Here is a 95,337-nt window from a genome sequence, read left to right on the forward strand (position 1 = left end):
ATGTCTAAGAAAGAACAGGAACTTTCTCTCGAAACAGTGTTAGAGGTCATTGGGGAAAATAAGAAACTCATCCCCACAAAAAACGCTACCGTCCAACCAGTTGCTTTGATGCGCCTCGGGCTATTCTTACCCTCTTTGAAACGCAAGGGTAAGGATACCGGTAATATCAACATTGATGCCAGCAAAGAACTTCAAAGCCTGGAGCTGGCCCGGGCTGAAGGTTATACCGACATTCGGATCAGTGGCCCACGTCTGTCTATGGAGACTGATTTTAAGGTTTGGGTTGGGATCATCCTCGCGTTCTCTAAATATGGCCTCAATGGAAACACTGTAGAGCTCCCATTTAGCGAGTTCGCGACCTTTTGTGGTTATCTCCCCAAGGACAAGGATAAAAGCCTTAGAACGCGTCTGGCGGACTCTCTGGCCCGCTTGCGTGGGACGACGATCCGCTTATCGTCAGAGAGTGATAAACAAGGTGTCGTGTCCGGTTTGTTAAGCCGTGGTAAGTGGGATGAAGTAAAAGACACGATGGTACTCATTGCGGATGAGTCGCTTTGGGAGCTCTACCAGTTTGATCGGCAGGTTCTTATTCAGATGTTTATACTCCGGCAGTTGGCCAACAAAGGTACTGCACAGGCTCTTTATACGTTCCTGGAAAGTTTGCCCGAGAAGCCGATTCCTCTTTCGTTTGCTCGTATAAAGCGGCGTCTGATGCTTACTTCACCTAATAACCAGCAGAACCGGGTTATTAACAAGGCGATAGATGAGTTGAAAGCTGTTGGCTACCTTGATGGTGATGTTGTGAAGCGTGACGGTGAATGGCACTTACTCATCGCTAGCCGGACGCCACGCCCGGATATCAAGACAGTGCCAGGTGGTTATAAAGCGGATAAGAAAAACCAGGACGAAGACGAGTAACCCAAACATGTGTTTATAAGGCGGATGAAGTCACGTTTTGGCGTAGTACGGAGGGTTTTTAAGCCCTTCAAATAGCCCTGTCATCCGCTTTATAAACACGAATGCAGTTATATCCATACCTTTAGCTCTCCCCTGCTGTCTGAAAATCCGGTTTATAAGCACGCTCAACGTTTGTGTTTATCGATCCGCTTTATAAACACGATCCGATTTATAAACACACTTCTGCTCCATGCCTCTCTGTGATCCGGATTACAAACACAACCGCTTTACAAACACACTTCAACTCCCAAAAAACTTGCGAGCACCTTCGTAAATCACACATCCCATTAAATCTCCAGTTCATTAAGGTTCTAATGAGGTTTTTTGGGGATTTACTTCAACGGGGAGCTGGTCACAGCAACTACAACATTTCGTACGATAGCTGCCTTTGAATACAACTTGTAGTTGATAGTTTCATTTACCGCCCTTATCATCTATGTACGGTAAAATGCCGTACATATTTTAATTTCTGGCAATTTACAGGTGATAAGCCTAGACAAATTTAAGAGCAATCGGCTCGCACGTAAAAAGAGTTGACCGCCCTTTTTACATCACGGGTGTTCGAGGAGAATGACCATGTCAGCACTGAAGAAACAGCGCATCGATCTTAGATTAAATGAAGACGATAAGAGCATGATCGAAGAAGCCGCGGCAATGACTAACCAGTCAATTTCACAGTTCATGGTTAGCACTGCCTCTGAACGTGCAGCGGTAATTATTAATCAGCACCGCCGCCTGACCCTCAACGAGGAGTCATGGAACGCGGTTATGGAAGCGATCAGTAACCCGCCAGCACCGAACGACCGACTGAAAAAAGCTGCTAAGCGTCTCCAGAATTTGGAGTGATAACATGCGAGGTTTAAAGGTAGAAATTTTTTCTGAGGAAGTTGAGTATGATGTAAGCAACTTCGATTGCGGTGAAGAGTATCTTAATACTTTTCTCACAGACCATCTGAAACGCCAACACATTGGCAAGTTTTTGCGTGGTTATGTGCTCGTCACGAGAGAGGAAAAACCTCGGGTTGTGGGGTACTACACATTGTCTGGGAGCTGCTTCGAAAAGGAGTATTTCCCGAGCAAGACTCAGCAAAAGCGTGTGCCCTATAAAAACGTTCCCAGTGTAACGCTGGGGCGTTTGGCAATTGACAATAGCATTCAACGTCAAGGGTATGGAGAAACGCTTGTAACGCATGCCATGAAGGTTGTGTATCAGGCTTCCCAGGCAGTAGGAATACATGGAATGTTTGTTGAAGCACTCAGCGACGACGCCAAAAAATTCTACCTTGGCCTTGGCTTCATCCAGCTCAAGCGCGAAAATAGTAATGCCCTCTTCTATCCAACCAAATCGATAGAAGAATTATTCGAAGCCCAAGACGAATAAACAAAAGCCCCGCTAGTCGGGGCTTTTGTTTTGTCTTAACAGCATAAGATTCAGTAATTCTATAATCCAATAATCATATGATTATGTGTTTATGAGATTATGTTTTATGCCCTGTCTTTCAGCCAGTTCCTTACCAACTTAGTTACGACGTCCGTCATTTAAACATCATAACATCTTAGAATTCGATTATTAAATACTCATGTACTCATGTGAGCATTTGTTTATGCCCTACCCTTCAGCCAGTCCCTTACAAGTTGAGTGACAACGTCCGTCATTTCAACGTCATCATCGACGCAAGCCTTCTTGAACTCTTTATGGAGATCTTCAGGGATGTTCATCTGCAGTCGTTTAGTGATGACTGACGGCTTCATTACGGCATCAACGGCAGCTGGTGTGGCACGGTTCTGGCCAAGTTTCATTTTCATAGCGGGCTTGCTCATGCAGTTATCTCCAGAATTTCGTTCGTCAGTACATCAATCTCACCTTTTGCTGCGCCGTCATCCGTATCGAATACGGTACTGCCATCGAGCATAACTTTTACGTAAGCCTGACGCTGAGAGATAGACGTTCTGAAGGCTGGTACGCCAGTGTCTTCGATCGAGTCTTTAAGGACAGAAAGCATTTTGCTGTGCGGAATTTTCTTGGTGATGAGAAAGCGAGCTTCCACCGGTTGTAAGTCCTGACGAGCCTCAATAACTGCCAGAATTGCACCGCATGCAGCAAAGTCCAGTGGTGATGGGGTCACAGGGATAACGACCAGATCGGAAACCATTACCGCTGCAGAAGAAATGGCGGAGATAGCAGCTGCACCGTCAATGATTACATAATCATATGATTTTAAGGATTTGCGTACCTGGTAGACCTCTTTCTCACTGGCCGCTTCGGTCAGGTCAAATGCACACTTCTCTTCATCGAACCAGTTACTGATGCTCCCCTGGGGATCAGTATCTACGACGGCAACAGAGAACCCTTTGCGCTGGATAGCCGTAGCAATGTTGATAGTCGACGTCGTTTTACCTACACCGCCCTTCCCATTCAGAATCGCGATAATCTTAGCCATACACCCTCACATGATTGTTTGACTATATGATTATGTAATCATTTGAGTGTTTGCATACATAATCACACTGTATGTGTGAATATTAATCGGCGAGCATGAGTAAAGCAACATGGAATCATGTGTGCATGGAATAAAAAGATTATATGATTTTGTAATCATATAATCTTTTACTCATAGGGGGCATCCCTTGGACGAGCTGCTGGAGGTTAGTCTGGGAGCAAGTTGCGTAGGTTCCTGGCAGAGCCGATCGTTTTGGAAGACTCTTCGGATTTTACTACTTGTGGCTGTAGCGATAGGTCCATGCTGAGGAAAGCTCTAAGAACCGCTTCAATCTCTGTACCAGTTACTCCCGGCTTGAGCATTGAAGCCAAAACTGCTGGCAGTCGGCTATCGACTTCAGCGAGCGCCAGACCTGCAAGAGAAAACTGTCGCATGTGATCTTGGGTTTCACCCGGCAACTCGCTGAGTTTGTCAGCGGCGTATTGCTCATTAACAGCTTTTGTCGGGCGAAGGTAGAAACGAATGTCTTTACGTACTTCTGCTGCAGACGTGTTTTTACGTCCTGGAGCCTTACGCTCAGTTTTATCCGTCAAGTTGACCTCCTCTAAAAAAGGGGGCTTTTAGCCCCTCATTTCTTATCCTATAGCCTTCAGCCCGGTGACCAAGTCAAACTGCGGGTCGTTCGAAACAAAGAAGCGATCCTGCCGGATAGAAGTGTTATCGCGAATAGTGTCCGCAATTAGCGGTGCTCCGCCGCCAATGACCATAATATGTGTATAGCCATCAAAGTCTGCTACAACGTCAAGGACGCGGCGCTGCAGGCGATAGATGGCTTGAGTCATGGCCTTTTTGACATCATCGAGAGCTTCAATCTCGTTGATATTATCGGATAGATAAGCATCATCATGACGATTAATGATCAGATTATCGACGTTAAAGCTGGATGTTTTTGTCTCTGCGCTAGCCAAAGCCTGTTTAACGGCTGATGTTACCAGTGACACACCCAGTTCAGAGTTACCATAGACACGAGAGATTCCCGTCATTTTGCCTACAACCAATGACACATCCAGGGTCGTGCCGCCAAGGTCGATGATAAGCATAGAATGAGATGTGCTTAGTTCGTCGGCCAGACCAACACCTGCTGGGATAGACTCAGGGCGAACCGTTATTTTTTCTATTATAAAACCTGCTTGCTTATTAAGCTCAACCGCGCGCATCAGGCTTTCTTTTTTGCGGTTGATGTTATCCATATTCGGTTGCGCATCTGTATCGAAAAATTCTGCTAGTGGCAGAGTCACTACGATTTCAACTGGCTGAGGAGCAATGCCACTGGTATGAAGCGCATGATGCACAGCAATAACGTTTAAAGGACTGTACTGCCAGGAGACATTGTTCGTTTCAAGAGCTGAAGGGCTAACCAAGTCGTAAGAGTATTTCTCGCCATCAAGAACGTAGTTATAAACCTTCCCTGAACCGAAACTTGCAGACCAGCCTCGTTTGAAACTATTAGGGCTAATGTGTCGGCGTTCGGTGCCGTCAGAATCAGTCCAAAGCATTTTGATGTTGGTAGAGCCATCATCCATAAAAATCTTCATCGTTTCACTCCCGAAAATTTTACATACGCACATTTGCGTCATATGTGCGGCAATTTTGAGTATGATTTGTAATTTAGCAAACATTACCAATGCTGTACATCTGTTCTTGCGTCATTTTTGCGTATAGGCTCTTTCTTGAACCCACTTCATGCGGCATATTTGCGGCGTAAAAGTGATTGTGTTGTAAATCACTTACTCTATGAGATGGCGGGGATATGTAAGAAGCTGTTCGGATTCAATAGCATCAAAAGATTTGATTTGCTCTGGTCACGGTAGCTTTCTGCCGCTATAGGTTGCGTAGGTTATCCCGTGGTTAAAAACCAATCATAGTGTTTGGAAATAAATTACCTGAGCACAACTACGGCAACTTTGCATAACGTGGAGTTGCTATGCCACAAGGGCATGGTTCTGAATAAATGATAAAAGGGGAGTCAGGGGTGGTGATACCATGCTCTGTCGTTTAGTTAAAGCTATGGGCGGCGATCCGGCCTGGTTATAACTAATTCTGTGACTTGCAGCATTACATCTGTCAGTGCATCAGAAGGTATTGCTTATATGCTCATATAATCATGTGATTACATGAGCATATCAGTATTATTTTGGGCAATACATTTCAGAGATTGCTCGCATCACAGAAACGATGCTTTTTATTACCGAATCGAGACCCTACTGTCGTTATGCCTTGCGCGGTCGACTAAAACACGCATGTGTAAATGAAAGAATACCCAACATACTTGTTTATTATGGTCGATCAGTGTAATTGGCAAACAAGCTTGTGTCCGTTACGAAGTGTAGGCTGCAGTAAATGATTCTGTGATTAAATGAGTGTGAGATTATATGATTATAGAATCATGAAATCACTTAAGCAAAGGAGCCTGTGAGTACGAAATGATTTGAGTTTATAAGCAACATCTAGTTTCTCGATATCTGATTCAATAATGAGCTATCGCACACCTTCATTCATTTTCCCGTTGCAACGTCCTGTTGATCGGGTACGCACATTTCTCCGAAATGAGGAATGTTGCCGTTATCGCAATTGGCACTTTCTTGAGGGGCCTCCGCTTAGTCATCTGAGCATTTTAAGAATCGCGGAGAAGGGGAGGGAGGTATCGGCATCGAGAATTTTTTGGCGCCTAACTTTAGTGATCCACATAATTTGGCCTCCTTAACAAAGGTAATATGCTCATCTCTGGACATGACAGTAGCCTCAATGAAAAGAAGAAGTTTCAATGCATCATTTAAACGCGAATCCGTTTAAGTGGCCCTGGCAATAACTACACTGTTGCAGAGACTGCCAGCGCTATGGATATCGACTTTCTCAAACGGGTGAAATGCATTTATCTGGGAAAAACCACAGGTTCTCGCAACGTACAATATGTTAAATAGAGCGTTTTTTTACAAAAAACTGCTGCTGCGGCTTCGAATATTTAACGCAATCTTACATACCTAGTGGGAGCTGACCCTGCGGTGCGAAGTGAGGAGCGCTCACATTTAAGTGAAGCAAAATTCCAAGATCATCGCCGGTTTCAAAAGCATTCGACCAGCCAAAATCCAAAGCCTCAGCAACGAACCAATCTTTTGCGTGAATAAAAAAGCCCCGCTTTAGCGGAGCTTCCTCTATGAGCAGTGATGAAGCTCTAATAAGGGCTTATATTAGTGTACGGCTACGTCACTTTTGACTGTAACCGGCACCACATGGGAGAGGTCGATCTCCTTACGGGCGCGGCTAAGGTCATAGGTCGCTTGCATTGCCAGCCAGAGTCGAGCTGCAATGCCTAAACCGGCCTCAAGTTTCAGTGCCATTTCAGGACTGATCGCCGCTTTACCAGCCGAGACTTTACTCAGCGCAGAAGGGGAAACGTCGAGGTTACGGGCAAGGGCGCGTAAGCTGATTTCGTTATCCTCCAGGTATTCGGTAATCAATCCCCCTGGGTGTGGGGGGTTGAACATCGTCATTAGTGGTAGTCCTCCAGATTCAGTATGTAGGCATCACCATCGATAAACTCAAAGGTGATTCGCCAGTTCGCCCGAACGGTGATCGCATAAAGATTCTTCTTATCGCCTTTCAGTGGGTGAAATTTGAACCCTGGATAGGCGCGGAAATCTTCTGTTGTCGTCGCTTCGTCTAACATCAGGAGCCGGATTTTTATTCTCTCCACATCCTTTGCCTGTACTCCGCTCGGATCGTCGTTCTCAAAGAGCTTTTGTAGCCCTTTGTGCTTGAAACTTTTTATCATTATTGATTCCCTGTTTCTCGACAGGAAACATTATAGCACGCGTTTCTCTTTGCGAAACACTTTTCTGAAAATAACTTGTGATACTGAGGAAGGTGCAAAGCCAAAAGAAAAAATGTACTTAAAAGATATGTAGACCGACACATACGTTTCTATCCACTGGTTCGCCCGGCGGGGCGTCCAGTGCCAGTTGAACTTGTGCGGGTTTTGGACAAAGGCAGCGGTTGTGACGGTCTGACGGCCATCCTGTTCACGGGTGATGGCCGCACGCCAGGCAGCGTCAATTTCATAGCGTCGTGGCATCAGATTCACCTCCTATGCTGTGTATATATGGCATAAAGGACGGTGAAACTACTGCAAGTGATGGGGGAGTGCCGGTCAGAACGTCCCCGAAAACAAACCGCCCCCGGTTTCAGGAAGGGCGTACTGACCGGCAGCGGTAGTGTAACACCACGCATACAAAGGCAGCACTGATGTTGTCAGTGCTTTTTTACCCGTACTCCCTGAGCTGAAGGGCAGTTTCACCCGTGCAGCTAAAGGGGCTGTAAGTCCGGGTGTGCACATCGTCATTCTTTCCTGTGAAGCCTTTCTCCTGCGCATCAGCTTCCGATAATCGTCCCCCGTCACAACCTGGTCAGCAAGGGTAAATGGCACGCTGCGCGCCCCTGCTGACCAGAACGACTCCGGGCAGGCCGAACCGTCAGGCGATACGAAGACGAAATTCACACTGACGGAGAAACAGCCATGACGATGAACCTGCACACCCAGACAACAGCCCCTAAAGCTGCACAGGCGACCAGCGTATCCCCGCTGGAGCAGTCAGGCTCCTCAAAAACGAAATTTTCCAGGGGCAAAGCACGCGCGGGCGCGGTAAAAACAGACCTTTATCAGACAGTAACGGACAGCATCATTGCAGCCCTGGAAAGCGGCGTTAAGCCGTGGGTGTGTCCGTGGGTTCGCAACGGCGCAGCGGCGGGATTACCGGCCAACTTCAGCACCGGCACGGCATACAGCGGAATTAATATCATGCTGCTGTGGTGTAGTGCGGCAAAACAGGGTTTTCAGGACGAGCGCTGGCTGACCTACAAACAGGCGCAGGAGCTGGGCGGCCAGGTTCGTAAAGGTGAATACGGCACGACGGCCATCTTTTACAAGACGCTGGAGAAAGAGGACGAGGACGGGGAAATCGAAAAAATCCCGATGCTGAAAGCCTTTACCGTGTTTAACGTGGAGCAAATCGACGGCCTGAGCATCGAGAGCGTGCCGCAGCCGGTTGCCGGTTTCGATCCGCTGCCGCAGGCGGAAGCACTCATGACCCGGAGCGGGGCAAAAATCACCGAGCAGGGCGTAAAGGCGTTCTATCGTCCGGGCACCGATGAAATCGTCCTGCCGGAGCGGTTCCGCTTCGCGGACGCGGCGAACTTCTACGCCACCGGCCTGCATGAGCTGGTTCACTGGACGGGTGCAGCGTCCCGCCTCAATCGTGAAAAAGGCAATAAATTTGGCTCTGAGGCGTATGCGTTTGAGGAACTGATCGCCGAGCTGGGCAGCGCGTTTCTGATGGCGGATTTGGGGATTACGGGAGAGGTGCAGCATGAAAGCTATATCGCGTCCTGGCTGAAAGCCCTGAAGGGAGACAAGCGCTACATCTTTAAAGCGGCGGCAGCGGCCTCAAAAGCGCACCGCTGGCTGATGGACTGCTGACAGCTGGAGCCCTGCGGTGCAGGGCTTCAGAATTTTTGAAAGAGAGAGAATTAGGGAGGGAATTATATAAGTCGCTGTTTTTTAAAATTCTGTAACGCGGCTGGCATCAGCTGCAGGATGTCCTGCTGCTGATGCCAGCACGGAAAAATAAACCGGAGAGATTCAAAAAAAATGAACCCTTTTTCAGGCGGCAGCCGCTACGTATCCGGGATACGTAGCGGCGCGATATCTTACGTAAAAAATGACGTAACGGCTTTCGCTGCCGCAGCTAAAGGGGCGGTAAGTCCGTGTGTGCACATCGTCATTTTCTCCTGTGATGCCTGTCTCCTGCGTATCAGCTTCCGGTAATCGTCCCCCGTCACAACCTGGTCAGTAAGGGTAAATGGCACGCTGCGCGCCCTTGCTGACCAGAACGACTCCGGGCAGGCCGAACCGTCAGGCGATACGAAGACGAAATTCATACTGACGGAGAAACGACCATGACGATGAAACTGCACACCCCGACAACCGCCCCTAAAGCTGCACCAGCGACCAGCGTATCCCCGCTGGAGCAGTCAGGCTCCCCAAAAACGAAATTTCCTGAAATCAAAACCGTCAAAACGGCGGTGGTTAAACTGATCAGCGACATCGAGGGCAACCTCGATCTGCGTCTGGCATACCGCGAGGCCGTAGAGGGATTGTGCCAGGAGGCGGCCAACCGGATAACCCAGTGCATGCATTCACGCAGTACAGGGCAGACGCTACGTGATCTCCGCGAGCTGCTGTCGGTGACGCTGGACACCATTATTGTGGTGGATTTTGAAGGGCAGCAGACCCGACTTAACTATGGCGGTCGCTCAGATGAAGACGTGATCGCCATGCTGAAAGCGTTGCACCTTGAAGGGCGTAAAACCTGGCTGGAAGTGGAGTAAAAAAAAAGCCCCGTCCGCAGACGGGGCTGATTCAGTACCGGGCATTCATAGGGGTACCCTCATCCCACAGGCGTTTAAATTCTCGCTGGTACGCCTCCCCCAGCTGCGGCGCATCCTCGATCAGCAGCACGTTTTCCGCGTTGCGCGAAACGGCGCTGGCCGTGTAGTTAAACGATCCGGTCTGGACGTTTTTGCCGTCGATCACCATAAACTTGTTGTGCATGATGGCGTAACGGCCGTTAAGGCGAACCGGTACGCCCTGGTTTACCAGATACGTCACGGCAGTGTAGCGGTCGCTGTTGGCCTTTTTGTCGGCCACCACGCGCACGGCCACGCCGCGCCGGTTAGCACCGGCGAGCGCCGTTGCGACCGGCTTACTGGTGAAGCTGTAGGCCGCGACGTCAATGCTCTGCCTGGCGTTGTTTATGGCACCGATCACGACCTCAAGGGCAGGGCGCCCGTCAGACGGTGAAAAACCCGCCGTCAGGACGGGCGCAGCAGTGGAGAAAACAGGCACAAAAAGGGCGGCAGCCATCACCAGAAGGGCGGTTTTACGCATAGTTGTCCAGCTCCAGGCTTTTCAGTTCGTCGAGGGTATAAAAGCGAAAGACATCGCGGTGTTTTGCCTCCAGTGGTACATGCTGGTTTTTCACGATCACGCTGGTAATGCTGTCAAAAATAATCTTCAGGGCGCGCTTTTTCGCCTCGTCCGGGGCGACGTAAAACGCGTACCGCCATTTTTTATCGCTGATAGCCAGCAGGTGGCTCGCCATGATGGACTGATAGCGCGCCTTTGTTTTAATGCGTCGCTCGGTTTCAACGGCGATCGGCCTGCCGTCCGGCAGGCTGATAAGCCCGTCGGGACGGTGTTTGACGCTGTACTGACTGAGGAAAGTTGAACGGTCGCCGTTAATCCACCCCGTCGCGCCGTTCTTCTCCAGCGTCAGGCGCGCGAGCTGGTTATCAAGGTGATGGTCGAGTGACCAGCCGGTCAGGCGGTAGGGTTCAAAGCGGGCGGGCATCACCTTATCGTCGTCTGTCAGGATCACGGCCAGACCGTCGGCAGTAATGCCCCAGATTGAGAGTTTTAAAGAATGGGATTCGTATACGTATTTTTGAATCAGTCCCATCTTCTCAACCTTATTTAACAATGCATAGACTGATTTATGATTTTTGAAATCAAACAATAACTTTAGTATGTTGAAGTCGCTGTAAGTTTCTTCTTTCAAAAAATTCAGGAGAATGCGGATTTTTTCATGATTACGTTCTCGGCGTTCGGTATTGTTCATTAAGAGCATAAAGCCTCCTGAAATTTATAAATCCAGCAATGAATGTACTTCGTCATTTTGGGCGGACTGTGATGCCATCAGCCACTCCTCGTCAGGCTGCACCGGAGGTGAGGGAATTGGCGGTACTGGGGTTTTCTTGGTGGCCGTGGTGCTGTCGGGAAAAATGTCAGGTGCCGGAACTGCCGGAGCTGTCGTATCAAAATCCAGATCCAGTACCGGTTTAACTTCAGCCACGGTAGCCGCTGCAACCGGCGGCAGGGAATACAGTTCCAGCGGGGCTTTTTTAACCTTGAGCGGTGAGATTAACGACGGGAACGCGAGCGCGTTCTGGCTGAAGATATAGCTGACGAACTTCGGCAGGTTCTGGAGCATATTGCTGTCGATGTAATAGCTTTCCGCCTGGCGCAGCATGCGCTCGTTATCGACTTTTTCTGTCAGCACTGCCGTGGTGGTGACTTTCCGGCTTTCATCATCGACTAAAATCGTGCCGGACATGCGCGCAATCCATTCGGCTGTGTCCGGATCCTGAAGTTTATAAACCAGCTTAAACTTGCAGTTTTCCACGACCGCACCCACAACGGCGTCGCCGTTTAAATCCGCCGGACAGTCGCGCAGGTCGGCAATCGACTGGTGCGCCATTAAGATATGAACGCCTTTATCGCGCGCCGCGCCTAACCCTTCGAGCGCAGGTTTTGACAGGTGATATTTAACCTCGTCCTTAAAGATGGCGATGGGGCGGATATTCCCCGCGACGCGGTCGCGTAATTCCGCGAGCTGGAACAGGCGAACTAAAATCATGCGCTGCGCGGTAATGATTTTAGAGTTACGCATTGAGCCGATGATGTAGCAGCAACCGCCTTTGTCGAAAATCTCCTTCAGCGCAAAACCGCCGGGCGCGTTAATGCTGTTGAGCATCGCCAGCTCCTCGGTTTTACCGTGAAAGGCTTTGATCGTTTCGCCGATGCCCTGGACATAATCGCCGTTATAGATATCCCGCACGGTCGCGCCCGGATTATTCTTCACGAACTGCGCCGCCGTTCTCGCCGCCTTGCGATCGTCGATACGGTAAAAATCTGCCGCCTCGCCTTTTTCCGCCAGGCTGAAACCGGCCACGAATAATTCCTCCAGATGATCGGCGGTGATGCCGTCGATAAGGTTCATCTGGTATTCCTGCTTGTTCAGGTCGATAAGCACGAAGGGTTTTCCGGCGTCCGCGCACGCCTTTTTATACAGGTGCGGGGCCCACTCGTCGTTTTTGGGGTCGAGAATAAAAACGCCCTCGTCGGCGAGGATACTCTGATAAAGCAGAATACCGGTTACGACGCCTTTACCGGCACCGGTGGTGCCGATAATGTCGGCGTGCTGGGTCTGCCATTCTTTTAACGGAATATACTGCGGCTCGCCTTCGCGGCTCAGCCCGATAAAAACACCCTTATTCAGATCGATGTAATCCATCGGATCGTATTCGGTGGAGACGGGTAAAATCTCTTTTACCCGGCGAACGTCGGTTCTGCGGTCGCGCTCCATGCTGGTTTTTTTCACCATGCCGCGTTTGACCTTGTCAAATTCAGGCGAGATCAGACGCCGTAAAATTACATGCAGAATAAACCCGGCGACGGTAAACAGCAGCGCCATTGTCCAGCTCAGCAGCGGCGGGCTGGCGATATCTTCCCGGCCATAAATGCGCTGTAAAAACCAGACGGCCACCGGCGCTATCGTGCCGAAAACAAAACAGATCATAGAAAGCAGAATTAAGATCCTTTGCAGAAACGTCGGCTTTTCCTGCCCGCCGTGTCTCGCAGAAAATATAAAAGGCAGCATGACGCCTGACAGCAGCGCTAACGCCAGCTGATGCGCCTGCAAAAAAGCAATAAAAGCCAGGACGGCATTTGCTATCGGCGACAGCAAATGATTCAGTTTGTCGAATATCACGATATTCTCCTTAAGCGTTTCTCGCCTCACCGGCTCGCCTCATACTCTCGGTGAGAGGTATGTGGCGAGCCGGTGAGGCGAGAGCATGAGGCGAGAAAAGGGAAAAAGGCGGTGGCCGCGAAGCGGCCATGATCGCAGGAGGTATACTCCCGCGATCTAACGGCGTGCGGCATTCCGCGCGGGCTGGACGCCCTTACTGCATGTCGCATGGGGGTAATGTCTTGGCTGAACGCCCGGCCAAAACCCCCAAGGTCAAAAGAGGCCACACCGTCGCGCGCTATGCGCGACGGTGTGGGGGGCAAGCCCCCCAAATAAACCGACGCGTGGGCGCGTCTTTTTGCTCGCTTGGGCGGCAAAATTTATTCGGCCCCCCCCGGCTTTTTTCGGCTCACTTGGGGGGAGCGCTCAAAAGTGGGTTCGGCGACGCAAATTAGCAATTTCTTCGAAATTGAATTTACTCGCCTCTCACCACTGCGCTGATTTTACGGTCCGGTGATTAGCAATTTTTTCAAAATTGAATCCCCGGCCTCGCAAATCTTCGCAGCCTGAAAAGCGTCACACCCAGCGCGACTGAGCAGGTTGCTGCTCACCTTAAAAAGCAAAAATATAAAACCGTTGTGGCTGCCAGAGATGCGATGATGATAATTCTTGCGAAACTATTCATTTGAGTTACCTATTAAAAAGCTTTCGAGGGTTTTTCCGGCGTCCAGTTCCTGCTGAATAAAGACCGGTACACGCCCCACGCCTGACCATGTTTTACGCACGCCGTGCTCAACATACTGGTATTTCGGTTTCCTTTTTGCCGACGATGGCGCGGCTGAATTGCCCGCCAGTTCCGCCGCCGAAAAACCTTCCGATTCAATGAGCGCCAGCAGTTCATTGCGCTTTTCCTCGCGCAGGCGGCGCTGATTTTCCTGCTTGATATGCTCCGCGCGCTTTTCATCAAGCGCCGCTGAAATACGCGCGCTCAGCTTCTCCAGAAAGGTGAAATCACTTTCACGTAAAAACTTTTTCAGCGCGCGCTCTGAGGTTAATTCGTCCTGGATACGGTTCATAATTTCAGCTCCTTCGGTACAGATACGTTCAATCCTTTCAGCGGATCGCGGGGTGGATATTCAAAACCGAGTTCACCGGTTTGCGGATTTTTAAGGGTGACGATCATCGAATAGGTATCGTCGTTTTTCTTCGATTTAAAACCTTTAATAACGCCGGTTTTGCCTTTGCCGATTAACGTTTCGGCCTGTTTTGCCGTCAGCTTTTTGCCGCGCACTTCCAGCCAGATTTTGAACTGACAGCCGGTGCAGGCGCAGGTTTTCGGCGTCATAACCAGCTCAGCTCCGCACGACGGGCATTTAACCGCGAGGCGGTTAAGCGCCGTTTTAGCGGGCTGTGTTTCCGCCGCGCTGATGGCAATATCGGCGCTCTCAACCAGGCGGGATACTTCCGCGTAAAGACCATCAATAAACCGCTCAATGGTCATTTCGCCGGTTTCAACTGCGGCCTGTTTTTCAGCCCACACGGCGGTCATATCCGGCTGCGTCACCGAATCGGGCAGGGCATCAATTAACGCCAGCCCGGCGGCGGTCGGGATGAATTTGCCCTTTTCCACGGTGATGTAATCGCGGGTTTTCAGCGTCTCGATAATGGCCGCGCGGGTCGCCGGAGTGCCGATGCCGCCGTGTTCGTCTTTCTTGTCCTTATCCTTCTCCTTGAGCAGTTTTTTAATGCGCGGATCGGCGACAAAATCGGCCACGCGAACGAGGGCAGCGAGCAGGGTTGCCTCGGTAAACAGCGGTAGCGGTTTGGTTTTTTTCTCGGAAATCACCACCTCGCGGCAGGTTAATGTCGCCCCGGTTTGCAGACGACTGATGGCCTCAAACGCGCTGCTGTTTTCGTCCTCGTCGTCGTCTTCCTCCGCATCGCTAAGGAACGCCGTAAAACCCGCGTCCGTGGTTTTACGCGCCGAGACTTTAAACATTTCGTCACCGCATTTGATCTCCGCGATCGCCTCGTCATAGCGCTTTTTCGCCACGAACTGCGCGAGATAAAACTGCGCGATGGCGAGATAAACCTCCTTTTCCCTGTCGGTAAGGCGGCTTAAATCCGGCATGTTCGTCGTCGGAATAATGGCGGTGTGGGCGGTCACTTTTTTACTGTCAAACGCCGCGCTTTTCTGCGCCGTATCGGTGGCAAGGCCGTTAAAAACGTCGAGCGTTTTTAAGGCCGCCACCACCTGCGGCGCGTCGTTAAACTGTTCGTCGGACAGATACGAGCAGTCGGAGCGGTTATAGGTAATGTATTTACCGTCCTTGAGTTTCTGCGTGATATCGAGCGTCTGCTGCGCGGTCAGTTTATGCCTGCGGTTCATATGCACCTGGAGGCGCAGAAGGTTAAACGGCAGCGGGGCGGCTGTGGTTTTTCCCCGGTCAGTGGCCGCCGCGAGCACGCTGGCCGGTTTTCCGGCCAGCGCTCTGGCGAGCCCTTCTGCCCAGGCCTTATCCGTCAGGCGTTTTTTATCGTCAACCGGCGCGTATTCGGACGTCTGCCAGCGGGCGCTGACGACGTCCGTGCCGCTGACAAACTGCCCGGCGAGCTGGTAGTAAAACGCTTCGCTGTGTGCCTGATTGTCGCGCCACCGGCGCACAATCATACCCAGCACCGGAGTCTGGACGCGGCCAACCGAAATCGTGCCCTTATAGCCTTTATCACGGGCTTTCAGGGTATAGCAGCGGCTCATGCTGAAGCCAAAAATGGCGTCACCGGCGCTGCGCATCAGGGCTTTCAGATACATCCCACGAAAATCGCTGTTATCGCGCAGGGAATTGATGGCTTTTTTCACCGCTGGCGCGGTGTTGTCGTTAATCAGCGCCCGCTTCACCGGGCGCGTGTTACCGGCGAACTCCAGCACCTCGTCAACGAGGAGCTGGCCTTCGTCGTCCGGGTCACCGCAGTGGACAATTATTTTGATATCCGGGCGCTGGATCAGCTTCACCAGGGTGTTGGCCTGTTTTGCCACGCTCACTTTGGGCTGAAGCTTAACGGGGTACAGCTTCAGCGGCAGGGTGTCGAGCGACCAGGTGGCATAGGCCGGGTTAATCGTCTCCGGGGGCACCATTTCCAGCACGTGGCCGACGCAGTAGCTCACAATGTCGGTGGAGGATTCAAAATAACCGTCGTGGCGGGTAAAGTTGCCGCCGAGGGCTTTCACAATATCGGTCGCAACGGCGGGTTTTTCGGCGATAAATAGTCTCATTATTCCTGTTCCTTTCTTATTTCGGATCGCGTTACGCAGTACGCCTGATGCGCGTCATTGATGGCGCTGGCATCCAGACGAAAACCCTGTGATGCGGCAATCTCCAGAAAGATTGCCGCATCATCGCCGCTTAGCTTCGTTAGTACGTTTTGCAGCTCGTCCAGGACGCGGTAGTGGTAGATCTCGTAATGCAGCCCGCAGCCGCAGGCCGCATTTTTCTCCGCGCGGTTAATAAGGTTCAGGGCGCTTACGGAATCACCGCGCGTATGCGCCCAGGGGGGAGAAATAAATCCGGGCTTCATTTACCAGCCCCCGGCAAATCCAATGCCGACCGCACTGTTCCTGGATGAATCCCATGAAACATTGAGTCTTACGTTGGTGTTCGGGGATGTTTTGTAATTGACGCCGCCAGCAATCGAGTTGCCGTTCTGGTAATTACCCAGGCCGATACCGTAAGAAAATGAGTTTTCCGCGACATACGGAATCGACGCGATCGCGGTAACACCGGCAACACCGGCATTGAGACGCTTTTCTGCACGGTCAATTTTTGAATTGAGCTGTTTGAATCGCTGATTAGTCGAGTGGCTTAACGCATTGACGCGATTATCGGTATAGCTGGCAGCATTGCTTTCAGCCTGATTCGCTGCGTTTTGCGCGTAGTTAATGCTCTGGTCGTACTTTTCATTGGTATAGCTGTTGGATTGCTCAACTGCCGTTGAGGTGAGGTTATCAACGCGGTGATCCGTGTAATCCTTCGATTTATCGACCGCTGCGGCGGTAGCTGTGTCGGTGTAGTCCTTCGACTTATCGACCGCTGCGGCAGTGGCCGTGTCGGTGTAGTCCTTCGACTTATCGACCGCTGCGGCGGTGGCCGTGTCGGTATAGTCTTTCGACTTATCGACCGCAGCAGCGGTGGCCGTGTCGGTGTAGTCTTTCGACTTATCGACCGCAGCGGCGGTGGCTGTGTCGGTGTAGCTGTTAGCCTGGTTCAGCATGCTGGCGCTGGATGCGTCGGTGTAGCTGTTAGCCTGGTTCAGCGTGCTGGCACTTGATGCGTCGGTGTAGCTGTTGGCCTGGTTCAGCGTGCTGACACTGGATGCGTCGGTGTAGGTGTTAGCCTGGTTCAGCGTGCTGGCACTTGATGCGTCGGTGTAGCTGTTGGCCTGGTTCAGCGTGCTGGCACTGGATGCATCGGTGTAGCTGTTGGCCTGTTTCAGCGTGCTGGCGCTGGATTTGTCGGTGTAGCTGTTGGCCTGATTCAGCGTGCTGGCGCTGGATGCATCGGTGTAGCTGTTGGCCTGTTTCAGCATGCTGGCGCTGGATGCATCGGTGTAGCTGTTGGCGGCGGCCAGCGATGCGGCATCACCTGCCTCACGGGCGGCCTGCTCTGCGGCTATTGCAGAATTGAGCTGGCCGACGTTGGCGGCATCGGTGTCTGCTGTACCTGCTGCAACACTCGTTATCTGGCGCTCATTGCCAGCGCTGCCCACGGAAACCGAGTTATCCCGATCCGTTACAGAACCCGCACCGAGTGCAACGGAGTTATATTTGTTCGCAACTGCACCCTTGCCCACAGATGTGGCGGAATCGGCAAGAGCCTTGCTTTGAGAACCCAAAGCAAGGCTGCCCGTACCCGTCGCCCCGGCCTGAAATCCGGCCGCAATCGAATAATCACCGCTGGCTAAGCTGTTACCGCCGGTGGCGACAGAACCTACACCCGACGCCGATGACTGCGTACCTACTGCCACCGCGCCTGTATTTGAGGAGTTTGCCTGAAAACCAAGTGACGTCCCGTTTGTTACGGCTGACGCACCGCCACCGATTGCCGTGCTGGCTCCTCCTCCTGATGTGGATGCACCATTACCTAAGATGGTTGTTGCGGCGCTCTCAGTGGCAGCCTGCGATGTTGCCGGATAAATCGACAGCATGATTAATGCTGTTAATACTTTGAGTGAGTTTTTCATATTACTGTCCAAAGGAATTAAATAGAGGGCATAAAAAAAGGCGCTGATATGCGCCTTTTATCTGCCGTTAATCATTACCAGCCGCTAAGGCGGCCGAATTTAGAGATGATCTTATTGATTGTGCCGCTGTCAGCTGAGGGACACTGATTGAGCATTTTCTTTCTTGCGTCCGACGTGTGGCCGGGAAGAAAGCCGTGCTTGTTTTTCTTCTTAACTGACATGAACGTTTTATACATCAGGTCACATTCGGCGGGACTGCTGCCGTCAAGCTTTCCGGCCAGGCACAGCACGATCGCGCACGGATCGTTCGGGTCGGCTTTCTGGCCGTCGGCAGCGAACGCCGGGCAGGCGAGGGCGCACAGCAGCGCCGCCGTGATTACGGTATGCTTCATGATTCATTCCTCTGAGGGGATAAGGGCACTAACGCCCGGTGGTTGTTTAACGCCGGTGACGGTCTGAAGGACTCAGACACCTACCGCCGTTATCGGTAGAAGATAATTTCCGACGTGTTGCAGGTCAGGCAGCCGGGGCGGGGACGATACTCAACGATCCCGTGATAGCCGCCATCACGTAACCATGTTTTGGCCGCAAAGTAGCGCTGGCCGTCCGGGGCGTTCACTACCGCCCGCGAGGCGTGCGCCACCGCGTACCACTGTGTGGCCGGGTAAACCCCGCCGGGTTGGAAGTGGGCAAGCACCTGCGACCAGTGCCCCTCCGTTACCGACGAGGCCACGACCAGGCGGTTAGGTTCCCATACCGGCAGGGTGGCCGTTACCGGCTGCGCCGGTTGCGACCAGTTAACGGCCGCAGGCTCCGGCGGCGAGGAGCAGCCCGCCAGGAGGACGGCCAGCGCCGTCAGGCCGGTCAGTTTAGGCAGCATCATTGAAACTCTCCTTCATGGCCTGCATGTGCAGGGGTTTAAAATAAACGTCGTTCATGCGGCGCACGTTGCCGTGAACGTCAACGCTCGCGATAACGTCAACGCAGTGCAGAACCTTGCGCAGCAGAACGTCAACCGGCATGCCACGGCACGCCGGGTGCTCATAGCAACGGTCAATCAGCCCGGAGATACACTCGCGCGGGCTACCCGCGTGAAGGGAGGACATAAACCCCTCGTGCCCGGACTCAATCAGCTTGAGGGCATCCCACGCCTCGCGCCCGCGGACTTCGGCAAGCAGCGGGCGGTCGGGGTTCATACGGTAGATGGCGCGCACCAGTCGATCGGAGGTGACGATCGCTCCCTCCCCGGCGTCTGCCGGATAGAACAGGTGAACGTAGTTTTTCTGGCTGTAAAACTTCAGCTCCGGGTTGTCCTCGATAGTGATAAGGCGCAGCCAGTCCGGGATGTAGCGCAGCAGCATCTTCATGTAAGTGGTTTTTCCCGAACCGGTTTCCCCCACCACAAAGAGCGTTTTGCCGTACTCGACGCACTTTTCCATAAATAGCGGGATATTCCCGCTCTGATAGAGCGCGCTAAGCTCGTCGTCTCTGGATACCACCTTCTCAATACCCTTTACCCGATCATAAAAACCGTCATCGATGTACGACTGATGCGTGCGCTGGAAATAATCCGGCTTACGCAGGGTGATCGAGATGGTGTTGCGCTCGCAGGCCGGGGGCACCACTATCTGGCAGCGTTCCCCGGTCGGCAGCGTGGCCGAGAGGATGGGCGAGGTATCATCAATGGTGTCGTTATTCCACACGGCCAGCGCCCTGGCAAAGGACGAGCACTGGCGCAGCGTGACCGGCGAGGCGTGCATTTCCCAGCGCCCGTTAATTTTTGTGTGGATCTCGCCGGGGCGGTTGATGGCGATCTCCGTCAGCCCCTCCCGGCTCAGGTAGTCCCCGAACAGCAGGTCGCGCAGGTGTGACAGCGCGACGTTGCCCTCTGACGGGGTATCAGTCAGGTTATCGTCCATCGCTTACCTCATGCGCAGTCTGTAGACGTCTGAAAAATCAATATCCGCCCCGGTGACAAGGCCAATCACATCCCCCTGGTTGAGGTACATCGTTGGCGGAATGTTGATGCTGTTTTCCAGCAGCGTTTTTGCCATTTCCGCCGTGGCCGCGCGGGTATTCTCCGTATAGTCGGTGTTGCGATCCCTGCCCGGTGACGAGCCGGAGGCCGCTGCGGCAATATCCTGTACCGAACCGAGCAGGAGGGTATTACCTATCCGCTCCAGCCAGTGATTGTCTATCCAGCCCGCGACGCCGTTCTCGCCCATCGCGCCCACGGCCTGGCTGTCAGCCATCGGAATCACCAGGCGTCCGGGTTCAGGCGTGCGCAGCTCGGTGATGGCGAGAAAAAGCCGCCCCTGCCCGTTTTTCAGCGTTCCGGTGCGGTACAGGCCGCGCGCTTCAGTCCCAGCCGGGATAAGGGTCACGGCATTGCTGGCGCTGTAAACGTCCTCGCTGATAAGACACTTGAAACGCCCGCCCACGTCCGAAACGAAGCGCTGCATCATCGCGCAGGGGATATGTCTGTCGGACGGTATATACAAATCCGGATCGAGACCGAGCCGCTTCACGCCGGTGATGCGCGCCAGCCCGTTATCCTGCGCCTGTCCTGCTGGCGTCGCAGAGCCCGGCGCGGACGCGCTGCCCGCTGACGGTGCGTTACTGCCTGTCGTGCGTTTAGGGGCGCTGGTCGCCGTCGTCGTGGCGCTTTCTGCCAGGGCGCTGACCTTGTCAAACGTAACGGGGGGCGGCGATGCGGGCGGCGGCGCGGCGGTATCGTCCGGTCCGGTCTTTTCCTGCCCGGCGCTGTCTGTCAGCTGCCCCAGCGGGTTCAGATCCTGTCCGATGTTCTGGCGTTCGCGGGCGGGGGAGGTGGTCTGCGTTTCCGGTTCACGGCTGGCGCGCGACGCGCTGCCGTCTCCCTTCAGTTTCCCCATCAGATAATCCCCGCCGGTGGCGATAATGACCAGCAATACCAGGCTGATAACGGCCAGCACGAGCGTGCGGTGGCTGCGTCGCTTCGCGTGCTGCACCACCTGCGGCTGTCCGGGCTGAACCGCACCTGAGGCGGGTTTGTCGCCGTCAATCTCTGCCCGCGCCCGCTCGCGTGCTTCCGCCTCCAGTTCGGCGGCGGTTTTAATGTCTTCCTGTTCGTTCATCATTTGCTCTCCAGTTTCACGTCCGGTGAGACGGTGCTGCCGTTCGCCACTGTGACCTGTCCATAGCTGCCGTTTTCAATACCCACGACCTGGCTGCCGTAGCGCAGCACAAAGCGCGGGGAAAGCGAGCGTAGCACCATCACCCGGAAGTTGCCCTCGGTGCTGAAGGTCGGGGTGATCACCTGTTCGCTGCCGCCGACGATAACCGTCGGCGACGGGATCCGCTTCTGCGGGGAAAAGCCGAGATAGGTAAACCGCCCGTCGTCATACGCAAAATCCGGGGTGATGGACGCCGAGCCTGCCGCCACCCTGCGGGTGTAGTTCCAGTTGCGCGGCGCGGTGGATTTCTTCAGGGCAAGCTGAATGCGCTCTTTTTCCTGCGCGGCCTGAAGCTCCTGCTGACGGGCGAGGCGGGCGGCGTCGTTCTGCCTGCGGGTGTCGTCGGGGTAGCTGAAACGCACCACAAAGGCGAGGTTTCCCGCCTCGCGGTCGCTGTCGATCACGTTCAGCATCAGGCTGTAGTCGCGCTTCGTGGTGGTCACAAACAGGTTGGTCTGCCAGTCCTGCTGTGTGGGGGTGAAAATCTTCTGGACGGTTTTGCCGTCCGCATCCGTGACCGGCTGCTTCACCGGCGCGGGGCTAATCCCCACGCGGTTACGGTCGGGCGTGATCGTCCAGCCCTGCGGAAAACCGGCCGTGGCGGTGATCACCTCCTCGTCGGCGTCAAAAATCAGCGTCGTGATGTAGCCCGCCCGCGTGTTGATAACCGTCGTGTTCTGGCTGTTGTAGGGGATGTTCTGCATGCGGCTGTCAAAGGCGCTGCCGCGCGGCGTTGCCGCACCCCATGCTGATGCGGCGGTCAGCAGAAGGGCACACATCAGCACTTTATTCATCGCTTTTCTCCTTAAACCGCTGATAACTGGTGACCGTGAAGCCGAACGGGTTCACCTCGCGCTCGGAGGCCGTCATTTTCTTCTGCGGGAAATAGCGGTAGGTCATGCGAATCGTCCAGTAATCGTGCGTCTCGGTGTTGTCCTTGACCTTTCGAATGGTGCGCTTGATGCGCATCAGCTCCACCATGCTGGAGCCGGTGCCCGCTGAGGGCACGTTGGAGAGGATTTCCACCGTGACAACATAGGCCGCCTTCTGAAACACGGCGTCCGGGGCGTCGGGGCTGTCAAACCAGTCGAGGTATTCCTTGTTGACCGCGTCGCTGTTGAACATCTGCGTTTCCCTGTAGTCCTGCTGAAGGGCGAAATAGTTGTACCCCTCGCGGCGCTTCACATAGCTTGCGGACTGCGACAGATTGAGCACCTCGGAGGTGTCCAGCTTGTCCTCGCCGACGGTGGTGACGCGCTCGATGCGCCCGGTCTGACGGTCGAGCGTGTACAGCTCTACGGTGGTGGTTTTGAGCGGCAGAAGCAGGATAAGGGCGGAAAGGGCGCAGACGAGCAGCAGCCCGGCGAGCGCCGCCACGATCCAGCCCGCCTTTTTCATGCGCAGATCCCGCTCAAGAATGGCGTTCTCAAACGAGCGCGAGTCGCTCAGGGCTTTGGCGGTAAGTTCAGACATGAGGGGTTAACTCCTGAATAATGGCCGGGGAATTGACCGGCTCCGGGTTGCCCGATACGGGCGGAAGTGAGGTATTTCGCTGTGCGCAGCCTGCAAGCAGGCACAGCATCAGCAGCGTGATGCCGTATTTCATGTTGATTTCCTGTTAGTAAAGACGTGACGAAGCCGCAGGATGCCGTTGCGGCGTCCCGCCGGATTCAGTCATGCGGGGTTATCGTTGATAGCGTTCCTGCATCCTCTGAACGGCGGCGCGTCTGCGGCTGCGCGCATCGCCGGTGGTGCGGGAGGCGGCGGAGGCCGTTGCGCTGCCGGTGCTGTTCAGGTTCTGTGAGGCTTTATCTCCCACGCTACCCGCTGTGTTGGAGACGATTTTCTGACCTGATCCTATTCCTGATGCGGCGAGTGCCTGCGCGGCACCCTGCGCGGATGCCCCTGCGAGCGCCTCGGCGAGTTTCCAGGTCAGCACCATCACGGCAGCGGCACCCGCCGTGCCGAGGAAGACCTGAACGGCCAGGGTCAGGTAGTTGGCCTCCGATGCGTTTGTGGCGCCCGCCAGAATGTAGTCCAGATAATTCATTACTACCGTCAGGGCGATGCCACTGAACAGGGAGGTAAGGATGCAGCCCAGAATAATTCTGAGCCAGTTGCTGAACATATCCCGGAACCATGACCACATCAGGCAATAGATAAAGATCGGCGCGGTTGCCAGCATCAACAGCATCACCAGTTCGGCGATCAGGTTGATGATGGCAGTGATGCCAACCAGTAATATCACGCCAGCCCAGATCAGAAACTGCGCTAATAGGCCTTTGGCTTTTACATATGATGAGTCGTCAAGTATGTATAAATTTTCACCCAAAACCTGAGCCTTTTCCCAGACCGTATCCAGCCGTGTCCATATGGATGCATCGCCGCTGAAGCCGTCCCGCAGGCCGGTGATGGCATCCGAAACGAGATCGAGATAGCCTCCGGCGTTGGTGACGAAAATCATGATGATGAGCATCCGGCTCACGTCCCAGACGATCTCCTCGAAGGGGCGGACAAGCTTGCCTGCCATCGTCTGGTAGGCACGCCACGTGATGTACAACGAGAGCACCGCGACGGAGAACAGATGCGCCATCCATCCCCCCGTCGTGGCGGCCACGTCGTTCAGTACGCTGTCAAACCCCTCCATAATATGGCTGTTTAACCCGACAAATATTCCACTCATGGAGTGTTCTCCGGTTATTAGTTCAGATCCGCGATTGGTTCCTTAGAGCGGGATTGCATTAAGTCTTGCCGGATTTTTCTATAAGCTTCAGCAACATCGGATTTATGTTTTTCACGATGAAGTGCATCACGGGCATGTTGACAATCAACAGGAACAAAATTTTGGTTGAAAATGCACTCCCTGTATTTCGCCAGCATGTCGTCATGGTGCGCCATATACCACTCCACGGAGGTTTTATCCTCGCAGCCGGTCAGCGCGGCCACGGAGGCCAGTACGATAAATGTCAATGTCTTCAGTTTCATGAGGTCACCTGTCAGTTAAGGTCTGCGATAGGAGCGGTGCGCATCTGCTCGGCCTGCGCCTTGCGGCGCTGTTCAGCAAGCAGCTGGTTGCGCATTTCGCTTTGTTTGACGGACATTTCCCACTGTGAGGTCAGCGCGTTCAGCTGGATGCTTCGCGCGGCCACCACGTTCGCCAGATCCTGCGATTCCTTGCTGTCCTTCGCATTCTCAATGCGACCGGCGAGATCGGTAATATCGCGCAGCGTGTCGTCAATTTTTTCCTGAATATCCGAGGTGTCCTCGACGGACACCGCCTGATTCAGGAGCATCTGCTTGCAGCTGTCCCGGTACGCCTCGCTGGCGTTCTCAGGGCAGCTGTCGAACAGCTTGTATTTGTCATACAACCTGTTCAGTTCTCCAGCATACGACCCGCCGGAATTCGTCAACAGGTCGTTTAACGAAATACCCCTGTTTTTCAGATTCTTAATGTCAGTTGTCAGATTTTTCGCCTGGTTCAGGAATGCCTGCACGTCCCGAATGCCGGTGGCCGCCGCCAGCTGTTCCTTATAAGCGTTCATCTGCGCCTGGTAATGTTCGACGGTCTGCTGCCACTGCTGGAGCTTTTCAGCCCACTGCTTTATATCGTTAGCGTTGGCAACTTCATCGAACACGGGAATACCGGCCTGAGCCGGGGTGTGAAAGAGACATAAGGCGACGCTCAGCGCCGCCAGGGTGGTTTTCAGCTTCATGGTGTTATCCTCTTCTGATTAAACGGCACGCCTCAGCATTTCGTCTTTCCAGTCCTCCGGCTGCATTCCCTCCTGCCAGATTTCGTCGAAAATTTTCAGGTTATCCGCACTGGCACTGAGCAGCTTCGTGTAGCGCCCCAGCCCGGACAGGTCGAGGGTGATTTGCGCGATATACGGGCGCACGTCACCGCGCCGCAGCGGAGATTTCATGATCACCATCTGGCGGGCATAGGGGTCGAGCGTGGTGACAATATCGAAGACCGGTTTCGGCACCCGCAGCATGTCCACGTAGTCGCTTTCCTTAGCCTGCTGGTTCGCCATGAAGATCCGTGTGCTGCACTGTTCGATGATGGCCGCCGAGATCTCGTGCTTGCACATCTCCTCCGGCGACTGCGTGGCCGGGAAAAAAATGCCGTTGAGCTTTCGGATAACCTTCAGCATGTCGAGGGCGAATTTTGAGAACTCCGGGTCCTGAAGCCATTTCCAGAATTCATCCATGAAAATGACCAGACGGCGGCCATCGAGGAGGCTGGTCACGCGGTAGAGCAGGTAGTAGGTGAGCGGACTGCGCACGTCCTTGTCGTCCAGGAACTCCGTTCCGTCGATGCCGAAATTATCAATGTTGTCGATATCAAAGGTGTCCACGTCGTTATCAAACACCCAGCCAAATTCTCCGCCCTGCGCCCACTGCTGGAGACGGATGCGCAGCCCGTTTATCCGCGTGTCCTTCGTCGGGGCTTCGTGCAGCACTTCCAGAATACGGGTGATACCGTTGCGGCGCAGCTCCGGCGGGTAGTCCAGCATGATGGTATCTACCGCCTCGCTGAGACGCTCCTCGTCACGCGGGTCAAGCGGTTTGCCGTCGCGCGTGCAAATCATACGCATCAGCTTCTTGAGGAAGTTGCGGTTACGCTTCGTCGGGGAGAGCGAAAAGGGGTTAAGGCCGGTTTTCTCGCCTGAACGGAAACGGAAGTACGAGCCGCCCTGGAGGCGTATCGACATTTCCGCCGAACGGTCTTTATCAAAGACCACTGAGGTGAAGCGCTTTTTCGTCGCCCCCGGCGCAAATGACTCAGGACGCCGGTATTTCTGCATCAGGTGCTGAAACATCATCAGCAGGGTCGATTTACCCGTCCCGGTGCTGCCGAGCAGCATGCAGTTGCCCGGCGGCTTCTCGCCGAACTCGTCCACGTCTGCCTGGCTGTTGTGAAGACTGACGTACTGACAGCCCCCCGACGGGGTCGGCACCACGGCAATCGCCTCTCCCCAGGCATTCCCGTCCCGCTTGTGCGGGTGAAAGTTGTGAAACGACACCATTTCGGCGTAGTTGAGGCTGCTCACCGGCACCAGACGCGGGCGCATGTCATACACGCCCGGCAGCTGCGCGAGGTAGGCCGCCGTCAGCGACTCGCGGGACAGGGTCATGATGAACCCCAAATCCTTCAGTGTATCAGCCAGGGTGTTGGTGTCCTGGATAACCTGCTCGCTGGTCGGGGCGCGGATAATCAGCGTCTGGTGATACCTGCCGAAAGAGATAATGCCGGACTGAAGCATGTCGCGGGCAACCTTCAGATCTTCCTGCTGGGACACCGCATCGTCCTCGGCTGACTTCAGACGCTTCTCGATCGTGCGGATGCAGCCGCGCGCTTCATCTTTGCCCATGCAGGTATAGGACTGCGTCAGCACGTACCGGCAGCGGGCATACAGGAGCGAGTCATACAGCCCAGTGACGGTTTCAGTGCCGTAATCCTTGATTTCCAGCCCGCGAAAGTAGCTCTGGCCGTCGATGTGGCTGACCTGGCCAATGTCGGTGGAGGGGAAGATGTCTGTGCCGCCGAGCACGTCATAGAACGGGGTGCGCGTGACCCGGACTTTCTGCCACCTGCCGGTGATAAGGTAGTTGTAAAAGGCGAGCTGAGAGGAGAACACCCTGCCGTTCTCCTCATACGTGCCGAGCGGCCGCGCCGAGTAGCGCGACAGCGCCGTGCCGATCGATTCCTGGTACTCCAGCATCATCTGCAGTGCGTTGTCGAGGAGGGTTTTGCGTTCGCCCAGAGACTTCTGCGTCATGGCTGCCCGCTCGATGCCGGTGTGCGGATTGAAGCAGGCGGTGAAGAAGAGGCGGCGGCGGTAGAACGGTTTGTCTTTCCGCGAGGCGTAGAACAAGCGCGCTATCTCGTCTGAAAACGCAATCCCGGACTGACACTCAAGCGAGTCGGTAAATTCGTCGCTCACTAGGTGGGTATAAAAGGTAAAGGGCAGCCCCTCAAAGGAGCGGATAACGTTGTTGAGCTGCATGTCCAGGGTGGCGAGGTAATGCTCGTCCTCGCATTCAAAAATGGTGCCGCCGATCTCCCAGGTGCTGACAAAGTCACCTTTTTTGTTCTTCACCACCTGCTCGTGCAGGTGGGAAGACCAGGGGAGATAGCGGGACAGCGGGATACTCTCGTTGAGCCGCATATGTTTTATAAACTCCGTAACGTCAATGGCGTCGTACTGGTTTGCGACAAGCGCCTTTGTCCCGAAATGCCGGGTTGCCGCGCGGTTGCCGCGCGTTTTAAACGCCAGCAACTTCAGGTCAAAGAAATGAATGTCCTCTTTTGCCAGGCGTCTCAGCTCGATAAAGGCAGGAATGAGCAGCAGGAGAAGCCAGTAAAAGCGTGACCAGACGGCCGCCAGGGTAAGGATGCACAGGGTGAACAGCAGGGGGACAAGCGGGACCCCACACAGCGCCGCCGGTCGGGTCAGCGCCTTGTTGAGGATGGTCATGCTGCCTCCTTAGGCCGAGAAGTAGGCACCGAACCCGGACGCCCCGGCGAGCAGGACGCCCGCCCAGAAAACGCGCTGGAGATCGTGCCAGGCCTTTCCGTCAACCAGCATCTTGTAGGCGATAAAGGCCACCGCACAGCTAATGGTGACGACCGACATACTGGTGAGGCCGATGAATACCCAGTTAATGGCGTCGCTGCCCTTCTGAAATGCCTGATCGGCGCTGGCCGCCAGTGCCGGGACGGCAGGCAGGGCGAGGAGAGAGGTCATCAGGCGGGTAGCTGCGTTTTTAATGGTGCGAAAAGTCATGATTTTTCCTTAATCAGAAGACACAGCGAGGCCGCCGCGCAAGACGTGTGGCGGATAAGCGGGGTTGCTGGTCAGTGTGGTATCGGGTGCCGGTATAACGCCACGTATGACGCTGTCCGGGTAAACGGTGTTGTCGGACGGGACGGCGGGTGCTTCCCCGGATGCGGGAGAGATTGCCTGCCGTTCTGCCCGTGTTGAAGGCACAACGTAGCCAATACGCTGTACGTAGCTTGTGTTGCCGAATGCGCTTTCCGGGCGCTGACCGGTTTCAAAGTTGCCGGAGTAATAGCAGCTCAGGGCGCGCTGTAAGGTGCCTCCTCGTTGATAACAGTCGGTGATGATTTTCGCGGCAACATTCATGTTGTCGCACGGATTTAACATGGATTCGGCGCTGACGCCGAACTGCGGGAAATTAGTGCTGGTTATCTGCATCAGTCCCACCGAATAACGGTGTTTCTTCTGCTTAATGTCCTCCACAATTTTTAACGCCTCGTCTTTCGACGTTGGCAGATGGGAAATAACGCGGCTCCTGCCGCCCTTTACCGGAACAATTTCAGCAATGGCATACGGATTTAAGCCAGATTCGGTACGGGTAATGTCGTGAATGGTATCGGGGTGAACGGCGGGGGCACACTGCATGGCGAGCTGGAACAGCGCGGCAGTGGTTAACATAGTAATCCTTCAGCGAATTTTTATTTCACCATGGAACTTTTTAGTTTCGATGTTATAGATAACTTCGTTACCTTCGAGCTAAGAACGAATTAACCTTGAGTTCAGTTTCTAAGTCGTAGATGTATTGTTCTTTCTATAAAGTAAAATATCACCATTTGCATAGTCTTTATTGATGTCAAGAATATAATTTCCTTGAGTGTCAATAAGAGCCACTCCGATTTTAGTTAAGGTTGGTTTGTCTATGTTTTTAACTGAATATACAATATGCGTATGTTCTATATTTTCGTCTTCATTCAACATGTTTTTCCCGGTCATTAAGTTGTTGAGTAATTAAATCAATTCGTTTTAGCTTTTTCGCAATCAGAACCGAGGATTTAGAGTTTTTCTTCCCCTGTTCTTTTTGAGTAATAATAGCAATCTCCATTCTCAGACACGCGCGCTCAATCAGCAATTCTCTCGTGTGCTCTGGTAGCTCTTTTGTGGTCCAGCTCGAGTTGATGGCTGATGAAATGCGATCTCTGCGACAACTTAGGCGCTTGTCACCGGCCATTATCGCAAATTTATTATTTTTCAGGGCTTTTATACGAACCTTTTGCATAGTCATATCTACTTCTCCATTGCATAAGTAATCCGTCGGAATTCGGGAGCACAAGGAAGGCTTGGATCAGACGGCTTAACGATGCAGAGGAAGGCTCAGAAGATGCGGGCACACCATTAATCTCCTCTAGACGCGGGTCACGGCTGATCTGCTGTCAGGTTCTAGAGAGCTAACGCGTGTGTTGCGTGCGGGTATCATACATCCGTTGTTGAAATAATCTAAACAAATTATATTTAGTTAATATTATTTTACCGACACGGGCGCGCGATATCCATATGATTGCCGGAAGCAAATCACAGGTTAAGATGATGGTTCCCAAACGTTTAAGAGCAGCACGACATAGAGCTGGTTTGTCTCAGGAGAAATTCCTGCAGTTAACTAACGTGGAAGCTGTCAGTGATAAATCGCAGATTTCAAATTACGAATCAGGTCGACACTCACCGCCTTTTGAATTTGTGGTGCAGATTGCTAAGGCGCTGAACTATCCAGAAGCCTATTTTTATACGGTGGATGATGATTTTGCAGAGCAAATCCTGTTGATACACAGGAACAAAAACAATCCTGATTTCAATCCATATTTTACACCTTTAAAAGAAGCGCTTGATGCTGTTAATGCTTTAAAAAAGATGTTAGATAAAGCTACAGGTACAAAATAGAGTTTCTTACCGTCAACTGGCGCAGCGCGATCTCACTCGCCCCTGAAAATGTCGTCTCCTCAAGCCCTGGGTTACGGCTAGTTGCTGCTATTAACTTTTAAAAGAGCATGAGGTTGTCAGGGATATGCTAGTACGGTGTCACACTCTCTGTAAATAGCCAAAATATCGCCAGTATACTGTTGTGGATTCCATTTTACATGGTTGAAAGTTCTCTTATGAAGCAATGTTTTCAGTCAATTGTTTTGTCTAAGATCATGCTTTTGGTGTGAAAGATCGTGTAAGCCAGAGTAAATAGATCATTTGTCTGTAGGATTACATACACCGCTTCTATAAATCTTTATCTTTAAAGTCAATTGGTTATGGTTTTTTATTATTCTGAAATAAAAAAATTCTATTATATTTGAGAAAAACCATCCTTGTCGCAAGAATAATCTGAAACCACAAGTTAACTGATTGATATAATTGTGTGTTTTGTTGGGGTGGGGTTAAAATATAAAAAAATCGTTTCAGCTAAGATATTTTCAAGGATGGACGTTTTATTAGGTTTCCTTGTTAAATAATTTAGTTTATAACGGAGGGTGTAATTTTTTAATGATTAATGTAGAGGTGCAATAACCGTCTGAAGGTGATAGCTGTTGTATTGAAATTAATCCGGAGAACTTCAGAACTGGATACTAAGACGGCTCATAATTTGTTGGGTGCTAAAATTCAGTTAAAACCTTATTAGCTGTGGAGAAGCCCCCAGGATTACGGGGCGCACTGCTACTGGAAGACGGGCCATGCTTCCCTGCAACGTAGGGTATTGAGGCATAAAAAGCCAGAACCATTGTGGTGAAGCACACTTGCACGAGAACGTCGAACGAGAGCATCACTTTCGGATGCTTGTGAATAAATACTAAGAGGCTGTACAGGTAAGAGGCTGTGGAAACCATCAGTGATGTCTGGCGTGGAAGTGGAGTACATTAATAGCTGTTACATTATTTGAGTGATACTTATTTACCGAACAAACAAGGCCTTTCCATAAGTGATCTGGGAGTGTATCTGCCGTAAGGCTGCAGCATGTAAACCTTGAAGCTAAGTTTAATGGGATGGAGGCTGATGGTAGATGAGGATTTCTTACAGACAATTAAAGGGTCTGCACTGTGTACTTACTCAGGCAAGGCTGAAGGAATGTTGCATTTTGATTCGTTTTGACATATTTTGAAATGAGTAATGGCTTTTTTTTCGTATGGCGAATTTAAAATAATTGCAAGTTAAAAAAGTTATAAAAAACATATTTTAAATATAAATCTGATTTTCATCGAGCTACACCTTTAAAAAGGATAAATGATCGTTACTTAAGCCTAAAAAGGTTCTGTTGAGCACACAAGTTAATGAGATAATGATATTAGAGTAATCCTAAAAAGATGAAGGTGTTCAAAAATATTACAATCTAATTGCATTTAGTGTTTGTATCTGATTCTTGTGGGTTGGGCTAAATATCTAAAGTCACACTGTAATTGATGTTTTTTTTAATTTACTTAAACACTAAAGAAATTGGTTCACCTGCCGATTAGCATTGCTGTGGGAAAATATTTGCATTTTCTTATTAACCACAAAAATTAAGCCGTTATTACATTCATCTCTTGAAGATGAACATATGCTAATCATTAAGGAAGAATAATGTTCAAAAATCTCAATATCAGCACCCGGCTTACCATGGCATTTGGCGTGATAGTTGTATTGATGACAGTTGTCTGCGGATTGCTCTACATGAGCTTCGACAGGGTAACAGCTGTTAGCAAACTTAATGTCCACAGCTATAAAGTTGTTGATAATCTGCGCACAGTTACAGAGAACCTCATTAATATGGAAACAGGCATCCGTGGATTCGCACTCACGGGTAAACAGGATATTCTTCAGCCATTTTCTGAGGGGGATGAGGCGTTTAGACGCGGAGTAAGTGAGCTCTTAACACTCACAAGTGATAATCAATCACAACAAAATAAATTTTTAAAAATTTCTCAGCTTGAAGATGAATGGAAAAATTCATTTGCCCTTCCGTTAATCCAGAACAGGAACGAAGTTACAAAAGGGTCGCTCAATATGGATTCATTCATCTCTGGACTTGAACACAACTCCGGCAAAGCTCAAATGGATCGTATCCGTGACGTTATTAATGAAGCGCTGCGTGATGAATATAGCATCATGTCAGAGCGGCAGGCACGCCTTGCTGATGAGCGTTTTAAAACGCGAATGATGATTGTTATTGGCTTGCTCGCAGCCGCTGTCACCGCGCTTCTTGCGGGTACCTTGTTATCACGCAGTATTCTCAATCCATTAAAGCATGCAGTGAATACGGCTGATACCATCGCGTCGGGTGATCTTACATCGGTTATTACAATCGACCGAATGGACGAAACAGGCAAGCTGCTTATGGCTCTTGATAACATGCAACAGAGATTAAAATCGCTCGTCACTGAAATCAAAATCACTGTTTCTTCAGTCGATCTTGCGGCCGGGGAAATCGAGCAGGGCAATATGGAGTTATCTTCCCGTACTGAGGAACAGGCCGCTGCTTTGCAACAGACAGCTGCCAGTATGGAGCAGTTAACAATGACCGTTCGCAACAATACAGAAATTGCTGAACATACGGCTATGTCCGCCAGAAAGACAGAAGAGCTGGCCCGGGAAGGGGAGTCTGCTGTTGGTGAAATGAGCGAAACGATGCAAAAAATATCGGCAAATGCACTTAAAATTAAGGAAATTACGAGTGTCATTGAAGGGATTGCTTTCCAGACAAATATACTTGCATTGAACGCTGCGGTAGAAGCTGCACGCGCTGGTGAGCATGGGAGAGGTTTCGCTGTTGTCGCCACAGAAGTGAGAAATCTTGCGCAGAGAAGCGCTAGTGCATCAAAAGAAATCGGCTCCTTAATTGAGAACGCAGTCGATAATGTCGATAATGGCGTTTCTGTAGCCTCTAAGACAGCAGAGACAATTTTACGTGCTGCAACCAATGTTGCTTCACTGGCACAGTCAATGGATAGTCTTTCTATGGCCTCAGTAGAGCAAATGCAGGGGATTATGCAAATCAGTACCGCTGTGACACAAATGGACGGTGTGACGCAGGGAAATGCTGCGCTCGTTGAGCAGTCTGCTGCCGCATCTCAGTCGCTTAGTGAACAATCCAGGTCTCTGAAGCAGATGACTGATAACTTTGTTATTTAAAGATCCATTGGCACCATAATTTATGGTGCCTTTTAATGTCGTCAAATGGAGAGGTAATATTTTCCTGTACTTTTTTTGAATGGGCCTCTTATCTGGCGGAGTACGGGAGAAATGTTGCAGAAAGCGGATTATTTACCCTTATCAGTGTGTCAACGCAAAGCATAAGTCTTCATTCACAGCAAAACAGAGATGCCATGCTTTGTTTCTGAGAATTTGTTTTATCGCTTCGCTATATACTTCTGAGCGTTCTTTTTTTTCCAACTGAAATCACGAAGGCGACAACTTTCTCTTCTATAACTTGATATACAAGACGATAGTCTGAAGCTCAGAGCTTAATCTTGTAACAATCAGATATACCACGCAGCTTCTTCGCTGCAATTCTGGGGGACTCAAGCTCAGCATCTTAATCACTTAGGAATGCCTCTTTGAACGGCAAGCGTTCATTATCAGCAATATTTTCGAGCCTAAGACGAAGCGCTTCAGGGGGAAGTTATACCCATTCTTTCAAGCGTGGCGTAAGGGGGATACACCTTAGTCCGTTTACCTTGTCTCACAGTATCTCAACCACTTCAAACTCTTCTGCGATCAATTCCATATCTTCAGAAAAATGACATTCGCGGGTGAAAAATCTCTTATGCTCTTTCTGCCAGTATTCAAGGCTTAAATCGCCTTCACCTTCCTTGCGGGCGAACGCCTCAGTCACATCACAAAAACGTACCAACCGCATTGAAACCAGTCTGGTAACGCAGACAGGAACATTCTGGCCATCAAGAATAATGTTATAACTCCCAATTTTCGGGGCAGACTCCTCCTGCTGGAAAGAGGCAAAAGATCCGCAAGAGGCAGTTTTAATCCCTTTTTTGATCAGGTCCGCAAGCTCACTAGCGAGTTCCGGGCTGTCACCCATTTGCCAGGCATCTGCGCCGGGATACTTTATTTTTATTTCCTCAATCTCAATCATTAACATCCCTTGTTTATCGTCAATGAAAAACAAAATTTATACATTTTTTTAGCATGACTGTCTCGACATTATCAATGATGCCTTCTTTAAATGGTGTTGTCCGTGAATCTCCACAGGTTTAACAGACACTAAAAAAAAGCGCTCAGCGTTATCCCAAAGAGTTTGAAGTTTAAGCAGTCAAACAGGTTGTTGATCGTAGTTATTCTGTTTCCAACGTTACAATAAGCCTCGATATCACCACCCACAGCCTTTATGCCTTGAGAAAGAAGTACGCTCCGTTTTCTTTCACTAATAAAGAACAGTCAGATGCTCAGGCCGAGATCCGCCGTCTTCAGAAAGAGCTGAAGCGGGTTGCTGATGAACGGGACATCTTAAAAAAATCTGTGGGGTACTTCGCAAAGCTGTCCGACTGAACTTAGAAGCATCTACCGTCCAGCCCTTGAAGGCTGAACGGTATAAGATTTATCGATATTGTTTCTATGGAATGCTTGCCAGGTCTCTCTCAATGTCATGGCGGCGACCACTGTCAGCGATTTCGCGCCCCGGACGAGGTGGTGCTTTTAGCGCTTTTGTTAGATAGAGGCGGGCTTGATCTGTTTTTTTCTCTTTTAAAAGATAATCACCATAGAAATAGTTAGGGTCGATACCCTCAGGATTGATGGCCAGCGCTTTTTTCAACATCTCATCAGCTTTGTCTTTATCACCAAAACCGATTGGCCAACCGGGGACCTGGTAATAAAGAGCACCCAAGCTTGTCCAGGCTGAACCTTGAAGAGCGTTGGGATCAATTTCAATCGCTTTCTCCAGGTTATTGCGGGCTTCTTTAACAAGGCTCAGAGCACCTAGACCACCTTTGGCGCCAGCCCAGCTACTATCAATTATTGCGCTCCAAATCAAAAGAGGGGCGTTAGTGTTGTTTTTTAACTGGCTTGCCTGATGGGCTTTCTGACTAAGTGAACTAAAGCAGTTTTCTTTTTTGGCTTCCAACGTTTGGTATTGGCACACAGACCAGTCGTGTTGTAAGTTCTCTAATGACGTTTCCGCGAAGGCGGCAGTCGGAAAAACAGACATAATCAGCAGTACATTCAGGGTTCTCATTTGTCTTCTCCTTTCAGGGATTTACGGGCGAACTCCTGAATGACAGGCAGTTTTTTTCCTAACGCGCCGTCGACGACGTTTGGAAACCATGCATTAATTTTGACGAACAGACGCTCCATTACGCCAAAACGATACCGTTTCTGTTCCGTTTCAAGCAGCCGCACCAACTGGGTTGCTACCTGGACGGGCGAGTCAGTGTTGTTCCCGAGTTTTTTGTTCAGAGCATTAACATGAATGCTGTTCAGTGAAGTTTCCGTTGCACGCGGCGCAGCATAAAGAACGGTAATACCGCTTCCCTGTAATTCACGGTCAAGGGCTTCGGAAAAACGGTGTGTCGCAGCCTTGGTCGCGCTATAGACGCTCCACGCTGGATGACCAATCTCCCCAAAAATTGAACCAATATACAGCACGATACCTGGCGCATTCATTATTTCCAGTAAGGCCCGGGTCAGCAGGGCCGGGATTTCTATATTGGTGCGGATCTGTTCGCGGATGTCGTCAAAGGATTGCTGTTCAAACAGGGCAAAACGGCTACTTCCTGCATTGTTGATCAGAATATCCAGTCCGCCATTCTGTGAAAGCCGACCGGCCAGCGCCGAAATTTCGTCGTCGGAATAGCTCTGCATCAGCACGGTATTGTGCCTCTCCGGATGCTGAAGGGTATTCTTCAGCAGAGACATTGCCTTATCATTGCGTCCGACGAGATACAACCTCGCGCCTCTCTGGGCCAGTTCTCTTGCCAGCGCCTGACCGATCCCCCCACTGGCGCCAGTAAGCAGAACAGTTTTGTTAAGCAGATTCATTAGTGCTTTCTCCCAGCTGATCTAGCATCTGACCATAGAGATGATAAATGCGACGCGCTGTATGGATGATTGCGTCCTGATCTCTTTTATCGGTGACTGAATCCATCAGAGAGGCAAAGAATTGCAGATGCCCCTGATCCAGTTCGCCATGAGAACGGAGGTAGGTTGTCGCCTGTTCCGGCAGGGTCAGCGTCTTCTCCAGCTGCGCTGCAACGGCTGAGGCGATGGATACGCTGGTTCCTTCCAGAACGAGCACCATGCCAAAGATACTCATCGGATTGACCCTCTCGATACGGTAGTAGAGATAAGCGATCATCATTTCGATGGGCAGTCCCGGTACGCCGTTTCTCACGGCCTCCGCATTCCCCCCGCAGGCGCGGATATCATTGAGTATCCACTCCTGATGCCCGTATTCTTCATCAATGTATTCTGCAATTGCGCCGCGTACGGCTTCATGCGATGCAGGAAGCCGGCTGCCGGCACACATCAACAATGGAACGGTATGGCTGACGTGATAATACGCCTGCGTCAAAAAGGCGATGTACATCTCCCGCGAGATATCGCCCGCCTTACAGCGCGCAATGGCCGGAGAGGCAAGTAAGCGTTGACGTTCGGCTGAGGTCTGGTTTTGTAATTCCTGATAAAAGCTCATAGGTCTTCCTCCTCACTGCATGCGAGAATGGTGTGTTTCAGGGACTGCCAGATGGCGTTTCGTTTAGGGCGGCCGTTAGCCGTGATCATCGCGGGAGAGGATATTTCACTGGTAAACAGCAAACGATGGAACCGGGCATAGTCAGGCAGGCGTGCGGATATCTGCATGAGTTGTTGACGCGCCAGCTCCTGCTGACCATCAAAAGCATCGACCAGCGCAATGTTGTGTCTCAAACCGTCACCAAAAATCACCACGCGGCGTACGGCTGGACATGCCATCGCTTCTGCTTCAGGCCATTCCGGGGAAAAATTACGGCCATATGCGTTAATCTGAACGTTTTTCTGTCGTCCGGTTATGTGGATAAACCCGTCTTCATCAATTGTTGCCAGGTCGCCTGTGTCCACTCCCGGCCCCACTGGCTCCTCCCCTAAATACCCCTGGGCATTGGCAGGGCTCATTACGCGCAGCTGCCCTGAGCCATCGACGGTCACGTGGATGCCGGGCAGAGGTCTGCCGACACTTTTCCTTTTTGAAGCGCCAGGCAGATTCAGCGCTACAACGGAACCACACTCTGACAACCCATATCCTTCAAAAACGGGTAAGCCCGCCAGTGCTGCCACTTCCATTACTGGCGTCGGCACTTTTCCGCCACCCACCGCGACAAAACGCAAGGATCGCGTGCTTTCCGGAATCGTCTGATGCAGATGAACCAGCACGCGTAAAATTTCAGGTACCAGAACAAGGCTTTCCGGTGCCCATGCCGTTAATGCCTGTAAAAAGCATTGGGGATTGAACTGACTGGACCCTTCAAAGCCTGTCCGCGCGGTCGGTAGTATTACTGTCTCTGCACCCAACAGTAAGGGGATATAGATACCGCACAAATTCTCAAGCAGAATACTGAGCGGCAGACTGACCAGGTGCCTATTGAGGGCGATCGGAGCCAGCGCGTCAGCTAGTGTCTGCGCGCTCCAGAACATCCCATTCAGGCTCAGGCAGACACCCTTGGGTTCGCCCGTTGTACCGGAGGTATAGGTGATCTTGGCCGTGCCCACTGGCAAGGGGGATGGGGCAGGTAATGGCCTTATCTGCAGTCGACCAAAAGGAAAGGCGTGTCTGCGCCATCCGGACATCGTTTCCCCGCCGATCTGGGCATCAACTGAAGCGGAAGCACGCACCCATTCTTTTTGCGTTTCTGAGAAAAAAGGCGGGACAGGCACAATCACGATCCCTGCGGACAGGCAGGCGAGATCGATAATCGCCCATTCCGGGCCGTTATCGAGTTCAAGCGCCAGCCTGCTGATACCCAGAGAGCTGAGTTGCGTGGCAGCATGCGTGACGGCCTCAAAATATTGCCCCCAGCTCCACGTTCTGGTCTCGCCCTTCAGCGCCGTTTTATCCGGATATCGAAGTGCCTGCTGCTTCAGTGCATTAAGAAACATGATGTTCTCCCGATAGATTAAGCCAGGGGGCCTCCGGCAGCGAACTGACCAACGTCATCAACAGACTGCCCTGGGTCAGTGCTGTGTGACCGCCGGCTAATTCACCGGCCATAATCTGCGGATCGTACTGGTAATATTTACCCCACTCATGGGCTGCTTTTCCCAGGCGAGCTGGGTCTGCAGGCATCAGGGCGACTGGATGCAAATTCAGGCGATGGAAGGTATTACGGATTTTTTTCGTGCCGGTAAAAACAATCCATGAAAAATGGTATTCGGTCAGGACCTGACACAGGGCCGCAAACATTATGCGAGCGCTGGCACCGTCACACGCCGCAAAATTGCCGATTTCAACAATGGTGGCGCGAGGAACGGGCTGTGAGATACGTGACGATAGAGTCGTCTCGATGGAATCCTCGAGATACTTTTCGAGATAGAGTGGGCCCTGAGAGGCAACCTGTACCCCGCTGGCAGCCTTAAGTTCACCATTTGCATCGTAAAGGCCGATAAGCCACGGCATGCAACGGGAGATACAGGCGTGATAAACCCGATGATAATTTTCACGAATTAACGCAGAAATTTCATTATGTTCGTCTTCGCCGTGAAGCCATTTAAGTGTGTAAGGTGACATGATTCGCATGGTGAGACCTCTTATTAGAGTCTTATCAATGTGAGGCATTAATATTATGGCAACCTTAAGAGCGATTTATTTTTGTGATTTTTGATGGGCGATTCTTTATTAAGGTATTCTTAAGGAATGATCTTTAAAAAAGATAAAAACATCCACGTGGGTGATCGTAATGAAAAGAACTTTTTCCAGAAGCCAGATAATTTGCCACTGGTTGGTATTTTTAGCCATAGTGATGGCATACGCTGCAATGGAGTTAAAAGGTTTTGCTCCAAAAGGCAGCGCGGCCCGCACGACGATGGCTGCCGTACACTACACGGCAGGAGTAACTGTCCTGCTGCTTATGGCAGGCAGAGTCCTTTTAAAAATCACCCATCGGGATCCCGATATTCTGCCCCCTCCGCCCCGCTGGCAGAAGGTAGCGTCAAAAATCACGCACGGGTTGCTCTACCTGATGTTTCTCGTTCTCCCGTCTCTTGGTCTCGTCTCCCTTTATTACGGGCAGGTGACGTGGTCATTCTTCGGAATAACACTACCAGTGGCCACAGTAGCCAACAAAAATATTCAGCACAATTTGAAAGAGTGGCATGAGCTGATCGCCAATGCAGGCTATTTTCTTATCGGTCTTCATGCGCTTGCAGCGTTATTCCATCACTACGTTGTACGCGACAATACGCTTGTAAGAATGTTACCGGCGTTGGCGCGTAAAAATAAAAGATAATCATGATATTTAAAGGTGACGGCATCATCGTCTGGGCAGGAATAAACCCGGTAACAAAATCGTCCCGTGAGTGCCAGCAGGAACGGACGGCGACTTGATACGCGGCCCCCATTTCTGACTTTATGATGAAAAGGCTTCTGAATTGCCGTAACATCCATATTTCTGAAAACTGCCCCCGGCATTCTCTCCCTCACGTGATTCTGTGTTCACATTTACCCTGTATAACGCTGACAAAGTGTGCATTTAACACATTTTAAGTTTGTGGTGCTAGTTCACATGTTCAGTTTCAAAAGTGTTACGCAGAAAGGATGATGGCGAATTATCTCGTTAAAATAATCACGTAAAACCAGCAGGAATATTTTTTTAAGTTTAATTTTCCCCAGTAAAGCTAACGGATCAACCATGACTCAGATATATCTACTTTTTGGGCCTGAAGGAAAAATCCTTAATAAATATAGCAGGTAAGTTATGTCGGTTGTTTATTACAATACAGAAAACCAGAGTGCCCTGACGGAAAACGGTCTCGTGGGAAAAAACCACATACTCAACGAATTAACTCTTGATATGGATAGTCTGGCTATGAGCTGTTCTGTGGTGTTTATGTCAAACAGGACGTGAAGCTGAACTGTTATTTATGAAATAATGATCTGGTTATGTTTTTATTGGCGTGTTTGCCTGGTTGAAATATAATATATCGAAAGGTGTTTCTGTCAATTACCTGAAATAACAAAATAAATATTATTTGGTAAAATAATTTATTTGCACCACACTTATCAGGTATTCAGTCGCATCTAATGATTTCGCATTAGAATATATTAAATATTTCTCGCTAGGCAATCTTTGGGTGAGGGTGTTGATACGATTGAATATATTAAATAATTACCCCGGAAATTATCATGCTAATAGTTAGAAGAGGAAATTATGAAAATAAAAAGTATGTTACTGGTCACCTCTTTCGTACTGATGTCTGCTTCAACATATGCGGAAGTGAGCCAAATCCCTAAAGGTGCTCTGGTCGTGCGTTATGGGGCCGCGAATACTGATGCCAATTATGCCGGGCAGGATGGATATCCCGGAAAATTACAAAACGTGTCAGCTTTATGTTCGAAAGAGAACTCGGGTGTTAATGAGGATAAGGTCCTGGCATTAATCAAAACCGATCCCAATCGTTCTAAGGAATGGAAGCAGGCGGGTGGGGCGAATGCATCGACTTTGATTAATAAAAATGCAACTGTGATAGCAGATCCGTTGCCCAATAATCCCAATCATTGCCTGATTAGCAACATTGAACTGAAGAATATCAAAGGGGCATGGCAGATGTTTCCACTTAAAGCAGGTACGAAATAGTTAAGTTACTTTCTAATGTAATCCCTTTATATTCAGAAATAATCTTTTTTATCGTACTGATATTGAAGATAACCTATGCAGCCACTCCGTTTTAGGGTGATCAGCTGCGCTATACAGTAACCGGAGAGAAAATGATGTCAACTGATACTAAAATACAATTTATTGCGGATACATTACTTCCTACTGATGACGATCTGGGCGAACTACTGGATAAATTGCGTGGGGGAAGGGTGAGTTCTTCCGTCTTAAGTCTCCCCCAGGACGATAAACAAAGCGCCCAAGTGAATGCAGGTAGCCTGACTTCGTTTACGCAAAATCTTTCTGGCCAGAACAAGGCTGATGTACAAAATTCGACCCTGTTTGCTCAGCTCGCGGCGAATAAAGCCACCGATCGCTTTGAAAATCCGATGGCGTGGTACAGGAAATACACCGATGTACTGGGTACCATTGGATGGAATCAACCCGCATTTGCATTCGATACGTATAAATCGGGTGGGACAACGGTCAAGTTGGATGAAGCTGTTCTAGGCATCATTGCTGCGATTGCAACAGGAACAGAAGTTGCCATGGTGGCGGAAACAATGAAAGCACTGGGAACTCTGGCCGACGACTCAAAACAAATGCTTATTTGGGATTCGCAGTCAAACTCCGGGAATAATGGTAATTTTCAGATATTCCCGGTCGACGCCCTGCCTAATGGTGACGTGGTAATGATCCTGGATGGTATGCAGTTTAATGCCAGCCACAGCGAAACCCGATTCTTGTGGTGGACCTGGCAGTCCAACTCTATTCAGATCCAGCGAGCAGCAAACAAATTTGTTCTCAATGAAAGTATTTATTCTCAGGTACGCAATGCCATTATCGATAAACTTGGGGATCGCGCTAAACAACTCGTCGCTGATATTGATATTTAAATCTACTTCCTTTTTTATGAGTAATAGTAAAACTATATCAGCCCACAGTGTGGATAAATGATGTGAGTTCTAAAATGTGGGCTGATGTTTTCTGAATATGGTCAATCATAATGAATGTGAGGTTTATATGTCCTCTTTTCTGGAAGAAATTCAACTCTCTGATGTTTCCTCTCGGGAGGAATTATTGCGAGTAAATTTCAATAGTGATAATTCCGCTAGCATCGAAAGCAGTAATGAGGGCAGCGCACAAATTAACGAGGGTGCGCTGATCGCTTTTGATATGTCGCTTTCAGAACAAAATAAGAATGATATTAGTAATTCATTCCTGTTTGCCCAGCTTGCCGCCGATAAAAAATTTAACCGCAATTCAGCTACCCTCGACTGGTTAAAAACCTTTTCCGCCACGCTTGGGGTGGTGGGCTGGACGATAAATGCGTCAAAAAATTCAACGACGACCGTACCATCTCCGGCTGACTGGATAGAGATTGTGAGTCCTCTCGTCCCTGAAAATGTTCAGATGATTACCGGAACCAGCATAAAGGCCAGTCAGGAACTTCCAGTTAATGGCAAGGCTATGACCGTCTGGAAGGGGGCTGCGCTTGATAAAAATGACGGTGTTTTAATCGTTGCGACGGGGTGGGTGGTGAAAGGGACGTTGAACCTTTCTGTAGTGGGTATCGACTTTGCTTTTCAGCATGAATGTAGCGGTTTTATGCGCTGGGCTGAGTCATTCAGTTTAAGCATTCAGTCCGTCACGCTGACGCTCAACCAGGATATTTACGCGCAGGTTCGACAGGCTATCATTGCTAAACTCGGCGATCGACCGAATTATCTTGTAGTGAACGTTCCGCTGAAGTGAACAGCTCGAAAAGCAGACTCATCTGCCATTGCACAACAGCAGAGTACTGCTGGCTTCCAACCAGCAAAAAAAGTTTGAGTCAATTCCTGATGCTCGTTAACCGCGATATCCGCGTACAGCATAGCGCTGCGTATCGCGGCGACACAATATTCCTGAAACTAGGGTATTACGAGAGTGTAGTAATTTTGCGAGCCGGCAGAGTTTGGGCGCTTTGTTCGGTATACCACTGATAAAAGGCCGCTGCAGGCATCGGTCTGGCGTAAAAATAGCCCTGAACATAAGGCACGTTGTTAGCCTGCAACCATTCTACCTGATGGGCAGTACTAATCCCCTCCGCAATAGTGGCCAGGCCGAGCCGCTGGCTGAGCACAACAATCGTGTCCAGAATGGGCGTATCTGCACCGGCGGAGGTAAGGGTATCGATAAAGCTTTTATCAATTTTCAGGTAGTCCACCGGTAGGCTCTGAAGCATGCTCAAGGCGCAATAGCCGGTGCCAAAATCATCCACGGCGACTTGGCATCCCTTTTCGCGTAGGGCATTGAGTTTTTCTGCTGCGAGGGAGGTGTCTTCTACTAAGCTGCGCTCAGTGATCTCCAGCATCAGGCGGAAATTCTGGTCGAGGGCAACCCACAGTCTGAGCACATCCGTGATAAAGCTCGGTTGCTGCAGGTGAGCGGCAGCAATATTGACGCCGAGATGGAACGGAGCGGATATCTTCCAGCCTTCAACGTCCCTAATGATAAGCTCGAACAGGTGCCGAGTCAGAGGAGTGATCATTCCGTTTTCCTCCGCCGCCCTAATAAAAACGGCGGGTGAAATATTTTTTCCATCTCGGCGCTGCCAGCGCATCAGGGCTTCCGCACCAGTACACGAACCCGATGTCGTTTCACACACCGGCTGATAATGTACTGAAAACTCTCCTTGGGCGATCCCTTTTTCGAGCTCTTCAGCTAGAGACATCTGCCGGGTTTGCCAGCGTCGCCAGAGATAAATTCCCGCCATGGAAACCAAAAGAAATAGCGGCCCCAGAAACAGCAGATTACGCAGAACGTAATGGCGAAGTGACTGAAGGGGGATCGCTACTTGCAGGCGAGCCTGACTGGCCTGTGAGCGGAACTCCGACCGGAAGGCGAACGTATGCTGGCCGGCATTATCCGGAGAGGAGATGGCCGGCCCGCTGCTGAACTGCAGATGCAAGACCGCATGATTTTCATAGTCGAGAGAATCCATCAGGTCGATGAAGTACCGGGCATCGACCACGCTGAAGGCAATCATGCCATTGTCCGTGCGCGACGCATAGATAATGGCTTCCTGCCCGGGAACGCTGAGGGTACCGGGAAGAACGAAAATTTTGTTGTCTCCAGTCCTAGCATCCAGGTAAGTGCCATACATCTGCCTAACATTCTTGACGCGAGCGCCTGTCACAGAGGAGCACACCAGTGCGTCATCACGTATCAGGCCTGTGCTGCGGAGATAGGGCGTAAACGCACCGGTTGCAGTTATGTTTTCAAGAATATCTGCACACGGACGGTCCGCCATCCCGGCCGTGACGCGGGTTGCATGCCGGGCAATCCTAGTTACATGATCAACCTGGCTCAGCAGGATATCCGCTGTCACAGCGGTATCCCGTTTCAGCTCACGGAGAGCCATTCCGACAGACAGTAAGATACACAGCAAGAACGGGACGATAAGGCTGACTATCAGTATTGTAGTGTTCCGTTTTTTCATCTGTTCTGCTTAAGATGACCTCAACTTAACGTCATTATTCGTAAATCCATGCCGTTGTCACGGGATTTGAACCACTATTTCACCGACGTGACTGGCCATGCGCATCATGGGGGACTCCTCCGTTCTCCCTTATGCTTCAGGTGTCAATATCCACTGCGCACTAAACGTTTTTAACAGCGGCGGCTACGGGCTCACAATCTCCATAATCGGGCATGCTGACTACGCGATAATCATCAGGATACGGACAGGAAAGCATGGCGCAGGGTATCCTGAGTTTCATCGACAGCATTGAGATGTTCGCTGACAGCGAAAGTGTCAGTTACAGTAGGGTACGCCCCGACACTTTTCCTAAGTCTAACGGGATGCGCAAGTAATGCTCATCATATCTGGTACAGCGTCGCATGTGTTTAGGGTCATTGCTTGCTGTCTGCTCCATCGGATGAGCCGCTGCAGAGTCCTGCCCACAGCGCGATTCGTCATACTGGATAGCATTGCAGGGTAACGATGCCGATTGACGAAACAACTTGGCAGGAGAAGGCAATCTTGTTCAGGAAGTTACATCATGATGCCTTTCTGATGTGATCCGTCTGTGCCATATATGGCAGGTTAAGTTTGTTCCGAAGGGTGTAAGATAGGGCTGAAAGCGAAAAAGTATTTAAAGTTACATGCTTCATTTAAGGACGCGATTCCCCCGGAAAGCGCCCTTTTTTTTATGTCTGGCTGGGTGATGAAACATCAGCGATTGTTACCCGGAAGATATTTCTCCTTACTTGAGTGTAAAAGCCTCGCCAAAACGATTACTCCGCTGCGGGTTGTGTCGAACCTCCTACTCACTGATCGCTGTTGTCCTTCTTTACCCCGCCTGACAGCTGAAAGCGTCTCGAATCGTCTTAAAACGGATGCTGAGATTCGAGTATATCCCCGTGTGAAAGGGATGGTTGATACCGTGTTGAAAGAATGGCTTATATCCTGAGACACTTTTACTGAACGACCGATAGGTGGGAACGCATGAAAACCGGGCTGAAGAGCACTGAAAAATACGTGGATAAGCAGGAATGAAACGCTATGCGGTTTAGGATGACCGTTCTTTTACTGACGACAGCCACGGTCCTGGCGGGCGTGAAATTTTTACCCACTATGCTCGCTCATATCCATCATAACAGTGAGATACGCGAGATGGTCAAACACCTGACACGGTCTTTCATGACTTCGGACGCTGCAAGCGGGAGGTTGAAGACGCCAGCCACTGTTATAACGCGTACAGTGCAGCTACAGATTGCAGAATCAAAAGACTGTACTCCTCAGGGCATTATGATTAAGCGCAAGTTTAAAAATCTGGTTTAACACAACGTATCGTCGGTTATTGAAGAAGAAATTAATGCAGAATGTGGCTCAGAAACCGCCAGGAGATGACCGCATCGTGATACCTGGCGAATAACCTGTATCAGCATCTCCTTTAGCCAGCGAGTTCGACCTCACAATGACCGGATGACGCACTAACCCTGCCTCACCGCTGAGGGAAATGCACGGCCTGTCGTATTGATGGCGGTTATACGTATTTCAGGTGTTAATAGCTGGGGCGAATTTCTCCTTCCGAGATGAAGTAAGCTTACGGTAAACCGTCTGCCCGGAATCCGGACAGAATGTGACGCGCTGGGGTGACAGGTTGCAGAATGCGGATTATTTACCCTTATCAGTACTGCCAGGACTGCTACGCTTAGCAGTCTCAGGCGCCTGCGGACAACAGGAATGTCCTTATAGCTACGGCAGGTTGCTTTCATTTTTCCGGATGAGGATGAACCATGACTGACGATGCCCGTAAACAGCCACAAATTGATCCTGCTGAAGAGAATGCCTTTTTTCCCTCCTCGTATTCGCTCAGTCAGTTTACCAGCCCTGTCTCCGACCTCAGCGGGGCAGATTATCTGAAGCGGTACACTGGCAGCCAAAAGATACTCGTGATTGCAGCGGATGAACGCTATCTGCCAACCGATACCGGGGCACTATTTTCTACGGGAAACCATCCAGTTGAGACCCTTTTGCCCTTATATCATTTGCGGGCAGCTGGGTTCGATTTTGACGTGGCCACCCTATCGGGGCAGATGGCAAAATTCGAGTACTGGGCGATGCCCCGTGAAGATGAACTTATTATGCCTTTCTTTCGGGAGACGCTGTCGAAATTCAGGATCCCGCAAAAACTATCTGATGTTGTCAGCCGGCTGACGAAAGACAATGAGTATGCCGCGGTCTTCATTCCGGGCGGGCATGGCGCCTTGATAGGGTTGCCCGGGAGCGAGGACGTGGCGAACACCCTGCGCTGGGCCATGCAGGCAGATCGTGTCCTCATCTCACTGTGTCATGGCCCTGCCGCGTTTCTGTCCTTGCGCCAGGGAGACAATCCGCTGAGTGGTTATTCAGTGTGCGCCTTCCCTGACAGTGCAGACAAAGAAACCCCTGCGATGGGATATATGCCGGGGCATCTGACCTGGTACTTCGGTGAGGCCCTGCAGAAAATGGGGATGAACATTGTTAATAGCGACATCAAGGGGACTGTACACAAAGATCGTAACGTACTGACGGGTGACAGCCCCTTCGCGGCGAATGCACTTGGCCAGCTGGCCGCAAACGAGTTGCTGGCCCGGTTTGCCGAGTAATGTTTCAGAAGGGGCAGGGCGTAAGTCGGCTGCCCCGGTTTTTCGGCTCTCTCCTGATCCTTAGTTTGGCTCCAGCTGTAGTAAGAGAGGACCGGACGGCATGATAAAAGGACAATCATTAGTTACAACATACGTTAAGAGTTAATATCTCAACACCTGATACCCCTTCGCGATTTTGAAGCAAACAGCCCCTCTTCACCATTTATCGGCCTCAGTGCACAGCGGTAACAACACTGCACACCTTCCCCCTGAAAAGCGCCGCAGCCCGGCCCGAAGGGCCGGAAAGACCTTTCTATAAGGTATTGTATGTTGTAACTATTATGCAGCAATGCTGTACTGGGAAAACAAGCTTAGCGTAAATCTCTATACTTCCGATAAGTTACCGAAGCCCAACGCTGATTTTGAAATGTATGGTTTGTTGATCTCGCCTAAAGCAGGCTTATGCCAAATCAGAGCTGTCGGTAAAAACATTGATACTGATAGTTATGGGCTTGCCTTGAAATCTCGCTTTGAAGAGTTGAGTAGCTCGTTAAGCTCGCTTTATGGAAAGGCTGAAACCACAGACCTTTTACTGTCAGGTTCTATCTGGAAAGAACCTCAGGACTGGATGATGGGGCTTAACAAAAAGGAACGATTCCTTTCAGCTACCTGGAAGGGAACGCAGGAAACGCCGCTGAAAAATAACATTGGTGCTATTTCTATTGAAGCAAGAGCGAACAGTTCTGCGCAGGGGTATGTTTACCTTCAGTATACATTTAAAAATGATGATGTTTGCCAGGCTGAGATCGATGGGGCTAAAAAAAGCTCTCTATAATTTTTCTTAATCAGGCCCCTTCGCAAGGGGCTTTTACTATTTCACTATAAGGGCTCAACATATGTTATATGATGCTGACCTGCTCACTGTTAATTAATACGTTGTGATCTTTGGCATTTCTTCTTCAGAAACGTGAGGGCATCCCTATAAAGACGCGTTGTTCTGAAATCACCCTCTATAAATGACGAAGGAAATCTCGGAGCAAGGCTAAGTCAGGCCGATAGGGGCGAATTAGTATAGAGCCAGATAATAACGCATCACTTTTTTCGAGATGTAATTTCGATCTTACTGGCGATAGGTGTCTCTGTACCGGCCTCAGCAATTCATCGTTGGTCTGCGGAACATCTCGTTATAGTGATGTCGCGTCAAACGACGAACAACGGTGATGTTTCTTCTTGATATAGCATACTGAAAATGACGTTACTGAACGCCCCACAGACATATTTGATGACAAAGACAGTTAGCTACGCATCCTGCTCTAAGACCACTATAAATTCCAGTCTACGCGGTCTGATAAAACCTTGCACTCCAAATGCTGTAAGCTGCCACAATGGTTTGCCATCCACCTCATCAACCGTTTCCAACGTGCAACCCATTTCATCAAGCAAGAGGGTTAATTCTTTTGAGTCGGGCTCCAGTAAACGATCCACCTTACTGTGCCCCATATAAGACCACTCGCCATTCTTTTCTTTAAAATAGAAGAATGGGCTACATTCCTTTTGCACTTTCTCAAGACGGGTGAAGTAGTTTCGGTACTCATTATCGCCAGAAACGAACAATAGATTATCCAGAGGTCCATTGACCTCTCTGCGCGCAAAGATGGCGCGAATTAATGTGGAGGAATTGCCACGCGAGGGATTTAAAAAACCGCCCTGCGACAGTCCCTTTTTGCCCGGTTTCAGGAATTTATAACGCTTCTGTATGTCCCTGAACGCATAGTTTTCACCGACGGTAAATGCCATTGCTCTTCTCCTGGAAAAATCTATCTAAAAAATAATTAACGACCGAAAAGTTGAAAACTTTATCCAATTGTAGAAAAAATCGCGACTTCATGCTGTTTATAGTTTGTCGGGAATTGCAAGCATGCCTGTAATCCATACCATTCGCTTATTAGATAATTTCCGGAGAATAGTTCAGATATCCTCCAAGCCCAATGTACGCTCTTCGCTCATAGCGGACCTTCAGCTCAGTCTGTCTGTCTGTCCGCTTTGTGCCAGGAGCGGACATATCTAAATATCCTAAGAAGATTACTGTATATGATCTATTCTTACAGGAAAATTGATGTGTCGTTGAAAATATATTACTAGAATTGAAATTTTGATAAGGTGTGAGAAATTCCAGTATTTATGTGTTAAACAGATCCTTCTTCAACCTGAATAATTACCTAAGGCAATCTGCATTGCAAATGCAATCGATCAGAAAGTGAGTTCTGAAAGAGGTAATTTAATTTAAGAGCCAATCATTATGGTGGTAGACTGATGGGTATATCATTGGGAATGATACTTCGAAAACCAAGTCACTCATAATGGATTAGCTACTTTTTAATAGTACTGTAATACTGTTTCCCAGTAGACATAATAAGTTGCGAAGGGGTAAATGCTAAAGAATTATCTGGTAGAATATCTAGATTATACACTTCCTTATCACCATTAATGTACGAAATGGATTCTATGAGCAAATTTAGCAAATAAGTAACATCTGATTGCCAGTTATTATTTATTATTTGAAGTACGGATTGATGGTCTGGATCATTTCTTAACTCCTTCATTAAATTAGAGTGATGGCCATTTACAAGTTTCCTCATATTTTCAGCGGCCGTAATATAATCTAAATAAAATTCATCTGATTTTTTAAAATGTAAAATCCAGTGTCCTGTATTTGGAGCCCAAAGAACTTTCACCGGCTCATCAATAAGAACCGAACTGTATCTTTTTCTATCCGATGCGCAGATACCAAACGTACTATACAGTCCCTTTATACCTTTAAAAAAACCTGGCCTAAGCATTTTATCACCATCATTTCCTTCAACTTCACCTACAAATGAAAAACGCTCATGCCCATCAGAAACCTCAATGTAAATGTCAGAGTTTTTTATCATTCTAATATAGATGTCTTCGAAATTCCCGTTCAAAGGTGTGACAATTGATGATTGTTTTAGCGTGCTTTTACCAGGGAGCAAAAAATTAACGTTTTGTGTATTGTGTTTTAATTGTTTTTCATAAAGAGAATAATCGACCCCAGTTTTTGTAATATTATAGTATTTGATATTAAAATCACATATACCATGGTCTTCAAGTATGGACTCACATAAATCCTCGAAAGCCCACCAACCTTCCTCGGTGCGTAAAAACTCAACCATGAGATACTCAAATCCATGATTTTTTATTGAACCAATCATATTGCTAAAGAAAGAGCTGTCAATCAATTGGCCCTTATAAGACTGAAGGCTTTTTAATTTATCATCCCACGGAGTAGTTAATGTTTTCTGCTGCCTAATTGTGGAAATTATCGCATAATAGAACATTGACCAATATGATTTTTTACTAATGACCTCATTACTATTAGTAGTGAGGAGTATTTTATGGTCCGCCATTAAAATTCCTGTTATTTTATAACTTACACGTGATTTAACATGTACCTTGAATTGAAAATACTAGATTAGTGTCGACTAATCAATTGGAATCTTAAGGGGTTTTTACGGATTACATCTTAAAACTACAAAAATCTGTAGGCCTGTCGATCGTTCTTTGTCATCGGGCTGATTTCCCTGGCTGAAAATGGCTATATGATCTTACCTGGCAATCTGAACTTCCGCTGTTCGCTCATAGCGGCCTGTCAACGTGGTCAAGTCCCTTTACCACAGAGAGGGCTATAAAAAATCACCTTAAAGTAAAATAATTTTCGATATCCAAACTGAACCCTACATGCCTAAAGAAGAATACCGATGACCCGTTCGTCGGAGTTAGCGCCGCATCAACGTAACATCAACGTAACATCAAACAGGGCTTCATTAAGCACGCTTCAGTTTCCACATTTCCCTCTTAATCTACTCACTGTTATAGCCAAGGGAATGAAACATAGCAAACGCTATAAATAATTGAAATACAAGTGTTTTTTTGATTTCATCGATAACTTGTGGCAGTATGCTGTCTCGTTACAGGTGATCTGTAAACGGTTCGACAGCCAAAGGATCATTATAAAAGCCGCTGTGCCCAGCCATCCTAGTAGGGTCTCTTAGGCCTGGCGGTAAGTAACAATAAGCCGGATTTGTTCCGGATCAGTCATAACCGTATATCCCTGAGTATTGTTATTATGATGTCTTCAATTGCTGAGCTACTTTTTTCACTGGTTATCATCCTGATCGCCGCCGAAATTTTTACAAACGCCCTCGAGCATCTCGGGCAGAAACTACGTCTATCACAGGGGGTAACGGGCTCCATCTTAGCGGCTGTAGGGACCGCTTTGCCTGAGACAATTGTACCGCTACTGGCCATTATCACCGGCCCGACCCTATCGAATCATAGTGAAGAGATCGGTGTTGGTGCGATTCTTGGGGCTCCCCTGATGCTGTCTACTTTGTCAGTTTTTCTAATGGGATTAGCCATTATCGATAAACGCGGTCTTAGAGGGGAAATTTGCCCTGAACCGGGGGGATTCCGACGCGATACGGGCTTTTTCCTGATTGCTTTCACTTTTGCCTCACTGGCCATGTTCATTCCGCACAGCATGTCGCAGTGCCGCCAAATCATCAGCCTGATGCTGGTCATCTTGTATTTTCTCTATGTTTTTCGGACGATCAAAGCATCCCGTCATCTGGTTCAGGAAGGGGCAGGAACGGAGGCACAACAGTCATTGTATATATCCCGAGTGGTACGATCCGAAAATTTACCCGTCATCCTGTTGCAAGTTATTCTGGGTATCAGCATCCTTCTGGCAGGGGCCTTCTGGTTTATCAGTGGTGTAGAAAGTGCCTCAGAGTATTTGGGGATCTCGGCTTTACTGTTGTCCCTGATAATTATCCCGATAGCCACAGAGTTGCCGGAAAAAATTAACAGTATTCTGTGGATTCGTCGTGGCAAAGACACACTTGCGGTCGGGAACATTACGGGGGCGATGGTATTTCAGGGGACACTGTTGCCTGCAATTGGCATCACGCTGACTCCCTGGGAGCCTCGTTCGGAAGTTCTTACAGGAATTGTAATCACACTGGTCGCCGCATTATGGCTATTCTGTGGGGCAAGAAGGAGAAGAATGCCGGTATCTTGGCTAGGTCTGAATGGATTGCTTTACGTTCTGTACATCTGCATTTCATTGTATAACAGGTAAAATATTGGAGCCCGCAAGCTAGATTGTTTTTCTAAGTGAATGGCAGGGAGACTGAGGCCATTACCAGATATCGTCGGTGCTCAATCAGCACATTTTGCTGAACGAACATTATACCTTCCAGTGCAGCAATGAGATAATTTACCTGTATAAACTGGTTTTCTGATTCAGACTGTGTTGACGAAAATTTCGCTGATTCTGGGGAACCCATTAATGCATTAAGCAGGTGAGAATTGTGAATACTATCTAGAATGGTGCATCAGGTTCCTGCGCAACCCAGTATCGCTATGAGATTCTAAGTTTGTTTCGCTTCAAATTTGTAATGATGGCCCCCCTTAAAGGCTTTTATACTAAGAGGATGAAATTTTACTTATTCTGAGAGGAGAGGATATTGATGATCTACTCGTCGGTAAAGCGACTCTAAATAGAGATACCCTCTCGTTACTAATGAAAAATTAATCACATCTTGGTATGTTAATCATCGGAGTTGTAAGAGAGGAGGCTAGCAACGCTAATATAACCCTCTTCAGACATCCGTAAGAATAGTCAGATAAGATTTCTTCAGACAGCTCAGTACATTAACGTTGAAAAGCAAGATTACGTCGTCAGGAATGACAGCATGAATATTTGCATGTAGAGAAAGTGAATAACGAAAGATTTATCCCCGGTACAACTTGCCTTCACCACTACGTGCTCGTCGCCACAATTCATCATCCGACAGTGTAGTCTGAATGAACTCAACTGGAACTCCACTATCATTGATGATCGCCACGAAGTAATCATCAATAGGTTCATAGGGTCCCAGAAGCAGGCTTTCGCCTTTTATCGCCTCAGAAAGATTATCAACCCTGAATGCAACATGGGGTACGGTTTTAATTAGAGGGTGTAGAGTCGAGTTCTCGGTGAATCTGTGCCACTGTATACGGAACTTGCCGGGATTGTCGGTGGTATACATTCCAGCGACTTCACTGAATACGCCCTGGTCCTCACTGTCTTGGACCGGGATTCCGAGGTGATGAAACTCATATCTTACATTTTTTTTCATGAAGCATCTCCTGTGTGCGCGAATTAATAATATACGTTTAGCTCGTATTTCAAACACAGCCTACAGGATTTAAGCTGGAGGCTGTGCGGAAAAAGAGGTTATGGTAAGATTGAATCAATATGCGATCTAATAGCATCCTGTTTTTTTTGGGTAAAACGGCTCATGAGTCCGGATACAAAGACACGCAATGATATTCTTGTTTTGTGATTTTTATGACGAATCGCCATTTCATAGTCAGAAAAGTGATAGCGATCAGCAGCATTTAAAGCTGTAGGAAGATAGAGTAATTTGAAAAGCATAGTTCACCCCGACACACATGCATCGATATAAAGATAATCATAACCTGAGATCTGATTATCTTTAATGAACTCTTTTAAAGGTAATCAGTCTATTATGGTCATTCCCGAAGGAGGTTCATCGCAAAACATGAGATCCTCAAAGATTAATGGTTTAAAACAGGCATACCTTAGCAAACCAAAACTAAACGGCAAATATACAAACCAGTATGATAACGTGCCAAGCTCTTAGCGTACAATCATGGCAAAAGATGTTTAACACATTCATATATTGATTCGACCTGCAGTCCAAGCCGGCGCGCTTAAGAATGTACCCTACTGGAATGCCAACGAGTATCTTGCAAAATATCACAAATTCGAGCTTGTCCGCGCGATCATGTCGGGAAAAGGCTGAAGCTACCATCGATATCGCGAACAGAGTTGATGACCATATGATCTGTTTTGTCCGTTCACATTTATATCCCCATCCAATAGTCTCTGCAAACTAATATGAGGATTGTGTTGAATGAAGTGAATACGCTACATCTTATGAATCATATGTTACAAACCCGCTACTAAGGGTCAAAAGGTCGGCTATATTCTGACTTATGATGGTAAGCAGATTGTGCTTGATCATTAAGAACCCCCTTCTCGATAAACTGCGGATTGTGGCAACGTTAGTTGCCTGAAAAGCTGATGTCATTGAGGTTATGTTCGATGGAACGGAAGAAGGAACATCTATGAGACTTATCAGGAAAGAATCACCGGATGTCTACAGGGCTCTAGTTGCCGAACTTTCACGCACGCTTATCCCGACCAGTATGATGGGAATCACCCTTCTGATCATTGGTAGCTATGCCTTCTGGATTCAGGGAAGTATTCCTATTTTGCTTGGTACCCTGATGGGAGGAGCAGGCTCAATTGCTAAAGTGATCATAATATTGCTACAGATGCACAGGCTTCGTCTGTCATCTGAATTACCGGGACTGGATAAATCAAAACGCTGGGAACTTGCCCATACCGTCATGACAGTAACTGTTTCATCATCAGTAAGTCTTTTATCTTCGCTCATGTTTTTATCTACTCACACTCAACTGCACTTATTGGCCACAGCGCTATTATTCGGATATTGCGCAGGTGTATCAACGCGTCTGGCTCCGCGGCCGGTTATCGCCAGTACAGCCATGGTGATAGCTACGATTCCAGCCATTATCGATACCTTCATGATGGGAGAAACCTCACATCGGATGGTTTCAGTAATCTTTCTATTCTTCCTGCTAGGAGGGATCCATAGTGTTATGTATATCCATCGCAATTCGGTGCGTAATATAAGCATGCGTCTGGATATGGAAGTCCTTGCTCGTAATGACCCCCTGACGGGAATGGCTAACCGGCTGGGATTAAGAGAGGCCTTTCGACGAACGATACTGAAAAGCAGACTGATCGCCATTCACAGTATTGACCTTGATGGCTTCAAGGATGTCAACGATAACCATGGGCATGCTTCAGGGGACAGGGTGCTTAAAATTGTTGCAGATCGACTCAAAAGAATAGTTCCTGAAGGGGCAACAGTTGCCCGGATTGGGGGGGATGAGTTCGTCGTGCTGCAAAATATCTTAAGTCATGTGGAAGAGTCTGATGTGCTGCGAGAGCAAAATGACACAAGCCTCAAGCAGCCCTTTGAGCTGCCAGGTATGACGATTCATCTGAGCGGCAGTGTCGGTACTGCCAGTTGCGAAAGCCTTATGGCAGACCTGGATGTGATGCTGAATGCTGCTGATGAGATGTTGTACAACTGTAAACGCCTTCGTCATTATGGGCTTATAAAATCACAGATACGCCCCTGTAGCCAGCCAGTTCGTCATCATGGACAGGCAGAAGGTTAACGATAACACCTCATATACCCGTTCTTTAGTGGGCAGTTTGGTAACGAAAATGGACTGCCCCCTCAACAGTAGACATTTCCTGTCCTCACGACGAGGCCTGTTCGAAGGACTCCGGACTGACGCCGCCGAGGTGACTGTGGTGCCGGGCCCGGTTGTAGAACACTTCAATGTAATCGAAGATATCGGCCCGGGCCAGATCCCGGGTTTTATAGATGCGTTTTCTGATCCGCTCTTTTTTCAGCGAACTGAAGAACGATTCGGCCACCGCATTATCCTGGCAGTTGCCACGCCTGCTCATGCTTGGGGCCAGGTTATTAGCCCGGCAGAAGCGCTGCCAGTCGTCACTGCCGTACTGGCTGCCCTGATCGCTATGTACGATAACCTCACCGTCCGGTTTTCGACGCCAGACGGCCATCATCAGCGCGTCGAGAGCCAGTTCGCGAGAGAGAGTGGGCTTCATCGACCAGCCAACCACGTTACGGGCGAAGAGGTCGATAACCACCGTCAGATACAACCAGCGCTGCCAGGTGCGGATGTAAGTGATGTCTGTAACCCAGACCTGATTGGCCCGGACAACAGTAAACTGCCGCTGCACGCGATTAGGGGCAACCACTGAAGGTCGGCCGGCGATACGACGCGGCGCTTTATAGCCGCGCACGGCTTTGATCCGGTTCAGTTGCATAATACGACCCACCCGGTTTTTGCCGCAGGTTTCCCCGATTTCGTTCAGGTCGCCATGAACCCGCCGGTAACCGTATATGCCTCCGCTCAGTGAGTATGAGTCACGGATAAGCGTTAGCAGGCGCTGGTTATCTTTATCGCGTGCCGAGACCGGGTTATGCAGCCACGCGTAGAACCCGGCCCGGGCGACATTCAGTACCCGACACATTGTCATCACACCCCATACAGTGCGGTGCTCATTGATAAAGCGGTACTTCAGTCGGGCTCCCTTGCAAAGTACCGCGCGTCCTTTTTCAGGATATCCCGTTCTTCTTCGGTGCGTTTTAGCTGCGCCCGGAGTTTCAGGATCTCGCTTTTGGCTTCCAGTAAATCCCGGGCATGCTGTTCGCTGTTATCAGGTTTGATAGCCCGTAGCCACTTGTAGAGGCTGTGCGCAGAAACGCCCAGACGGTCGGATACTTCGGCAACGGAATAACCGCGTTCTGTTATCTGACGGACGGCTTCTTCCTTAAATTCAGGTGTAAATCGTGGTGTGCCCATACGCTCCTCCTATGCTCAAACTATAGGGCAGGATCGTCTACCGGGGCGGGGTCAGTCCAGATAATACAAAAACATTCAGCCATTGCTGTAAAGCCGAATATTAACTTGAATGATAGTCATTATCTTTATTTGGCAGGGAGTCCTTTTTCCATAATTAGTATAACCACCAAATATGGTAGTTTACTTATTATTTAGATCATTTTTTTAACAAATTATCAATAAAAAAACAAAAAACCTATACAAATATTTTTTCTTGTGTAAGTATATATAATATAACCCTTAGTTATCAAGAGGTTAAGCTGATCTGAAAAAAATGAACAATTTTGTGTGCATAATTGACATAAATTAAACCAGTGCGCATACTCTATTCAAAGCAGAATGATTTGCTTCACATGAAACTCTTAAGTAGACATTTTCTTTTGAGTCTTAAATCCTAGTAAATTAGTCTTATATTCAGGAATCCGTGAAATTCATCAATAGGACATTGCCATGAAAATTACACTGAATAAATATTTACCATTAGCCGTTATTTCACTCATTCCGTTTGCTTCAGAAGCGGCACCTACAGTCACTTTCCAGGGGGAAGTTACTGAGCAAACCTGTACAGTGGATATTAACGGGACTACAAATGCTGTCGTTCTTTTACCAACTGTATCAATCAAGGACTTCGGTGCGACACTTGCCGCAAGTCAAACCGCAGGATTAACACCATTTAAAGTTACCGTGAGTGGATGCACTGCCGGATCATCTGATACTGCGCTTAAAACCAACTTCCTCGGATATAACGTTGACAAAACCTATGGCGTGCTGGGGAATACCCTTACAGGTGGAAATGCCGCGACTGGGTTTGGTATTCAGTTGCTCAACGGAGGGACCAGTGGAAGTACTGCGATTGCGCTTAATGGTGTAACCAGTGTTACTGGACTGGTACTGCCGGGTGGCGAAAATACCGCGAGCTACGAGTTCGGCGCGCAATATTTTTCACTGGGTAGTGCGGGCACGCCAGGTAAAATTACCTCTGTTGCAGAATACAGCATCAGTTACCTTTGATGATATCACTGGCTGCATTTCGGTGCAGCCAGCTCAAGCAGGTAATATATGAAAACCAGGCCAATAATTCTTTTTTTTGCAGCGTTTGGCATGATGGCGGGCGCAAATGCAAACGTTGTAATGACCGGTACTCGTGTGATCGTGCCATTCAACAATAAAGAGAAAACTGTTCAGTTGAAAAACCCTGATAGTCAGCCCTACGTTGTTCAGATGCAGATTACGGATGATAAAGGTAAACCTGATTCTCATTCACCTTTTATTATTGTACCACCTGTATTTCGAATGGAGAGAGAAACAGGACAATCTGTGAGGTTAATTACGAAAGATACGAGTCGCTTACCTCAGAACAGAGAATCGATTTTTTATCTTAGTTTCACACAATTACCTATGGTCACACCTGAGCAGAAAAGCCAGAACCAGTTGGTTCTTGCCATCACTAACAGGGTGAAAATTTTCTATAGGCCAGCAGGTCTGGGCGGAGAAGCGGAAGATGCGTATGACAAAATGGAATTCTCAGCATCTGGAAGCGAATTACGAGTTAAAAACCCAACGGGTTACTTTATTAATGTCAGAAGTGCTGAACTGAAGTCAGGCAGCCGTTATATAACACTGGCCAAAAGCATAATGTTAGATCCTGATTCACAGGTTAAATGGTCTCTTCCGGATGGAATTCATTCACTGCGAGGGACGACAATCAAACTGATAATGGTGAATGACTATGGAGCGGATGTCATTAAGGAAAGACACTTGTAAAGTGCCCCAAGAGGTTACTAAGTTATCTTTACTAAGCATAACGCTCTTAATCGTAAATCTTTCGGTGATATCTTTCTCTGCCACAGCATCTGATGAGGTAAGCTCAGAAGAATATATTTTTGATGCTGAGCTGTTTAAAGGTACTAACTTCGATCAATCTGTTCTTGAGTCTCTTAAGAACCCTAACGCGATAGCGGCGGGTGAATATAAACTTGATGTTTATATCAACAATGAATTGTTAGGAAATTACACAGTCCCTTATATTACGCATGACAATAGTGTGTTGCCGTGCCTTCCAGAGAATCTGATATCTGATATCGGACTCAGAGAGAATGTAACGGTCTCAAAAAATACGAAAAGTTGTCTCATTACCTCCGACATTTCAACAGCAATTGTTGCTCGGACAAACCTTTCTGAACTAAAACTTAACGTCTCAGTACCTCAGGCAATGTTGCTCAGCAGACCAAAGGATTATGTCAATCCCGAGAAATTCCAGACAGGGAACAACGTGGGTTTCCTGAACTATGTATCGAACTATTATCACGTGTCCTACTCAGACTCTCGTGGCAGCAACCTGGATTCTTTGTGGCTTTCTTTAAACGGAGGCATCAATATTGCCTCATGGCAATATCGGCAGATTAGCAACCTTAACTGGAATAAAGAGACGGGATATCAGTGGAATAACGTACGCCAGTACGTACAGCGTCCGCTGCCAGCTTTCAACACTCAACTGATGGCTGGCCAACTGATTACCAACGGTAAGTTCTTTTCTGGCATGAGCTATAACGGATTAAACCTTTCATCCGCTGAAGAGATGCTTCCTCAGTCACAAAGAGGTTACGCCCCGCTGATTAAAGGTATCGCGTCAAGTAATGCGAAAGTGACCATACGTCAGAATGGCCAGGATATCTATCAGACAACCGTTCCTCCAGGCGCATTTGAAATCAATGACCTTTATCCTACTGGTGGTAATGGTGACTTGACTGTTGTTATTACCGAAGCTGATGGCACGATAAAAACCTTTTCCGTCCCCTTCTCAGCTTTACCTGAGTCAATACGTCCCGGCATGTCGAAATATAACTTAGCGCTCGGAAGAGTACGCGATACGGATGTGACTACCGAATTTGGTGATTTTATCTACCAGAGAGGGATAACTAATGCGCTGACTGCAAACGGTGGGTTACGCATGGCAAAAAATTACACGGCTTATGTTTTTGGAGGTGTCCATGCCAGCAGAATCGGGGCAATTGGTGCAGATGCAACTTACTCCACGGCGAAACTGAGTGACGACAGAACCAGTCAGGGATGGATGAGTCATTTGTCATGGAGCAAAACCTTCAGTGCTACCGGTACAAACCTGTCACTTGCAAGCTACAGATATTCTACTGCCGGCTATCGCGATCTGCTTTCAGTACTGGGTGACAGGAACAGAATATATACAGGCAATGAATGGTTAAATTATACCAGCGGTCAACGCGAAAGATGGGACCTGACGCTGAGCCAGACGCTCGGTGATTTTGGTACATCATATATTAATGCCGCCACTCAGTCCTATCGTGACGGCCGGTCGCGGGACACGCAATACCAGCTGGGTTTCAGCAAAATGCTTGGTCAGAACATCAGTATGAACGTGGCTTTAACAAGACAACGCGTCGGAACCTATAACGATCGTGGCCATGTTGAAAATGCTGCAGCTGTTTCATTCTCTATACCGCTATTCTCAGACAGCCCGCGTCCCGTGAGTTTCAGTACATCCTATAACCACAGCAATAGTGGGGGCGATCAATATCAGGTAAGTGCTTCAGGTATGGCAGATGACAATCAGACAACCAGTTACAGCATTACCGCCATTCGGGATCAAAAGTACCAGCAGAACGTATTCAGCGGCAGTTTACAGCGGAGATTGCCAAAGGCGTCGCTGGCTGCAAGCGCTTCGAAAGGACAGGGATACTGGCAAACTTCGGCCAACGCTCAAGGGGCGTTAGCCGTACATGCAGGTGGCGTGACTTTTGGCCCTTATCTGGGTGATACCTTTGCAATTGTCGAGGCAAAAGGCGCCGAGGGGGCCCGTATATTCAGCTCTGACCAGACGGTTATCGACAATAATGGTTATGCATTAATTCCGGCACTGACGCCGTACCGTTATAACAATATTTCTCTTGATCCCAAAGGCATGCAGGGACGTGCAGAAATCATAGACAGCCAGAAAAGAGTGGTTCCTGTCGCCGGTGCTGCTGTTAACGTCAGTTTTAAAACGCGGACAGGGACAGCCCTGCTGATTACGGTGACTTCCCGGGACGGGAATACCCTACCGATGGGGACGCAAGTCTACGATCAACAAGGCGAGGCGATCGGAATTACGGGACAGGGAGGCCAGGTCTATGTCAGGGTGCCAGATACCAGCGGTGAGCTTCTGGCTGAATGGGGTAACGGTAAAAAATGTTACATACCGTACACTCTCAGCGAACATGAGATAAACGCAGAGATAGTGAATCTCAGCGCAACATGCAGCAACCGGCAGGGAGGTGTTTCATGAAGAGAATTGACAGGATGATACGTACACTTTTAGTTTTGCTTCTTTCTCTGAGCGCCTTCGGGAGCTGGGCAACCTGTAAGAGCACAGGTGCTTCACAGACGGAAGATAACAGGACGGCACTGATACCTTTTGGTCGCATCAATTTAACGGATACCTACTTTCAGCCAGTTCGTACCCTACTGGGGTCAATTACCGTGCCACCGACAAACTACACCTTTGGTGGTGCAACGGCGTCGACCATTCTATGGACATGTGATTTAACAGATTTGCCGAATATTTATTTTCTTGCGGCAACGAATGGTGATGACAGGGTCGGTGGTTACTGGGATCTAGGAGCACAGGACGGCATACCGGATGTGTATGCAACGTACTTCGCTTATGTCGGTATAAAACAGACAATGAGTGGCGTAACGCTGACCCGTTACTGGGCCAAAGTTCCGGTTACGACCTATGCCACTAACGCATCTAACTCAGCCAAGATAGATATTCGTCTGCAGGACGTACCTGCTCTTCAGGCGGAATTATATCGCATCAGTACTATTCCTCCCGGGAGTGGTTCTGGTTCAGCCTATTGTGGAAGGGGTACATCCGGCGTTGTCACAGGAACACCGACCGGCGTCAATTATTCATGCATACAGCCGAATTCCTATATTCAGCTGGTCGGCCCTGGCCTTACCCATGACAACATAGGCGAAGACAGTAACACTAACTACCGTTTCTGGGGAGTTGATAACGGATTTGGTTATGGAATGAGGTCTGTCAACACGCTTTACAACTCACCAAGCTGTGTCGCCAGAAGTGCTACACCAGTGGTGCTTCTGCCAACGATTTCAGTAAGTGATTTAAATAAGGGGCTGACCAGCACAGCGGGTTTTAATGTAACGGTTGAATGCAGTAATTCAGTTACATCAGGTACAACCGCGAATTCCGGCCAGACCGCAATAGGATTCCAGGTATCAAGCGGGGCATTTACAGCAGCCAAGGGGCTTGGACTGGTAAACAGCAGCAATGGCGTCAGTTTACTGCTGTCTGATAACTATCAGGCAACGGGAATGGCAAAAGGCGTGGGGATCGCAATCTCATACAGCAGTGCACCGGGTACAGCACTAACTCTCATCGGCGAGCAGGGCATGGATATTCTTAACCATTCGGGCAATGCAGCGGGTTGGTATCCTGTACTGAATAATGCGACACCGGTTGGCAGTTCCAGTAGCGGATATACCAATTACAGCTATAACTTCACCGCCACGCTCAAAAAAATAGATGGCCAGACAGTTGTAGCCGGCAAAGTTAAATCCACTGCGACGGTAATGGTGCAGGTACAATGAATAAAATTATAATCAGTTTGATGCTTTGGATGTTAGTATCTCCCGTTCACTCTGGCGTAATGCCATCTCAGTCAAGAGTCATTTTCAATGCCTCTGACAGGATGCAGAGCCTGATGCTGGTAAATACCAATTCTTACCCGGTAGTTGTGCAGACCTGGGCCGATAATGGAGAAGGCGATCCAGATGTGAAGAACATTCCCTTTATCATCCTTCCTCCGGTATTCAGACTTGAAACGGGTGATGTCAGAGGCATTCGTATAGTAAAAAATGAGACATCACTGGCTCAGGACCGGGAGTCACTTTTTTGGCTGAATATTTATGAAATGCCGCCCGATACAAGAATGGATAAAGAAAACAGTGTTCTTGTTACCATGAACACGCAAATTAAAATTATTTACAGACCTGCGCTAGTCACCACTACCCCGGCTGAAAGTCTGGCGAAGTTACGATGTACACTGCAGATAAAAGGATTACTGAAATGCAGTAATCATTCAGCTAACTATCTGTCTATTTCAAGTATCAGCTATTTGGATAAGGAAAATAGAGTACATTCTGTAAAAAATGGAATGTTAACATTCCCGCCACATGCAGAAGTCAGCATACATGAGAATTCCATGGCAGATTCGCCAGCCAGACTTATATTCACACTTATTGGGGACGGAGGCGAACTAACGGACATATCGGTTAATATGTGAGCCAGATAAAAAAACAGACGATGCTGACATAAAGTTCCATATAAAATGGACACAAAAAAAACCAATTAGTGCTACGAATTTAATTGTGCCGGAAAGCTTCATTGACTTATATTTACATATAACGTCATTGTTGAATCTTGAAATGGCGGAGAAACTAAAATGGATGTCAGCATTGTTATTTCGGAATGTGTTTTTTTCAAAAATGGCATTAGAGAATATTTCAACATTAGAAGTGAAGGTTCGACTGAAGTTGAGCCAAAAGATGCATGGTTGCCTGAAGCGGCGGTCGTTCATTTGCCCAGGCATGAACCTAGCTTTCTTTCGACTCTAAATGAGATAATTAAAGTCTTAAATGAAAGTGACAATAGAATTACCGTAGTATTTGTGACAGATGCGTCTGCATTGCTTATCGCTAAAACATTAACCGCTAATGTAAAAAAGAAGATACTCAGACGTAATGATTTTATCATTGCACCTGTCAGTTGTACCGTGGAGAACGTGGATAAACTTCTAAAAAGGGGAAGCACAATACATACCTGTTTAATGTGTAATGCATTTCTTGAAAATGTAATGGGCAAAATGACGTCCAAAGGCATGAGCAGTCGCGAATTACAGGTACTGATTAATGTTTATCGTGGCAAAGATATGAGATCACAGGCATCTGAAACAGGGCTAAGTATTAAATCACTATACAACTACAGGTTGACTGGCATGAAAAAATTTAAACGCTTGGGAATAGAAACGCTGGCCACAGATCAAACATCCGGGATCATTTGTGACAGGCATTTTAATTGCTTATCAGAAAATGAAAGACGTTTTGTAAATGCTGTTGCAGCAGATGATATTTTTATGGTTTTTCAGCCAATAGTTAACCACAATCTCAGACTGCAGGGTTTTGAGCTGCTGGTCAGATGGGTCGAAGATGCTGCCATAAAATATCCTGGTGATTTTCTTCCAGGATTGCGCAGTAAGTACCCCTGGATGGTACTTACTGCATTTGCGCTCCGCCATGCTATAAAAATGATAAAAAGGTATCAGGGACGGTATTATTTCTCTGTGAACCTCCCTAACCAGTTGATTCATGAGCAGGGGTTAGTGAATATGCTCGCTGCTGCTCGCTCGTCGTTGACTAATCAGACCTGTAAAAGTCTGGTTCTCGAAATTAATGAAAAGACTTCCTTCGAACATCACCCTGAAGTAATTGATAATATCAACTCAATACAGAACATGGGCTATCGTGTATTTCTTGATGATTGTTTTTCAGCTAAAAGTGCATTTTTCCCTGTCAGAGATGTTAAGTTTGATGGATATAAAATAGATATTTCAGCAGTGAATGACTCTCTGCACGACTTCGATTGTCTAGCATTAATACAGTCTCTCCAGCATTATTGTTCTTTAACCAACAGAAAATGTATCGCGGAAGGCATTGATAGAATTGAAAAAATAAATTGCTTACGTCATCTTTCTGTACTGGACTTTCAGGGAGCGTTAATCAGCAAACCACTCAAAGAGGAGGCTATGGACCAGTTTATTCAGGAGAGTAATGAATTTTTAAAACCCGGCATATCTTTAGCAGGTTAATTATGTCAGCTGAATTAATAAAACAAGCCATTATATCTAATGCGGCCACGATAAGAAATCGTGAAACTTTTTTCAATGCTATAGAAAAATTTTATGAAAATGATAAAGCGCTATTGAAGTTACAGCCTGCATTCTTTAAGCACATACTCAATGAAAGTAGATTCAATATCATACTGATGACTTGCTGCTTTATTTTTAGTGGCAGCATTAAATCTATTAAAGATATAAAAAATTACTGTGAGATTAATTCCATATCCAGTCAGAACAGTATTATAGCTGTCATTTCACTGCTTAAGGCATCAGGACGCATAGATACAGAAAGAGATTCTGATGACAGGAGAAACGTAAAACTGGTAATAACGCAAAAGGGATTGAAAGACCTCAAGAGTTATATATATACTGTTATCGCACCGTTAAAAAACTTACATCCTGAATATAATTTCAATATGGAGGCTATTGCGTCTAGATCTTTTCTGCAGGATTTTTTTTATGGTGTATCTGTTCCTTTATTGAAAGGTGTTACATATAAACAGATAAACACTAAAATTGATTATTATATTGATAAAGATGGCGGCCGTTCTCTGTTGCTGTATTTGTATATGAAATCAGCTTTTAATAATATGCAGATTAACAGCACAATCAACCAACTTGCGTTCGAGATTAGTGTTTCAAGAACGCAGGTTCTGCGATTAGTTAATAGCCTGGAAAAAGATGGATACATCAAAGATATAAGTAAAAAAGACATCACAGTAAACCAAAACTTAATAGATTTAGTCGAAGACTATATGTCTATATATTTTTCATATATAGAGTACTATCTTTTTAGCTCAGCAGATTTAAGGCGTATATTAATAGAGGAAAATACGAACTCTGGGACAAACACAGTGTATAACAACCTCTATTATTTAAGGAAGGCTTAAAGGTAATTAATCTCGGCAAGCCTGATGTTTTTTGCTTTGTTCAGGAATTTATATGTAACAGATTGAATTAATCCACTTTTTTCCTTTAACTTCAATGAGGTGAGAAGTTCATTAGAGGGAGGATAATCTATTGATGAAGATATTTTTTTATTTTTAATAAAACAGCTAACATTTAGTTTTTCATTAATTACTACACTCTGGCACGTATCTGTCACTATGTTTCCTTCAAACTCGACTCGTGAGGATTTCCCTGCGTATGCAGCCAAAGGGATAGATAGGATTGTTATAATTATCAGTAAATTATAGAGCCTTAATAATGTTTTTATATAAACCTCGATAAGCAGGATTGGCAGGAACGCCGTGGTTCGGAGGACTTCATGAACTGAAACGATATAAGAATAGTATCATCTAAATCTGAAAATAGTCAAAATACAAAATAAACAGATTTCGTTTAGTTTAGTAGCGTAATTAATTGTCATTACTAATTTTTACGGTTCAAATGCCTATTAAACTTCACTACCATGAAGCTTTATAAACTTTTAAAACTAAATTAACAAAGCAATTCATTGCCTTATCAATTTGATATTTTTCTACCGTTATGTAGCGGGATTTCAACAGGATTTAATGGCGGGTAAACTGTTGGTCTGAATCGAGATGCTCAGACGATGACTATAACTCGAAGCAGTGTTTTTTATTAAAGCAGCTGGGTTAGTAATTCGTGTCAGGAATACAATACGACGTCTTCAGCAACACACGAAAGAAAGCCGAATACTTGTTAGGTTAAGCAAACCAGGATCGTGAGGAGAAACCCTCGTACCCATTTGAGGAAAGAGCTTGAATGAAGGCAAAAAGATCGCCGGTCACCCTGTAGGTCCAAACCATCCCGGCTCAGAATGGGAAACAGGGCAACCAGCAGACCTACGTTAACGAAAGTTCCGCTGTAGTACCATTCCAGAAATCGCGCAGTCTGCGGGCACCCTTATCTTATGTCCTGTAAGCTTAATCGCTTAACATGTTGTTAAGTTCATATTAGATCCAAGCGGTCACGAGCTGTGCGCAGGCGCGCCTCGCCGCGGCGATCATACTGCTGGGTGGTGGTGACGCTGGCGTGGCCCATCGCATCCTTTACCGTGATTAAATCCTCGCCGTTATCCAGCATGGCGGTGGCAAAGGTTCTCCTTAAATCGTGCGGCGCGCATTTCGCTATCCCGGCCTGGCGCTGGCGTACCTGCAGAACATGGTAAACCGCCTGATCGGTGAGACGGTCGTCCGTCAGGGTGTCAAAGCGGCGGATTCGGGTGAACAGTGGCCCGTCTTTTTCTCCCCGAACTTCATCAACCCACTTCTGCAGCCGCTGCCAGGTACCGGCCGGCATGTAGGCCAGCCGCTCCTTGTTTCCCTTACCCAGCACAAGAAGCGCTCGCTCATTTGTGACAACGTCACGCAAATCCAGCCCAACGGCCTCCGATCGTCGCAGACCGCAACCGAGAATGACGGCCAGCATCGCCGCATCGCGGATGCCGATACTGGAATCATCGGCCTCACAGGCAGCAAACAGCGCACGGACCTCCTCCGGCGGCAGGGCACGGCCGCGCGGGAGACGGCTGCCGCGCAGGTTACGCACCGCCCGGATGTGCTGAAAACTCTCGACGTCCATCAGTCGGAGCATCCAGGCTTCCTTAGCCACGCCCTTGAGCGCCGACAGGTAGGTGTTAACGGTGGCCGTGGCCCGGCCGGTATCGCGCAGCAGTTCAGTCACGGCCATCACGTGATGGCGACGCAGGCTGCCCCAGCTGCAGGCATCGAGGGACGTGGCGCCGAGCATACCGGCAACTATGCTGAGGAACGAGGCCATAGTCTGCCGACTGCGGGGGGAATTGAGGGAAAGCAGGTAGGCCCGGGCTGGACTGACCGAAGCGTTCTCACCAGACAGCGCCGGCAGAAATTCCTCACCGGGTGGAATGACGGCTGCGGGCAGACTCAGCTCCGGTTCGTCGTCGGGTATCAGGATCATGTCGGGCTCCGTCCGGGCCGGAAAGGGATCGGCGCGCTGAGTGAAAAATCTGGGTAAATGATACCACCAGAGCGTACCGTAGGAAGTCTACTTTTTCAAACGTACATTTTAATAAGTAGATTGATTAGCCTGTACATTTAATGGCTTGTGAACACATCAATTGATGAGATAATATATTGTTAATCGCACAACGAAAAAGTTAAACCGTACTTTTAATTATATATTTTAAATCTGCAATTTCTTGGCAGCTTAATGATAATCCAGAACAACTTGAGAAGTATAATTTATTATTTGAAGAGATTGATTTTATTGATAAAATATAATGCTTAATAGGTCAGGTAATTTTTGGGGCCAGTTCTGATCTCAGCGGTTGGATTGTACGTGTGCTGGACGGTGATAACAGTGATATTAACTGAATCCACCTGTCTTTTTCTGACTGGTATAATGCTCAGGAAAAAAGGAATCTCTTTGGTCATGTACCCAACATCCTGGAACATTCTATCTTTAAGAAATAAGGGAAAAAATGAAAAACGCAATTAAATATCTGTGCTTGGTTACTATGCTTCTTGGTTCCGATTTCGCTTTTGCTGATGAATACATCGATAAGGTTAAATCGCAAGTATATAACGAGTTCAGAGATGAACGGCCACTATCAGTGGTTATGTCTTCTCGTCAGGATTGTGAAAAGGGCGAGTGGAAGTCATTCGACTGGGACGGTATTCAGAAAGGTGTGAGTTATACTTGCACTGTATCTAAATCGAACATCGAAAAGATTACAGAACGATACAATCGTAATGCCAAAGCTAGCCTAGATAAAACTTTATCGACGTATAAAAAAGGGGACGATGGTTCTGCTAAGTTTGCAGAATGGTATCAACGGACGTCCAAATCTATCATCAACAGTTATCTTACTCGTAACCAAATGCTCCGTCTTGATGGCATCACCATTTCAAATAACTGGGCAATTCAGTTTGATGGGTCAGTGAAATACTCAGGTGTTAATATCATGTATACTGGCGGTACATTTGTCTCCAAAACTCATAAGTACATTAAAGACTTTTCACTTCTTGGCTGGGCTTACGGCAAACCAACCCAAACACCAAAAGTTTATCTGGAAGCTTTAGGCCCTGACTTTTATAAAGAAGATAAGTAATATATATAAGACTTTAACATCAACCGGCTGGTTGCATTATCGACATAAACGAGAAATGTGCAGGCCTAGCAACAGTTGCCGGTTGCCAGGCTGACTACGACTGCGGTTAACCGGCGGCAGTGTCTGTCTGAGATCTCCAACCGATTGGTAACAAGGCGTGTTGTAAGACAGGGTCGATAACATCCTGAAGGATTCTGAGTCGGTTTGCATAGTTCATTGAAACAAACTCCGTTCCGTATGCCGTCATGAGTCTCATCCATTGCAAGCAGTGATCGCTGTGGTGAGACTATTTAGTCAGAGACTGACATCTCAATTTAGCTACTACAATATTTGTCAAATCTCACTAGAATTGTCTAATCACTGGCTCGTTAGAAATGTCCATATGTTGAAAAGGCCGCAGTGAAAATCAGCTTCCACATGCGGCCTCTCTAGCATAACGTTATTGTGCGCACCATTATTCTGCCTTTATGTCAAAATCAAAACTACCTGGAAGATTAACTGCATTTTTTATTTCTACATGTTGATATTCAGGAAAGCACAAGATATTCCGTATTGTTTCCTTGTCACCTTCCGATGTTCTAACTCCAAAAATAACCTCTTTTAAAGCCTGTGGGGAGAATGAAAACATCCCATGCTTGTTTCTAATGAGGCGGTATTCTTCTTCATATTCCCATTTTGATGATTTTGTTAATAAGTTACCCTCCATTAAGACATGGAGTTGTTTTGTATAAAATTCATCCCCTTTTTCGTCAGGAAAGCTCGAGTCAGGATTCCAGGGTTGAACAAACGTTCCCAACTCTTCAATTAGCTCTTCGAAAATCTCTTGATATGTGGGGGCAGTTTTATATTTTATATCGCCTGACATAAAAACATCCTCATCTGGCATTAGAGACTCATCAAACCCTAAGCATATACCTTTATGAGAATTTCCATAGTGTGACCACAACAAAGCATCCCGGGCATTTTTTGATGCAGAGAAGACACCAAGGGTTTTTATGAAATTACCAATTAAAACATTTAGTTTCAGTGGGTTGCCATCGGCATCCTTGTGGTGATTGTTGAGGATATATAGCAAAAATGCTTTTTGGTCATATTCCTCGCTTATATACCTGTTATATTTATTGACAACCTTTTGATATTCCGACTCTATATCAATAGAACAATCCAATGGATCATTTAAATCAGCAGGAGGAGAAAAATATATTTTCCTGTTTATCAGCAATTCTAATGTTCTTTGATTTATTTCTCTATATTTATAAATTGTCATTTGTATATCAACCTCTGCTCCGATGTCCCCATACCCTCGGTAACATCCTTTCTTTTTTTACTAACCTAGCTCTATACATTAAATCGACCAGTAATATACTTACTGCAAAAGAAAATTTTGTTTTGGAGCTTTGAATCACATCATCTGGCCCAAGCCATGGTAACTTGTCTAATGCCTTTTTGATTTTGGGATTCTCAAAAGAAATGTCTCTCCAGCCATGTCCAAATTCATTCCTTATTTTTCTGATTAAATCAATCTCATCAAACTCATGATCCATAATCAATCCAAGGGCATGTGCGGCTTTAAGTCGCGCAAAGAAAGTGCTAAGTGGTGCATTGAATCCTGAAATCAATTCTTTAGCTGACTTGTTTGATATTAGTAAGCTATCGATAATTTCAAAGAGACTTTCATCTAGCATTGATGCTGCAAGAAGGACAGCTCCCCGATCAGATTCTTTATTGAATTCATTGAAGAACAGCCCCAGCTTCTCTACTTCTGGTGTTAGATCCATTGAGCAATCCTTGAAAGAGCTTAGGCGCATATCGATACCGCGAAGCGGTTCGGGGTTTTGTTACACCCGGACTTTTCCCCGGCTTCCCGACGTTTTTCTTTTTTTATAATATCATTGAAGTTATTTGCTTTTCTCAGAAATTTTCTCTGGCTTTGATTGCATTAGCTGCAACACAGCGCTGCTGGTCAGTGAGTGCGAGGTTTCCGATAAGTTCACCTTTTACCAAAGATGGCCTCAGAGCTCCCCTGAAGCTTTATCATAGCTTCAAGTAGGTCATCTTCGTTCAGCGACCGCTGGGATTATATTGGTGCGCATAACAAAGATTATGTTAAACAAATTAAATATGCCATTAAATATCAATAAGTTATTGCCAACCACATCCCTTTCTTGCCAATGAATCTATTGCGGAAGCTTCAGAAACAGAGTCCGTTCCTGGGTTTGCGATGCCTTAAAGCCATGGTGAAGATAAAAGTTTTTGGCTTCTTCAGTCAGTGCATGAACCATAATCGCACGGACTCCAATATTATCAGCTACACGGTAACAGCGCAGAACTGCATCATGCAGTAAATCGGCCCCGAGCCCTTGACCACGGAATGAAAAATCGACTGCTAGGCGAGCAAGTATGATTACGGGAATTGGATCTGGCATATTGCGCCTGAGGCTTCCCGTTGCTTCCACGTGGTTAACGCTGCCGGTGGCCAAAGAGTAAAAACCGACAACCTGTTTAGTATCTGTTTTACAAACGACGAACGTTCGTGCTGCGCCAAGAGCCTGGTTTTTTAATCCTCTCTGTTTCAGCCAGTCATCAAGTACTACCTCACCACTGACGAACTCTGCTAGTTGATGAGAGCTGGATAACGGTTCTGGTGCTGTTACAGGTCCCACTGAGGTTTCCTTGCCAGGAGTTTATTGATGGCAGCGTCATCCGCGACTGGCGCATCGAGCATATCGATAAACTCAGCATACTGCTCATCGTTAAAATTGAATACGCGACGATCGAGGATCACATTCTCAGCAGCCTGGCACGCCATTTCAAGGATAAAGTCCGTGCGTGATTTATGAAGGATTTCTGCAGCAGCATCGATAAGTGCTCTTTGAGACTCCTTGGCTCTGAGGTTGAGCTGGACATCTGATTTCATGAGTGTACTCCTTGTATAGCAATTGCTTTACAAGCATATCACAATGATATTGTATAGCAAACGTTATACACTCGCACCATGAGGTACCTGTAATCCCTCTGTTCCTATTAAACGTTTTTTCTCTTCCCTATAGTCCCGCGACGAACCACACACTGACAGGCGAATGCGCCCAATGGAGAGGCGTGCCCTGAGCATCAAGATCTGGACTGACCCCTCAACAGTAGACATTTCCTGTCCTCACGACGAGGCCTGTTCAAAGGCCTCCGGACTGACGATTACCAGCAGTCTAAAGCCTAGCTATCCCAAAAGACAATCGACGTTCTCAGGTAAGAAATGTTTAATTCATATGTAATGAACTTCGTTCTGTATGTCCCCCTCTCGCTCATAGCGGACCTTCAGCTCAGTCTGTCTGTCTGTCCGCTTTGTGCCACAAGCGGACATTGCAGGAATCACAATGTGTTAACCAACGGGTAGCTGGTCAGCAGGACTACACCATGAGGCGTTAATGCCGCAGATTGACGCACTGATGGCTCGTGTCGCACAACCGTAGTCAAAAAAGCCCAGGGGCCGGCAACAGTGTAATCACCGTACCCTGTATGACTATACCCATACAGGGTACGGTGCTAAGTTAATAAAGAAAATAACCGTTCTATTCATGGAGGTTTACTGTGAGCGTATATGTTTTTTATTACAACGAGTCTGGCGCAAGAGTCTTTACCAAAAGTAGTGTAAATGATGAAGCAAAAGAGCTTCTCAAGCGTAAAGGGTACAAAAAACATTTTTTCGAGGTTGAAGCTGAAAGTGCAAAGGAAGCTATTGCGAAGATGAAAAGCAACAACGATGAATATCTTAATGAATTAAAAGATTATTCTGACAGCCTTCTTTTTGTTGGCCTTGTTGGGGGGGGGGCTTTTTTTTAAAAAGTAGTTGCGGTGATCTGCTCACCGCCAATCATATGCTGAACACATCCGGTTGTAATAACCTGCGAACTTCCGCTTCTCGCTCATAGCGGACCTTAACGCTACTTATCTTGTCTGCCTTGTGCAGCAAGAAAAGAGTTATATAGACATATTTCATATCACACGCAGCAACAGATTTAACGTTCAGGTTAAGCAGATTAACTAAACATCACAGGTAAATACTCAAATCTGAGAATGCATGTCCGCCCCGCTTTTTCAGCTGTCTTTATCGAGGGCAAATTTTCCGGAATGATAGTCCCTGTCATTAGGCAGGGTTCCCGGCTGGAGCGTTGAAGATGGTTACAAAGCAGGCGCTGAGCCCGGGAGGCCAGAGAGCGTCCGCGAAAGGCAGGAAGGATTACCTCTTCAGAAATCCGGTGGCCACTTAAAAAAGCGACGCCTCCTTTTTCGCAAATTATTAGTCCGACGCGTACTCCTTCTTCATAAACAATATGTGCAACGCCTTCTGAAATATAATCACTGAGTTCTTCGTCATCGACAGAGCACAGATTGCCTCTTAAGGCTGGGATAGCTGACAACGAATTCTGATAGGCATCCATGAGCGCCTTTCGACACCATTCAAAATCGGCGTGTTTAGCCAGCCTCAGAGTTACTGTGTCATCCTGATATTCTGAGGCACCTGACAGGCAGGATGCATAGATGAATTGATCTGTTATACCCTGATTTTTATGATGGCCGGGCGTGAGAATTCGAATGTACAGCGGCTTTAGCTGCGCCCACTCTTGGCAAACGTATTTGAGTACAGAACAATCTATACTGGAGTCTGAAGCGACAATGTCAATGAAAGGGCTATTGATATCGCCCCCACGGTAACGCGGACCAGTAAGAAAATGCTGTCCATCAATATTAAGTTTTCGCTGTAAAAAATACTCCTGTGGCAAGCCAGTTTCTTTCCACGGGAACCTTGCTGAAAAGGTGCTATCCACACAGTATTTTTCCTGCTCAGAAATCCATTTTTCAAGCCAGCTATGGAGAATATCCTGTGGTACGGGCAGTTGAGCATACTGAGAAAGCATGAATTCTAGCATCATATTTGTCTGGCATAATTCCATGGTTCAGCTGAGGCTACACAGATTGCACTACCTTTCGCTCAAATAGCAAGCAGCTTTCGGAACTAAAGAATCCACTTCTGGTTTATGGCGCGTTGCGCCGCTAAAGTTCTGTCCGCTTCGTGCCAAGAGCGGAAGTTAACTACGGATAAAATTCAGCGCCTCACCCCCAGAGCCGCTGCATAATGGCAATAAGCTACACTTGTTCATTATTTCCAAAACAGGAAAGCCTTCCGCTGCTTCAACGGTGTGTGTTTGACATCGCGCAGTTGGGACATTTTGATCAACAACGAGCATGGCCAGCTAACGATGAAATTGATACTTGTTCGACACGCAGAAACAGAGTGGAATTTGGAAGGAATTATTCAGGGGCACAGCGATAGCCCCTTGACCTGTCGGGGTTTGCGTGAAACATCCGTCCTACTAGCAGCGTTTAGTGCAAGTGAGTATCAAATAGAGCGTGTTTACGCTTCTCCGCTTGGGCGTGCCTGGCAAATGGGGCAAAGCCTGGCTGAACACATTCATTGTTCACTGACGGCTAAACCGGCCCTTAAAGAGCAGGCCTCACCATTACCACCAAAAATATATGCAATGGTTGTGACTTTATTATCTTCATTGCTTTGTGATGGGATTATCTCGTAGGCAAATTTGCCATCACCACCATTCTCGCCAAGATTAGAGGTATTATCGCTCCCATCATTTCCTGTGTTTTCAGCTAGTTCGCTATGAGGTAGTTGTATCTGCATCGTATCAGCCATAATAAAATAAGGGATATTGATTAAGAGAATGGCTGTAATAGCTTTTTTCCTGAATCGTCCTGCTGTATGTTTTTGCATACTTTCTTCCTTTATTTTTATAATCACCATAGATATTTCTTGAAACAGTCCTGGACTGAGAGTATGATATGCGAGCTGTATTATTTGTTCTCGCTTATTGACTTACCTCTCAGTTAATTTATTTATATCCATAAAGCTGAGTTATTAGCAATACACATATTCATGCTGCCGGTCACAGAATTGAATAATTTTGGTACGGACTTCTACAGCATAAATTGTTGGAGCAGTCGTTCTGTCAGCAGCTAAAGTGGGCTAATGGCCAGTGGAGCGAAAACAGACGCTAAGAAAGTAACTAATTGTTATTTAATAATATTATTTGTTCTGCAAAGAAAACTAATTCAATAGTTGATTGACGCACTGAAAGTACGCACCGGCGTGAAAATACTTCGATCAACGCTCCGGCCTAACGCTTCCTCGATGATGGATACCCGGCGACAGATATAGGGCAGGATCGCCTACCGGGGCGGGGTCAGTCCAGGACCGGTTCAAATGTGCCAACTTCCATTTGGCCAACGGGAAGCTTTGTGCAAGGAGCGGACATTCATTGTTCTGGTTTGTTGAGCTCAACCAGGCAAACAATGCTGCCTGCTGCAGGTTATTTATTATTTCGCCAAATGTTTTCGCATCAGTGCATTTTCTACTGTAATTCCACGGCAAATAGGAAAACCTCTCTCCACTACATGAAAGCCGTGTCGTAGAAAGAACGCTTCCGCAGCCTTACTTACATTTGAAGTAAGCTCACTAGTTCCATGTTGCCTCGCTTCCTCATGAATGCAATTCATTAGTAATGTCCCTACCCCCTGTCCTGAATAGGTTCCTGAGACATAAAAATGGTCAATATACCCATTTGGTTGGAGATCTGCATATCCAGCTATTTCGCCATCAATCTCTGCAACAAAAGGGCATAGTTCCCTAATGTGATTGGCCCATTGTTCCTGGTCGATTTCTGCCGGGGCCCAGGCATCAATTTGTTCATGTGTGTAGTAGTGGGATGCGATGGTATGTACAGAAGAATAAAACACGTTAAATAATGAGATTTCATCCCCATTACGGAACCTTCTTATTTTCATAAAACCTCATTATGAAAGCTGCTTGTAGAACAATACTACTTTTTGTGAAATAGAGTGTCATCTCCTCTCTCACAGTCGACCCCTACCAGTTAGCCAGTCCGTTCCAGAAGCGGACGTTAAGTCCTGAAAATTGTCATAAGTTTAATGATGGCGGCCATTTTTTCGGAGTGTCTTCGTGATCCAAACTGTAGATGATGTCCCTAACAGTATCATTCAGCTGAGAAAACGTAATAATCGCGAAGTAATACTCGTCTCAACTCCCGAATTTACAGGAAGAGTTATCGCCAGTTGGCTGCCCTTAAAATCTTTATTAATTGACGTCCCGCATTAGGGTCATTCTCATATACTCGCATAGCATTTTGTTTGAATATTTTTGGATAACTACAGGATAGCAATGGGGTTAAAACAAACATTAAAACACCCGCTCCAAACGCTGCTAAACCATGTAACCAGCTGATCATTGACAGCGGAATTAAAAAAAAGCAGTAGTGCGCATAAAAAAATAACTGTGTGCTGATTTGAGCCCATTTAGGTATCAACGCCCTGGGATCTATCTCATAAAATTTATTTTTATAGAGTATTTCTTTAGCACTGGTTCTCATACCTATAAGCCATAAAAATGGAAAGTAAGTTAGTCCAAACAACACTATCACAACTAAATTCCAGTTATACATGTCTTGATCCATATTTCCTCTAGAACTGCCACAGTTTCGCACAAGTTATGCTTTATAGGGAACAAGATAAGTTGCGATGTCCTTTCTTTGCTCATCGCTGCCTGTCAGATAGCAGGGGAGCAAACTGACATGGACAGAATCACCGCAAAATCCACCAGAACGAAAACGTTTATCACCCCTACATTTAGTGGTGGCTACGTGAAGGTGGTTCATCTATTCTGCTTGTATCAGCGGGCAGGCCGGAGTCACTCTTAGTGGATAATCCCATCCTTCAGAAAACCATCATTATCTTTATTCTCATCTTGTGGATAATTGCTGAATTCAGGGCCAGGAAAAGAAAATGTTCTGACCCCGCTATTGAAACAGCTGATGCCAGAGAGCGCCATGAATGGCGCCATCTCAGATGGGGGTTCCGGACTATACAAGTGGCCGCAACAGTGTATATCTTCGTTCAGCTGATTCAGGTATTACTGAGATAAATGCACAGGCAGGTACAACTGGACAAAAACATCTTACTGTCCAGTTGGGCCTCGGTGATCGCCATTATCTAGGTCACCTGAGTGCCAGGTGCGGACATTACTGTACACCGTAAGCAGGCTTATGTGTCTGAAATGAACCCGCAGTCCGATAGTCATTTTCTCTCCTTCCCACTACCCGAACTGAAACACGAAATGACCTAAATAACTACCATATTCGTCATTTACGACATCCCTTTCTCACTTATGATTCTCTCATCGAATCAATGGTGATCGAAAGGAGTCTGCAATGAGTCTCGCAACACAAACAGGTAAAGGCACTGCCGTCATCACTGGTGCATCCACCGGCATCGGTGCTGTTTACGCCAGTCGACTGGCGCGCATGGGATACGACCTGATCATTATCGCCCGTAATCATAACCGCCTGAATCAGATGGCCAGCCACATTACTGCGGACACCGCCCGCAGTGTGGAAGTGCTGGCAGCCGATCTGGGTGATGCCCAACAGCTGGCAGCAGTGGAGAAGAAACTGCGCTCCGATGCCAGCATTACCCTGTTGGTGAACAATGCCGGAGTCGGTACACATACGCCTTTGTTGTCTAGCGACGTCGATCAAATGCAGGCGATGATTAATCTTAATGTCGTCGCCCTGACCCGTCTGACTTACAGCGTGGTTCCTGGTTTTGTCGCGCGAGGTGTGGGTGCCATCACCAATATTTCATCGATTGTCAGCCTTGCGCCGGAACTGCTTAACGGCGTTTACGGCGGCACAAAGGCCTTTGTTCTGGCCTTCAGTCAGTCACTCCATCATGAACTCTCTGAAAAGGGCATTCACATTCAGGCCGTGCTGCCGGGAGCGACAGCAACACCGTTCTGGGACAACGGCGGTTTACCCCTTGAACAACTCGATAAGTCAATAGTCATGAGTGCTTACGACCTGGTGGATGCGGCGCTGTCGGGTTTTCTTAGCGGGGAACTTGTCACCATCCCCTCACTGCATAACGACGCTTACTGGCAAGCCATGGAGCGGAATCGGCAGGCCATGATCCCGCACCTCTCAAGTAATGTACCCGCCAGCCGTTATCGCACCGGACTGACTCACTAACATTGTATTTGCCAACAGGAATAACCCTATGAAACTGACAGGAAACACGATTTTTATCACTGGCGGCACGTCAGGTATTGGCCGCGCAATGGCAGAAAAATTTCATCAACTGGGTAATCAGGTGATCATTTCAGGCCGTCGTAAGGCTCTTCTGGACACGGTCACGGCGGCCAACCCGGGGATGGATTCCGTGGTACTGGATGTCACCGATGCGTCCAGCATTAAATCGGCGGCGAAAGAGGTGCTCTCCCGCTATCCGGCACTGAATGTGGTAATCAATAACGCTGGCATTATGCCCTTCGATAACGCCGCTGCCGAACTGGATGACGATATGGCCACCACCTTACTGAATACCAACCTGTTGGGCACTGTTCGGGTCAGTTCAGCTTTTGTTGAGCAATTGAAACAACAACCGGATGCGGTATTGATCAACAACAGTTCGATTCTGGCTTTTTTACCCCTGGTGACGAATGCACTCTACTCAGCCACTAAAGCCGCGATTCATTCTTACACCCTGTCGCAGCGTTTTCTACTGCGCGATGCCGGCGTGAAGGTCATTGAAATTTCACCCCCCTGGGTCGATACCGATTTGATCTACAAAAGCGGTGATTCACGTGCGATGCCATTAGCCGATTTTATCCAGCAGACCTTTGAAAAACTGGCGACAGATTCCATTGAAGCGATTGTCGACAGTGTGCTGCCAGCCCGTGCGAATCAGGGTGCTAATGAACACGAGATGGTGAACGCGTTTAATCAGTCAATGGTAGATAACCCAATACCGGTTGCCTGACCTGCTCTGGGGCAGGCAACTGCCCCTTCTCTGGAGTTTATGATGCAAAATCACCTGTCAGCATTTCAAAAGCGTGCATTATGGGCGCTTAGCCTGGCCTATTTTATTCAGGCGACCGGTTCGCTTTCCGTGGCGGGTAGTCTGGTCCCCATTTCCCAGGAATGGGGCATCAGCGACGCTCAAAGTGCCCGCCTGCTCTCCATTTTCGGTCTGACGTTTGCACTGGGCGCACCGATGGCGCAGGTTATGTTCGGCAAGTTCATGCGCAGAGCACAGGTGCTGGCAGGCATGCTGGTATTTGGGCTGGGAGCCCTGATTTTTGCCATCGCGCCGGACTACAAAGTACTGGTGGCTTCGCGGATTGTAATGGGTCTGGGTGCCTCCCTGATCGGGCCGGTACTGATTGCGCTCGGTGCAGAGTTAGTCGCCCCTGAGGAGCGTGGCAGTGCTATTGCCATGATCCTGCTGGGTGTATCTATGGCCAGTATGGTCGGTATTCCGCTGGCGGCATGGCTGGCCACTGTCTGGGGTGCGCGTATGCTATTCACGCTTATCGCGCTGGTGAGCGTTCTCACTGCAGGTGCCGTTTTTTTGCTGGTACCGGACGTCGTCAAAGGTGTTGATATCCGCTTACGCCAGGTCGGTGTGGTGCTAAAAGAGGGCAAATCACTGGCCGCTTTTCTGGTCGTCTTTTTTATCACCTCCGGTGTGTACGATATGTACGCCTTTATCTCACCGATGATCCGCGATCGCTGGCAAGGTGATGCATCAGCTATCTCTATCGCTCTGGCTGTTATCGGTGCGGCGGGTATTGTGGGGAATCTTTTTGTTGCCCGTGCAGCACGCCACTTCAGCGCGGAACACTTACTGGTTACCGGTCTGATGTTACTGGTGACGGATATGCTGCTCGTCATGCTACTGCCAGCTCAGCTGTCATTGCTGTATATCCTGCTGGTCGTCTGGGCCTTTTCCACTGACCTGTTATGGCCCACTCAACAGCGGCGTATTGTGGAGATCTCGACCGCAGAAACGCGTGGAATTTCGCTGGCATTAACCAGCGCCTTTATGTTCTGCGGCATTGGGTTTGGATCGGCGGTAGCATCATGGCTTTATCCCCTGTCGGGTTTTTACGGTGTAATGATAAGCTCAGTAATTTTCCTGCTGCTGGCACTGGCCAGCCTGTGGACCTCTGAGCGGTTACGGGCCCGCTCCGAGGAATATCAATCAGTCCGCCTGTCATAAAGGAGTTCCGATGCACCGTATAGGATTAATCATTGCCAATCATTTTCAGATGCTGGCGCTGTCTACGCTGACGGTATTTGAGTTTGCCAATCTGGTGGCTGAACATCCGTTTTACCAGCCGGTGGTCTACTCCGAACACGGAGGAACCGTACGTTCTTCTTCGGGTATCGGCGTGGATTCGACGAAGTTGACTGAGGAAACTCTGGTAGATACCTGGCTGGTAGCAGGCGTGCTTTCACCTGTTGAGGATCCCGCCAGCCCCGGCGTGATTCATTTTCTGCAAACCACCGCCCGTCAGGCACGCAGGATTGCCGGAGTCTGTACCGGTGCATTTGTGCTGGCACAGGCTGGCCTGCTGGAGCAAAAACGTGCCACCACGCATTGGGCACACTCACAGAGCCTGGCATCGCGGCATCCCACGATTCAGCTTGAAGATGATCGTATTTTTATTATTGATGACACTATCTGGACGTCTGCAGGTATGACCGCGGGGCTGGATATGGCGCTCGGTATGGTGGAGAAAGATCTCGGTGCAGATATTGCCCGTACGGTCGCGCATCGCCTGGTGATGAATCAGCGTCGCTCCGGCGGTCAGAAACAGCATTCGGAAATGCTTGCTCTGGCACCGCGCTCAGATCGCCTGCAAACGGCACTGGAATATGCCCGCCACAATCTGCGCAAAACGCTGACGGTGGAAATGCTTGCCGATGCGGTGCATGTCAGTGCTCGCCAGCTCAGCCGCCTGTTTCGTCAGGAGACAGGCAAATCTCCGGCGAAAGCAATTGAAGGGCTGCGGCTTGAGGCCGCGCGCTTGATGATTGAGCAAAGCCGCCTGTCACTGGATGCCATTGCCCGCGAGTCCGGTTTTCGCGACAGACGGCATATGCGGGAGGTGTTTATTCGCGGGTATGGCATTCCACCTCAGTCGCTTCGCGCAGGGCGTTAAGCCGTACGGCTGTTTTCACTCATCCAGTAAAGGTGTTAACCAGGTTCATGGGGTTATTTTTCTTTCCCATGAGCGTAGGCTGGCCGCCTGGTTTATCACTGAAAGGACGTTCGAATATGCACAATAATATTACACTTGTTGCCACTATTACCGCCCGGCAGGGCGCACGCGAAAAGGTACTTCTGGCACTTAAAACTGTCGAACACGATGTGCAGGGGGAACCCGGGTGTTTACAGTATCAGTTGTACATGAACCGTGAAAATGATCACCAGTTTATGATGATTGAACGCTGACAGTCAGCCCTGATGCTGGAAAAGCATACCCAGGCAGCACCGTTCAACACACTGGTCCACGCAATTGACGGTATGGCCGAGCTGCAGGTTACTTCGCTAATCTCTGCAGTCTAATTCTCAGCCTGTTGACCGTTAATCTTATCCACCTCGGTGGGCTCTTTGCCAGTGATCGTTGTGCTGTACCCACGTTTACGGTGCAGAGCAGGCGTTATGCCCCAGGTTTTTTTGAACGCTTTAGAAAAAGACGACAGCGACAAAAAACCACACTGTTCGGCTACTCTCTCCGTTGTCAGGTTTTTCTCTTCTGAAAGCAGTCTTGCTGCCAGCACCATACGTAACTGGTTGAGCCAGACCTGGGGCGTCTGATGATAGCTGTATGAAAAGTGGCGGGCGAAAGTGGCACGGGACAGAAAACAGCGTTTCGCCATCGATTCCATCGTCCATGGCGACGCAGGATCGGCGATGACGGCCAGTATGGCGGGAGCAAGACGTGTGTCGCTCAGCAGCCGTAACATACCCGCGGGAGGCTCGTGCAACGACAGCAAAATACGTAGGATTAGCGCGAGCAACGTATCTGCCAGCCCCTTCACGATACTCGTACTGCCCGGCAAACCGCCAAGACTTTCGCGTACCAGCATACCCAGCAGTGTTTCCAGTTCAGGGACATCGTGTTGCTCATCGGCATGGAGATGGATCAGCGTTGTTTCATCGGCGAACATCCAGCGATAACCCGGCCCGAAATGAAACTCGCCACACAATACCTCGACCGCAGGCCCCAGTCCTTCCGTCCACACTTCAGTGACGATGCCATTATTGTTGACCTGAGCAGGTACGACCTGCCCCCAGTCCACCAGACTTTGCAGTAAATGTGGCGATCCGTGCGGGAAAAGAATGATATCACCCGCACGCACGTCGAACGTCTTCCCCCCAACAATCAGCCGGGTTTCGCCACGAAGAATGACGTGCCAAGGCACAATACCGGCGGCTTGTTGCGGATGGTCGGCATCCCAGCGCCCGGTAAAACGACAGTGAAGATTGACGCTACATGTTGGTGCCAGTAAGGAAAGCAAGCGGCTGAGATTGTCCACTCTGACTCCTGAGACGATAAGACAAATAATCGAGACGATACGGCCTACATGCCCGCCGGCTGCGCTCTATTATGTGCTCATCGCCGATACGGCGAAACCCTTAAACTGAAAGGAAAAAATGATGAGCCGTTTAACTTCCGTACAACCTGAAAATGCCACTGGCACGACAGCAGAACTCTTCAGCGCCATTAAACGGGCGATGGGTAAAGTCCCGAATGCCTACCAGACCATTGGCATCGCCCCCGACATTCTGGGTCATGCATTGCAACACAACGCCACGCTGGCTAAAAGTCAGCTGAGCAAACAGGAAATTGAAGCCGTTAACCTTGTGGTCAGTGAAGTCTCAGGGTGTGATTACTGTCTGGCGGCGCATACGTTGACCGGAAAAATGGCAGGTTACAGCTTTGAGCAAATTCAGGCATTACGCCGGGGAGAGTTCCCGGAAGATCCGCACATTGATGCACTGGTCAAATTTGTAAAAACGCTGGTGACGACCCGCAACACCTTACCAGAAGAATCCGTCAGTCGTTTTCTGGCAGCAGGCTTTAGCGATCGGCAGGTGGTGGAAGTCATCAGTGCAGTCAGTGCGATTCTGTTTACGAATATGATCAACCGTGTGAATGACACCCTTGTGGACTTTCCAAAAGTAAACTAACCCCACATGTGGCAGAAAGGCATCTCTTTCTGCCACAACAATTATGCTAAATGGACCATTTAGCCTCAGTCGTCAGCGAGAATTGAATTTGAATAACGATAAATTATCTCGTGAACCGACAACAGTTATGGTGATCTATCAAGGTCCGCTCCTCGCTCGTAGCGGACATTAACTCAGGTGATTTACCATAACTTCGCAAGAATGTTGCATGGGATCCGATGTATCACCAGCATGCTTCGTAGTCGCGCTCGAAAGACAGTTGCTATGCTCAAACTATAGGGCAGGATCGTCTACCGGAGCTGGGTCAGTCCACCTATAGATCGGAAATAGGTCACTTCCTTTAAATAATTAAATCAACAAAGGCTGAAAATGGCAAAGCTCGAAGAATTAAAAAGCATTTATCCCGGTGCACTGGTATGGCAATTTGGCGACAGCCCTGAACTTGCTGACGAACTCGTACAACTGGTTTTGAGTGGGAGTAAAACAGCGACATGCTCTTCGATAGAGTCTTTTCAGCAAGAGTATGAACGAGGCGAAGCTCCCTGTGTTGGAAGTTATAATATCATTCTTAACGGAGCCGGACAGCCAATGTGCGTGATCAGAACTCTCAGAATGCAAGTCATTCGCTTCAGTGAAATGACGAGTGAACTCGCCAGTAAGGAGGGTGAAGGTGATTTAAGTCTGGAGTATTGGAATGAAGGTCATAAACGTTATTTTGAACGTGAAGGCACTTATTCTGAAGAAATGGAACTTATCTTTGAGGAATTTGAACTTACAGAGATTTTGTAACTTTCCGCTCTGGAACTGAGCGGACTGGCCCGAAGATCGATGTCCGCTGTGAGCGAAAAGCCCAAGTTAGGTGTTTCACTCAAAACAAGTGTTATCATTACAGATATAGCAGTCTGTTAATCAACGGGAAGCTGATCAATTTAATTGATAAAAAAATCAGGTATAGTCGTAAAGTAGAGCAAATAGGTATCTGGTTAAGGAACTTAGAATGCTGGAAAAAATTCAAAGTGCTATATCTTCTGTGGAATCATATATTCATCAACTTCCACGCGAGAATCATAAAATACGTCAATACTTCCTGCTTTTTCTCACCGGTATAATTTGTTGCATTGGTGGAACTGGCTGGTCTGGCGCTTATATTTATAGTGATAAACCGTACCTTGCCGCAATATGTGCATCTGTTGTCATACTAGGAATACATTCATTATATACAGCATTTAATAGACTAAAAAAAAGAGATATCTTTATATTCTCTCACCTTATTCTTTTTTTCTGCATAATAATTTCCCTTACTGATTATCCACTAATTGACACCCCTCGTTCTTGTGTAATTAGCACCTCGTTAGAAATCGCACCCTAAAATATTTATTCTTATGAGAGAGATTTATGTCAGACTTTGATTTAAAGTCCAATCTCCTTGTAATGAAGACCTCCTTGGTCTCCCTTCCGTAATGCTGGATTTCAATCCGGAAGGGCTTTTTTTAAGGAATGTAAGTAGAAGGAGTTCCGGTCAATGTGTCAAAAAAACCTTCTATTTTTTCAATAGAAAGCACATCAAGATTGATGTGCAAGAAAGCTGCGGATTCGTCATCAGGCTGGCCTTTATCTATCCATACAAACCGCACTCCTTCAGCCCAGACTGCGACTACGAGTAATTTCTCCCCAAAATACTGACTTCCAATTCTGTGAAGGTCTAATGCTGTTACTGATTCCTTGCCCATAGATTTTTCCTCCTCAGCGTATGTTAGCAACGTAACAATCCTTTACATCATCTACACTTGCACTTTGTGGCCTCTATCACTCAACTAACCCCGTAACTGTGTATTAAAGTGCTCAAAGAGATTTAAAATCATATTCTACATCCGCTCATACCTTTTCATTCCCAGCCAGGAGCTAAATCATTAAGGACTAAAAAACGGATAGGGTTAACTCGGGAATGTGAATTTTAAGAACTATTGAAAATGAGATTATGCATACCACGCTGCGGGAATTGGTTAAAAAGCCGCGCTTCGCTTGTTAAACGATACGTCTTTTCTATAATTTGATGGTGCTTTGCTATGTCAGTTAAAGCCGTCGTTCAGAAATACCCGTGTGCTCAAGGACGAGCCATCCTTCGTACTTTCTATCCAACTATTTCTGGCGTATGCCAGCCAGGTTGTTGTTGCACTTCTCAATCACAGCTAGCAGCGGCTTAATCCAGAGAAGACTAGTTGCTAAGGAGGCGAAGGAACTATCATCCGCTGCGTCACGTCAATCAGCATAGGTGTGCATTGTGCTGGAACATAAACGGTCAGCGTATTCAAGCAGCACACCAGCAATGTCAACGTGGACAGGAAAATAACAGTTTTTTCACGGTGGCGAATCTCCCGGTATTCGATTACGGCATCTTTGGTGCTGGTGTCGTTCAGGAAGTTAAGCCTGTTGGCATGCTCTGCAATCTGACTGAATCGATTGGAGTTGAATGCCTGACGGCGATCACCAGCACCTGCAAAAGTTATCTATTAGCAGATCGTCGTTATCGCTCTTAGCGCCAGCACAGCTGCGCTGAGTTTTACCTTTTGGACATTATTCACCTTGCGCAGCTCTTCGACGGTCTGATTTGATTTAGAAATAGAGATTGATAAGAAAGGTGAGACTAGACTGAAAAATAATCTACCGATCACACCATAGCGGCCCATTGTTCGTGTTAGTAATCGTCAAGAAGCCTTCTGGACTAATAAATGACACTTCATCCCGAAGCGCCATAAGAAATGCCAGGAGTTATTTTGTATGTTCGATACATGCTCTAACTTCACTCTATGCGGGTGCTGTCTCAAGAAAAAAAAGCCCGCTTTTGACGGCAGGCTAATGAGTTGACTATTTGTAAGGTAGGTGTGAGTAAGACCTATGCTAAGGAATTAAGCTGTATCGGCTGATTCACTATCGGTTATGGATAACCGTCAGGCATTCAGTTACTTCCCACAACTTAAAGCTTAGCAGCAGTTTGCAAAATCATAAAAAAAGGCCTGCGTTTTACGACAGGCTCTCAAGGACTTTCAAACTGGTTGTAGTTATTGTCATGGTGCCGGGTGCCTCCCGGTGGCTTTACCCCTGGTCAGTAAAGCCGCGCGCATACCTGCAGACAGCAGTTGACTGGAACGCCCCACCGCTTAGGGGGATTCACTATTGCCATAATTTACCAGGTAATCAAAAGGTGGGTCAAGCCGGACGAAGGCAACTGGTGTAGATTGAATTATAGCCAGTTAACTAAAATTTTACATTTTACCGTTGCGTTTTATACAGCAAAATCCTAAATTCTCCTTCCCGTTCTCTACTAACTATAATCAGTTGAGAATTGTTCGTCGAGGGATGTGATGTCGCCTGTAGAGTCCCTCGTCTTTTTTCCCTTTACAATGCCCCTCCGTTTACAAATCAGAAAATTTTCCTACTCCTCCAGCCGAGAGTAAAAGCTTCACCGAGAGTAAAAGCTTCAGTTACACGAGACTGCGTCAGTTTGGGAGCCACCCCATCCTCCCAAGTTAATTGGAATTTGACTAGATGCTTTATAGTAAGCACTGGACGACCAAGGCAGGTATGACGGAAATCGTGTTGCGCTAAGAACAGAAGATGACAAACGCGAGCTGGAAGCCCTGATAGAAAAACAGCTGGCACGTGTCGCCAAAAAAGAACTCTCAGGGGCTGATTAAATCTAAGCGTACCGCTTGAACCCTATCGGCTGTTACGTGTTATTCGGTTGGCAGTGCTACGCTCCAGAGGAGCTGTCACTCGCCCGTATAGTCGAGAAAGGTCTGCAGTTAATATTCTGCAGACCAATATGACAAATAACCCAATAATTATCGGTATTCACGCCAGTAAGTTGGCTAACTGGACTGACCCCGCCCCGGTAGACGCTCCTGCCCTACAGTTTGACTGCCCACACAAGATGTATGTTAAATCCGTAAGGATTTAGGCAGTAAAACTGTTCAAAATCAATTGCTAAATCGCGGCTAAAGAAGAAAAGCGTCAGCATTTAACACCGGAGAATAAGCCCAGGAATCTTGGGATAAAGGAATACGACCATAAAAAATGTGAATAAGCGCTCACTTATACAGCCTGCCAATCACGGGTATGGACTCATTCATGCATGCTTTTTCCCGCCAAAAACCACCTTCACTTTTGTTCTGTATGCCACTTGATGTGACATTTGAAACTGTTAAAAACAGGTGATATTTGAAGCATGCAATAACAAAGTCTATAGAGGGCAAATACTAATGTCTGTTTTTTGTAGATCCTTAAAATGTTGCCGTGACCTGAGAGTGTACGGATACCGTCCGGTCCCAAAACTGATGACGTCAAATTAACCGTAAGGGACGGCGTTTTCGAAAAATGATATAATTTTTCATTCAAATGTGAGATTCCTGCTCCCGGAATGATGAAGCAACAAAATCGATAAACAGTCGGACGTTTTGCGACTGCTCCTTATGGTACGGATATACCGCATAGAGTGCATGGGCGTCCGGCAGCCATTCCGGCATGACCTCTACCAGTTCACCCGAGGCTATCTCCTGACGGACAAACGCCTCCGGGATAAGGATAATGCCCAGAGCATGAACAGCAGCCTGCTTTAATGCAATCCCGTTATTTACCGAATAATCTGCCGGCCTGAGTTCAACGGAAATGTTTTCGTTATCCCGAGTAAAAAACCATTTTCTTGGTGAAGAGGAAAGGCTGTAGAGCAGGCAGTCGTGTTCTTTGAGTTGTTCTGGGTGTACAACAGGTGCTACCTGACTAAGGTAAGCTGGTGAAGCACATAGGATCCGGGGGACCGTACAGATTAGCCGAGAACGCATAGAGGAATCGTTCAGCACACCGCCTCCCCTTATGGCGACATCTATGCCTTTTTCTATGAGATCGTCATAAGTATCACTCAGGAAGACTTCAGTACTAATATCAGGATAGCGGTGCCTGAACTCGCAAATAATCGGGTTGATTTTAATAAGGCCATACGACATAGGGGCGCAGATCCTAAGCTTACCTTTCGGGGAAAACGAGGATGCCATGACGGACTGATCGGCTGACTCAAGCGCATCAAGTATACTGCAAATCTGACGGTAATAGGCCTGCCCTGATCCCGTTAAGCTCATCCGCCGTGTGGTACGGTTAATCAGCGCAGTGCCGAGATGATTCTCTAGCTCATTAATGTTTTTACTGACAGCGGCCTGCGAGAGATGCAGATCGTTAGCCGCGGCCTTAAAGGTGCCCAGTTCCACCACCCTGCGAAAAACGTTAAGTGCCATAATTCTGTTCATAAAATACCACTTTAATTCACCGAAGGTAAATTATCTTATCACCCAGCTTATCTTTATACACTTTCGGTAAATCATTACATTATCGGCATGTAATGTATGAAGGTGAACATAATGAAAAAAATTCTCATCCTGAATGGCAGTAACAGCACGCCGGAAGAGTCCATTAACTGGCAACTGGCTTCCAGGATTACTACCAAGTTCTCACGTCATGAGGTAGTCCTGACCAGCCTTTATGAGCATTCGCTACCAATGTATCAGTTGGGGCTAGAAAATAACGAATTACCTGAGTCAGTTATCAGGCTCAAAGACCTTGTAAGAGACTGCTCAGCTCTGGTTATTGTATCACCTGAGCACAACGGGCTGATGCCGGCCTGCCTCAAGAATGCGATCGACTGGTTGTCTCGTATACGTGAGCAGGGCGAGTCCTTCTTTGGCGAACAGGGTAAAAAAGTACTGTTACTGAGTACCTCTCCAGGAAAAAATGGTGGTGCAACCAACCTGAAGTATATAGGGGAACTCTTGCCGTGGTGGGGATGCGTGCTGGCAGGAACTTACAGCGTGGGTGAGTTTTATCAGAAATTCAATAATGGCTGCTTTGATACAGAAACCGAAGCAGCGTTGGAAGAAATAGTTAGCTCGTTCGAGTCTCAGCTCTGATGCACTTTCTTCATCATTGTTATCACTTTACGCTCTGATTTTACTAGGATTTAATTGGCTGCATATGCAGCCTTTTTTGCTCTCTGCGAGCATGTCCGGTACGAATATCTGTCATGATTGTATATGCCAGACCAAACTATCCTGATGATCCTAACCGTAACCTCATGGAGGTACAAAATGGCTGTGCTTGAAAACGGCATCTGGTACGCGAATAAGTCACTAGATGCCCTGACTCATGAAGATACCTTTACAAATGAGATTTTGCCGCAGGCTGGACGTTATCATCTGTATGTCTCCGGTGCCTGCCCCTTTGCTCACCGTCCGTGGCTGGTTATTAAGTCCCTCGGACTTGATGACGCTATTTCAGTTTCATCCGTGGCCGCTGTCAGGGATGACAATGGCTGGGCCTTCAGTAGCGAAAGCCCCGACCCGGTGAATCACGAAGCCTGGCTGCGTTCGCTGTACGTACGGACTGCATCGGACTTTACCGGCCGGGTATCGGTGCCAGTACTGTGGGACCGGCAGGAGGAAAAAATCGTCTGTAACGATTCGGCTAAACTTGCAGCGGCGCTTGCCACCGACTGGAAAAGCCTGGCACGCAATGCAACAGAGCTGTTACCGGCATCGTTTGCTAGCGAGATTGGGGAAATGAACATCTGGCTTCACACTAACATTAACCGTCGTGTTTATCAGGTAGGTTTTGCGGCCAGTCAGGAAGATTACGACAGAGAGATTGCCGCTCTGTTTGATGCGCTTGAAACGTTAGACAAAAGGCTGACAACGACATTGTATCTTTTCGGTGATGAACTGAGTTTATCCGACCTGTTCCTGTTCCCGTCACTGGTTAGATTCGAAACCGTGTATGCAGTACATTTTCGGGCAAATATCAGGCCATTGCAGTCGTTTGAGGCATTGTACAGGTACATGCTGAATCTGCTGACCCGGCAAAACTTCCGACAGACTTTGGACATGCACCACATCCATCAGCATTACTATCTGTCGCATCGTAATATCAATCCTGCTGGTATTATACCAGCGGGGCCGCGTCCAGTATGGATGAAGAATTTGGGCCTGATAACCTAAATCATAAAGGCCTAATTTCGTATCCACTCGGATTGGGCCTCATTGGCAAGGAATAATTTTCAATCAATTCTACCAGGAATAGTGCAAGAGTTTGGGATAACTATGAAAATTTGCCGTAGTCTGATTATATTACCGTTATTGCTTATAACAGCCTGCACACAGTGGGAAAAACCAGGAGTTGCTGATAGTACCAGGAAAGCAGAATATGCCGAATGCCGCAGCCATGGCTTTGATCGTTTCCCGCCCGATGTGGTGAGAGATGTGGAATTTAGCTATGAGAATAAATACATCCCTTGTGAGAAGAATAAAAAGGATTGCACATCGGGCTACCGTTATGACAAGAAACCATCAATAAAAACGGTGCAGACAGATCGTAATGAATCCGCTCGAAACGCAGCCATTGATGCCTGCATGTATGCCAAAGGCTGGCGCGAAAGGACCTACTATTGGCCGCAATGGTAGCTGTAACGGCCTACCAACATTAGGAAATCGGCTCGCAAACATCGTACGAGGTGTAGTGGAAGACATTAACTGGAAACATACGTAGCAAAAGGCCCGGGAAACAGAGCGCGATGTTCTCTGTTTTCCGGACCTCAAAATTGCGTATGTAATAAAGGCAAAGGTTATAAACTGTCTTCTTCAGATGAAAGGCCAGACGTAACGACCTGGTAGAGTGGTCCTAAGCCTAACCAGCAACTGGCATTTATTTCACTTTTTCCAGAACAACCGGATAATTGCCGCTAAAGTCGACCCATGGGTTAGTGCCCAGTAGTTCCTGATGTGGCACGTCAGCCTTGTAACGCATGGTGAACTCTTTCGGGCCATGAATAAAGGCAACAATCAGACCCTGTTTCGGATCCATCATACCAGCATGCATGCCGAGACCGTGGTAACTCACACGGACAGCCTTATCATTTAACCCAACTTTCTCAACTTGAAAGCGTACGGTGGATCCATCTTTAAGCGGGAAACTCCAGCGGAAAGGACCGCCGTTGACCACAGTCATCACTTCATCAACATCGGTTCCGTCATCGGCGGAGTTCACGTGCATGCGCCCATATTTTTCCAGTACCGCTTTATGCGTTTTTTGATCCATCGCTTTCATGTCATACACTTTCGGGTATGGACCAAAGCCGGTTTCTTCCGTTAACACTCCACCGCCTTTAACTGCCGGCGTTCGGCCTGCCATGCTGACCTGTTCAAGGAGTTGCTCCTGGTTCAGATAAAATTCCTTAATAAGGAGGTCCTGTTCGGGTTTGGTCAGCGCACGTTTGTCAGATACCTTCAGCACAGGTTTTGCAGTTTCAGGTATATCTAGTGTGGTCACATTGATGCCGACAGGATTCAGGACGGCATTTACCGCTTCAACGCCTTTCACATCTGGGCGACCATCACTGAATTTCAGGGAAACCACGTCATTCGCAAATGTATTAACAGAAGCGATAAGTGCAAGGGGGGCAATCGATAAAGCAACTTTAGTCAGTTTCATTCTTTATTCCTCGTCTTGGTGTTCTGTCCATTTTAGAGACCTGACATATTTACTGAAATACTGTTAAAATTAAGACATAGTTTACTATTAGTGAATTATATTAACGTATGAGTAATGTCTATTTTCTATATCACCTGAGAGGTGAGTTCGGACCGGAGACAATAAGCCGGATACTTTTCGGGGAATGGCTTGTGCCTGTATGCGCACCCGCCCTGCTTGACCGAGTGCGCCATTCCCTTTCCGGCTGTGAGCTCATCCACCCTTCTCATGACAGCCTGGACTGGCGGCGGTGGCTTGAAGGTGTGGTCAGAGCCGCAGAGGCCGCCCTAAATGGCGGGAAAATCTTCGACACCCTTGAACAGGCCAGCATGGCGGCCGTCAGCGGGTATGGTTTTGCGATCGCTGATCTCCTGCTGAACCGTCAGGCTATTGCCGATGGGCTTCTGGCGCTGCCTTTTGGTGAGGCAGTGGCCACAGGTGACAGCTACTATTTTGCCCGCCCGGAGCCGACACCGTACGGTCGACTCATCGATGCGCTTCATCACCACTTTCAGAAACATGTCCCCGCAGCATTTCATCCCAGTATCTGTCTGGTGAACCAGCCTCTCAGTTGAACGCTTCATTCGACCCGGACCGGATCTATGGCAGATACTCATCCGCGTCCGGAAAAGATGCTGTTTTAAAAGACCGGTATGTTTTACCACAGAGAGCATAATGGATGGTGGGAAGTGTTCGGCCTGTTTTATTGCATACAACACAACACTAATCCATTACTGTTGGAACCTGGTAAATAATATCTCCTTTTCTGACATCAGATACGAAAAAAGGTAGTTCCGGATCTTCTTCCTCACCTCCGTCGTGCTGCGGCGCAGAAACACAATATGTGCCACTCGGTCAGCTGAGATTAATTCTATATGTTGTGTTCCCCCACTCTCCATCTCTAAACACCACAAAGCGACGCTTTGCTTATTCCGTTAGCGTGCTACACTTCTGGAAACTATGAGATAGCAGAAAAGTCGGATCACCAAGAACCGTGCTCCCGGTAATTTAATGATGTGGCAATATCCTGGCTTGCTATCACACAGGTAATGATTGCTACTGGGTAATTTAACGACGCTCATCATCATGGATGTCACAAAAAAATAACCAAGAGTGACTGTTACACATGAACACATCTTTCCATGAAAGCGAGCGCGTCCCGGTTTCACTTGAAACTGTCTGGCGTGCGTTGACCGCACTGGGCCATCAACGGCTTTGGCTCCGCCCTCCGGATGAGCGCAGCGTGAACACCTGGCTAATTGTTACCTGGGACGGCCTGACGGTGGCCGAACGTATCCGGGCCACCGACTCCTGGTGGCTGACCGGGGATGCAAATGCCATATACACCAATCCGGAACGGATCGTCCCTGATGGGCTGGAAGAGCTCACCTGGCTCTCTGTGCAGCGGCGAATGAAAGACGGATTCTGAGAACGTCATGAGATAAGTGGTGGCGGGATTAATTAATAATAAAAAACATGGCTGTCTGGTTTTTCTCGATGAAGTGAAGAGCTGAATTATGGATTAAACCTGTATGAAGCTCGGAGAAGGAAGAAAAAAACTACTTGAATCCAACTGATTGTAGCGTTTATGATTTTTATGTCGTAGTAAATCCTACGGACGGGCGTGGAAACCCGGATAAATTGCCTGAGGCGACACAGACGCCATAGCGTCTTTTTTTGTGTCATCCACTACGCACAGCCATATCGATATCTGTATTGAATCTATGGTGACGCTGGTGGGGCCGACTTTGGTCGGGCCGGTCAAAACCTCCTTGGGCAGCCGGTATTTCCACCCCCATCAGCGTCACCGCCATACAGAGCGTGGAAACTCAGGCGGTGACCCTTAAATTTGCCTAAGGGGGACTGTCATTATGGCTACTATCACTACCCAAACTCACCCAGAATTCATCTGGCGCTTCTACTCTTGCCAGAAACGTCGTTATCAACTGGTCATTGCTCAGACCGAATCTGAAGCCCGTTCACAGCTTCCTGACTCGCCGTGCATCTTCTCTTCCCGCTTTTCGCCTGAGCGCCCACCAGTGAACTACTGGTTCACGCAGGGGGCTACCGCATGATTGATCTCAATAGTACTCATATTGTCTCTTCAGGACATACTCTCTTCAGAGCTTTTTTCATCGTGGTTCATAACCGCTTTGTTCTGCCAGAAAACCCTTTTGTCTGGTTTGGAGTGGGAGCATACGGCTATGTTGAGCGGTTTCTTGTCAGCAAAATGGTCATCTGCGTCTTCAAATCTGATCCGGACTACTACTGTAGCAGCGATTGTAGCGTTTTCTCCGCGCAGTAATAGACATGTCCCTGTCCTATGGCAGGGGCTTGAGTGCTTTTGATTTGAAGATTGGGTTTTACATGAGCAGAGCTACTAATTCAGCAGCCTTTAACGGCTACGAGCTGGCGTTTGTCGTCGGGCATTCTCGCTTGTCGCGCAGCACTGGGTACATTCTGGCACAATGCGCTAATCTTGCTGCCTGCACCAGCGACTATTTCATTCATAAATCGCACCGTTCGATCGCAGAGGAAACTGGCTACAGCGTTTCAACGGTCCTCCGAGCCTTCCGTGAGGCGGTTAGTCGCGGTCTTTTGAGTTGTACCGTCGTTGTTGATGAACGTACAAACGCGAGGAAGGCTAATCTGTATCGGTTTACACCAGGCTTTCTGGCGTTCGTGTCGCGCGTGAAGGAAAAACTGATAAGCGCAGGGCTAAAAATTTCGTCACCGGTGCGTAAGCTGAAGCAGCTGGTAGATCAGGTTTTTGCTTTGTGCCCCCCCTGTCAAAATGAGCACCCCTCCCCTTGTCAAAATGACAGAGCTAAGAATAAGAGAACATCTTCAAGAACAACAAAAAGAGATATTCAGGGTAAGTCGAAAATGTTGTCGCCGGTTGTCACCAGCAAGCAACTGTGGCATGCCATAGCTGCTTCAAAAGCTGCCGCAGCTAACAAACGCACTCACCTGGTCAACCAGTACCGCAACCAGCAGCGTGAAGTAATTGAGCGCTTGGCTCGAAAATATGCATATCAGCAACACAAGAGGGATAAAGACTTACCGGGTATTAGTGACTTCAGCGACGAACCTCGCACCGGAAGGTTGAAAGATGCCATAGATACCCTTGCTAGGATACGGAGATTTCGTTCGAGAGAATAATAAAGAACGGTCCTGAAGAACTGCGAGAAACCTTGCCGTTCTACCGAACAGGTTTCCTGTTGCAGGACCCAGTTGATAAGTAACATGACTACTGCAACTAAACTAATGATTGCAGTAATAAGCTCGAACACAGCACACATATCTACCTATCTGTAGGGGGGAAACTCGGTGAAATGCTCTGAAATCGAGACGGGGTTTTGCTGATAATGTCGAGGATAATAGTGATGATATTGCATGTAATTTTCTAAGTGAAACCACCTTCATTTAGTTACGTTTAATGAAGAGAGCACTGTTGGCCAGTTGGCGTGATGAGGGAGATCGGTTAGGTATGCAGAACATTCTTAGATGTTTCCTAAGGTTACGTTGTAGTTATTCACATTATCCACAATGTAGATCCAATAATCAGATCCCTTAAAGATCCTAAATTGATCCTAATAGTACCAAACAGATCCCGGTACGCTGAGAGCCGCGCCAGCTCTGGTCTGAGAGCCATTTTTTGTGTTTGTAATCCGGATAAACGTGTTTATAAAGCGGATAAATATGTTTGTAAACCGGATTAATGTGTTTACAAAGCGGGTGAACGTGTTTATAAATCGGTTTTACTGTGTTTACAAACCGGATCCGTGGCTGAAACAAGATCGTAGCCGCTCGCACCTGTGGATATACGCTCT

The 95,337-nt window shown here is 48.1% G+C and carries 92 protein-coding genes and 6 pseudogenes; 42 read left to right on the forward strand and 56 right to left on the reverse strand.

Going from position 1 to position 95,337, the window contains the following annotated elements; genetic code table 11:
* From V1587_RS22245 to V1587_RS22255, 3 genes are all read left to right on the forward strand, one after another.
* Positions 1 to 918: a RepB family plasmid replication initiator protein gene (locus tag V1587_RS22245; RefSeq protein WP_050511221.1), complete on the forward strand. Its 918-nt coding sequence runs from the start codon at positions 1 to 3 to the stop codon at positions 916 to 918.
* 615 nt (positions 919 to 1,533) lie between these two features.
* Positions 1,534 to 1,803: a DUF1778 domain-containing protein gene (locus tag V1587_RS22250; protein WP_064790902.1), complete on the forward strand. Its 270-nt coding sequence runs from the start codon at positions 1,534 to 1,536 to the stop codon at positions 1,801 to 1,803.
* A gap of 4 nt (positions 1,804 to 1,807) precedes the next feature.
* The gene (locus tag V1587_RS22255; RefSeq protein WP_252064466.1) at positions 1,808 to 2,338 is read left to right on the forward strand and encodes a GNAT family N-acetyltransferase; all 531 of its coding nucleotides are present in this window, start codon (positions 1,808 to 1,810) and stop codon (positions 2,336 to 2,338) included.
* Between the two features lie 221 nt (positions 2,339 to 2,559).
* On the opposite strand, the gene V1587_RS22260 is transcribed toward V1587_RS22255, so the two are convergent.
* The 7 genes from V1587_RS22260 to V1587_RS22290 form a co-directional block, all read right to left on the reverse strand.
* Positions 2,560 to 2,778: a plasmid partition protein ParG gene (locus tag V1587_RS22260; RefSeq protein ID WP_232101232.1), complete on the reverse strand. Its 219-nt coding sequence runs from the start codon at positions 2,776 to 2,778 to the stop codon at positions 2,560 to 2,562.
* Positions 2,775 to 3,398: a ParA family partition ATPase gene (gene parA, locus V1587_RS22265; protein ID WP_322408298.1), complete on the reverse strand. Its 624-nt coding sequence runs from the start codon at positions 3,396 to 3,398 to the stop codon at positions 2,775 to 2,777. Before parA ends, V1587_RS22260 begins: the two co-directional genes overlap by 4 nt.
* A gap of 206 nt (positions 3,399 to 3,604) precedes the next feature.
* Positions 3,605 to 3,991 (reverse strand): plasmid partitioning/stability family protein, encoded by a 387-nt coding sequence (locus tag V1587_RS22270; protein WP_049001901.1) that lies wholly within the window; start codon positions 3,989 to 3,991, stop codon positions 3,605 to 3,607.
* Positions 3,992 to 4,033: 42 nt separating this feature from the next.
* The gene (parM, locus tag V1587_RS22275) at positions 4,034 to 4,993 is read right to left on the reverse strand and encodes a plasmid segregation protein ParM domain-containing protein (protein WP_395314631.1); all 960 of its coding nucleotides are present in this window, start codon (positions 4,991 to 4,993) and stop codon (positions 4,034 to 4,036) included.
* Between the two features lie 1,653 nt (positions 4,994 to 6,646).
* A complete protein-coding gene (locus V1587_RS22280) occupies positions 6,647 to 6,949 on the reverse strand; it encodes a HigA family addiction module antitoxin (RefSeq protein WP_047626395.1) in 303 nt (100 codons plus the stop codon).
* Positions 6,949 to 7,230 (reverse strand): type II toxin-antitoxin system RelE/ParE family toxin, encoded by a 282-nt coding sequence (locus tag V1587_RS22285; RefSeq protein WP_047626394.1) that lies wholly within the window; start codon positions 7,228 to 7,230, stop codon positions 6,949 to 6,951. The genes V1587_RS22280 and V1587_RS22285 overlap by 1 nt, the downstream gene beginning before the upstream one ends.
* Positions 7,231 to 7,260: 30 nt before the next feature.
* Positions 7,261 to 7,530 carry a hypothetical protein gene (locus tag V1587_RS22290; RefSeq protein WP_395314615.1) on the reverse strand — a complete coding sequence of 90 codons (270 nt, stop codon included), beginning with the start codon at positions 7,528 to 7,530 and terminating at the stop codon, positions 7,261 to 7,263.
* A 441-nt stretch (positions 7,531 to 7,971) separates the two neighbouring features.
* Between V1587_RS22290 and V1587_RS22295 the strand changes: the two genes are divergently transcribed.
* Both V1587_RS22295 and V1587_RS22300 read left to right on the forward strand, forming a co-directional pair.
* Positions 7,972 to 8,931 carry an ArdC family protein gene (locus V1587_RS22295; protein WP_395314616.1) on the forward strand — a complete coding sequence of 320 codons (960 nt, stop codon included), beginning with the start codon at positions 7,972 to 7,974 and terminating at the stop codon, positions 8,929 to 8,931.
* 479 nt (positions 8,932 to 9,410) lie between these two features.
* On the forward strand, positions 9,411 to 9,842 hold the full coding sequence (locus V1587_RS22300) for a hypothetical protein (RefSeq protein WP_395314633.1): 432 nt from the start codon (positions 9,411 to 9,413) through the stop codon (positions 9,840 to 9,842).
* Positions 9,843 to 9,873: 31 nt separating this feature from the next.
* On the opposite strand, the gene V1587_RS22305 is transcribed toward V1587_RS22300, so the two are convergent.
* The 22 genes from V1587_RS22305 to V1587_RS22410 all read right to left on the reverse strand — a co-directional run bounded on the left by V1587_RS22305 (position 9,874) and on the right by V1587_RS22410 (position 29,562).
* The gene (locus tag V1587_RS22305; RefSeq protein ID WP_032640114.1) at positions 9,874 to 10,401 is read right to left on the reverse strand and encodes a phospholipase D family protein; all 528 of its coding nucleotides are present in this window, start codon (positions 10,399 to 10,401) and stop codon (positions 9,874 to 9,876) included.
* Positions 10,394 to 11,140, reverse strand: coding sequence for a MobC family replication-relaxation protein (gene mobC / locus V1587_RS22310; protein ID WP_395314617.1), 747 nt, complete (start codon positions 11,138 to 11,140; stop codon positions 10,394 to 10,396). Before mobC ends, V1587_RS22305 begins: the two co-directional genes overlap by 8 nt.
* A gap of 15 nt (positions 11,141 to 11,155) precedes the next feature.
* Positions 11,156 to 13,063, reverse strand: coding sequence for a type IV secretory system conjugative DNA transfer family protein (locus V1587_RS22315; RefSeq protein ID WP_395314618.1), 1,908 nt, complete (start codon positions 13,061 to 13,063; stop codon positions 11,156 to 11,158).
* 656 nt (positions 13,064 to 13,719) lie between these two features.
* Entirely contained in the window at positions 13,720 to 14,118 is a 399-nt protein-coding gene (locus V1587_RS22320; RefSeq protein ID WP_032640107.1) for an H-NS family nucleoid-associated regulatory protein, read from the reverse strand.
* Entirely contained in the window at positions 14,115 to 16,316 is a 2,202-nt protein-coding gene (locus V1587_RS22325) for a type IA DNA topoisomerase (protein WP_032640105.1), read from the reverse strand. Before V1587_RS22325 ends, V1587_RS22320 begins: the two co-directional genes overlap by 4 nt.
* The gene (locus V1587_RS22330; RefSeq protein WP_032640103.1) at positions 16,316 to 16,618 is read right to left on the reverse strand and encodes a hypothetical protein; all 303 of its coding nucleotides are present in this window, start codon (positions 16,616 to 16,618) and stop codon (positions 16,316 to 16,318) included. The genes V1587_RS22325 and V1587_RS22330 overlap by 1 nt, the downstream gene beginning before the upstream one ends.
* On the reverse strand, positions 16,619 to 18,064 hold the full coding sequence (locus V1587_RS22335) for a YadA-like family protein (RefSeq protein WP_395314619.1): 1,446 nt from the start codon (positions 18,062 to 18,064) through the stop codon (positions 16,619 to 16,621). It lies immediately after the preceding gene.
* Positions 18,065 to 18,354: 290 nt separating this feature from the next.
* The gene (locus V1587_RS22340) at positions 18,355 to 18,672 is read right to left on the reverse strand and encodes a TrbM/KikA/MpfK family conjugal transfer protein (RefSeq protein WP_032640101.1); all 318 of its coding nucleotides are present in this window, start codon (positions 18,670 to 18,672) and stop codon (positions 18,355 to 18,357) included.
* 89 nt (positions 18,673 to 18,761) lie between these two features.
* Positions 18,762 to 19,163 (reverse strand): cag pathogenicity island Cag12 family protein, encoded by a 402-nt coding sequence (locus V1587_RS22345; protein WP_032640099.1) that lies wholly within the window; start codon positions 19,161 to 19,163, stop codon positions 18,762 to 18,764.
* On the reverse strand, positions 19,150 to 20,199 hold the full coding sequence (virB11, locus tag V1587_RS22350; RefSeq protein WP_050511226.1) for a P-type DNA transfer ATPase VirB11: 1,050 nt from the start codon (positions 20,197 to 20,199) through the stop codon (positions 19,150 to 19,152). The genes V1587_RS22345 and virB11 overlap by 14 nt, the downstream gene beginning before the upstream one ends.
* Positions 20,200 to 20,202: 3 nt before the next feature.
* A complete protein-coding gene (gene virB10 / locus V1587_RS22355; protein WP_395314620.1) occupies positions 20,203 to 21,399 on the reverse strand; it encodes a VirB10/TraB/TrbI family type IV secretion system protein in 1,197 nt (398 codons plus the stop codon).
* Positions 21,396 to 22,289 (reverse strand): P-type conjugative transfer protein VirB9, encoded by an 894-nt coding sequence (gene virB9 / locus V1587_RS22360; protein WP_348943389.1) that lies wholly within the window; start codon positions 22,287 to 22,289, stop codon positions 21,396 to 21,398. Before virB9 ends, virB10 begins: the two co-directional genes overlap by 4 nt.
* The gene (locus V1587_RS22365; protein ID WP_064790891.1) at positions 22,282 to 22,968 is read right to left on the reverse strand and encodes a virB8 family protein; all 687 of its coding nucleotides are present in this window, start codon (positions 22,966 to 22,968) and stop codon (positions 22,282 to 22,284) included. The genes virB9 and V1587_RS22365 overlap by 8 nt, the downstream gene beginning before the upstream one ends.
* Entirely contained in the window at positions 22,961 to 23,101 is a 141-nt protein-coding gene (locus tag V1587_RS22370; RefSeq protein WP_032640091.1) for a hypothetical protein, read from the reverse strand. Before V1587_RS22370 ends, V1587_RS22365 begins: the two co-directional genes overlap by 8 nt.
* Positions 23,102 to 23,179: 78 nt before the next feature.
* Positions 23,180 to 24,178, reverse strand: a complete 999-nt coding sequence (locus V1587_RS22375) for a type IV secretion system protein (protein WP_395314621.1) — start codon at positions 24,176 to 24,178, stop codon at positions 23,180 to 23,182.
* Positions 24,179 to 24,195: 17 nt separating this feature from the next.
* Entirely contained in the window at positions 24,196 to 24,480 is a 285-nt protein-coding gene (locus tag V1587_RS22380) for an EexN family lipoprotein (RefSeq protein WP_395314622.1), read from the reverse strand.
* An 11-nt stretch (positions 24,481 to 24,491) separates the two neighbouring features.
* On the reverse strand, positions 24,492 to 25,208 hold the full coding sequence (locus V1587_RS22385) for a type IV secretion system protein (RefSeq protein ID WP_395314623.1): 717 nt from the start codon (positions 25,206 to 25,208) through the stop codon (positions 24,492 to 24,494).
* An 18-nt stretch (positions 25,209 to 25,226) separates the two neighbouring features.
* Positions 25,227 to 27,977 carry a VirB3 family type IV secretion system protein gene (locus V1587_RS22390; RefSeq protein WP_395314624.1) on the reverse strand — a complete coding sequence of 917 codons (2,751 nt, stop codon included), beginning with the start codon at positions 27,975 to 27,977 and terminating at the stop codon, positions 25,227 to 25,229.
* Between the two features lie 9 nt (positions 27,978 to 27,986).
* On the reverse strand, positions 27,987 to 28,286 hold the full coding sequence (locus V1587_RS22395; protein ID WP_252064440.1) for a TrbC/VirB2 family protein: 300 nt from the start codon (positions 28,284 to 28,286) through the stop codon (positions 27,987 to 27,989).
* Positions 28,287 to 28,295: 9 nt separating this feature from the next.
* Positions 28,296 to 28,958, reverse strand: a complete 663-nt coding sequence (locus V1587_RS22400; RefSeq protein ID WP_248249031.1) for a lytic transglycosylase domain-containing protein — start codon at positions 28,956 to 28,958, stop codon at positions 28,296 to 28,298.
* A gap of 108 nt (positions 28,959 to 29,066) precedes the next feature.
* On the reverse strand, positions 29,067 to 29,258 hold the full coding sequence (locus V1587_RS22405) for a hypothetical protein (protein ID WP_395314625.1): 192 nt from the start codon (positions 29,256 to 29,258) through the stop codon (positions 29,067 to 29,069).
* Entirely contained in the window at positions 29,248 to 29,562 is a 315-nt protein-coding gene (locus V1587_RS22410) for a hypothetical protein (protein WP_032640076.1), read from the reverse strand. The genes V1587_RS22405 and V1587_RS22410 overlap by 11 nt, the downstream gene beginning before the upstream one ends.
* Positions 29,563 to 29,861: 299 nt before the next feature.
* Here V1587_RS22410 and V1587_RS22415 point away from each other — a divergent pair, with 299 nt between their 5' ends.
* Both V1587_RS22415 and V1587_RS22420 read left to right on the forward strand, forming a co-directional pair.
* A complete protein-coding gene (locus tag V1587_RS22415) occupies positions 29,862 to 30,212 on the forward strand; it encodes a helix-turn-helix domain-containing protein (RefSeq protein ID WP_395314626.1) in 351 nt (116 codons plus the stop codon).
* Between the two features lie 1,662 nt (positions 30,213 to 31,874).
* Entirely contained in the window at positions 31,875 to 33,422 is a 1,548-nt protein-coding gene (locus tag V1587_RS22420) for a methyl-accepting chemotaxis protein (RefSeq protein ID WP_252064442.1), read from the forward strand.
* A gap of 207 nt (positions 33,423 to 33,629) precedes the next feature.
* On the opposite strand, the pseudogene V1587_RS22425 reads toward V1587_RS22420, so the two are convergent.
* The 3 genes and pseudogenes from V1587_RS22425 to V1587_RS22435 all read right to left on the reverse strand — a co-directional run.
* Positions 33,630 to 33,816 (reverse strand): annotated as a pseudogene (locus tag V1587_RS22425) (type II toxin-antitoxin system RelE/ParE family toxin); the annotation flags it as partial.
* Between the two features lie 12 nt (positions 33,817 to 33,828).
* Positions 33,829 to 33,976: pseudogene (locus V1587_RS22430) on the reverse strand (type II toxin-antitoxin system RelB/DinJ family antitoxin); the annotation flags it as partial.
* Entirely contained in the window at positions 33,973 to 34,383 is a 411-nt protein-coding gene (locus V1587_RS22435; protein WP_064786176.1) for an ASCH domain-containing protein, read from the reverse strand. The gene V1587_RS22435 and the pseudogene V1587_RS22430, both read right to left, overlap by 4 nt.
* Before the next feature lie 137 nt (positions 34,384 to 34,520).
* On the opposite strand from V1587_RS22435, the pseudogene V1587_RS22440 reads away from it, so the two are divergent.
* Positions 34,521 to 34,803 (forward strand): annotated as a pseudogene (locus tag V1587_RS22440) (transposase); the annotation flags it as partial.
* A gap of 57 nt (positions 34,804 to 34,860) precedes the next feature.
* On the opposite strand, the gene V1587_RS22445 reads toward V1587_RS22440, so the two are convergent.
* Genes V1587_RS22445 through V1587_RS22465 form a run of 5 tightly spaced genes read right to left on the reverse strand, consistent with a single transcriptional unit; the run spans position 34,861 to position 39,012 of the window.
* Positions 34,861 to 35,481 carry a hypothetical protein gene (locus V1587_RS22445; RefSeq protein ID WP_248163026.1) on the reverse strand — a complete coding sequence of 207 codons (621 nt, stop codon included), beginning with the start codon at positions 35,479 to 35,481 and terminating at the stop codon, positions 34,861 to 34,863.
* Positions 35,478 to 36,284, reverse strand: coding sequence for an SDR family oxidoreductase (locus tag V1587_RS22450; RefSeq protein ID WP_395314627.1), 807 nt, complete (start codon positions 36,282 to 36,284; stop codon positions 35,478 to 35,480). Before V1587_RS22450 ends, V1587_RS22445 begins: the two co-directional genes overlap by 4 nt.
* A complete protein-coding gene (locus V1587_RS22455; RefSeq protein ID WP_395314628.1) occupies positions 36,271 to 36,936 on the reverse strand; it encodes a TenA family transcriptional regulator in 666 nt (221 codons plus the stop codon). The genes V1587_RS22450 and V1587_RS22455 overlap by 14 nt, the downstream gene beginning before the upstream one ends.
* Positions 36,933 to 38,375, reverse strand: a complete 1,443-nt coding sequence (locus V1587_RS22460) for an AMP-binding protein (protein WP_395314629.1) — start codon at positions 38,373 to 38,375, stop codon at positions 36,933 to 36,935. The genes V1587_RS22455 and V1587_RS22460 overlap by 4 nt, the downstream gene beginning before the upstream one ends.
* Positions 38,365 to 39,012 (reverse strand): thermostable hemolysin, encoded by a 648-nt coding sequence (locus tag V1587_RS22465; protein WP_325795294.1) that lies wholly within the window; start codon positions 39,010 to 39,012, stop codon positions 38,365 to 38,367. Before V1587_RS22465 ends, V1587_RS22460 begins: the two co-directional genes overlap by 11 nt.
* Before the next feature lie 160 nt (positions 39,013 to 39,172).
* On the opposite strand from V1587_RS22465, the gene cybB reads away from it, so the two are divergent.
* From cybB to V1587_RS22485, 4 genes are all read left to right on the forward strand, one after another.
* Positions 39,173 to 39,721, forward strand: a complete 549-nt coding sequence (gene cybB / locus V1587_RS22470; protein WP_325795295.1) for a cytochrome b561 — start codon at positions 39,173 to 39,175, stop codon at positions 39,719 to 39,721.
* A 921-nt stretch (positions 39,722 to 40,642) separates the two neighbouring features.
* A complete protein-coding gene (locus tag V1587_RS22475; protein ID WP_248212817.1) occupies positions 40,643 to 41,068 on the forward strand; it encodes a hypothetical protein in 426 nt (141 codons plus the stop codon).
* 131 nt (positions 41,069 to 41,199) lie between these two features.
* Positions 41,200 to 41,982, forward strand: a complete 783-nt coding sequence (locus tag V1587_RS22480; RefSeq protein ID WP_248212815.1) for a hypothetical protein — start codon at positions 41,200 to 41,202, stop codon at positions 41,980 to 41,982.
* Positions 41,983 to 42,109: 127 nt separating this feature from the next.
* Positions 42,110 to 42,841: a hypothetical protein gene (locus tag V1587_RS22485; RefSeq protein ID WP_248212814.1), complete on the forward strand. Its 732-nt coding sequence runs from the start codon at positions 42,110 to 42,112 to the stop codon at positions 42,839 to 42,841.
* Positions 42,842 to 43,007: 166 nt separating this feature from the next.
* Here V1587_RS22485 and V1587_RS22490 read toward each other — a convergent pair whose 3' ends face one another.
* The gene (locus V1587_RS22490) at positions 43,008 to 44,570 is read right to left on the reverse strand and encodes an EAL domain-containing protein (RefSeq protein WP_395314630.1); all 1,563 of its coding nucleotides are present in this window, start codon (positions 44,568 to 44,570) and stop codon (positions 43,008 to 43,010) included.
* A 1,802-nt stretch (positions 44,571 to 46,372) separates the two neighbouring features.
* Here V1587_RS22490 and hchA point away from each other — a divergent pair.
* The gene (gene hchA / locus V1587_RS22495) at positions 46,373 to 47,224 is read left to right on the forward strand and encodes a glyoxalase III HchA (RefSeq protein WP_064786185.1); all 852 of its coding nucleotides are present in this window, start codon (positions 46,373 to 46,375) and stop codon (positions 47,222 to 47,224) included.
* Positions 47,225 to 47,576: 352 nt separating this feature from the next.
* Positions 47,577 to 48,038, forward strand: a pseudogene (locus V1587_RS22500) (hypothetical protein); the annotation flags it as partial.
* Between the two features lie 464 nt (positions 48,039 to 48,502).
* Here the strand turns inward: V1587_RS22500 and V1587_RS22505 are convergent.
* Both V1587_RS22505 and V1587_RS22510 read right to left on the reverse strand, forming a co-directional pair.
* Complete coding sequence (locus tag V1587_RS22505; RefSeq protein ID WP_395314598.1) at positions 48,503 to 49,000, reverse strand: hypothetical protein; 498 nt, start codon at positions 48,998 to 49,000, stop codon at positions 48,503 to 48,505.
* A 572-nt stretch (positions 49,001 to 49,572) separates the two neighbouring features.
* Positions 49,573 to 50,631 carry a hypothetical protein gene (locus tag V1587_RS22510; RefSeq protein WP_395314599.1) on the reverse strand — a complete coding sequence of 353 codons (1,059 nt, stop codon included), beginning with the start codon at positions 50,629 to 50,631 and terminating at the stop codon, positions 49,573 to 49,575.
* 719 nt (positions 50,632 to 51,350) lie between these two features.
* On the opposite strand from V1587_RS22510, the gene V1587_RS22515 reads away from it, so the two are divergent.
* Complete coding sequence (locus V1587_RS22515) at positions 51,351 to 52,364, forward strand: sodium:calcium antiporter (protein ID WP_395314600.1); 1,014 nt, start codon at positions 51,351 to 51,353, stop codon at positions 52,362 to 52,364.
* Positions 52,365 to 53,019: 655 nt separating this feature from the next.
* Here the strand turns inward: V1587_RS22515 and V1587_RS22520 are convergent.
* Positions 53,020 to 53,406, reverse strand: a complete 387-nt coding sequence (locus V1587_RS22520; RefSeq protein WP_248199606.1) for a hypothetical protein — start codon at positions 53,404 to 53,406, stop codon at positions 53,020 to 53,022.
* 1,015 nt (positions 53,407 to 54,421) lie between these two features.
* Between V1587_RS22520 and V1587_RS22525 the strand changes: the two genes are divergently transcribed.
* Positions 54,422 to 55,567, forward strand: coding sequence for a diguanylate cyclase domain-containing protein (locus V1587_RS22525; protein WP_395314601.1), 1,146 nt, complete (start codon positions 54,422 to 54,424; stop codon positions 55,565 to 55,567).
* An 85-nt stretch (positions 55,568 to 55,652) separates the two neighbouring features.
* Here the strand turns inward: V1587_RS22525 and V1587_RS22530 are convergent.
* A protein-coding gene (locus V1587_RS22530; RefSeq protein ID WP_395314602.1) for an IS3 family transposase occupies positions 55,653 to 56,788 on the reverse strand; the annotation gives its coding sequence in 2 pieces (ribosomal slippage) (positions 55,653 to 56,542 and positions 56,542 to 56,788; 1,137 coding nt in all).
* Positions 56,789 to 57,277: 489 nt separating this feature from the next.
* Here V1587_RS22530 and V1587_RS22535 point away from each other — a divergent pair.
* From V1587_RS22535 to V1587_RS22565, 7 genes are all read left to right on the forward strand, one after another.
* On the forward strand, positions 57,278 to 57,838 hold the full coding sequence (locus V1587_RS22535; protein ID WP_371899302.1) for a fimbrial protein: 561 nt from the start codon (positions 57,278 to 57,280) through the stop codon (positions 57,836 to 57,838).
* Between the two features lie 48 nt (positions 57,839 to 57,886).
* Positions 57,887 to 58,591, forward strand: coding sequence for a molecular chaperone (locus tag V1587_RS22540; RefSeq protein ID WP_248212950.1), 705 nt, complete (start codon positions 57,887 to 57,889; stop codon positions 58,589 to 58,591).
* Positions 58,557 to 61,127, forward strand: a complete 2,571-nt coding sequence (locus V1587_RS22545; protein ID WP_371899303.1) for a fimbria/pilus outer membrane usher protein — start codon at positions 58,557 to 58,559, stop codon at positions 61,125 to 61,127. The genes V1587_RS22540 and V1587_RS22545 overlap by 35 nt, the downstream gene beginning before the upstream one ends.
* Positions 61,124 to 62,455, forward strand: coding sequence for a fimbrial protein (locus tag V1587_RS22550; RefSeq protein ID WP_032640039.1), 1,332 nt, complete (start codon positions 61,124 to 61,126; stop codon positions 62,453 to 62,455). The genes V1587_RS22545 and V1587_RS22550 overlap by 4 nt, the downstream gene beginning before the upstream one ends.
* The gene (locus V1587_RS22555) at positions 62,452 to 63,150 is read left to right on the forward strand and encodes a molecular chaperone (protein WP_371899304.1); all 699 of its coding nucleotides are present in this window, start codon (positions 62,452 to 62,454) and stop codon (positions 63,148 to 63,150) included. The genes V1587_RS22550 and V1587_RS22555 overlap by 4 nt, the downstream gene beginning before the upstream one ends.
* A gap of 159 nt (positions 63,151 to 63,309) precedes the next feature.
* Complete coding sequence (locus V1587_RS22560) at positions 63,310 to 64,731, forward strand: EAL domain-containing protein (protein ID WP_371899305.1); 1,422 nt, start codon at positions 63,310 to 63,312, stop codon at positions 64,729 to 64,731.
* Between the two features lie 2 nt (positions 64,732 to 64,733).
* On the forward strand, positions 64,734 to 65,651 hold the full coding sequence (locus V1587_RS22565; protein ID WP_325795303.1) for a hypothetical protein: 918 nt from the start codon (positions 64,734 to 64,736) through the stop codon (positions 65,649 to 65,651).
* Positions 65,652 to 66,675: 1,024 nt separating this feature from the next.
* Here the strand turns inward: V1587_RS22565 and V1587_RS22570 are convergent.
* The gene (locus V1587_RS22570; RefSeq protein WP_049000240.1) at positions 66,676 to 67,665 is read right to left on the reverse strand and encodes a tyrosine-type recombinase/integrase; all 990 of its coding nucleotides are present in this window, start codon (positions 67,663 to 67,665) and stop codon (positions 66,676 to 66,678) included.
* Between the two features lie 523 nt (positions 67,666 to 68,188).
* On the opposite strand from V1587_RS22570, the gene V1587_RS22575 reads away from it, so the two are divergent.
* Complete coding sequence (locus V1587_RS22575) at positions 68,189 to 68,818, forward strand: hypothetical protein (protein ID WP_395314603.1); 630 nt, start codon at positions 68,189 to 68,191, stop codon at positions 68,816 to 68,818.
* 454 nt (positions 68,819 to 69,272) lie between these two features.
* On the opposite strand, the gene V1587_RS22580 is transcribed toward V1587_RS22575, so the two are convergent.
* The 4 genes from V1587_RS22580 to V1587_RS22595 form a co-directional block, all read right to left on the reverse strand.
* Positions 69,273 to 70,085: a DUF2971 domain-containing protein gene (locus V1587_RS22580; protein WP_395314604.1), complete on the reverse strand. Its 813-nt coding sequence runs from the start codon at positions 70,083 to 70,085 to the stop codon at positions 69,273 to 69,275.
* A gap of 7 nt (positions 70,086 to 70,092) precedes the next feature.
* Positions 70,093 to 70,596: an MltR family transcriptional regulator gene (locus tag V1587_RS22585; protein WP_395314605.1), complete on the reverse strand. Its 504-nt coding sequence runs from the start codon at positions 70,594 to 70,596 to the stop codon at positions 70,093 to 70,095.
* Positions 70,597 to 70,995: 399 nt separating this feature from the next.
* Positions 70,996 to 71,481, reverse strand: a complete 486-nt coding sequence (locus tag V1587_RS22590) for a GNAT family N-acetyltransferase (protein WP_395314606.1) — start codon at positions 71,479 to 71,481, stop codon at positions 70,996 to 70,998.
* On the reverse strand, positions 71,469 to 71,735 hold the full coding sequence (locus V1587_RS22595; protein WP_032640030.1) for a DUF1778 domain-containing protein: 267 nt from the start codon (positions 71,733 to 71,735) through the stop codon (positions 71,469 to 71,471). The genes V1587_RS22590 and V1587_RS22595 overlap by 13 nt, the downstream gene beginning before the upstream one ends.
* Before the next feature lie 668 nt (positions 71,736 to 72,403).
* On the opposite strand from V1587_RS22595, the gene V1587_RS22600 reads away from it, so the two are divergent.
* Positions 72,404 to 72,655, forward strand: a complete 252-nt coding sequence (locus tag V1587_RS22600) for a hypothetical protein (protein WP_395314607.1) — start codon at positions 72,404 to 72,406, stop codon at positions 72,653 to 72,655.
* 197 nt (positions 72,656 to 72,852) lie between these two features.
* On the opposite strand, the gene V1587_RS22605 is transcribed toward V1587_RS22600, so the two are convergent.
* Positions 72,853 to 73,743: a GNAT family N-acetyltransferase gene (locus V1587_RS22605; protein ID WP_063411150.1), complete on the reverse strand. Its 891-nt coding sequence runs from the start codon at positions 73,741 to 73,743 to the stop codon at positions 72,853 to 72,855.
* A gap of 330 nt (positions 73,744 to 74,073) precedes the next feature.
* Between V1587_RS22605 and V1587_RS22610 the strand changes: the two are divergent.
* Positions 74,074 to 74,328 (forward strand): annotated as a pseudogene (locus V1587_RS22610) (histidine phosphatase family protein); the annotation flags it as partial.
* Here the strand turns inward: V1587_RS22610 and V1587_RS22615 are convergent.
* The 3 genes from V1587_RS22615 to V1587_RS22625 form a co-directional block, all read right to left on the reverse strand.
* Complete coding sequence (locus V1587_RS22615; protein ID WP_395314632.1) at positions 74,286 to 74,600, reverse strand: hypothetical protein; 315 nt, start codon at positions 74,598 to 74,600, stop codon at positions 74,286 to 74,288. The pseudogene V1587_RS22610 and the gene V1587_RS22615 overlap by 43 nt on opposite strands.
* Positions 74,601 to 75,202: 602 nt before the next feature.
* Positions 75,203 to 75,670 carry a GNAT family N-acetyltransferase gene (locus V1587_RS22620; RefSeq protein WP_248199592.1) on the reverse strand — a complete coding sequence of 156 codons (468 nt, stop codon included), beginning with the start codon at positions 75,668 to 75,670 and terminating at the stop codon, positions 75,203 to 75,205.
* A gap of 278 nt (positions 75,671 to 75,948) precedes the next feature.
* On the reverse strand, positions 75,949 to 76,344 hold the full coding sequence (locus tag V1587_RS22625) for a hypothetical protein (RefSeq protein WP_248199590.1): 396 nt from the start codon (positions 76,342 to 76,344) through the stop codon (positions 75,949 to 75,951).
* A 254-nt stretch (positions 76,345 to 76,598) separates the two neighbouring features.
* Between V1587_RS22625 and V1587_RS22630 the strand changes: the two genes are divergently transcribed.
* From V1587_RS22630 to V1587_RS22655, 6 genes are all read left to right on the forward strand, one after another.
* On the forward strand, positions 76,599 to 76,823 hold the full coding sequence (locus V1587_RS22630) for a hypothetical protein (RefSeq protein WP_395314608.1): 225 nt from the start codon (positions 76,599 to 76,601) through the stop codon (positions 76,821 to 76,823).
* Positions 76,824 to 77,109: 286 nt separating this feature from the next.
* Positions 77,110 to 77,925: an SDR family oxidoreductase gene (locus V1587_RS22635; RefSeq protein ID WP_248199585.1), complete on the forward strand. Its 816-nt coding sequence runs from the start codon at positions 77,110 to 77,112 to the stop codon at positions 77,923 to 77,925.
* Between the two features lie 28 nt (positions 77,926 to 77,953).
* A complete protein-coding gene (locus V1587_RS22640) occupies positions 77,954 to 78,715 on the forward strand; it encodes an SDR family oxidoreductase (RefSeq protein WP_039265223.1) in 762 nt (253 codons plus the stop codon).
* A gap of 42 nt (positions 78,716 to 78,757) precedes the next feature.
* Positions 78,758 to 79,957 (forward strand): MFS transporter, encoded by a 1,200-nt coding sequence (locus tag V1587_RS22645; RefSeq protein ID WP_248199644.1) that lies wholly within the window; start codon positions 78,758 to 78,760, stop codon positions 79,955 to 79,957.
* A gap of 10 nt (positions 79,958 to 79,967) precedes the next feature.
* On the forward strand, positions 79,968 to 80,903 hold the full coding sequence (locus V1587_RS22650) for a GlxA family transcriptional regulator (RefSeq protein WP_248199584.1): 936 nt from the start codon (positions 79,968 to 79,970) through the stop codon (positions 80,901 to 80,903).
* Between the two features lie 116 nt (positions 80,904 to 81,019).
* On the forward strand, positions 81,020 to 81,196 hold the full coding sequence (locus V1587_RS22655) for an antibiotic biosynthesis monooxygenase family protein (protein ID WP_248199583.1): 177 nt from the start codon (positions 81,020 to 81,022) through the stop codon (positions 81,194 to 81,196).
* A gap of 110 nt (positions 81,197 to 81,306) precedes the next feature.
* Here the strand turns inward: V1587_RS22655 and V1587_RS22660 are convergent, their stop codons facing one another.
* The gene (locus V1587_RS22660) at positions 81,307 to 82,284 is read right to left on the reverse strand and encodes an AraC family transcriptional regulator (protein ID WP_395314609.1); all 978 of its coding nucleotides are present in this window, start codon (positions 82,282 to 82,284) and stop codon (positions 81,307 to 81,309) included.
* A gap of 121 nt (positions 82,285 to 82,405) precedes the next feature.
* Between V1587_RS22660 and V1587_RS22665 the strand changes: the two genes are divergently transcribed.
* On the forward strand, positions 82,406 to 82,939 hold the full coding sequence (locus tag V1587_RS22665) for a carboxymuconolactone decarboxylase family protein (protein WP_248199642.1): 534 nt from the start codon (positions 82,406 to 82,408) through the stop codon (positions 82,937 to 82,939).
* Between the two features lie 369 nt (positions 82,940 to 83,308).
* Complete coding sequence (locus tag V1587_RS22670) at positions 83,309 to 83,728, forward strand: ASCH domain-containing protein (RefSeq protein ID WP_248199579.1); 420 nt, start codon at positions 83,309 to 83,311, stop codon at positions 83,726 to 83,728.
* A 701-nt stretch (positions 83,729 to 84,429) separates the two neighbouring features.
* Here V1587_RS22670 and V1587_RS22675 read toward each other — a convergent pair.
* The 3 genes and pseudogenes from V1587_RS22675 to V1587_RS22685 form a co-directional block, all read right to left on the reverse strand.
* Complete coding sequence (locus V1587_RS22675) at positions 84,430 to 84,669, reverse strand: hypothetical protein (protein ID WP_395314610.1); 240 nt, start codon at positions 84,667 to 84,669, stop codon at positions 84,430 to 84,432.
* Positions 84,670 to 85,078: 409 nt separating this feature from the next.
* Positions 85,079 to 85,456: pseudogene (locus V1587_RS22680) on the reverse strand (hypothetical protein).
* Positions 85,457 to 87,330: 1,874 nt separating this feature from the next.
* Positions 87,331 to 88,236 carry a LysR family transcriptional regulator gene (locus V1587_RS22685; protein ID WP_032640008.1) on the reverse strand — a complete coding sequence of 302 codons (906 nt, stop codon included), beginning with the start codon at positions 88,234 to 88,236 and terminating at the stop codon, positions 87,331 to 87,333.
* A gap of 111 nt (positions 88,237 to 88,347) precedes the next feature.
* Between V1587_RS22685 and V1587_RS22690 the strand changes: the two genes are divergently transcribed.
* The 3 genes from V1587_RS22690 (at position 88,348) to V1587_RS22700 (ending at position 90,438) form a co-directional block, all read left to right on the forward strand.
* A complete protein-coding gene (locus tag V1587_RS22690) occupies positions 88,348 to 88,893 on the forward strand; it encodes an NADPH-dependent FMN reductase (RefSeq protein ID WP_032640006.1) in 546 nt (181 codons plus the stop codon).
* Positions 88,894 to 89,070: 177 nt separating this feature from the next.
* A complete protein-coding gene (locus V1587_RS22695) occupies positions 89,071 to 89,976 on the forward strand; it encodes a glutathione S-transferase C-terminal domain-containing protein (protein ID WP_325912672.1) in 906 nt (301 codons plus the stop codon).
* A gap of 102 nt (positions 89,977 to 90,078) precedes the next feature.
* Positions 90,079 to 90,438 carry a hypothetical protein gene (locus tag V1587_RS22700; RefSeq protein WP_122927792.1) on the forward strand — a complete coding sequence of 120 codons (360 nt, stop codon included), beginning with the start codon at positions 90,079 to 90,081 and terminating at the stop codon, positions 90,436 to 90,438.
* Positions 90,439 to 90,679: 241 nt separating this feature from the next.
* On the opposite strand, the gene V1587_RS22705 is transcribed toward V1587_RS22700, so the two are convergent.
* Positions 90,680 to 91,465 (reverse strand): hypothetical protein, encoded by a 786-nt coding sequence (locus V1587_RS22705; RefSeq protein WP_032640004.1) that lies wholly within the window; start codon positions 91,463 to 91,465, stop codon positions 90,680 to 90,682.
* A gap of 107 nt (positions 91,466 to 91,572) precedes the next feature.
* Here V1587_RS22705 and V1587_RS22710 point away from each other — a divergent pair, with 107 nt between their 5' ends.
* From V1587_RS22710 to V1587_RS22730, 5 genes are all read left to right on the forward strand, one after another.
* Entirely contained in the window at positions 91,573 to 92,079 is a 507-nt protein-coding gene (locus V1587_RS22710; protein WP_395314611.1) for a LysR substrate-binding domain-containing protein, read from the forward strand.
* Positions 92,080 to 92,630: 551 nt separating this feature from the next.
* Positions 92,631 to 92,933 (forward strand): hypothetical protein, encoded by a 303-nt coding sequence (locus V1587_RS22715; RefSeq protein ID WP_032640002.1) that lies wholly within the window; start codon positions 92,631 to 92,633, stop codon positions 92,931 to 92,933.
* A 442-nt stretch (positions 92,934 to 93,375) separates the two neighbouring features.
* On the forward strand, positions 93,376 to 93,579 hold the full coding sequence (locus V1587_RS22720) for a host cell division inhibitor Icd-like protein (RefSeq protein ID WP_395314612.1): 204 nt from the start codon (positions 93,376 to 93,378) through the stop codon (positions 93,577 to 93,579).
* On the forward strand, positions 93,576 to 93,809 hold the full coding sequence (locus V1587_RS22725; protein WP_395314613.1) for a hypothetical protein: 234 nt from the start codon (positions 93,576 to 93,578) through the stop codon (positions 93,807 to 93,809). Before V1587_RS22720 ends, V1587_RS22725 begins: the two co-directional genes overlap by 4 nt.
* A 5-nt stretch (positions 93,810 to 93,814) precedes the next feature.
* Entirely contained in the window at positions 93,815 to 94,666 is an 852-nt protein-coding gene (locus V1587_RS22730) for a Replication protein repL (RefSeq protein ID WP_395314614.1), read from the forward strand.
* Positions 94,667 to 95,337: the final 671 nt, after the last annotated feature.

It is taken from the genome of Enterobacter sp. ECC-249 (assembly GCF_043965265.1).
GTDB lineage: Bacteria > Pseudomonadota > Gammaproteobacteria > Enterobacterales > Enterobacteriaceae > Enterobacter > Enterobacter quasiroggenkampii.

Excerpts from the sequence above, each read along its gene's own strand:
- V1587_RS22245 (WP_050511221.1), top strand. The coding sequence starts at position 1 with ATGTCTAAGAAAGAACAGGAACTTTCTCTCGAAACAGTGTTAGAGGTC.
- V1587_RS22250 (WP_064790902.1), top strand. The coding sequence starts at position 1,534 with ATGTCAGCACTGAAGAAACAGCGCATCGATCTTAGATTAAATGAAGAC.
- V1587_RS22255 (WP_252064466.1), top strand. The coding sequence starts at position 1,808 with ATGCGAGGTTTAAAGGTAGAAATTTTTTCTGAGGAAGTTGAGTATGAT.
- V1587_RS22260 (WP_232101232.1), bottom strand. The coding sequence starts at position 2,778 with ATGAGCAAGCCCGCTATGAAAATGAAACTTGGCCAGAACCGTGCCACA.
- parA (WP_322408298.1), bottom strand. The coding sequence starts at position 3,398 with ATGGCTAAGATTATCGCGATTCTGAATGGGAAGGGCGGTGTAGGTAAA.
- parM (WP_395314631.1), bottom strand. The coding sequence starts at position 4,993 with ATGAAGATTTTTATGGATGATGGCTCTACCAACATCAAAATGCTTTGG.
- V1587_RS22280 (WP_047626395.1), bottom strand. The coding sequence starts at position 6,949 with ATGACGATGTTCAACCCCCCACACCCAGGGGGATTGATTACCGAATAC.
- V1587_RS22285 (WP_047626394.1), bottom strand. The coding sequence starts at position 7,230 with ATGATAAAAAGTTTCAAGCACAAAGGGCTACAAAAGCTCTTTGAGAAC.
- V1587_RS22290 (WP_395314615.1), bottom strand. The coding sequence starts at position 7,530 with ATGCCACGACGCTATGAAATTGACGCTGCCTGGCGTGCGGCCATCACC.
- V1587_RS22295 (WP_395314616.1), top strand. The coding sequence starts at position 7,972 with ATGACGATGAACCTGCACACCCAGACAACAGCCCCTAAAGCTGCACAG.
- V1587_RS22300 (WP_395314633.1), top strand. The coding sequence starts at position 9,411 with ATGACGATGAAACTGCACACCCCGACAACCGCCCCTAAAGCTGCACCA.
- V1587_RS22305 (WP_032640114.1), bottom strand. The coding sequence starts at position 10,401 with ATGCGTAAAACCGCCCTTCTGGTGATGGCTGCCGCCCTTTTTGTGCCT.
- mobC (WP_395314617.1), bottom strand. The coding sequence starts at position 11,140 with ATGCTCTTAATGAACAATACCGAACGCCGAGAACGTAATCATGAAAAA.
- V1587_RS22320 (WP_032640107.1), bottom strand. The coding sequence starts at position 14,118 with ATGAACCGTATCCAGGACGAATTAACCTCAGAGCGCGCGCTGAAAAAG.
- V1587_RS22325 (WP_032640105.1), bottom strand. The coding sequence starts at position 16,316 with ATGAGACTATTTATCGCCGAAAAACCCGCCGTTGCGACCGATATTGTG.
- V1587_RS22330 (WP_032640103.1), bottom strand. The coding sequence starts at position 16,618 with ATGAAGCCCGGATTTATTTCTCCCCCCTGGGCGCATACGCGCGGTGAT.
- V1587_RS22340 (WP_032640101.1), bottom strand. The coding sequence starts at position 18,672 with ATGAAGCATACCGTAATCACGGCGGCGCTGCTGTGCGCCCTCGCCTGC.
- V1587_RS22345 (WP_032640099.1), bottom strand. The coding sequence starts at position 19,163 with ATGATGCTGCCTAAACTGACCGGCCTGACGGCGCTGGCCGTCCTCCTG.
- virB11 (WP_050511226.1), bottom strand. The coding sequence starts at position 20,199 with ATGGACGATAACCTGACTGATACCCCGTCAGAGGGCAACGTCGCGCTG.
- virB10 (WP_395314620.1), bottom strand. The coding sequence starts at position 21,399 with ATGATGAACGAACAGGAAGACATTAAAACCGCCGCCGAACTGGAGGCG.
- virB9 (WP_348943389.1), bottom strand. The coding sequence starts at position 22,289 with ATGAATAAAGTGCTGATGTGTGCCCTTCTGCTGACCGCCGCATCAGCA.
- V1587_RS22365 (WP_064790891.1), bottom strand. The coding sequence starts at position 22,968 with ATGTCTGAACTTACCGCCAAAGCCCTGAGCGACTCGCGCTCGTTTGAG.
- V1587_RS22370 (WP_032640091.1), bottom strand. The coding sequence starts at position 23,101 with ATGAAATACGGCATCACGCTGCTGATGCTGTGCCTGCTTGCAGGCTGC.
- V1587_RS22375 (WP_395314621.1), bottom strand. The coding sequence starts at position 24,178 with ATGAGTGGAATATTTGTCGGGTTAAACAGCCATATTATGGAGGGGTTT.
- V1587_RS22380 (WP_395314622.1), bottom strand. The coding sequence starts at position 24,480 with ATGAAACTGAAGACATTGACATTTATCGTACTGGCCTCCGTGGCCGCG.
- V1587_RS22385 (WP_395314623.1), bottom strand. The coding sequence starts at position 25,208 with ATGAAGCTGAAAACCACCCTGGCGGCGCTGAGCGTCGCCTTATGTCTC.
- V1587_RS22390 (WP_395314624.1), bottom strand. The coding sequence starts at position 27,977 with ATGACCATCCTCAACAAGGCGCTGACCCGACCGGCGGCGCTGTGTGGG.
- V1587_RS22395 (WP_252064440.1), bottom strand. The coding sequence starts at position 28,286 with ATGACTTTTCGCACCATTAAAAACGCAGCTACCCGCCTGATGACCTCT.
- V1587_RS22400 (WP_248249031.1), bottom strand. The coding sequence starts at position 28,958 with ATGTTAACCACTGCCGCGCTGTTCCAGCTCGCCATGCAGTGTGCCCCC.
- V1587_RS22405 (WP_395314625.1), bottom strand. The coding sequence starts at position 29,258 with ATGTTGAATGAAGACGAAAATATAGAACATACGCATATTGTATATTCA.
- V1587_RS22410 (WP_032640076.1), bottom strand. The coding sequence starts at position 29,562 with ATGACTATGCAAAAGGTTCGTATAAAAGCCCTGAAAAATAATAAATTT.
- V1587_RS22415 (WP_395314626.1), top strand. The coding sequence starts at position 29,862 with ATGATGGTTCCCAAACGTTTAAGAGCAGCACGACATAGAGCTGGTTTG.
- V1587_RS22420 (WP_252064442.1), top strand. The coding sequence starts at position 31,875 with ATGTTCAAAAATCTCAATATCAGCACCCGGCTTACCATGGCATTTGGC.
- V1587_RS22435 (WP_064786176.1), bottom strand. The coding sequence starts at position 34,383 with ATGATTGAGATTGAGGAAATAAAAATAAAGTATCCCGGCGCAGATGCC.
- V1587_RS22445 (WP_248163026.1), bottom strand. The coding sequence starts at position 35,481 with ATGAGAACCCTGAATGTACTGCTGATTATGTCTGTTTTTCCGACTGCC.
- V1587_RS22450 (WP_395314627.1), bottom strand. The coding sequence starts at position 36,284 with ATGAATCTGCTTAACAAAACTGTTCTGCTTACTGGCGCCAGTGGGGGG.
- V1587_RS22455 (WP_395314628.1), bottom strand. The coding sequence starts at position 36,936 with ATGAGCTTTTATCAGGAATTACAAAACCAGACCTCAGCCGAACGTCAA.
- V1587_RS22460 (WP_395314629.1), bottom strand. The coding sequence starts at position 38,375 with ATGTTTCTTAATGCACTGAAGCAGCAGGCACTTCGATATCCGGATAAA.
- V1587_RS22465 (WP_325795294.1), bottom strand. The coding sequence starts at position 39,012 with ATGCGAATCATGTCACCTTACACACTTAAATGGCTTCACGGCGAAGAC.
- cybB (WP_325795295.1), top strand. The coding sequence starts at position 39,173 with ATGAAAAGAACTTTTTCCAGAAGCCAGATAATTTGCCACTGGTTGGTA.
- V1587_RS22475 (WP_248212817.1), top strand. The coding sequence starts at position 40,643 with ATGAAAATAAAAAGTATGTTACTGGTCACCTCTTTCGTACTGATGTCT.
- V1587_RS22480 (WP_248212815.1), top strand. The coding sequence starts at position 41,200 with ATGATGTCAACTGATACTAAAATACAATTTATTGCGGATACATTACTT.
- V1587_RS22485 (WP_248212814.1), top strand. The coding sequence starts at position 42,110 with ATGTCCTCTTTTCTGGAAGAAATTCAACTCTCTGATGTTTCCTCTCGG.
- V1587_RS22490 (WP_395314630.1), bottom strand. The coding sequence starts at position 44,570 with ATGAAAAAACGGAACACTACAATACTGATAGTCAGCCTTATCGTCCCG.
- hchA (WP_064786185.1), top strand. The coding sequence starts at position 46,373 with ATGACTGACGATGCCCGTAAACAGCCACAAATTGATCCTGCTGAAGAG.
- V1587_RS22505 (WP_395314598.1), bottom strand. The coding sequence starts at position 49,000 with ATGGCATTTACCGTCGGTGAAAACTATGCGTTCAGGGACATACAGAAG.
- V1587_RS22510 (WP_395314599.1), bottom strand. The coding sequence starts at position 50,631 with ATGGCGGACCATAAAATACTCCTCACTACTAATAGTAATGAGGTCATT.
- V1587_RS22515 (WP_395314600.1), top strand. The coding sequence starts at position 51,351 with ATGATGTCTTCAATTGCTGAGCTACTTTTTTCACTGGTTATCATCCTG.
- V1587_RS22520 (WP_248199606.1), bottom strand. The coding sequence starts at position 53,406 with ATGAAAAAAAATGTAAGATATGAGTTTCATCACCTCGGAATCCCGGTC.
- V1587_RS22525 (WP_395314601.1), top strand. The coding sequence starts at position 54,422 with ATGAGACTTATCAGGAAAGAATCACCGGATGTCTACAGGGCTCTAGTT.
- V1587_RS22535 (WP_371899302.1), top strand. The coding sequence starts at position 57,278 with ATGAAAATTACACTGAATAAATATTTACCATTAGCCGTTATTTCACTC.
- V1587_RS22540 (WP_248212950.1), top strand. The coding sequence starts at position 57,887 with ATGAAAACCAGGCCAATAATTCTTTTTTTTGCAGCGTTTGGCATGATG.
- V1587_RS22545 (WP_371899303.1), top strand. The coding sequence starts at position 58,557 with ATGGAGCGGATGTCATTAAGGAAAGACACTTGTAAAGTGCCCCAAGAG.
- V1587_RS22550 (WP_032640039.1), top strand. The coding sequence starts at position 61,124 with ATGAAGAGAATTGACAGGATGATACGTACACTTTTAGTTTTGCTTCTT.
- V1587_RS22555 (WP_371899304.1), top strand. The coding sequence starts at position 62,452 with ATGAATAAAATTATAATCAGTTTGATGCTTTGGATGTTAGTATCTCCC.
- V1587_RS22560 (WP_371899305.1), top strand. The coding sequence starts at position 63,310 with ATGGATGTCAGCATTGTTATTTCGGAATGTGTTTTTTTCAAAAATGGC.
- V1587_RS22565 (WP_325795303.1), top strand. The coding sequence starts at position 64,734 with ATGTCAGCTGAATTAATAAAACAAGCCATTATATCTAATGCGGCCACG.
- V1587_RS22570 (WP_049000240.1), bottom strand. The coding sequence starts at position 67,665 with ATGATCCTGATACCCGACGACGAACCGGAGCTGAGTCTGCCCGCAGCC.
- V1587_RS22575 (WP_395314603.1), top strand. The coding sequence starts at position 68,189 with ATGAAAAACGCAATTAAATATCTGTGCTTGGTTACTATGCTTCTTGGT.
- V1587_RS22580 (WP_395314604.1), bottom strand. The coding sequence starts at position 70,085 with ATGACAATTTATAAATATAGAGAAATAAATCAAAGAACATTAGAATTG.
- V1587_RS22585 (WP_395314605.1), bottom strand. The coding sequence starts at position 70,596 with ATGGATCTAACACCAGAAGTAGAGAAGCTGGGGCTGTTCTTCAATGAA.
- V1587_RS22595 (WP_032640030.1), bottom strand. The coding sequence starts at position 71,735 with ATGAAATCAGATGTCCAGCTCAACCTCAGAGCCAAGGAGTCTCAAAGA.
- V1587_RS22605 (WP_063411150.1), bottom strand. The coding sequence starts at position 73,743 with ATGCTAGAATTCATGCTTTCTCAGTATGCTCAACTGCCCGTACCACAG.
- V1587_RS22615 (WP_395314632.1), bottom strand. The coding sequence starts at position 74,600 with ATGCAAAAACATACAGCAGGACGATTCAGGAAAAAAGCTATTACAGCC.
- V1587_RS22620 (WP_248199592.1), bottom strand. The coding sequence starts at position 75,670 with ATGAAAATAAGAAGGTTCCGTAATGGGGATGAAATCTCATTATTTAAC.
- V1587_RS22625 (WP_248199590.1), bottom strand. The coding sequence starts at position 76,344 with ATGTATAACTGGAATTTAGTTGTGATAGTGTTGTTTGGACTAACTTAC.
- V1587_RS22635 (WP_248199585.1), top strand. The coding sequence starts at position 77,110 with ATGAGTCTCGCAACACAAACAGGTAAAGGCACTGCCGTCATCACTGGT.
- V1587_RS22640 (WP_039265223.1), top strand. The coding sequence starts at position 77,954 with ATGAAACTGACAGGAAACACGATTTTTATCACTGGCGGCACGTCAGGT.
- V1587_RS22645 (WP_248199644.1), top strand. The coding sequence starts at position 78,758 with ATGCAAAATCACCTGTCAGCATTTCAAAAGCGTGCATTATGGGCGCTT.
- V1587_RS22650 (WP_248199584.1), top strand. The coding sequence starts at position 79,968 with ATGCACCGTATAGGATTAATCATTGCCAATCATTTTCAGATGCTGGCG.
- V1587_RS22655 (WP_248199583.1), top strand. The coding sequence starts at position 81,020 with ATGCACAATAATATTACACTTGTTGCCACTATTACCGCCCGGCAGGGC.
- V1587_RS22665 (WP_248199642.1), top strand. The coding sequence starts at position 82,406 with ATGAGCCGTTTAACTTCCGTACAACCTGAAAATGCCACTGGCACGACA.
- V1587_RS22670 (WP_248199579.1), top strand. The coding sequence starts at position 83,309 with ATGGCAAAGCTCGAAGAATTAAAAAGCATTTATCCCGGTGCACTGGTA.
- V1587_RS22675 (WP_395314610.1), bottom strand. The coding sequence starts at position 84,669 with ATGGGCAAGGAATCAGTAACAGCATTAGACCTTCACAGAATTGGAAGT.
- V1587_RS22685 (WP_032640008.1), bottom strand. The coding sequence starts at position 88,236 with ATGAACAGAATTATGGCACTTAACGTTTTTCGCAGGGTGGTGGAACTG.
- V1587_RS22690 (WP_032640006.1), top strand. The coding sequence starts at position 88,348 with ATGAAAAAAATTCTCATCCTGAATGGCAGTAACAGCACGCCGGAAGAG.
- V1587_RS22695 (WP_325912672.1), top strand. The coding sequence starts at position 89,071 with ATGGCTGTGCTTGAAAACGGCATCTGGTACGCGAATAAGTCACTAGAT.
- V1587_RS22700 (WP_122927792.1), top strand. The coding sequence starts at position 90,079 with ATGAAAATTTGCCGTAGTCTGATTATATTACCGTTATTGCTTATAACA.
- V1587_RS22705 (WP_032640004.1), bottom strand. The coding sequence starts at position 91,465 with ATGAAACTGACTAAAGTTGCTTTATCGATTGCCCCCCTTGCACTTATC.
- V1587_RS22710 (WP_395314611.1), top strand. The coding sequence starts at position 91,573 with ATGAGTAATGTCTATTTTCTATATCACCTGAGAGGTGAGTTCGGACCG.
- V1587_RS22715 (WP_032640002.1), top strand. The coding sequence starts at position 92,631 with ATGAACACATCTTTCCATGAAAGCGAGCGCGTCCCGGTTTCACTTGAA.
- V1587_RS22720 (WP_395314612.1), top strand. The coding sequence starts at position 93,376 with ATGGCTACTATCACTACCCAAACTCACCCAGAATTCATCTGGCGCTTC.
- V1587_RS22725 (WP_395314613.1), top strand. The coding sequence starts at position 93,576 with ATGATTGATCTCAATAGTACTCATATTGTCTCTTCAGGACATACTCTC.
- V1587_RS22730 (WP_395314614.1), top strand. The coding sequence starts at position 93,815 with ATGTCCCTGTCCTATGGCAGGGGCTTGAGTGCTTTTGATTTGAAGATT.